Source organism: Telluria sp. ZB4P37 (assembly GCF_059685855.1).
In genome coordinates, this window is sequence record NZ_JCASID010000009.1 from 1 (window position 1) to 115,343 (window position 115,343).

A 115,343-nucleotide genomic window follows, 5' to 3' on the forward strand; every position below is an offset into this window, starting at 1 on the left:
CTGCAGGCCGGCGGCGTCGTCCATTGCCGAGTTGATGCGGTAGCCGGTCGACAGCCGGGTCATCGAGGTCGACAGCGAGCTCTGGGTGCGGCTGATCGAGTTTTGTGCGGACAGTGCAGCGTTGTTGGTGTGAAGGCTCAGCATGGTTAGCTCCTGATTGGTGAATTCGGTTTCGAGTGCGTCACTCGCTCTCACAAGTACAAGGCGACAGGTTTCACTCCGGCATTAAGTTCCGTACGGAAATTTATTCAAATATTTTTCGTGACGCGCGAAACGATGTCGAACTGTCCATGCCGCGCTGGCAGGAACGACAACGCCGCCTTGCGGCGGCGTCGAAGCGACATCTATCTATTCAGAGAGTCGGAGTCAGGCCGGCGCCAGGTCCGACAGCCGTACCCGCAGCGAGGTCGGCGCCTCGCCGGCACACCAGCGCTGCCACATCAGGCGCAGGCCATGTTCCAGGCCCGCGGCGGTCACGCCCGGATAGCCCAGCACCGAATTGACGAAACGCTCGCGCATCCCGGCACGCATCGCGGCAAGGGCCGGGATGTTTTGCGACAGGAACACGCCGAGGCGCACATACGTGGCTTCGTCATCGGTCACGAAGTCGCGCAGGCCGACGTGGGAAATAAAGGACACCGCAGCATGGCTCGGGTTGGTCGCCCCGACCGTGGCCAGTGTCGGCACGCCCATCCACAATGCATGGCCGACCGTGGTCGAGCCGCTGTAGGGGAAGGGACTGAGGCAGACGTCGACGTCGTAATGCTGCATCAGGTAGCCATGCACGTGGGTGCGCTCGCGCAGCAGCAGGCGCTCGCGCGGGATGCCTTCGTGGGCGAACCAGTCGACCAGCACGTCGTCCACGCCGGACTGCAGGCCGCCCAGCAGCATCTTCGAATCGGGCACCGCATGCAGCAGCCTGGACCACTGGGCGATCACGTCGCGGCTGAGTTTGCTCGCGCGGTGGAAGCTGCCGAAGGTCAGGAAGCCGTTGCGCAGCGCCGGTAAATCGTTCACCGGCGGTGCGCCCGGATCCGGCAGGAAGGGCGCCAGCAGCGGCAGGCGCGCCAGCTGTTCGGAGAACTGGGTGTCGTAGCGGCCTTCCGGCAGCATGAATGGATCGCACACGTAGTAGTCCATCGATTCCATGCCGGTGGTGCCGGCATACCCGATCCAGCTGGCCTGCACCGGGGCGGGCTTGCGCATGAACAGCGGGAGGCGGTTCAGGGCCGAGTGGCCCGACAGGTCGATCAGGATGTCGATGCCGTCTGCGCGGACCAGCTCCTCGGCGGCGGCGTCATCCAGGTGCGCAATAATGTGCCAACCGGCGGTGCAGGCGCGCAGCTCCGCGGTCTTGCGGTCTTCAATCGTGTTGTTGTAATAGACGTGGAGCGCCACCTGCTCGCTATCCTTGAGCGCCTCGAACACCGGCGCCACGAAGGTGGCCACCGCGTGTTCGTACAGGTCGCCCGATACGAAGCCGATCCGCAGGCGGCGCCCGGGATCGCGCCCGTTGGCGTGCGGCCGGCGCAGTGCACGCAGTGCGGGCTCCCAGCGCTGGCCGAAAGCGAAGTGTTCGCGGGTGAGTTCGTCCGGATCGAAACAGCAGTGGCTCAGGATGAACAGCATCACGCTGTGCGCCCCTGGAGACGGCTCGAGCTCGAACGCGTGCCGCGCCAGGCGCAGCGCTTCCTGCCACTCGCCCAGGTTGAAGCACATCCCTACCCGGCCATGCAGCACCTGGACGTTCTCCGGCGCCAGTTCGAGGGCGCGGCGCAGGATTGCCGCCGCCTCGCCGAGCCTGCCCCGGGCGCGCAAGGCATTGCTCAGGTCGACCAGTACATCCGGCCTCCCCGGGGCCAGGGCGACGGCGCGTTCGAAGCCTTCGACGGCCGCGTCAAGGTGCTTCAGGACGCGGTCGCAATGGGCCAGGTGCAGGACCGCGGCCACGTGGCCGGGATGCTGCGCGAGGACTGCGCGGAAATGCCCGGCCGCTTCCACATGGCGCCCCTGGTGGAACAGGATGTTGCCCAGGTCGGTGCGCGCATCGATATGGTCCGGCTCGATCGCAAGCGCGCGCTCCAGGCAATCCACGGCTTCGTCGCTGTTCCCGAGCGCGTGCAGCACCCCGGCCAGCACCAGCAGTGGCGCGCTGTGCGCCGGCGCCAGTTCCACCGCGCGGCGCGCGGCGGCTTCGCCCTCGGCCGCGCGCTTGAGGCGCAGCAGCGCATTGGCCAGGCCCTGGTGCAGGTCGGCCTCGTCCTGGAAGCGCAGCGCGCTGCGGTAGGCCGCCACCGCTTCTTCATTGCGCCCGAGCTCGAACAGGGCCGCGGCCAGCACCGGCTGCAGGCCGCGCACCTTCGGGTTCAGTTCTAGCGCCCGGCGCAGGCTTGCCACGCCCTCGTCGAGCTGGCGCGCTTTCAGGAGGGCCAGGCCGAGCAGGGCATGGGCGTTGCCGTCGCGCGGGTTGCGGCGCACGGCAAGGCGGTGCCGGTCAAGCTGGTCGGGAGCGGGAGAGCTGGTCAGGGTCATCGTGAGCTAGGGTCAGTGTGGCCGGTTTCTGTGCGGCAATAGCCGCGATTGTAAAACGGGACCGCACTGTAGAGGATGGGAATGTTGCGAAGACCGCGAAAAAATTTGCCTTTGTTGGCAAAGCGGCTTTATTCCGGGCATTACAACCCGACCGGTCCTCAGCGCAGCGCGACTTCCCGCAGGCCGCAGGCTGCAACGCCTACCAGGGCTACCTGTGCGGGCGGCCATCGCCGCTGGACCAGTTCGAGGCGGCCCTTGCTCCTATGCCGCATCCCTGACTGCCCGTTTAGGCCCAAATCATGTTCCCCTGGCCAAGGCGAAAGATAGGACTATACTCATTTCGCCGGTTATGTCCGTTTGCATGCAGCGTCCATCCGGCCTCGATCCAGTGGGGTATGCATGCACAGGCGATTATTGTTCTGCATTACCATCCTGGCTGCGCTGGCAGCACTCGTGCTGCTGCCATGGCTGGCCTACCGCGAAGCGCAGCAGCAGGCCTACGACGCCACGGCCGAGCTGACGCTCCGCTATGCGCGGGATATCCTGCACCGCGCCGACGGGACCACCCGGCAGGCGCAGGATGCGATAGAGCAATTGGCGAAAGCCGGCCAGGCACCGTGTTCGCCCTCCGAGCTGTCCCTCATGCGCCAGCTGGACCTCACGTCGAGCTATATCCAGGCCGTCGGGCGGGTGCGCGACGGGACCATGATCTGCTCCTCCATGGGTGATATCGCTTTCGATCTGGGCGACAACAGTTTCATGACCCCGCGTGGCGCCACGATTTACCCGCATGTTCCGATCGGGGAACCGGGCAAGAGCCCGCTCATGGCCCTGGCGCGCGGCGACTTTGCCGCGCTGGTGCACCGCGATCTGCCGCTCGACACCTGGGCAGGCTTGTCTGAAATGTCCTTGGGCATATTTCAGCTGGACCGGCCGCTGAGCAGCAGGCCTGAGCTGGCGCAAGGCCACATCGACCGCGCCTGGCTGCGGCACCTGGGTGGCGCGCGCGAAATAGTGTTTTCAGATACGGCCCACCTGGTGGCCCTGGCGCGGTCGACCCAGTTCCGCCTGGCCGCCGTCGCAGCCGTCCCGACCGCGTATGTGAACGCGAAAACGAATGCCATCGCCGCGCGCCTCGTGCCGATCGGCGCCGTTGCCGGCCTGGCCCTCGCTGTCGCGATCCTGCTGGCGGCGCGGCGGCAGCGCTCAATGGGCGCAGCCTTGCGCTATGCCTTGAAGCATCGCGAATTCTTTCTCGACTACCAGCCGATTATCGAGCTGCGCACCGGCCAGTGCATCGGTGCCGAAGCCTTGCTGCGATGGCGCCGCTCCGGGGAACTGCTCGGCCCGGACCTGTTCATTCCTGTTGCCGAACAAACAGGGATCATCACCGAGCTGACCCGGCGCGTGCTGGAACTGGTGGAGGCAGATGCCGGCCGTTTTCTCGCGGCCCACCCGGACTTCCATGTCGCCCTGAACCTGTCTGCGGCCGACCTGAAATCGCGCGCCATCGTCACCTTGCTCGATCAATTCCTGGCCAACACCAACGCCATCCCGGCCAACCTCATCATCGAAATTACCGAGCGCAGCTTTATCGACCTCGAGTCTGCCTGCCGCGTGATTTCAGTGCTGCGCGCACGCGGCTTCGAGATCGCCATCGACGATTTCGGTACCGGCTATTCGAGCCTGTCCTCGCTCGAGTCGCTCGAACTCGATTTCCTGAAAATCGACCGATCCTTCGTCGAGGCCATCGCCACCAAGGCGCCGAAAGACCAGGTCGTCGGGCACATCATCGCCATGGCGCGCTCGCTGGGCCTGCGCATGATCGCGGAAGGCGTCGAACGCCAGGCACAGGCCGAATTCCTCGCGGCGGAAGGCGTGCAGTCGGTGCAGGGTTGGCTGTTCGGCAAGCCGGTCGGCTTCGAAGAAGTCGTTGCCCGCTATCACGGCACGCACCTGGCGCCGGCCTAGGCGCCGGCTATGCACGGCACGCCATTGTTTTTACCCCGCTCATGCGCGATAGGGAGTAAGGTACGACCTTCTGTAAGCAGCAACCTAGCTGGCGTACGTGTCGCACCCTGGAGGTGATGGCAGGGCGTAAAGTACTATTCATTGGACTTCGCCATGCCTCCTGATCTCGACCCCCTGTTTGAAGCTGCAGCGCCGCCGCCCTTGTCGGCGGACGAGCGCCATGCACGTGATGAAACCGAATTGATCGGCTTGCGCGCGACCGTGGCCAGCCTGCTCGAGGAAATCCGCCGCAACCCGCCCCAGGGCAGGCATGGCGATCTCCCCGCGACCGCCGCCGACCCTGCGCCCGGCCTTGCGCCAGCGGCCAACCGCAAGAACGACGCCTTGCCGCAGACGGAATTCGTCGCAATGCTGGCCCACGAGCTGCGCAATCCGCTCCAGTCGATGACAATGGCCAGCCAGTTGCTGGCCACGACCGCCCAGACCCACCTGACGGTGGCGCAGGCCCACGGTGTGCTGAACCGGCAGATCACGCATATGTCGCGCCTGCTGGACGATCTGCTCGATGCCTCGCGCGCGGTGAGCGGGAAAATCGTCCTGCAGATCGCCCCGGTGCCCTTGGGCGACATCATCCATGCGGCGGTCGAGGCCAGCCAACCTGGCATACAGCAGCGCCGGCAACAGCTGCAGGTGGACTTGCCTGACGGTGATATCGTCGTCGATGGCGACCTTGTCAGGCTGGTACAAGTGTTTACCAACCTGCTCAATAATGCCAGCCAGTTCACCGACATGCGGGGCGCCATCGGTATCACGGCAGTGCGTCGCGACGGCAGGGTCGATGTGACCGTCAGCGACAATGGCTCGGGCATTGCCGATGAGCTCCAGCCTTATGTATTCGATTTGTTCACGCAGGGCAATCGCACTCTCGAACGCTCGCCCGGCGGCCTGGGAGTCGGATTGTCGCTGGTGCGCACGATTGTCAGCATGCATGGGGGGACGGCAGCCCTGTTCAGTGCCGGCGCCGGCGCCGGCAGCAGTTTCACGATCAGCTTGCCACTGGGAAGCTCCTCGCCGCGGCCGTCGCCACTGCCGCCCGAGCGCCTGGCCGGGTCGTACAACATCCTCATCATTGAGGACAATGTCGATGCCAATGAACTCATGGGGATGCTTCTCGAAATCGAAGGCCACCGGGTCACCAACAGTTTCGACGGCATCGAGGGTTTGCGCCTGGCGCTGGAGCAGCGCTTCGATGTCGTCGTGTGCGACCTGGGCCTTCCCGGCCTGACCGGGCTCGAGGTGGTCGCCGCCATCAAGGCGCGCTACCAGAAAGATGCGCCCCTGATGATCGCCACCACAGGCTACAGCGAAGATGCCAAGCGCGACCTGGCACGCGCAGCCGGGTTCGATCATTACCTGATCAAGCCCTTGAACGTGTCCTCGGTGCTTGCCGCGATCGCCGAACAGCTCCAGTAACGCCGCTACCGGCTGGCCAGGGGGATCGAGACCGTAAACACGACCCTCCCGCCAACGTGCGCATAGCCGATGCTGCCGTTGTGTGCAGTCACGATGCGCTCGGCGATGTAGAGGCCCAAACCCATTCCACCGCGATTTTGCGTGTTGTGCAATGAAGCTGCCTTGAACGGGGTGAAGAGGGCGTGGACGGCGGAATCGGCAAGCGCATCGGCAACGTTGCTGACCGAAAAAGATGCATAGTCGGGCCCGCTGGAGAGCACGATGTCGATGGATTCCGCGCGGCGTCCGTGGCTGCGGGCATTGCTCAGCAAATTCGACGCCACCTGGGCAAGCCGGTCCGCATCGGCCTCGACAATGGCGCTGGCAATACCGCTCATGCGGTAGGTGACATCGGGATAGCCGACGCCCGCCTCGTCGACCAGGTCGCGCAGCACGGGGGCCAGGTCGACTGCCTGCATGCGCAATCCCAGGCCGATCCCGGTTTCGATCTTGCTCACGTCCAGTACCTGGCTGATCAGGCGGCTCATGCGGTTGCCGGACGCCTGGATGCGCACGCCCATAGGCGCGGCGGGACCACCCTTTTGCAGCAGCGTGGCCGCCATCTGGATCGCGTTCAGGGGTTCGCGCAGGTCATGGCCGAGCATGGCCATCAGCCGCGCGCGCGCCAGGTCGGTTTCGGCCTGGCGCGCAATGCTGGCCCGGTGCAGTTCTTCCTGCATGTCGCGCGCGATCAACACATGTGTCGGCGACCATGGCTCGGCCCTGCCACGCACGGTTTCCAGCCATTCGTCGAAGGAGCCGCGCGGTGTCAGCCGCGCACCCAGGGGGCCGACGTCGATGATTTTCTCCGGTTTTCCGGCCCAGCGAATCGACACCACCTGTTCCGGACGCATGGCGATCACCCAGCCATCGGTGGACGGATCGAAACACATGGCCAGCATGCCGGGCCATTGCCGGATATGCTCGCGCGCGTCCTCGGGCCAGTCGTCGATGCCCAGCCGCTCGATCAGGCCTTCGCCAGCCGCGGGATGCGCCCGGACGATCGCGGCCGCCGTGCGGGCATCGATGTCGCCATGCACCAGGTGGCGGCCCGACTGGGTCACGATCAGTGCCGGACAGTCGAGCGCCGCGCAGATGGCTTCAGCCTGCAGGCCGACTTCGCGCAAGGCGTCTTCGTCGCGCAGCAGGACCTGCATCAGGTTGGTGCGCACCCGCGCCGCCCGCTCGATCATGGCGGCGCGCTGCTGCGCTTCCAGCGTCTGGACGGTTGCCGCCAGCACCTGCGCAATCACGTCGGCAGTCATGCGGATCGCATACGGCACCCGGCGCGGCAGCAGGTGGTGGCAGGCGATCATGCCCCACAAACGGCCGTCGACGATGATCGAGACGCTCATCGACGCCCCGACGCCCATGTTGCGCAGGTATTCGATGTGGACCGGCGACACGCTGCGCAGTACGCAGTGGCTCATGTCGACCGTCGCCCCGGTGTGGTCTCCCAGCATCGGCACGGCCTTGCTTTCCAGGTCGGGAATCAGCCGCAAGGTGTTCATGACGTACAGGCGCCGCGCCTGGGCTGGAATGTCCGAGGCCGGGTAGCGCATGCCGAGCAGCGGGGCCAGCGCCGCGATGCGCGACTCCGCGATGACGTCGCCGCTGCCGTCCTGGCCAAAACGGTAGCCCATCACGCGGTCGAAGCCCGTGATGTCCCTGACCTGGTCGGTGGCCATCTGTAACAGCGATGGAAGACTGGTCTGGCGCTTCAAACGGTCCAGGGCGCCATGTGCCCGCAAGGCGAACATGCCGACCGTATGGAGCGAGACGTCACGCAGCTCGAACTCGACAATGATCCTGTCGAGGTAGGCATGCGTCACGCAATCGAAATCGTACTGGCCGATGTGCACCGGCAGCACCAGCGGAATGGTTTCCCCGGCCGGCAGCGACAGGCAGTCCGTGACCATCGTCGTAACGGGGGCGGGCAGTCCGAGCTGGCCAAGCTGCATGCCGGCCCGCACATCGATGCACAGCAGGACGGGCACGTTGGCGCTCCATGCTTCGAGCGCTCCCGCGCGGTCCAGCACCAGCATCGCGCCATGCGACTGTATGGTGCCAGGCAAGTGAATGGGCTCGTCCGCGCAGTTGGCCAGGTCGACGCGCGCCGCCTCCAGGGTGGGCTCGGCGCTCATGCGCTCCGCGAGCGTTCAGGCGAGGGGCGGAAGGTGTTCTCGGGGGAAGCGCAAGGGGTTCTCACTGTTACTTTCGTTCTTCGTAATTGGCTGAGGCAGGGCCGCGCCTGAACGCTCGCAAGACTAGATGTGCATTGCCTGGAGCGGCAACAGTGAGATGGCAGCTTGCGCAAGCAAGGGCGCGGCTGACCAGCAAGGTGGATTCATCTTAGCACTAGCCGGGGCAAAGAAAACGATTTGTTTTGATGCCCCGGCTGCCCGCTACAAGGCGGGCTCGAGGTCTTCGCCAAACCCATGTTCTTTGGCGACATGCAAGGCGACGTCGAGCGCATCCATGAATTCGACGATCTGGATTGGCTTGGTCAGGTAGCGCAGGAAGCCGGCGTCGATGCCGCGCGCGATGTCGCGCGGCACGGCGTTGGCGGACAAGGCAATGACCGGGATATGCGCGGTGGCGGGATCGTTCTGCAGGATCTTCAGTGCCCCGTATCCGCTCAATCCCGGCAGGTTGATGTCCATCAGGATGAGGTCGGGCTGGCAGGCGCGCGCCAGGTTGATGCCGAGGTGGGCGTCGACGGCGCTGAGCAGCTGCAGGTCGCCGCGGCGCGCGATCAACTCGTCGACCAGGGCGAGGTTGGCCGGATTGTCCTCGACATACAGGACAGTACGCAGTACTTGCTCGGACGCCTCGCGCATCTTCGTCCGGCCGGCGGCAGGCCGTTCACTGATGTCGGCCAGTTCCGGTCGTTGCGACGCAGGGAATTCCACCCAGAACTCGGTGCCGACGCCGAGCGTGCTCTCCACGCCGATCTGGCCATTCATCAGTTCGACCAGCTGCTTGGTGACGACCAGCCCGATACCGGTGCCTTCCTCGGCGCTTCGCTCCTGGCCGAGCCGGTTGAAGGGCTGGAAGAGCTGGGCGACCTGCTCGGTCGACAGGCCCATGCCCGTATCCTTGATGTACAGGCGCACGCGCTGCTCGCCGTGGCGCTCGCAGCGCGCCGTCACCGACCCACCGGGGCGGTTGTACTTGATCGCATTCGACAGCAGGTTGATGATGACCTGCTTGACCCGCGTGAGATCGGCGTGGATATAGCATGCCTGCTCGAAGTGGGGCAGGCGCAGTTCCACCGACCGGCGGATGGCTTGCGGGCCGACCAGCACGCCGCAGTCGAGCAACACCTCGGCCATGCACATCGGCTCGGCCGACACCGTGACCTTGCCCGACTCGATCATCGCCAGGTCGAGGATTTCGTTGATGAGCCGTAGCAGGTACCAGCCGCCCTTGAGGATATGCTGGATCGAACGTTGCTGCGAAGGCGAGGGCGGGGGGATGGCCGATTCCATCAGCTGGGCAAAGCCAAGCACGCCATTCAGCGGCGTGCGCAGTTCGTGGCTCATGCTCGACAAGAAATCGGACTTGGCCAGGTTGGCTTTTTCGGCTGCACCCTTGGCCAGTTCCAGCTCAATGTTATTTTCCTGAAGCTTGTGCTCGAACTGCTTGCGGTCCGTGACATCCCGCGCCGACGCGAACACGCCCTTCAGGTTGCGGGCGCGGTCATAGAAGGTCGTTGCGTTATACGACACGACGGTTTCCTTGCCGTCGCGCGCGAGCACGGTCAGTTCGTAGTTCGTGACCTTGCCTTCGCGCAGGACGCGTTTGATGCCTGCCTCGGCGCGCTTCGGGTCGGTGAAATAGTTCTTGAAGGGGGCGCCGATCAGTTCGTCGCGGGTGCAGCCGGTCAAGGACTCCATCTGGTGATTGACGTCGCTGATGATCCCGCGTGGATCCGTCGTCATCAGGGCGTCGATATTCGATTCGATCAGCGAGCGGGTATAGAACTGCTGGTCGCGCAGGCTTTGATCGAGCAGCTCCTGCTCTTCTTCCACCTGCTTGCGGGCAGTATTGTCGGTGCCGATCAGCAGGTAGCCAATGATGGCATCCTGTACGTCGCGCAGCGCGGTGACCGACACGATCGCGGGGAAGCGGCTGCCGTCCTGGCGGATATAAGTCAGTTCGTAGATATCCTCGATCTCGCGCGAGGCCTTGAACACCAGGGCCTCGAAACCCGGCGAAATGGGGGCGTCGAATTCCAGGCTCAGCAACCCGGCGCGTTCGATGACTTCACCGGGATCCGAGATATCGGCGGGCGTGATCTTGTTGACGACATCGGCCGCTGCGTAGCCGAGCATGCGCTCGGCGCCGACATTGAAAATCTGGATGACACCCTGGGCATCGGTCGCAATGCTGGAAAAATTGGCACTGTTGAAGATCGCCAGCTGAAGGGCGCCGGCCCGCGCCAGGGCGTCCTCGGCCTGCTTGCGCGCGGTGTTGTCGGTGCCGATCAGGAGGTAGCCGATGATGGCGCCTGCTGCATCGCGCAGCGCCGTGACCGATACCACCGCGGGGAAGCGGCTGCCATCCTTGCGGATATAGGTCAGTTCGTAGATATCCTCGATGCCGCGCGAGGCCTTGAAGACGAGCGCCTCGAATCCGGGCGAGATCGGCGTATCGAGTTCGGCCGTCAGCGTCCTGGCGCGCGCGATCACTTCCTGGGGATCCGAGATATCCGCCGGCGTGATGCGGTCGACCACATCCGCCGCCGCGTAGCCCAGCATGCGCTCGGCGCCCACATTGAAAATCTGGATGACACCCTGGGCGTCGGTGGCGATGCTGGAAAAATTGGCGCTGTTGAAGATCGCGTCCTGCAAAGCGCCCGCCTTCAGTAATGGCAAGGCGTGGTCAAGCGCGGCGGCGCTGCCGGCGTGCCGCCGCAAGCACAAGCCGAACAGGACTGCCATGACCGCGAACAGCATGGCGCCGCCCGGCAGCACCACGCCGGAAGACTCGCCCAGGAGAGCAATCAGGCTGAAAACAATCGAGCCGGAGGCCGATATCGTGAGGCCGGCCAGCGACAGCCGGTCGAGCGACCGGGTTTTACGTTTTTGCATGTGAGCGTTGAGGCAGATGAAACTGAGCGCCAGCCTCGGCTCATAGAAGGGACGGCGAAGCCGCGTAGAACAGGGGCAGGGCGACGTGCACATTCCCGGCAAGACACAGTAGCACATCCGTTGTTGCCCGCCGGCATACGACATGCAGAAAACCCGGAAACCGCGCATCTTGCGTTGAGCTTGCCAACATGGTGGAGGCTGCACATTCGATGTCCTGCCAGGCGATCCGGTCTTTTCAGGCAAGATTCGCCGGATCTTGAAAGATGCCGGGAGCGTTCACGCCCTCTCGCATCGGGAACTTCTGCTATCGGGTCCAAGAGCGGACCTTGTGTCTGGCTGTGCTTGCGCGCTAACCGTGCGAACGTGCCTCAGACGTAGAAGTTACAATCGTGCTAATTTCTTTTAGGAGTACGCTTTGTGCCTAGCAGATTTCATAATTTCCCAGATGGAACAAATTCTGCAAGAATGGGAGAGCTTTGCACGCACGCTGAAGCCTGCCGCACTCACGATGGACGACGTTGATTTACGCGACCATGCTGCATTGATGCTGAAGTTCATCGCGGAAGACCTCCGTATTTCACAGTCGGCTAAAAAGCAGCTTGAGAAGTCACACGGCTTGGCGCCTCGTAACGAACGCGATTCGGCGGATGAACATGGCGTCGGTCGTTTGGAGTCGAAATTTACAATAGAGCAACTTTTCTCCGAATATCGTGCTCTACGAGCCAGCGTGCTCCGGCTCTGGAGAAGAGCTCAGTTTTCTCCTAGTCCCACGGACATTGACGACATTATACGTTTTAATGAAGCAATTGATCAGCTTGTTGCCGGTTCAGTGTCCAGCTTTGCGGACGCCCAACGCAGGGCAGAAGTAACGGAGAGAGAACGCCGAAACCAGTTTCTGGCGATGCTGGGCCATGAGTTGCGCAATCCGCTGTCACCTATCAGCACAGCTTCTGCCATATTGAAAAAGGCTAAGGGCAACGAAACGATGATCGACCATGCCAGCAGTGTGATTGCCAGGCAGGTAGCGCACATGGCCAGTCTTGTTGATGACCTTTTGGACGTCTCAAGAGTGACGCGAGGCTTGATTGAGGTGAAGCTAAGTCCGGTTGACCTCAGTGAAGTAATCGACGACGCTGTAGAGCAAGCGATGCCCCAGGTTCAAGCACGAGGTCTTCAGCTAATGGTAAAAGGTCCGCCCCGTCCAACCGTTGTGATGGCTGACAAAAAGCGACTGGTTCAGGTTGTTACTAACCTCTTGACGAATGCCGCCAAATACACACCCGAAGGCGGTTACATTCTGCTTGAGATGCGTTTCGAAGAGGCTCAAGTCGTGATATCAGTTGAAGACAACGGTATCGGGATGGCACCTCAGTTCATTCCGCATGCGTTCGAGTTGTTTGCGCAGGTAGAACCAACATCTGACCGATCGACGGGCGGCTTGGGATTAGGATTGGCACTGGTAAAAAGCTTGATCGAGCTACATGGCGGGAAGGTCCGATGCTCAAGTGACGGCTTGGGTAAAGGGAGTCAATTCACGGTATGGTTACCTCGACAGCAGGAAGGTTGCGACGAGGTTGAACGCGCCGGAACGCTTTAACCCGACGTCGCCAGGCAAATTCTCTCCTGATAAAACAAAATTCTGCGCCACTCGAGCATGTCCCGCCGGCGGTTTGAGCTAAAACGGGTTCACGATCAACTTGAATCCGTTTCTATTATGGCCCTTCAACTTGACCTCGTTTCGCCAGCCTGATCGATCCTGAATGGATCGACGAAGCCTTGCGGCAGACTGGAACCGTGTCACTGCGTCGACGGCGCCTGTCGGCCGAGCGTATGGTGTGGCTGGTCATCGGCTTGGTCCTGTTTCGCAATGAACCGATCTGGCATATCGTCCAGCAGCTAGATCTCGCCGATGGGCCGACGCCAAGTGCGCCCGTCCCTAGTGCCGCAGTAGCAGGCCGCGAGCGCCTGGGTGAAGCGCCGATGGCATGGCTGTTTGATCGTGTGGCGAGCTGTTGGGCAAGTGCGACCATTCCTGAGCACGGACTTTTTCATGGGTTGCGGAGCTACGCCGTCGATGGCGTTGTTTGGTCACTGCCCGACACGCCAACCAATGGCGAAAAATTTTGGCGAGGCACAAACGCACATTGCAGCGGCGCTTGGCCGCAATTGCACGCGGTCTGCTTGATAGACACCTATACTCACCTGATCGGTGCCGCCGAGTTTGGTGACTACGGTACCGGGGAACTGAGCTTTGCCAAGCCACTCATGCACAAGGTTCCAGATCAGTCGTTAACGATCTTCGACCGTGCCTATCTCTCGGCGTCCTTCTTACTCGACTGGCAGCAGGCAGGACAGCAAAAGCACTGGCTCATGCGGGCCAGAGCGGGATTGGTCTATAAAGTGATATGCCAGTTTGCTCCTGACGACTGTCTGGTGAGTTTTGCGGTGTCGCCGCAGGCACGCAAGCAGCGACCGGATTTGCCATCCCATTGGCAAGCACGACTCATCAAGTCATGGTTGGTGGTGAGCCCCGACAGTACCTCACCTGACGAACTGCAGGTACCGCCACAGCGTTTGAGTTTTCAGTGGCTGGCCTTGGCCATTACCACGGCCCTGTACCACTGGCCTTTTCAGACACTCGGGACCTTCCCCAAGCGCTCGGCTCGGCTACGCGAGCAGGCGCGCGCCTATCTCTTGCCGGACGTCGAACGCGCACCTATCCAAGAGTCGTTAAACAGCCCAGATCTAAGTTTTCAATGAAAAATGCCATTTGGCTAGCTATCTAAGCTTGCTCTAGAGCTGGACGTTGGCTGAGCCGCAGCTTCGCCCCGGCTGACCGGCCGATCAAAGCCGGTGCCCACTTATTAATGGTGAAGTAAATTGGCAAGCACACCATTATTTCAATAATTGATACGATAACTGCAGCGACGAACTCGGAGTGGGTAGCTTTATAGCCGTACCATGTAACTATCGGAACTGTTCTATATGGTAAAAGCGCGAAAAGCAAATGAACTGGGAAGATAACAATGGAGGCGCGACCTAAAATTTTTAAGAAAGCGACGTGAGCGAAACGGTTGCTTATCTCAACGGTTAACGCTATCCCCGCGAAGGCGCCCAAGTAAAACCATAGCGCATCCCCGAATTGCCTCCCGTTCATATCGACGCGCCCGTTAGCAACTATCGATACTGCAAGCAGAGCGAGTGCAGTTAAACCCGTAGCCCATCTTGCTTTCATAGTTACCATAGATGGCGCAAGCTTTATTTGGGGTATGACCTGGCCAGCGGCGAAGAAGACAAGTGCGACCATCGCAACGTCGCTGTTCCAGATCAAGGAGTTAAAGTTAGGGAAAACGTAATTATGTGCAACTACTGCAAATAGCAATATGCAGGCTATTTGCAATAGCTTTGATGGCACTACTGATGTGAGTCCAGCAAAAATGAGACGCACTGAAAATAAGCACGTGAAAAACCACAATGGAGCGTCATAGCGCATCTGCCGCTCTATGCCGGCGACTCCGTACGCCATTTGCCGTAATTGATCACACCAGTATTCGCTTGACAACATTGAGCCTTTTGATATTGCCCAGCAGAAGATAGCCACTAAACTAAAGAATAGGTATGGAACCACAAGGCCTTTGATGCTTTGGATGAGTGTCGACGCGGAGGCAGGAGTCCACGCTTTAGCAGTGAGACCGGAAAGGAAAAAGAAGAGTGGCATGTGAAAGGCCCAGATGGCCATTGGAGCGGTACCGCCGAGAGGCAAAGCGTGTCCCAGTACAACAAGGAATATGCCTAAGCCTCTTGCGGTATCTATCCATTCGATTCGGGTTTTCACGTGGAGTCCCATCTACCGTAATGACAGAATCGTATCATAAAGGGATTTGAGGTAAAGAAAGTAGTTTTGTTCTGCAACACATATTACTCTCCGAGAACTTTGCGCATTAAGCATCCCTTTCTTGACTTTTTCGACTGCCAGGAATGCACATGGCAAATGGTCACCCTTGGGTAAAAGCCGGTCACATATGGAATCGTAGCGTGGGCGGGTCTCCCGCCCACGCGGTCGAACGGCAAATTTCTGGACGCGGCATTTCAATTACTAACTATCCCCGCGTTCACGCAGCTTGGCCTGGTAATGCGGCATCCGGTATCTCGGTGACGTCCGTGGCCCACTTCTGCTTGGGCGCATCGGCATCGAACTGGCGGTCAAGCTCATTGGGCGCAGCCAGGCCTACGTCACCCTTGAAGGACTGATACTTCTTCGGACGCACCTGCGATTTCAGGTTCAAGGGCCCCATCAGCCGCTGTACGGTCTTATGGTTGATCTTCTCGCCGAGTTGTTGAAGAGCCGAGGTGATGCGGCGATAGCCATAGCGGCCTTGATGCTCATCGAAGAGGGACCGGATGCGCTTTTTCACGTCGCCATACTTGTCTTCTGCCTGTCGGGCCTGCTGGTGATAGTAGAAGACGCTGCGCGGCAGCTCGGCCTTCTTGAGCAAGATGGACAGGCGATATTGCTGCCTTAGTTCGAGCACTATTTGCGTTTTTTGCGCAGCGCCGATTGTTTCTGCTGCTGAACTAAGGCTTCCAGCTTTTTTAGGTAAGCTACCTCCGTACACAATTCCTCGAGCTCAACCAACAGCTCTTTACGGCTACGATTGTCATCGGTAGCAGGGGTATCCGGCTTGTCTGGTAGTGGTTGCATTGATCCATGAAAACCCCAGAGAGTTGGTGTCCAACTTTCTGGGGTCAGTTCACTCCCCGCCCACCCTACGGTCATCAGTATGCGAACATGCTCTTAAGTGACTGGCATTAACCTGCGGGTGGCTTTTTATTTGTGCCTGAGCAGTCGACGATGGTCAGCGCGGGCGTAGTAGTCGGTCGCGGAGGATTCGATCTAAGGCATCCCCCAAGGTCATGTCCTTGAACTGGATGTACTTGCACAGAGCCTTCCATGCGTCTTTCGAGACCGCTATACGGGCAGCAGCGCTTTGCCCTTCCGCCTCGAGCCTGCTACACGGCGAGCCTGCCGTTGGGAAGCGCTCAAGGAACGGGGCCCAGATCTGTCCTTCCGACACGGCCTCAGCCATATGTGCCATGCCGGGACTGGCTCCGTCGTACTAAGCCTGACGCCGGCAACCTTTTGCTCTATCATGTCGGGCTTCGCCCGCACGGCGCGTTTTCCCAAGCACTCAATGACTTCTGTATCTGCCAAGCCAGCAGGCGGGCGCCGCCTGTCGGTCGCACCCATGATGGACTGGACCGACCGCCACTGCCGCGTCTTCCATCGCCAGATCACGCGCCACACCTGGCTGTACACCGAGATGGTTACCACCGGCGCGCTGGTCTATGGCGACGTCGAGCGCCACCTGCGCTATGACGGCGTCGAGCATCCGGTCGCCCTGCAGCTGGGCGGCAGCGACCCGGCCGACCTGGCGAAAAGCGCCAAGCTCGGCGAGCAGTGGGGCTACAAGGAAATCAACCTGAACTGCGGCTGCCCGTCCGAGCGCGTGCAGAAGGGTGCGTTCGGCGCCTGCCTGATGGGCGAGCCGCAGCTGGTGGCCGACTGCGTCAAGGCGATGCGCGATGCGGTGTCGATCGACGTCACCGTGAAGCACCGCATCGGCATCGACTACAACGAGGAATACGGCTTTGTGCGCGACTTCGTCGGCACTATCGCCGACGCCGGCTGCCAGACCTTTATCGTGCATGCCCGCAATGCCGTGCTCAAGGGATTGTCGCCGAAGGAAAACCGCGAGATCCCGCCGCTGCGCTACGAGGTGGCCTACCAGCTCAAGCGCGAATTCTCCGAGCTGGAAATCATCATCAACGGCGGCGTCAAGACCGATGCCGAGATCGCCCTGCACCTGAATCACGTGGACGGCGTCATGCTGGGCCGCGAGGCCTACCATAACCCCTGGGTAATGGCGACCTGGGACAGCCTGTTCTACGGCGACGACGAAGCCGGCCCGAAAACCCGGCAGCAGGTGCTGGAAGCGATGGTTCCCTATATTGCCGAGCAGCTGCGCTTGTATGGCGGCCACGGCCTCAAGCTCAACAGCATTACGCGGCACATGCTGGGCATCATGACCGGCCTGCCGGGCGCGCGGGCCTTCCGCCAGATGCTGTCCGATCCGAAAAAACTGGCCGGCGCCGACCCGGCCCTGCTGCTGGAAGCGGCCGCACGCATGCCTATCGGGGCTTGAAGCGGTTCATCTCTCTCTCCAAAAGGCGTACTTCGGTACGCCTTTTTTGTTTCCTGTCGGCAAATTGCGACAGAATCATGTGAGTTGTATAGTCAAGTTATGAAAAGCTTGCCGATCGGCAAGATTAATCGGATAATTTCTCTTGCTCCCATTGAACTGATCAATATCAGTTCTGTTGTTGAGCCGAAACAAACTAGCGGTAGCATTCGATTTCGAGTTGCCGGCCAGAATTTTTGATTTATCCTGTCGGAAACATGTGACGTCTTTTCAACGCACATGACGCGTCGCACGGCGCAGCGATCCGGGCGAATTCGATCATTAGATACAGGGAAGAACACGAATGGCTTTTTTGAATAACTTGAAGGTCGGTACCCGCCTCGCGCTCGGCTTTGCGCTGGTGCTGGTGTTGCTGATCGCCGTCACGGGTGTGGGCATTCTGCGCATGTCGCAGATCCAGGACCGCCTCGACCAGGTCGTGAGCGTCAACAACGTGTCGACCAGTCTCGTGACCCACATGCGCAACAACGTCGGCGAGCGCGTCGCTGCGCTGCGCGTCCTGACCCTGATGACCGACCCGGCCGACATGGAGCCGGAAATGGTCAAGTTCAAGGAACAGACCCGCAAGTACGACGAAGCCCAGAAGAAGCTGTCGGCGATTTTCGCGGCCCACGCCAGCGACAAGGAAAAGGCGCTGCTGGCCCAGGTCAAGGAATTCGAAGGCGCTGCCATGCCGGCCATTGCCAAGGCATCGGAACTGTACCTGGCCAATAACGCGATGGACGCCACCCGCGTCATGATCCGCGAAGTGCGTCCGGTGCAGAAGAAGTGGACCGAAGCGCTGGACCAGCTGGCCACCCTGGAAGAAAAGCAGAACGCGCAAGCCGCGGCCGATGCCCAGAGCGCCTTCGCCAATGCCCGTAACTTCATGATCGTCATGCTGCTGACCGCCGTTGCCATGGGCATCGCGGCAGCCTGGGTGATCAGCCGCAGCCTGCGCAAGCAGCTCGGCGGCGAGCCGGCCTACACCGCCAGCATTGCCAGCAGCATCGCCCATGGCGACCTGTCGATCGGTATCGAGACCGATGCATCCGACCGCAGCAGCCTGCTGGTGGAAATGAAGGAAATGCGCAACAGCCTGGTCGGTATCGTCGAGCAAGTGCGCCGCGGCACCGAGACCATCGGCACCGCCTCGCGTGAAATCGCTGCCGGCAACATCGACCTGTCCTCGCGTACCGAACTGCAGGCCAGCTCGCTGGAAAAGACCGCTTCGGCGATGGAAGAGCTGACCTCGACCGTCAAGCAGAACGCCGACAATGCCCGTGAAGCCAACGCCCTGGCGGCAACCGCCTCGAACGTGGCGCTCAAGGGTGGTGAAGTGGTGTCGCAAGTGGTAGGCACGATGGGCGAGATCAATACCTCGGCCAGCAAGATCGCCGACATCATCGGCGTGATCGACGGCATCGCCTTCCAGACCAACATCCTGGCGCTGAACGCCGCGGTAGAAGCAGCCCGTGCCGGTGAACAGGGCCGCGGCTTTGCGGTCGTGGCATCGGAAGTGCGCAACCTGGCCCAGCGTTCGGCTGCGGCAGCGAAAGAAATCAAGACCCTGATCGGCGATTCGGTTGAGAAGGTCGAGCGCGGCAGCAAGCTGGTTGGCCAGGCCGGCGTGACGATGGACGAAGTGGTGGCGAGCGTGAAACGCGTGACCGACATCATGAGCGAGATCGCCAACGCCAGCGCCGAGCAGAGCGCCGGTATCGAACAGGTGAACCTGTCGATCATCGAGATGGACAGCATGACCCAGCAGAATGCCGCCCTGGTCGAAGAAGCCGCTGCCGCCGCGCAGAGCATGCAAGACCAGGCAAGCGAACTGACCCGCGTCGTCAGCATCTTCAAGCTGACCGAAGGCGAGCAGCAGGCCGAAGCACCGGCGCCAGTCGTGACCAGCACCGCCGTCGTGGTGCGTCCGGCAGCAGCCAAGCGCCCGGCCCCGGCCCTGAAGAAACCGGCCGCGAAGAAACCCGTAGCAGCGCCGCAAGACGCCGCCGCACCGGCCGCCAGGCCGAAGAAAGCAGCAACCACCGCCGGCAATGACGAGTGGGAAGAATTCTAAGAGAGACGAAGCGCCGGCCCGGGCCGGCAAGCAGCTGAGACTGCCAACCTTAATCAAAACCTTATTGGAAAATTATATGAAAAACCCGACCATGAAGCTGATCGCAGCAATGACCCTCGCCACCGCAGCCGGCGCCACCTTCGCCGCTGAAGTGCCGGCCTCGTTCGACCCGAAGAAGTGCTCGGTCGAATACCCGAAAGCATCGCTGATGAACGAAGAGCAGGGCACCACCTCGGCATCCTTCCTGGTCGGCGCTGACGGCACCGTCAACGAATCGAAGCTGGAAAAGTCGAGCGGCTTCAAGAACCTGGACAAGGCAGCCCTCAAAGGCCTGTCGTCGTGCAAGTTCAAGCCGGGCACCAAGGACGGCGCACCAGCCGCGACCTGGACCAAGGTCGACTACGCATGGAAGCTGGACTAATCCGGTTTTTTGCCATTCGTAAAAAAATCAGCCGGCCATGCGCCGGCTGATTTTTTTTGGCCGTGTCCGTTAGGTATGTCACTTTCACCCTTACGAGTTGATAGCGACATGTATCGATTGTAAGAAGATCTATCATTTCTCCCGTGCTCGGTTGAGCTTGGCTATAGTAGTTCAACACAACCAAGAAGGAGAAGCACCATGAAGACGATTCTTGCCGCTACCGCAGCTGTCATCATCAGTACTGCCGCCTTCACCCCGGTCGAGGCAGTAGCCCAGGGTCGCACCGAAGTGATCGTGATCCAGAAAGCGCCCCCTGCGCTGCGCCGCGAAGCCATCCCGGCCGCACGCCGCGGCTACGAATGGATCCCTGGTTACTGGGCCTGGAACGGCCGCCGCCACGTCTGGGAACGTGGCCACTGGGAACGTACTCGCAGGGGTTATGTGTATGCCCAGCCCGAGTGGCGCCAGGACCGTAACGGCTGGTACTTCGAGCGCGGTGGCTGGCAGCGTGGCGACCGCGCCGATCGCATGGATCGCATGGATCGCCGCGACCGTGACGGCGATGGCATCCGCAATGTCAACGACCGCGACCGTGACGGCGACGGCATCCGCAACCGCGACGATGCCCGCCCGAACGACCCGCGCAATGTCAACGACCGCGACCGTGACGGCGACGGCATTCGCAACCGCGACGATGCCCGCCCGAATAACCCGAACCGTTATTAAGGGTTGAGAAGTAAATGAACCGCCTGCACCGCAGGCGGTTTTTTTATATGGAAAACGAGGGCGCGAACGAGGATTCGGCGTCGTCGAGGTCGCTGCAAACGCGGTTGCGCCCAGTTTCCTTGGCGTGGTAGAGCAGGGCGTCGGCCCGGTTGACGAATACGTCGGGTGCGATCGCTTCGCCGGGCGCCGCATGGAAGGTCGTGGCCCCCGCGCTGATGGTGGCGGTGCCGGCCGGATTATCCGGATGGACAATACCGAGCTCGAGCACGGCCAGCCGCAGGCGCTCGGCCACGTAGCGCGCACCGACCGCGCCCGTTCCCGGCAGCACCACGGCAAATTCCTCCCCACCATAGCGCGCCACCAGGTCGGTCGGCCGCGCCAGCCCCTCGCGCAAGGTCGCAGCCAGCTGGCGCAGGCAGGCGTCGCCGGCCACGTGGCCATAGCGGTCGTTATATCTCTTGAAGAAATCGACGTCGACCAGCACCAGCGACACGGCCGCTCCGGTGCGCGCTGCACGGGCAAGTTCGAGCAGCAGGACGTCTTCGAAATGCCGGCGGTTGGCAATGCCCGTCAGCGCATCCCTGGTCGCCAGCACGGTCAGTTCCTGGTTGCGCTCCTGCAGGTGCTCCTTGGCAATGACGAGTTCGCCTTCGAGCTGGTCGCGGATCATAATCTGGTGCACCAGCCGTGCACCGACGCCCACCAGCAGCAGCACGATCAGGATGGTACCGCCCGTCATGAAGAGGGTCGACTGCAGCCATTCTGCCAGGATCTCGTCCTTGGCCTGGGCTGTCGCGACCAGCAGCGGCAAGCTGCCGAGATGCCGGTAGCTGTACAGGCGCACCACGCCATCGACCCGCGAGCGCAGCATGGCGCTGCCGACCGGCCCTTGTTCGCGATAGGTCTGGAAGATCGGGCCGCCGGCGACGTTCTGGCCGATCAGTTTTTCGAGGAAGGGGCGGCGGTAGATGACCACGCCATTGTCTAGCGCCAGGAGGATCACGCCTTCCTTGCCCACGTGGAAACTGTCGTACAGGTCGGCAAAGAAGTCGAGCTGGATCGTTCCCAGCGCAACCCCGCCGAAACTGCCATCGGGCTGGTCGAGCCGGCGCGATATCGGCAGTACCCATTTCCCGGTCGAGCGGCTGCGGATCGGTGCGCCGATGTGCAGGCCGCGCTCTTTATGGTCGCGGTGGTACTGGAAATACTCCCGGTCGGCATTGTTGCCGGTCGTTAAGCGGTCGAGGGAGGTGACCAGCCAGCTTCCGTCGGGACCGTAGACGAACAGGCCGTGCAATTCCTTGGTGCTGGCCACCATGCTGCGCAGGTGGGTGCGCAGCCGCTCGGCCGAGGCCGGCGACAGGCCCTCGCGTTCCACCTGCTCGACCACACCCGACAGCACGGTGTCGACGATCCTGACCGTGCTTTCGGCCTGCGCCCCCAGTGCGCCCGCCATGTTCGAGGTCGCCGCCGCCGCCTCGGTCAGCCGGCTCTGGCGCGCGCTCCAGGCGCTCCAGGCCTGGGCGGCCACCAGCAAGGTACAGAACAGGGCCAGCACCAGAATGGCGTAGCGCACCGCCGGGCGCTTCTTCGCCCTCAGCTGGGTAATCGGGGTATGGACAAGCTCACTAAGGGTCATCAGGGTGGCCGCTGGCGGCGCCGGGTTGCAGGAAGCTTGGAGAATATCCATGACACCCGAAAAAGTCGAGCAGCGTACGCCGCCTCCTGGCGCGGGTATCCGGGACCGTGTGCAGGGAACGCGGGGTCATGGCTTCCCGTCGCCCGGATTGGCCTGGAATCCCTTCGGAAGGCGAGGCATCGTCACCGTGAAGGTGGTGCCCTTGCTTGCGTCCGAAGCGACGCTGAGCTTGCCGCCATGCGCTTGGATGATTTCGCGCGAGATGAAGAGGCCAATGCCCAGGCTGGTGCGTTCCATATAGTCGCCGTCGGCGTTGCCGGTGGTGGCCAGGCGCACCATGGGATCGAAGATACTGGACAGCTTGTCCGGCGCGATGGGTGCCCCGCGGTTGTTGACCGTGATGACGATATCGTCTTCAGCGCACGCCACCAGGATGCTGGCCGGGACGTCCGGATTGCCATACTGGATGGCATTGCCGACCAGGTTGGACAGCACCTGGGCGATGCGGCCCTCGTCGAAAATGGCGTCCAGGTGGAATGGCGCCTCGATGTCGATCTGCTTCTCCGGGTGGAAGGTACGCAGTTCGTTGACGACTTCCTCGCACACCGCCACCAGGCTGGCCTGCTTGACCCGGATCGGGATGCCCGATCCAAGGTGGGTGCGCGTAAAGTCGATCAGGTCATTGATCAGCTTGCTCATGCGCTTTGCGCTGTTGAACATGCGGGTAGCGACCAGCACATACTTCGGCGGAATGTCGGTGGCCTGCATGACGAAACTCGATCCGGTGACGACGGTACCGAGCGGGTTGCGCAGGTCATGCCCGAGGATCGCCAGGAACATGTTCTGCGATTGCTTGACCATGGATTCGTAGCGTGCCACCGACTCGGCCAGCGCCTGGTCCACCGCTTCGTTAAAGCGCGTGACATCCTTCATGTCGGTGGACTGGTCGGCCCGGATATCGGCCGCCCACAGCGTGAGCACGCTCGAGCGCAGGGCGCGGTATTCGGAGACCAGTTGCACGACCGTATAGCCGGACAGCAGGCGCGCCTCGGCATGGGTTTCGGCCGCCGTATCGGCATGCTTGCGCTTGCCCAGGCCTTTCGATTTCGCGATCTGTTCCTGGTCTGATTGCGGCGTGGCCAGGTCGGAGGAAAAGGCGAGCAGCATCTGGCGCGCATGGTCGCGCAGCTCGGTATCGTCCATGGTCAGTGCTGGCGGTTCGATCGTGCGGGCAAAATCTTCCCATGCCTGGAGTATCGATTCCATATTGTTGCGAATGAAATCACCCAGTCGGTGCTTTGTCATGTAAACCTTGTCTTGGCCGGTTCCGCGACAGTCGCATCGAACGGGTTTCGGCATAATAACAGTCGTTTCCTTCCATTGACCGGTATTTAAAAATGTGCAGACGCGCGAAATTAAATCCGAAATGATTAGGTGAATGAGGGGAATACCTGTATCTTCTGTCCTGCACTACATCAAGTCGTTGTTATTGTTGGTCTTTCTCTCCTGTTCGCCGTCCGGCGGTCCCGTTTGATTTCCTCCTGTTACCCTCTCTTGGTCGTCTGTGCGCCTCGGGCGTTTTTGCCCATGCAAACTAAAGGAAATGTAAAATGACTACTCAAACCGGCACCGTAAAATGGTTCAACGATTCCAAAGGCTTCGGCTTCATCACGCCTGACGCAGGCGGCGGCGATCTGTTCGCCCACTTCGGCGACATTCAGTCGGAAGGCTTCAAGAGCCTGGCCGAAAACCAGCGTGTTTCGTTCGAGCGTTCGACCGGACCTAAAGGCGAAAAAGCCGGCAATATCCGCGCAATTTAATCAGCCAGCCTGGTTATTCATTTCGCTCATCACGGCGCGCACTACGCAGATAGCGTAGGCGAGGCTGGAGCGAAATAAGCGGCGCGCACCACGCAGATAGCATGGGCGAGGCCGTAGCGATAAAAAACCCGCCAACTGGCGGGTTTTTGCATTGGCGGACGTTTTTTGGGTTACAGGACGAAGCGGTCCAGCCCGACAATGGCGGAGACCGCAAGCGACGCCACCGCGTAGCAGGCAAGCTGGTCCTTCCAGCCCAGGCCGAGACGCCGGCTGCCCTTGATCGCCAGCGTGATCAATCCCGCCGCCACCAACACCGGCAAGGTCCACTTGCCCCATCCCAGGAGCAGGCTGACGCGCGCTTCGTCATTCGGATGCATCACGCTGACCACGCCGGCAACGAGACGCATGAAGGCGGCTGCGTACAGGAAGGCGAAGGCACTCATGGATCCGGTGCGGGTGACGATCGCATAAGCGACCAGTCCCTGAACGATGGTCACGGCGGGGCCGGCAATGTCGGCCATCGCGCGCTGCCATGGCAGGGCAGGCGACAGGTAGCGCACCGTATTGAGCCCGAACTGCATGTCAAAGCCAAAGGCCGCACCCATCAGCCAGTGGGCCGATTCGTGGATGAGATTGGTGATCAGGAAAACGAGGACGAGCCGGGGGAAGAACCGGGCGTTGAGGTTCATGGGCGGGCGTGGAAAACGTGGACGGGAGCTGCCCGTTCGTTGCGAACACGACTGTACCGCATGTCTCGGAAGCTTTCCAGTTCGCAATTTGCATATCGGCTACGAAAACCGTTTGTGCAAAACAAAAGGCTTACTCGCATATCGCTGAGTAAGCCTTTGTTTTACTGCCGAATTCTTGGGGTGGCTGATGGGGCTCGAACCCACGACAACAGGAATCACAATCCTGATTAATTGCCGTTTTTTGACGTTGATTAAAATTTCATAGTCCGCACAATCTCTTAAAAAACAGTTGGTTACACCCTTTGCGTTGTGTTGTTGCGTTGACAAAAATTGATTGATATACTCGAAACCGGGTTACATGGCGGTTACATGGGTTTCTCGGGAGTCGTCAATGACAACGGCAAAAGTGAAGTTTACGGCGGGCCGGATTGAAAATTTTCAATGCGGTGCGGGCAAGAGCCAGTCTTTCCTTTGGGATACGGCTTCGCCGGGTTTGGGGCTGCGGGCGACCGCAAGTGGTGCCAAGGCATATATTTTCCAAGCTAAACTAAACGGCAAAGCGCTGAGGATGACCATCGGCGACCCGGCGACATGGCAGCTTGACCTTCCAAAAAATGCCCGCCTCGACCAAAAAAGCGCCCGCTCGGAAGCCCGCCGCCTCAAAACCATCGTGGATGAAGGCAAAGACCCGCGCAAGGTAAAAGCGGACACGCTGGCCGCCGAACAAGCGGTCCGCGATGGGAAAGCTGCCGTGGCTGCCGCCCGTGTAATCCAGTTGAAGCGAGAGACTGTAACGCTGGGCATGGCGTGGCCGGTCTATATCGAAGACCGTCGCAATGCTGGCCGTAAGAAGTGGGGCCAATGGCATCTACGGGACCATGAGAACGTGGTTCGCCGTGGCGGGGAGGCGAAGAAGCGCGGGAAGGGGACAACCCAGCCGGGGCCGCTTGCATCCCTGCTCGATGTGAAATTGTCCGACCTTACCGGCAAGCGCCTCGGTGAATGGCTTGCCACCGAAGCGGAAAAGCGACCGACGCAGGCCGCGCTTGCATTCCGTCTGCTCTCCGTGTTCGTCAACTGGTGCGAGTCCCATTCTGAATTTGCGGGCCTGGTGCCATCGGGAGCCTGTAAGGCGCAACAGGTACGCGATGAACTGCCGCGCAATAACGCGAAGCAGGAAGACAGCCTGCAACGCGAACAACTTCCGATGTGGTTTAAAGCCGTCCGCGAAATGGGCAATTCAGTGCAATCGGCCTACCTGCAAGCCTTACTATTGACCGGCGCACGTCGTCGCGAACTAGCCGCGTTGCAATGGAATGACGTTGATTTTCAGTGGTTGAAAATGACAATCCGTGACAAGATAGAAGGTGAACGAACCATACCGCTGACGCCTTATGTGGCCCAACTTCTGCGGGCACTGAAAGTGCAAAACGAAACGCCGCCGACTGTGCGAAGGCTTCGCAAATTGGCAGAGCGCGACGAGCAATGGAAGCCGCCCGTATGGGTGTTTTCGAGCGTTTCATCGGCGAATGGTCAGTTGGTGGACCCGACGCCGGGCCATAAGCGGGCGCTGAAAGCAGCCGTGCTGCCGGATATTTCGTTGCATGGCTTACGCCGGTCGTTTGGCACGCTCGCGGAATGGACGGAAACTCCCGCCGGTGTGGTTGCGCAGATTATGGGGCACAAACCGAGCGCCATCGCCGAAAAGCATTACCGGAACCGCCCGATTGACCTTCTGCGTATGTGGCACGCAAAGATTGAAGCGTGGATTCTTGAACAGGCAGGTATCGACTTTGTATCAATCGGACCGAGCTTGCAAGCCGTAATCGTCGTCTGACGACATCAGTCAAATTCAACGCATCGAGCGAGGCAGAAATGAATGATTTTATATCACTTTTAGCTGATACAGCCCGACTTGCAATTGCAATCGAATCATCGGAGCCGAATGCGAACCAGAAATCTGACTTAGGCAGTCTATATGCGAGCAAGAGCGGCATTGTCGTTTCGAGGGATGCAGGCGGGCGAGTTCGTGGCGAGACAATTTATTCTTGTAGCAGAATCGGCGCAAACCTCACTCGATATTTCGACGGGGAAGGCCCGAAAGATAAAATGATGTGGATTGGATTCATCGAACGGCATGGAAAAATTGAAAAATGGGTTATGAGGCCAGAAGTCAGGTTGGCGATTAAGTCACTTAACTGGTTTTGAGCGCCAGGCTATCCCGACGGGGAGAAAGGCGGGAAACCTTCGCCTGCCTGTCTGGTGCCCGAATTATTGAAGCCTGTACTTTGAAGGGGTACCATGGACTACTTGCCGAAATGCGCGACCATCGAACAAGCGTGCGATTGGCTTCAAGCCCGGACGGGGCAGAAATGGATTTTGGCTCGTTTGCTTGAATGTGGGTTGACGCCTTGGTTTTGGCTCGACTACAAACCCGGCTATCCGGCCATTTTTGGTAACAAAGTCGAGGGTTATTTGGCCCCGATGGTTTTTGCATCGGACACCCAGCGTTTAGAAGCCGACGGGACTGATGCACTTGTAAATATAACGAGGGCGCATGATGGCACCATTTTTAAAATTGAACCCGGCATGTGCGTCCCGTTGTCGGAATTGAGGTTTAAGCGGGAAGACATCGAGAGCGTGGCTACGGTTACTAACGGCGATAGCTTGCGTGCAACCGCCCCGATTAATTCAGGAATTGATATTCCGGGCAAGTTGCCGCGAATCGCGGTCGGTCAGCTTGCGGTGCAGGCCGCGTGGGAGATTGAGTGTCGGTCGAAGCGGGCGGCTAGTGACAGAGAAGTTATGGCCCATCTACAGCAGTGGGCTGACTCGGGTGCCAAGCCAGACGTGCTGAAAGAATCGAACAAGGAAAAACGCGGAGTGGTTTGGCTTACCGGGAGCTATGTAGACAAAGTTTACACTTTGGAAGCGTGCCAGAAGACGCTGCAGTCGTGGAACGAAAGCCGAAAATAGACCGAGAGTAGACCGACACTAGGCCTACTAGTCCGACACTAAACCCGCGAGATTTTGCGGGTTTTTTTATGCTTAATGATTCGTATCGTCATCAACCAACGAAAGGAAATGACGATGCAAATCATTCAACAGCTACCGGAAGTGCTTCCGACTAGTGAAGCCGCCGCGTCAATCAATCGCAAACCTCAAACCCTGCGCAAGTGGGCATGTTTGGAAAATGGCCCAATTCGCCCGGTGCGTATCAATGGGCGTTTGGCATGGCGCGTGTCGGACCTGCAAACCCTGCTGAACGGGGGGCAATAATGAAAAAGTCCGACCGCCTGCAAGCCAAGCCGGACCTTTTCGATACTGCCGAGGTTTCCCCTAATTTTACAGGCCGCATCAATTTTAGTGGGACTGAAAACCCGCGTTATCTTCGGGCCATTCGTGCCTTGCAGGTGCGTCCAATACCGCGTGAACAATTGGACCGCGTAGCAGGTTGCAGCAATGGCCCCGCACTGATTGCCGAACTGCGCCACATGGGACTCGGCAAGGAAGGATTGCCTTGCACGATGGTTCCCGACCGCGACCGCGACGGCACCGTAATCCGCCGTGGCGTGTACTCCCTTTCCGAAGCTGGGCGACGCGCCGTTAATGTGTGGCTGCGCAAGCGCGAAAGGGGGGCTAAATAATGTCGTTCTATACGTTCACGGAAATGGTGCCACTTAGGTTCGCACTGCTGGCCCGGGGGCGCGCATGATGACCGAACTGGACCGCGCAGCATCCGCCCTTATCCACCTTGATGCAGGTTGCCCACGTGACGAATGGGTTAAGGTTGGCATGGCCGCAAAAGCTGCCGGGCTGGAGTTTGAGGACTTCAATACTTGGAGCGCATCGGCTGGAAATTACGCCGGGGAAGGCGACTGCCGCACGGTCTGGAAGTCATTTGGCGAGACTGGCCGTATAACGTCTGCCTCTCTGTTCGGAATGGCCTTTGCGCAAGGCTGGCAAGACCCCGCCAAGCGCACGGGACGGGACGCAGGCCCGACTATCCCGAAGCCGAGCAAAGCAGCACCAGCACCCGCTATGCAAGCCGAGAGTGTGAAGGCTGCGAACGTCTGGCAACAGTGCGACCGTGCGCCGCTGGTGCATCCGTACCTTGCACGCAAAGGAGGTGTACCGGATGGCCTGCGCATCTATCCGCACGATGCGCCGCCGCTGGTAATTCAGGGCAAGAACGTCGCCGGTTATTTGGTGGTGCCGTGCTGGTCCGATGGCAAACTTCAAACGGTCCAGTTCGTGCCGGGCGAAGGGTCAAAGCTGAACATGCCGGGCGCATCGTTCCATGATGGCTATTTCACCGTGGGCGAGATTGTCGCCGGTGGCCGCGTGTTCATCGTGGAAGGTATCGGGCAAGCGTGGGCCTGCCACGCCGCTACCGGAGCCGCCGCCGTGGTGTGCTTCGGTGCTGGCCGCATGGCGACGGTGGCTGCCGCAATTCGCGCCAAGGATGCCGCCGCCCGGCTGGTGCTGGTACCCGACCGGGCCAAGGAACGTCAGGCCGAAGCAATCGCCGCAGCCGCGAATTGCGAGTGGTGCGAGCTGCCGACCGACAAGCCCGCCAACTACGACGCGAACGATTACGCGTTGGATTTCGGAGCCGATGCGCTGGGGGACCTGCTGAACCGCACTCAATCGCCGCCTATGCGCTTTAAATTGCTATCCGGTGCCGACCTATGCGCTGCGCCGCCGATGCGTTGGGTGGTGCGTGGTGTGCTGCCGCTTGATGGGCTAGCGGCGCTGTACGGGCCGAGTGGTTCCGGCAAATCGTTTTTGGTGCTGGACGTGGCCGCAGCCGTCGCCGGTGGCGCATATGATTGGTTTGGCCGCCGCGTGACGCAATGCCCGGTGACGTACTGCGCGCTTGAAGGCGAAGCAGGGATGGGCAAGCGGGTAAACGCCTGGAGCCTTCACAATAGAAAACCAGTGCCAGCCTGCCTGCGGTTCATTGCACAGCCGGTGGACTTGCTGAATGCTAGTGACGTGGCCGACCTTGCCAAAGCCGTGCAAGTGGCTGGCGGTGCCGGTGGCCTAGTCATTCTCGACACCTTGAATCGTGCCGCGCCTGGTGCCGATGAAAACTCATCTGTGGATATGGGCAACATCATTGCAGCCGCTAAGCGATTGCAGAACCTCACCGGCGGGCTGGTGCTGCTGGTCCACCATACGGGCAAGGATGCCACGAAGGGATTACGGGGGCATAGCAGCCTGTATGCCGCACTCGATGGCGCTATCGAAGTCAACAAGACTGACAGCCGCCGGGAATGGAGCGTGGCGAAGTCCAAGGACGACGAAACCGGAACCGTTCATGCGTTCAAGCTCGACGTGGTGACCGTGGGGCATGACGAGGAAGGCGAAGAAATCACTTCGTGCGTGGCCGTGCATGATGAATCGATTGACGCGGTGAAGCGGGCAAAGCTACCGAGCGGGGGCAATCAAAAAATTGCGCTCGATGTCCTGGGCGAACCGCTGCGCAAGTCTACCGACTTCAACAAGGACGGCGCACCAATGGGGCACCCCTGCATTCGACTGGATGAAGCTGTGGGCCTAGTTGCCGAGCGCCTGACGTGCGAGGCCAAGCGCCGCACCGAACGCGCCCAGCAAGCCTTAACCGCGCTGGTGGCAAAGCAGGTTTACGGGGTGAAAGGGGATTGGCTGTGGCGCATTTAATCAAGCCCTATCCCATGAAAAAGGCTTCAAGAACCAACGTCATAAATCTTCCCGTAATTTTCCCCCGCTGTTTTCCACCCCCTATAGGGTTGGTGGGAAAAAACGGGAAAGCGGCATTCCCCACTAAAACCCAAAACGGGAACAGGTGGGAAAAACCGGGAGAATTTTTTTCAACTGTGCCGTATTAGGGGGGAGGGCGGGTCAGAAGTCGGGCGATGCCATAAAGGGAAACCGCGCCTCCCCTATGCCTTTTCATAATCCTGTAGTTTTTAAGCATGAGGTAACAATGACCGGAGCAACCAAAGCCCGTAAATATTCCGCCCTGCATAGGGTAACACTCGCATCGACACGCAAGCCTCCGGTGCCGCCTGCGGGCATCAGTCAAGCCGCTGCTGACCTTTGGGACGATATTACACTCAGCATGCCCCCCGATTTTTTTCAGCCCGGCGACCTGCCGCTATTGCAAGCCTATTGCACCGCAAGCGACCGCAAGAATCAAATTGATGCCGCTATTTTGAAGGAAGGGATAATTCGAGACGGTCAAGCGAATCCGGGGCTGCGAATTAGCCGCGATGAAGCCGCGCTCATGGCAAGTCTGGCTGTGAAGCTGCGATTGTGCCAGTCGTCACGGACTAGGCCAGAAAGCGCCAGCCTGAAAGCTGCGCATACTGGCGCAAGGCCTTGGGACCCCATCGACCCTGCCGCCGAGTTTTTCACTTGACCTCAGCAACGCTGGCTTCGGTGTCGGAGTCAACCGCGCAAGCAAAGGTCTGGCCGCCCGTTAATATCCCCGATGGTTAAATGCAATACTGCATGCACCGGCTTACAACAAAGAACTATCCCGAAATGGAAAATAGATGGCTATAACTTCTGATGAAAAATATTAAGCCATTCCGTCAGTCGCAAACGCCGACGCGCCAGCCGCCGTAAACGTTCCTATCGGCTAAGCCACCCAGTCGGCTGCCACAGGTTTGGGCGACGTTAAATAACGTACGCCCGCGCGCCGGGATGTAACTACCTAAGCCATTTTAGTACTCTCATGGGCAAGGCAACTACCAACTTAACAGTGGTAATAACGGCTTGCAATTTCTCGGATTTCTGATTCCGTAATAGCTCAGCCACGCTAAGTTCGATTTTCGCCCCATATGTATCGAGGAGTGGTTGCAGGTCAACAGAAACGTAGTAGCGGCCGCAGTTTTCCCGCGATGCTTCATCAATGTCGCCGTGAAATAGCGAAAATGCGGACCCAAAAGCGTCCTTTGCTTTTCCGACCACTGACTCATCAAGTCTTCCGCGCTCCCCCTGTAAAATCTGCGTCATTGATTGCAGTACAGCTTCGGCCGCCTCATCAAGAGTGGCGGAACAAATCCTTCGCACTTCCTTGGCCTGTTGACTTCCACCATACACGTTGTACTGAACAGCAGTTGTTCGTATTTCCCTTAGCTTGATGTGCATTCCTTCAAGCACACACTTGCGCTGATGAGCCACAAGTGCGCATAACTTATTCGTAAGGTTCATTTTGGAAGCGGAAGTGACAAAATTTTCAGTTCAAAAATTTTAGACGCACTTAAATTGAACTTCTGCCTTCGGATAATTGCCGAGGATGAATGGGGGTTTTGCTTCCTCAGTACTGACTACTTCCATTGTCTTCTTCTGTGCGCCACAGAACTGGTTAGCCTCGCCTATTGCTTCGGCTTTCAGTGTTCCAGAGCCCGAAAAGCCGGTTGCGGCTTGACGAGATACCGTAAACGTATCTTTCCCAATAGGAATGACACCTGAGTTTGCTGCGCACCCGGTGAGTGCCGCCAGCGTCAATAACAATCCTATTTTCATTTTTTCTCCAACCGGCATCGTGGCGTGCCGTTGCGCCCAATAGAGCGCCAACTATACATGAGAAAGTTGTTAAAAATAAACCTATTGTCAACTCAGCCATGTGACTTAATCATGCTCATCATTGCTAATTGAGCCATAACATGTGACGACGCGTGAAGAAACGCGCATGTATTCCGCAAGTCGGGTTACACAGCGGTTACATGGACAGATGGGCAAAGCCGAAAAAACAAAAAGGCTACAAGCCGAAGCGTGTAACCTTTTGATTTTCCTACGAATTCTTGGGGTGGCTGATGGGGCTCGAACCCACGACAACAGGAATCACAATCCTGGACTCTACCAACTGAGCTACAGCCACCACTGACTTGCATCCATCGCGCTGTTTCCGCGACAGAACAAGATTATACAAACAACTTCGCGAACTGGCAAATCTAAATGTGCGGTGCGCCTGAGCCGGGGCACAAAACGCCGCCCTCGACCTCGTGCACCGGCGGATCCTGCCCGAGCAAGGTGGTGAAGGCTGCAGTGAGCGCCGCGGCGCTGGCACTGGTAAAGCCATCCAGGCGCGCGCTCTGGCCGCCGGCCGCGCGCAGCAGCCCGGCCGTGGCCAGCAGGCGCGCGAGCTGGCGCGCCACAGCGTCGCCGGTGTCGATCAGCGCCACCTCGGCGTCGGTATGCCGGCGGATCACGGCCTCGATCGAAGCCTGCACCAGCGGGTAGTGCGTGCAGCCGAGCACCAGGGTGTCGGCGCCTTCGAGCAGCAGCGGGGCAATGAAGCGCTCCAGCATGGCCTCGAGCGCCGTCGAGTCGCGCTCGCCGAATTCGATCTGGTCGGCAAGGCCGACGCAGGCCTGCAAGAGGAAGCGCGCGCTAGTCGCTTCATGGATCTGATCACGCAGCAGCAGGAATTTTTCGCCGGTCAGGGTCCGTTCGGTGGCGAGCACGCCCACCGTGCCGTTGCGGGTGGCCGCCGCGCCAGGCTTCAGTCCCGGCTCGACGCCGACGATCGGCATGTCCGGATATTGCCCGCGCAAGACCCGCACCGCGGCGACGGTGGCGGTGTTGCAGGCCACGACCAGCGCCTTGACGCCGTGCGCCACCAGGTAGCCGGCGACACCCAGCACGCGCTCGATGACGACCTGCTCGGGCTTGTCGCCATAGGGCGCAAAGGAAGTGTCTGCAAAATACAGGAGATGTTCGTGCGGCAACTGCGCCTGGATATGGCGCAGCACCGAGAGGCCGCCGACGCCCGAGTCGAAAATGCCGACCGGGGCGTCAAGGGAAAGGGAAGGGATGGTCATGGCCAGGACGCGGGCAGGACGGATCGAACCCGCGGGTCCATCACACCGCGTTGACCGGAATGCCCTTGAGCGATTCGATCTTGGCCGACCATTCCTTCGGGCCGGTGTCGTGCACCGACGTACCGGTCGAATCCACCGCGACCGTGACCGGCATGTCGGTCACGTCGAACTCGTAGATCGCTTCCATGCCCAGGTCTTCGAAGCCCACCACCCTGGCCGACTTGATCGCTTTCGACACCAGGTAGGCCGAGCCGCCGACCGCCATCAGGTAGGCCGACTTGTGACGCTGGATCGACTCGATCGCCATCGGGCCGCGCTCGGCCTTGCCGATCATCGAGATCAGACCGGTCTTTTCCAGCATCATGTCGGTGAACTTGTCCATGCGGGTCGCGGTGGTCGGGCCAGCCGGACCGACGACTTCGCTGCCCACCGGGTCGACCGGGCCGACGTAATAAATCACGCGGTTGGTGAAGTCCACCGGCAGCGGCTCGCCCTTGGCCAGCATGTCCTGGATGCGCTTGTGCGCGGCATCGCGGCCGGTCAGCATTTTGCCGTTCAGGAGCAGGGTCTGGCCCGGCGTCCACGAAGCGACTTCGTCTTTCGTCAGCGTGTTCAGGTCGACGCGCCTGGACTTCTGCGTGTCCGGGGTCCACTGCACGTCAGGCCAGGTCGACAGCGCCGGCGGTTCGATGTACGACGGACCGGAGCCATCCAGCACGAAGTGGGCGTGGCGGGTCGCCGCGCAATTCGGGATCATCGCCACCGGCTTGGAAGCCGCGTGGGTCGGATACATGTTGATCTTCACGTCGAGCACGGTGGTCAGGCCGCCCAGGCCCTGCGCGCCGATGCCCAGCGCATTGATCTTGTCGCACAGCTCGATACGCAGTTCCTCAAGCTTGTTCTGCGGGCCGCGCAACTTGAGCTCGTACATGTCGATATCTTCCATCAGCGACTCTTTCGCCATCAGCATCGCCTTTTCGGCGGTGCCGCCGATGCCGATGCCCAGCATGCCCGGCGGGCACCAGCCGGCGCCCATCAGCGGGACGGTCTTCATGACCCAGTCCACCAGCGAGTCGGACGGGTTGAGCATCACGAACTTGGTCTTGTTCTCCGAGCCGCCGCCCTTGGCCGCGACTTTCACGTCGACGGTCTCGCCTTCGACCAGTTCCATATGGACCACGGCCGGCGTGTTGTCCTTGGTGTTCTTGCGCTCGAAGTGCGGGTCGGCCACGATCGAGGCGCGCAGCTTGTTGTCCTCGAAGGCATAGGCACGGCGCACGCCTTCGTTGACGGCGTCGGTGACGGTGCCGGTGAAGCCTTCGAAGCGCACGCCCATGCCGATCTTCAGGAACACGTTGACGATGCCGGTGTCCTGGCAGATCGGGCGCTTGCCTTCCGCGCACATGCGCGAGTTCGTCAGGATCTGGGCAATGGCATCCTTCGCCGCCGGACTTTGCTCCGTCTCATACGCGCGCGCCAGATGCTGGATATAGTCGGCCGGATGGTAGTAGCTGATGTACTGGAGGGCTGCCGCGACCGATTCGATGAGGTCGCTTTGGGTGATTACGGTTGCCATGGAAGTTCTCGTAAATAGAAATTAATGTTGCTTCGACTGGTGCGTGGTCATGACGATGCGGTCGGTATAGGCAATCGCCAGGGCCGACAGCAGGAAGGCGCAATGAATCACGGTCTGGAACAGCAAGGTTTCAACCTCGTAGTTTGCCGCATTGATAAAGGTCTTGAGCAAGTGGATCGACGAAATGCCGATGATCGCCATCGCCAGCTTGGTCTTGAGCACGGAAGCGTTCACGTGCGACAACCATTCCGGCTGGTCCGGATGACCTTCGAGGTGCATGCGCGAGACAAAGGTTTCATAGCCGCCGACAATCACCATGATCAAGAGGTTCGAGATCATGACCACGTCGATCAGGCCGAGCACGACCAGCATGATGGTGGTTTCGGTCAGCTTGGTCGGGCGCACGGCGCCGGGGACGGTGACGGCGTCCAGGATGTGGGCCAGCGAGGCGGTGTTGCCCATCGCGGCGCCGATCAGGTCTTTCAGCTCGACCCAGAAGTGGAAGACGTAAACGCACTGCGCCAGGATCAGGCCAAGGTAGAGCGGCAGCTGCAGCCAGCGGCTTGCAAAAATCAGTCCCGGCAGCGGGGCGAGTTTTTTCGGTGGGGTATCGGGAAATTGCTGGACCATCGGGGTATCGACTCCTGGAATGCGGACAAATACAGCCGAGCATTTTACACCCGCCGGCGCGCGCCTGCCGGTTCCATGGCCCGCTTTCCCGCGGCATTGGTAGAATGGCATTCCGGAAGAAGGCGCCACTGCTGCCTATGTAAGGGCACAGTAAGCGAGCCCACCTAAGGTGTCCTGTAAAACCAACTACTACGGAGACTAGAATGGCCGAGAACGAGACCACTCACGAAGAATTCACCCTGCAGGAGAACCGGGTATTCCAGCCCCCTGGCGAGTTCGCTGCCAAGGCCGCGATCTCCGGCATGCAAGCCTACGAAAAGCTCTGCCTTGAAGCCGCCAGCGACTACGAAGGCTTCTGGGCGCGCCTGGCGCGCGAGAACATCGACTGGCAGAAACCGTTTACCAAGACGCTCGACGAATCGAAGGCCCCGTTCTATGAATGGTTCGGCGACGGCCAGCTCAATGCCTCGTACAACTGCCTCGACCGCAACCTTACCAACGGCAACGCCGACAAGACCGCCATCATCTTCGAGGCGGACGACGGCACCGTCACCCGCGCCAGCTACCGCGGGCTGCACGAGCGCGTCTGCAAATTCGCCAACGGCCTGAAGAGCCGCGGTATCAAGAAGGGCGACCGCGTCATCATCTACATGTCGATGTCGCTCGAAGGCGTGGCCGCCATGCAGGCCTGCGCCCGCATCGGCGCCACCCACTCGGTCGTGTTCGGCGGCTTCTCGGCCAAGTCGCTGCAGGAACGCATCATCGACGCCGGCGCCGTGGCTGTCATCACGGCCGACGAGCAAATGCGCGGCGGTAAGTCGCTGCCACTGAAAGCCATCGTCGACGAGGCGCTGGCGCTGGGCGGCATCACCACCATCCGCGACGTCATCGTCTACAAGCGCACCGGCGGCAACATCGCCTTCCAGGAAGGCCGCGATATCTGGCTGCACGAGCTGGTCGACAACCAGAGCGCGCAATCCGAGCCGGAATGGGTCGATGCCGAGCACCCGCTGTTCATCCTCTACACGTCTGGCTCCACCGGCACGCCGAAGGGCGTCCAGCACGCCACCGGCGGCTTCCTGCTGTGGGCCGCCCTCACCATGAAGTGGACCTTCGACATCAAGCCCGACGACGTGTTCTGGTGCACGGCCGACATCGGCTGGGTCACCGGCCATACCTATATCGCCTACGGCCCGTTGGCGGTCGGCGCCACGCAAATCGTGTTCGAAGGCGTGCCGACCTATCCCCACGCCGGCCGCTTCTGGGAAACCATCGCCAAGCACAAGGTCTCGATCTTCTACACGGCGCCCACCGCGATCCGTTCGCTGATCAAGGCCTCGGACCTGGACGAAAAAGTGCACCCGAAGAACTTCGACCGCTCGAGCCTGCGCCTGCTGGGTTCAGTAGGGGAGCCGATCAATCCGGAAGCCTGGATGTGGTACTACAAGAACGTCGGCGAAGAGCGCTGCCCGATCGTCGACACCTTCTGGCAGACCGAAACCGGCGGCCACATGATCACCCCGCTGCCGGGTGCGACCCCCCTGGTGCCGGGCTCGTGCACCCTGCCGCTGCCGGGCATCATGGCCGCAATCGTGGACGAATCCGGCGCCGACGTGCCGAACGGGCAGGGCGGCATCCTGGTGGTCAAGCGCCCGTGGCCCTCGATGATCCGCACCATCTGGAACAACCCGGAGCGCTTCCGCACCAGCTACTTCCCGGAAGAACTGGGCGGCAAATACTACCTGGCCGGCGACGGCGCCATCCGCAACAAGGACACGGGCTATTTCACCATCACGGGCCGCATCGACGACGTGCTGAACGTCTCGGGCCACCGCATGGGCACGATGGAAATAGAATCGGCCCTGGTGAGCCATCCGCTGGTCGCGGAAGCCGCGGTGGTGGGCAAGCCCGACGAAACCACGGGCGAATCGATCTGCGCCTTCGTCGTGCTGAAGCAGGCGCGCCCGAGCGGCGAGGATGCCAAGAAACTGGCCGCCGAACTGCGCGCCTGGGTCGCCAAGGAAATCGGCCCGATCGCCAAGCCGAAGGAAATCCGTTTCGGCGACAACCTGCCGAAAACCCGTTCCGGCAAGATCATGCGCCGCCTGCTGCGCGTGCTGGCCAAGGGCGAGGCGATTACGCAGGATGTGTCGACGCTGGAGAATCCGGCGATTCTGGATCAGCTGAAAGAGTCAGCGTAAAGCAGTTCAGGCCGTTCGAAAGAAGAGCCCGCTCACCTCGCAAGAGGGGGCGGGCTTAGTTTTCGTAGGGTAGGGTGGGCGGGTCTCCCGCCCGCGCGTTCAACTAAAGCAAGCACCGTGGCTGAGCAGGCACTGGCTGAACGCGCGGTCGGCATAGCCGACCACCCTACAACTTCTCCATCTGCTGCTTCGCATACTCCGCCCCCGCTCCCCCCGGCGCCAGCTCCACATAGGTCTTGTACGCCGCCTTCGCCCTGGTCTTGTCACCCGCGCGCGCATGCGCATCGCCCAGGTTCCGATACGCGATCGCCCGTGACGGATCCATCTTCACCGCATTCTCGAACCATCGCGCCGCCTCGGCATACTTATCCTGCTTGTAGAACACGAAGCCCAAATTATTCGCCGCCAGCGCGAAGTTCGGCCGCAGCTTGAGCGCCTCGGTGAACTGCGCCTCCGCCTGCGCATACTGCTTTTCCTTGTACAGCAGCAGCCCCTGGTCATTGGCGCGCTGCGCCTGCTGCCGGTTCGACACCGGCACCGCGGCCGGCGCCGTGATCCGCGTCTCGCCGCCCTGCAAATCCTTCACCACCACCGTGGCGGCCGGCGCCGACGCCTGCGCATCGAGCCTGGTGTTCAGCGCAATCGCGTCGTTCGACAGCTGCGCCGTGCCAGTATTGAGGAACTCGCTTTCTTCCGGCAGCTCGAACACGAATTCGCCGCCTTCCGAACCCGGCAGGCTGCCAAAAGCCGGCGTCTGCTGCGATACGCTCGACACCGCCGGCGCCACATAGGCCGCCAGTTCGGTGCCGGTGATCAGGCTGTCGCCGTTCAAATCCGCCTTGCCGCTCAGGCCTTGCAGCAGCGTCCAGGTAAAGACCGAATGCCCGTTCGGCCCGCCGTCCGACACCAGCTGGTCGCTGCCGCCGGCGGTGAGCATCTGGCGTCCCAGGCGCTTGGCGTTATCGCGCAGGAAGGAGGCATTCGCGGCGCCGCGCGTCAGGCCCAGGCCGCTGTAGCAGGCGTCCATCACGAACAGCGCGTGCTTGGCCGGCAAGCTTTCCGCGATGTTCTGGATTTCGGTCATCGGGATCGCGTCGGTCGCCAGGTTGTCCGGGTCGGCGTCGACCGGGACGATATAGCCCAGGTCGCGTCCCGAACTGAGCTTGCGCGTGGCGCCATGGCCGGCGAAGAAGACAAGAATGCGGTCGTTCGGCTGCAGGTTGCCGTGCGCGAGGCGGTCGTGGAAGGCGGCCAGGATGCCGCTGCGGGTCGCCGCTTCGTTCTTGAGCGTGATCACGCGTTCCGGCGCGAAGCCGAACTTCTGCACCAGCATCTGGCCCACGCCTTCGGCATCGCGCACCGCATACTGCAGTTGCGGCCATTTCTGGTACTTGTCGATCCCGACCACGATCGCCCACGAATTGGCATAGCCCGTCGCCGCCGAGCGCTGCACCGGCGCAGGAGCGATCGCGCCGGAGACCTTGAAGGTCTCGCCATCCCAGCCCGCGAATTGATAGCCCTCGGCCACCAGCCGGTCGAGGATGGCTGGCAAGGCCTTCACGGTGCGTTCGTGGATGTCATGGAACAGGATGATGCCGCGGCCTTCCTTGTCGACGGTGCGCAGCACGCGGTCGGCAATCGACGAGGGCACCGGGTCGGCCCAGTCGAGCGAATCGATATTCCACATTACCGATTTCAAATGCGCCGCTTCCAGCGCCTGCATGCCTTCGCGGTTGCGCGCGCCATAGGGGAAGCGGAACAGGCTCGATCGCTGCGGGTCGACGGCCCTGAGCAGGGTATCGGTACTCATGATTTCCGCCCGCAAGCCGTCGCCCGTTTGCTTGGACAACTGCGCATGCGAAAAGCTGTGATTGGCCAGCACATAGCCCGACTGCTTCAGCCGGCGCATCACGTCCGCGCCGCCATTCAATTTGGCCTTGCCCTGGGCGTCGAGCGCGCCGATATTGCGGCCCACGCTGAAGAAAATCGCCGGCGCGTTGTATTGCTTGAGGATGGCCGCGATTTCCTCACTGTAGCGGCGGTGCGGGCCATCATCGAAGGTCAGCACGACGGTCTTCTTCGGCAGCGTCCTGCCAAAGATTTCGCCTTCTTCCACGCCCGCCTGCGATGGGTTTGATGGCGCTTCGGGCTTGGCCGGGTAGGGCGCGACAAAGCCGTAATCCTTCAGGATGCGTTCGCGCTGGTAGAGGGTCTTCAGGTAGGCGACATAACTTTCCCATTTCTCGCGCTTGAGGATGATCGAGCGCGACTCGAAACGCCCGAACACCGCGCGGATCTCCTTCTCGTAATTACGCTCGATTTCCGCCAGCGCCTCCAGGTCTTCCGAAATGCGCTTGTGCAGCTTGATCGCCGGCAACGAAGAATCCCTGGCCACCTGCGCCAGCAGCGACTGCATCAGCTCGCGGAAAGCCAGGCGGTCAGCGTCATACAGGCCTTCGCCCGATTCGACGTAGTCGAGCAGGGAGCCGAGGGCGTCGAAGCGGGCGGGATTGGTTGACGCGACCAGCTGGGCCAGCGCAGCGTCGACCTTGCCGACGCGAATCTGGTTCTCATGGAACAGCTCCTGCCCGACCCGGTTGGCCTGCGCCCGCTGTTCTGGCGACACCCCGGCCTCGTCCTGGGTCAGCACGATGATCTTGCGATAGGAAGCCAGCATCGCCTGCATGTCGGCCGAGATGGCGCTGGTATCCAGGGCGGGCTTGCTCGCCGCGGCAGGCGTCGGCGAGGACGGGGACTGGAGACTGACGATCCAGCTGCCGGCGGCGGCGCCGGCTGCGGCAACGGTGAAGATGACGTAATACAGGGCTTTGCGTTTCACGGCGGCTCATGGCAAGGAGTGTAATCCGGGCAACGATACCATCCTGCCGCCGCTGCCGGCTGCGCCAGACCGCAAAATCCCTCGCCAGAAACGGCAATGCCGCCCGGGAGGCGGCATTTTATGCGCGGTGCTTAGGCTGGCGTATCAGGAAGACGACAGCACGAAGGTATTCCCATTCGGATCGCGGAATTTCGCATACGAGCCCCAGGGCTGCGTGGTCGGAGGATCGACGAACTCGACCCCGCGCCCGCTCAGCTGGCGGTAGGTCGCTTCGACGTTATCGCAGGCAAACGAGCCGTTGAAAAAGCTGCCGATGCGGTCTTCCTGGCCATCCGGTGTGAACAGTACCATGCGGGTGCCGGAGCTGCCGATGCGCAGCTCGATCCGGCGCTTGCCCGGCCCATCGGCTGGTCGGTCGCGATGTCGAAGCCGAGCTGTTCGGTGTAGAAGGCGAGGGCGCGGTTCTGGTCCGAGACCGGGAGGCTGACAAATTTCAGCTGGGTGATCATGGGTGGTCTGCCGTGGTTGTCATTGCATGCATTATCGTGGCAGATTCGCGTCTCCATGTATTCTTCATCACTATAGTATTCATGACTACCCGCCAGTCTTCGCTCGACGCCTACGTGTTCGAGGTCCTGATGCCAGACCTCGTCGGCCACGACCGCCGTCCCGCCGCCTTTGTCGTCTACCTGCATTTACTTTACAGCGCGCAATCCCTCGGCCGCGACCAGGTGCCGGCCAGCCTGCAGACGATCGCCGTGAAAACGGGGCTGTCGAAGTCGGCCTTACAGGCCGCACTGTGCCACCTGAAGCGGCGCGGCCTGGTCGGAGATAAGGAGGTCGGGACGCAGGTCAACCCGGTCCGCCACGTCCTCCGCCCCTGGCGCCGGCGCCGGCCGCTTGATGCCGCGCCGTGACGGCGTCGCCGGAACAGTCTTGTATAGAAGAGAATCCTTGATATAATAGGCGGCTTCGTGGAAACACGAGGACCATCAGGAGAGATGGATGAGTGGTTTAAGTCGCACGCCTGGAAAGCGTGTGTAGGTTCATAGCCTACCGGGGGTTCGAATCCCCCTCTCTCCGCCAGGACACAAAAGAATGGCCACCCTTGGGGTGGCCATTTTTTGTTTCCGGGCGGAGAGAAGGAGGGCGCCTGCGCGCCCTCCGCGGGGGATTCGAAGGCCTCGCGCGTACTCGCGCGTGCCGCTCCGAATCGCCACTTTGCTGTCGCCAACGGCGACAGCCCCGCGCGCCGAGGGCGCGCGATGCGTGGGCACCAGCTAGCGTAGCGAATGGCCACCCTCGGGTAACCCTCGGGTGGCCATTTTTTGTTTCCGGTACCGGCCTTTCCCGGCAGTCAGAAGCTTCCAATGGCGCAGCACGGTAAGCAGATCGTCTGACAAGGACCATGGAGCGGCGTAACATACAGTGACGCCAAACCGCTGCGCTTCAGGGCTCAAACTGGTCAAAGCGTCCGGCGTTAACATTGTGCTTCCGATAATTTCTTTCAGGAGGGATGGCGATGGACTACGCTAGATTGTTATTTGCAGCTGAAGTTCGCAAGCTTGCAAAGGAACGTGCTTCGATCGAAATCGGAAACATGTCTCCAGATGAGGTCAATGCCCATGCACAGGAACGTGCACTAGGGATCTTTCATGAGGTAATTGACGAACTGGAGAACTACGCTACAGCGATTGAGGAATACCGTTCGTCGAAGACAAAGTAAACTCAGGAAAGTGTAAAGCCTGCTACCTTTCGGTGCGGGCATTTCTCAGCGCAGCAGCAGCCGATCGCGGCGCGAAAGGTGGCACCTGGCCAGCTCAATGGGCCGGGCCGTCGGCCTCGTCCACCATGCAGCGCTCGCCGCCAGACTTTTCGCCATTGGCTTCGCGCTCGAGGCGGTTACAAAAGGCGCCGGTCGGACTGATGCCGAGAGAGGCCGGGGTCAGGTCTGACATCTCGACATGACCGCGACGATAGACGGGGAATGCCAGACAAGCTTGCTGGTGCGCACGATCCGTGCACACCAGCTAGTGTTCCTTTTCAAAGGGCCCCGCGTCAATTCCGATGCTATCCGCCACAGCGCATCAGTGACTTGAACGCGCGGCCGGCAAAGCCGGCCACCCTACGCTTATCTGAGCAACATCAGGCCTTGGCGGGCTGTTTTAGCAAGCTTCGGCGCACTCCGTCAACGCTTCTCCTTCTGCGCCGACACCTCCACCACCCCCGGCTGGCCCGCCACAGGCACATAGCTCATCAACATTTCTTCACGCAACCCACCCCGGTTGAATTCCATCGTCACGTTGCCGTCCCCGGAAACAAACTTGTCCGAAGAAACCGGGCGCAGCCGGATGGGATTCTGGCTGTCGATGGTCGCGTCAATGTAACGCGGCGTGCCGCGCACTCTCAGGTTCCAGCCATTGGACATGGCATAGGTACCGGCAATTTCCCGGACCTGTTCATCCCTCAACCGGACCGTCTTGGCCGGGGCCGTCACAGTCACGGTCGAGATCGGCGCAGTGTCGGGGCGTGGATAGGTCTGGGTCTGCGCGCCCGCGCTTGAAACCAGTGCAAAAAGGGCGGCAGGGAGGAGGTAGGATAGGGGACGCATGATCATTCCTTCACAAAGCAAACTCGTCTTTGGGACAGGCGTCGCGCCGAATCAGCGTAATGTCGTGCCGTCGGAGTGCCGCAACCGCTGACGCGGATCGCGCTTCTCCGATGATTCAGTCTAGGACAGCGCCAACGGAGAGCAAGCACTGCAGGCGAGTGCATCACGAAACAGTCTCGATTTGCAAAAAGTTATATCCGCGCGAAATGACGTCACGAGGCTTGCCTGCGGAAGGCGGGCAGCCCGAAGCGAAGAAACGCTGTGAAATTTCACGCACTTTGCCGCGCTGTCGTGATGTACCCTCAGAGGTGTTTCCATAACAACACTCGACGAACGCCATGACGACGACAAGAAGCCTGGTCCTCTCCGCCACCATCGTGCTCACCCTCTGCACCGGCACTGCCCAGGCCGCATCCCCGGCGGCCGACACCTTCGGCAAAACGGTCTGCACCAGCCCCGGCAAAGCCGTCGACGCCAAAGGCTTCATGCGCATCGGCGGCATCGACCAATGGGTGCGCATCAAAGGCCGCAACTGCGCCAACCCGCTGGTCCTGATCGTGCATGGCGGCCCGGGCAATCCGTCCACACCCTACGCCGACCGGGTCTACCAATCCTGGGAAAAGGATTTCACCCTGGTGCAATGGGACCAGCGCGGCTCCGGCATGACCTACGCCCACAATCGCCCGGCCGAGGACGAGCCGCTGGTGGTCGAGCGCCTGCGCGACGACGGCAACGAGCTGGCCCGTGAAGTCGCGAAGCTGTTCGGGAAGCGCAAGGTGATCCTGATGGGCGGCTCCTGGGGCTCGATGCTCGCCGTGCACATGGTGAAGTCGTGGCCGGAGGCATTCTGCGCCTACATCGGCACCGGCCAGCTGGTCGGCCGCTTCGGCGACCAGGACAGCTACCAGGCCACGCTGGCGCTCGCGCGCGCCGCCAACGACCAGGACTCGGTCGCGAAACTCGAAGCCCTCGGCCCGCCGCCCTGGACCAACCCGCGCAGCCCCGGCATCCTGCGCCGCGTGACGCGCAAGTATGAAGCCCTGGTCACGGAGCCGGCGCCGAAGTCCTGGTGGAATCCGTCACCTGAATATACGACTCCGCAATACCAGGCCGACTACACGGCCGGCGAGGACTACTCCTGGCTGCAATTCGTCGGCTACAAGGGCGACGGCATCGCGTCCAAAGTCGACCTGTACAAGCTGGGCACCGACTTCGCCGTCCCGGTCTTCCTGCTGCAGGGCGAGCACGACCTGGTGACGATGCCGGCCGCCGGCAAGCGCTACTTCGACAGCATCCGGGCCCCGCGCAAGCAATTCGTCATGCTGCCGCGCACCGGACACGATCCAAATCCCGTGATGATGGATGCCCAGTTCAGGATGCTGAAGGAAATCGGCAGCTGCCGTTGAAACGCAATAGTGATTGCCACAAAACGCCGCCCCGTGCGGCTTTTTGCATGCCTCGACCCCGTAATTTTCCTGAAACCAACCGAATGTCGGTTATTTTCGACTGTTTGTATGCTCGCTGCGTAAATACCCGGTGACTCAGCAGTAAGATAGTGCTAGATTGACATTTTCTTGACGTTACTTTCTAGGGGGAGAGCGACGATGGACGACATGACTTTCGAGCAGATGAAGCAGGCGAAGGAGTATTTTCACGCCGCCGCGATGATGATTCCGGGTGTACACGGAACGAGCATCGGCGTGAAGCGCGTGCAGGGCAAGCCGACCGGCGAGCTGGCGATCTGCGTACACCTGACCCGCAAGCGCAACCTGGCGTCCGTCCCGCAGGACGAGCAGATCCCGGTCGAGGTCGACGGTTTCCCCACCGACGTGATCGAACACGCGCCCATCATCCGCTGCGACGCCACCGCCGAGAAGCGCTCCATGTACGAGGACAACGGCAAATACCGGCCGCTGGTCGGCGGCACCAAGCTCAGCGTCGGCTATTTCTTCGGCACCCTGGGCTGCATGGTAAAAAAGCCAGACGGCAGCTGTTACGCGCTGTCGGCCGCCCACGTGCTGGGCAGCGTCGGCACCACCGTCTACCAGCCGGCCAAAGTCAAATGCGACGAGATCGGCACGACCGTCGACGTGCACGACAGCTCGGAAGTCGACGCCGCCATCGTCAGCCTGGATTACTACAACGATACCGGCCTGGCCTATATCCGCGAAATCGGCGCCGTCACCGGGACCCACGAACTGGCCAAGGACGACTTGCCGTTTGCCGTCGCCAAGCGCGGCGTGTCCACCGGCCTGACCTTCGGCAGCATCACCTCGGTACATTACAGCGGGCAGGCAGCCAATCTCGAGCACTTCCAGGACATGCTGTTCATCTGCGGCAGCAGCCACGAATTCGTCGACCATGGCGATTCCGGGTCGGCCATCGTGCACCGGATCGACGAGGACAACAACCTCGTGGTCGGCCTCTTGTGGGGCAAGTCGCCGGACACCAACCGCATCGCGATCGCAGCACCCATCGACCGCGTCACCAACAGCCTGGGCGTGTCGGTGCTGACGACGCAGGATGCGGTGCGCTCGCCCGGCGAGACCCTGCTGGGGCGCTTCGAGGCATTCCTGAGTGAGACCGAGCGCGGCAAGGCCTGGTGGAATGCCTATTCGACCAATCGCATCTACTTCCGCCACATCTTCCACAATGTCCCGCGCCTGGCGGCAATGTGGCGCCGGATGCCGGTGACCGAACTGCTGGCGGCCCTGCGCGAAGCGATGATCGACCCGGACACCATCATTCCCGCCAAACTCGGCTCGCACGATACCGAAGAGGTGATGTGGGACCTGTACGAAGCACTCGGCAAATTCCTGCAGGCGAACCACCAGCGCATGCTCCAGCAGCAGGCAGCCTCCATGTGCCGCTTCGTGTGCGCGAATATCGGCAATAGCTGGCGCGAGGCCCTGCATGGCAGGGTCAAGGAAACCGCCGGCGCCGAGCCTTCCTGACAACAGCTTGCCAGGCACGGGAAGGCTTGCGCTGCGGTTGCTATAATCCGGGATTACGAATGCAGGGACCTTGCCTACGCCCCGGGTCCCGCGGAATCCCGACGAAGGACCCATCTTGCGCACGCTTGTCATTTCCCCCAACTGGATCGGCGACGCCGTCATGGCGCAGCCGCTGCTGCTGCGCCTGCGGGAACGCCACCCCGACCGCCCGATCGACGTGCTGGCCCCGACCTGGGTCGCCCCGGTCTGGCGCGCCATGCGCGAAGTGGACACGGTGATCGAATCGCCCTTCAAGCATGGCTCGCTGCAATGGGCCGAGCGCCGCGCCTTCGCGAAGATACTGAAGGCGCGCGGCTATGCGGATTCCTATGTGCTGCCCAATACCCTCAAGTTCGCGCTGATCCCCTGGCTGGCCGGGATCAAACGGCGGGTCGGCTACAAGGGCGAAATGCGCTATGGCCTGGTCAACGTCATGCACCACGACGACAAGGCCGCGCCGCGCCCGATGGCGCAGTTCTATGCGGCGCTGGCCGACGCACCGGTGCGCCACCTGCCGCGTCCCGCCAAGCTGCCCGAGCCCGAGATGACTGTCGCACGAGAATTGGCCGATGCGGCCATTGCGCGCCTCGGCCTGCCCGCCGGGACCTACGTGGCCTTCGCGCCGGGCGCCGAATTCGGTCCGGCCAAGCGCTGGCCGGCCCCGTATTTCGCCGAGCTGGCACAAACGATTCTAGCCAACCGTCCGGATGCGCAGATCCTGCTGCTCGGCTCCCCGAAGGATCGCGCGGTCTGCGACGAGATCACCGCGCTCGTTCCAGGCACGCACAACCTGGCCGGCTCCACGAAGCTAGGCGAGGCGATCGCGCTGATCTCGCGCGCGGCCGTGGTGGTCACCAACGACTCGGGCCTGATGCACATCGGCGCCGCGCTGCGGCGCCCGGTGGTGGCGATCTACGGCCCGACCGACCCGCGCCACACGCCGCCGCATTCCGAATTGGCCAAGGTGCTGTGGCTGCACATCGAATGCTCGCCCTGCCAGCAGCGCGAATGCCCGCTGGGCCACCAGAACTGCATGAAACAACTCCTGCCAAACGACGTCTGGCAACCGCTGCAGCCGATGCTGGCCGCAGCCTGAAACGACAATGAAACGAGGTAGAAAATGATACTGGTCACAGGCGCAGCAGGCTTCATCGGAGCCAACCTGGTACACGCGCTGTCCAAGCGTAAGCCCTTCAGCGTGTTCGCGGTCGATAACATGTCGCGTCCCGACAAATTCCTGAACATCGTCGATGCCGAGGTGGCCGATTACGCCGACAAGCATGATTTCCTGGTGCGCCTGAAAGCCGGAGAGTTCCACGGCAAGTTCACGGCCGTGCTGCACCAGGGCGCCTGCTCCAACACCATGGAGACCGATGGCGTCTACATGATGAAGAATAACTACGACTACACCATCGCGCTGTTCGAGTTCTGCCAGCGCGAAGGCATTCCCTTCATCTATGCCTCGTCTGCCGCGGTGTATGGCGGCGGTACCGTGTTCAAGGAAGAGCGCGAGCACGAGCGCCCGCTGAACGTCTACGGCTATTCGAAATTCATGTTCGACCAGTACATGCGCCGCCACTGGCGGCATCACGGCATCCGGGAAGGCAGCCAGGTCGTCGGCCTGCGCTACTTCAACGTCTACGGCCCGCTCGAAGGCCACAAGGGCACGATGGCCTCGGTGCCTTTCCACCAGTACCACCAGTTCCAGAAAGAGGGCAAGGTCAAGCTGTTCGGCGCCAACGATGGCTACGAAGCGGGCACCCAGATGCGCGACTTCGTCTACATCGAGGACGTGGTCAAGGTGAACTTGTTCTTCCTCGATCACCCGGACAAGCGCGGCGTGTTCAACCTCGGCACCGGGCGCGCGCAGCCGTTCAATGACCTGGCGGTGGCCACCGTCAATGCGCTGGCCAATGAAGGTGGGGAGCCGTTGTCGCTTGAGCAGATCGTGGAGAGGGGCTTGCTGGAATACCTGCCGTTCCCGGACAAGCTCAAGGGGAAGTATCAGAGTTTTACGCAGGCGGATATCGGGGCCTTGCGGGCAGCTGGGTATGCCGCGCCGTTTACCGATGTGGCGAACGGCGTCGCGAAGTACATGCAGTACCTGAAGACGGGGCGATGAACGCGCCGATATACGGCGTTTATACCGTGCCTGCGGTTATTTAGGCCGTTTTTACACTGTAGTCCCTAAGCTTTCACCTGCATCACGCCAGCGGTAAATGTCCGGCAATGGTTGCCGCATTCCGTTGGCGTGGCTTCCAAGAAGACGCAGGACACCATGAAAGCACTGATCCAGGCCGCGGCGATCGCCAGCGCCATCCTCGCACCCGGCGCGCACGCGCAGTCCGTCGCGCCGGCGAGCACCACCACCTTCAACTCCGCCGTTACCAGCGACTACCGCTACCGCGGCATCTCGCAGACACGCCTGCAGCCGGCCGTGCAGGGCGGCGCCGACTACGTCGATGCATCCGGCTGGTATGCGGGCGCCTGGGGCTCGACCATCAAGTGGGTCGAGGACGCCGGCGGCGACAACAAGGCCGAGATCGACCTGTATGGCGGCAAGCGCGGCGAACTGAAGCCGGGTATCGCCTATGACCTCGGCATCCTGCGTTATTTTTATCCGGGCAACAACCTGGGCCGTGTGGCGGGCTTTGCCGACGCCAATACCACCGAAGTCTACGGCCAGCTCGGCTATGGCCCCGCTTACCTCAAATACTCGCATGCCACCACCAACCTGTTCGGCTTCGCCGGCAGCAAGGGGAGTGGCTATCTCGATATCGGCGCCAATGTCGATGCCGGCCATGGCGTGACCGTGCAGCTGCACGCCGGCCGTCAGCGCGTGAAGCACAACGGCGCCGCCAGCTACACCGACTGGAAGATTGGCGCCAGTCGCCCGTTCGGCCTTGCATCGGTGTCGCTTTCCGTGGTCGGCACCAAGGCCCGCAAGAGCGCCTATGCCTCGCCCGCCAACGGCAGGTTTCTGGGCAAAACGGCCCTGTTGCTGACCATCGGTGCGAGCTTCTGAGGCCAGTGCGCGAGGACCGCGTTTACACCGCGTTTATGCGGCCCCGCACCCTTTTTATCCCGTGTTTAGGGCGATTCCCCTACGCTTATCCACTATCGACAACGCTCAAAGCGAGACCTTATGGACATCATTTTCATCGGCGCCTTCCTGCTGTTTTTCGCGCTGACCTGGCTGCTGATCGATGGCTGCTCCCGCCTGGGAGGCAAGCCATGAATCCCTTTTACCTGGTCGGCGCGGCGGTAGCGGCCTGCCTGCTGGTCTACCTGCTGGTGGCCCTGTTCAAGGCGGAGGATCTCTAGATGATCACTGATTTCCTGCCGCTGCTGGCAGCCTTCCTGCTGGTATTGCTGCTGTTCGCCTATCCCCTTGGCCTCTACATGGCGCGCGTGGCCGGCGCGGCTGCCGTGCCCGGCCTGCGCTGGCTCGGCAAGTGCGAAGCGCTGCTGTACCTCGCGGCCGGCGCCGGTTCCACCGCAGCCCAGGGCTGGAAAGTCTATGCCCTGGCCCTGGTCGCCTTCAACGCCGTCGGCGCGCTCGCGCTTTACCTGCTGCAGCGGGCCCAGGGCCGGCTGCCGCTCAACCCGGAAGGCATGGCCAACGTGAGTGTCGACTCGTCCTTCAATACTGCCGTCAGCTTCGTGGCCAACACCAACTGGCAGGGCTACAGCGGCGAGCAGACCATGAGCATGCTCACCCAGATGCTGGGGCTGGCCGGCCAGAACTTCTTCTCGGCCGCCACCGGCATTGCAGTGGCCTTTGCCCTGATCCGCGGCTTCGCGGCGCGCTCGGCGAGCTCGATCGGCAACTTCTGGGTCGACCTGACCCGCGCCACGCTCTACGTGCTGCTGCCGCTGTCCATCGTGTTCGCGGTCTTCTTCGCCAGCCAGGGCGTGGTCCAGAATTTTTCGACGCACGTCGATGCCCAAGTGCTCGACCCGGCGACCTACGCGCTGCCAAGCGGCGAGACCGCGCGCGCCGCGCTCCAGTCGATCCCGATGGGACCGGTCGCCTCGCAGGAGGCCATCAAGCTGCTGGGCACCAATGGCGGCGGCTATTTCAACGCCAATTCGGCCCACCCGTTCGAAAACCCGAGCGTGCTGTCGAACTTCGTGCAAATGATCGCCATCTTCCTGATCCCTGCCGGGCTGTGCTTCACGTTCGGGCGCATGGTGGGCGACATGCGCCAGGGCTGGGCGGTACTGGCCGTGATGAGCCTCGTCTTCGTGGCCGCCGCTGTCCTGGCCTTCGCCGCCGAGCAGCAGGCCAATCCCGTATTGACCGCGCTCGGTGTCGACGCCGCAGCCGGCCCGCTGCAGGCCGGCGGCAACATGGAAGGCAAGGAAACCCGCTTCGGCATCGCCGCATCGAGCCTGTTCGCCGCGGTGACCACCGCCGCCTCGTGCGGCGCGGTCAATGCCATGCACGATTCCTTCATGCCCCTGGGCGGCATGGTGCCGCTGGTGCTGATGCAGTTCGGCGAGGTGATCTTCGGCGGCGTCGGCTCGGGCCTGTACGGCATGCTGGTATTCGCGATCCTGGCGGTGTTCATCGCCGGCCTGATGATCGGCCGCACGCCGGAATACCTCGGCAAGAAGATCGGCGCGTACGAGATGAAGATGGCCTCGCTGGTCATCCTGGTCACGCCTTGCCTGGTCCTGCTCGGCACCGCGGTCGCGGTGCTGGCCGAACCGGGCCGGGCGGGGGTGGCCAACCCGGGCGCGCACGGTTTCTCGGAAATCCTGTACGCGCTCAGCTCGGCCGCCAACAACAACGGCAGCGCCTTCGCCGGCCTGTCCGCCAATACGCCGTTCTATAACAGCCTGCTGGCGGTGGCGATGTGGTTTGGGCGCTTCGGCGTGATCATCCCGGTGCTGGCGATCGCCGGCTCGCTCGCCGCGCGCCAGCGCCTGGTCGCCAATGCCGGCACCTTGCCGACCCACGGTCCAATGTTTATTGGCCTGCTAGCCGGCGTCGTGATCCTGGTGGGCGTCCTCAATTATGTGCCGGCGCTGGCCCTGGGCCCGGTTGTCGAGCACCTTCAGCTGTCTGGAAAATAAACCGATCATGGAAACTACGATTGCCCATACCCCGCCGGCGCGCCGCGCGCTGGCCCTGTTCGATACGGCGCTGCTTGCCCCGGCCATCCTCGACGCCTTGCGCAAGCTCGATCCACGCACCCAGTTGCGCAGCCCGGTGATGTTCGTGGTGTATGCCGGCAGCATCCTGACCACGCTGCTGGCGCTCCAGGCGCTGGCCGGGCAGGGCGAAGCGCCAGCCGGTTTCATCGCGGCCATCGCCGCCTGGCTCTGGTTCACGGTGCTATTCGCGAACTTCGCCGAGGCCCTGGCGGAGGGCCGCAGCAAGGCCCAGGCAGCCTCGCTGCGCAGCCTGAAGCAAACCGTCATCGCCAAGAAGCTGGCCTCGCCCCGGCACGGCGCCGCCTGGGAGGCCAGCAAGTCCGAAGAGCTGCGTAGGGGCATGCACTTCCTGGCCGAAGCGGGCGACGTCATCGCGGTCGACGGCGAAGTGATCGAGGGCGTCGCCTCGGTCGACGAAAGCGCAATTACCGGAGAATCGGCGCCCGTCATCCGTGAATCGGGCGGCGACTTCTGCGCCGTCACCGGCGGCACCCGCGTCCTGTCGGACTGGCTGGTGGTACGCGTCACGGCCGATCCGGGCGAGACCTTCCTCGACCGCATGATCGGCATGGTCGAGGGCGCCTCGCGCAAGAAAACCCCGAATGAGGTCGCGCTGACCATCCTGCTGGTGGCCTTGACCATTGTGTTCCTGGTGGTGACCGCGACGCTGCTGCCATTCTCGCTGTTTTCGGTGCAGGCAGCCGGTGCCGGGCAACCGGTGAGCATCACGGTGCTGGTGGCGCTGCTGGTGTGCCTGATCCCGACCACCATCGGCGGCCTGCTCTCGGCCATCGGCGTGGCCGGCATGAGCCGCATGCTGGGCGCCAACGTCATCGCCACCTCCGGCCGCGCGGTCGAGGCGGCGGGCGACGTCGACGTGCTCCTGATGGACAAGACGGGCACCATCACCTTCGGCAACCGCCAGGCGGCCGCCTTCCTGCCGGCGCCCGGCATCACCGAGCAGGAGCTGGCCGACGTGGCGCAACTGGCGTCGCTGGCCGACGAAACCCCCGAAGGGCGCAGCATCGCGGTGCTCGCCAAGAGCCGCTTCAATATCCGTGAGCGCGAACTGGCGCGGCTCGAAGCGAGCTTCGTGCCGTTCAGCGCCCAGACCCGCATGAGCGGCGTCGATCTCGGCGCGCGCCGGCTGCGCAAAGGCGCCGCCACTGCCATCCGCGCCCACGTCGAAGCGCTCGGCCAGCCGTATCCGCCTGAAGTGCAGGCGATCGTCGAGGCGGCATCGCGGCGCGGCAGCACGCCGCTGGTGGTGGCCGACGGCGCCCGCGTGATGGGGGTGGTCGAACTCAAGGACGTGGTCAAGGGCGGGATCCGCGAGCGCTTCGCCGAGCTGCGCCGGATGGGTGTGAAGACCGTCATGATCACCGGAGACAACAAGCTTACTGCCGCCGCCATCGCGGCCGAGGCGGGCGTCGACGACTTCGTGGCCGAAGCCACCCCGGAGGACAAGCTGGCGCTGATCCGTAGCTATCAGGCAGACGGCAAGCTGGTGGCGATGACCGGCGACGGCACCAACGACGCGCCGGCGCTGGCCCAGGCCGACGTCGCCGTCGCCATGAATTCCGGCACCCAGGCCGCGAAGGAAGCAGGCAACATGGTCGATCTCGACTCCAATCCCACCAAGCTGCTCGAGATCGTCGAGATCGGCAAGCAGATGCTGATGACGCGCGGCGCCTTGACCACCTTCTCGATCGCGAACGATATCGCCAAGTATTTCGCGATCGTGCCGGCCGCCTTCGTGGGCACCTATCCCGCGCTGGAAGCCCTCGACGTCATGGAGCTGGCCAGCCCGGCCTCCGCCATCATGTCTGCAGTGATCTTTAACGCGCTGATCATCGTGTTCCTGATCCCGCTGGCCTTGAAGGGCGTGCGCTACCGCGCCATCGGGGCGGCCAGCCTGCTGCGCCGGAACATGCTGGTGTACGGCCTGGGCGGCATCCTGCTGCCTTTCGCCGCCATCAAGCTGATCGACATGGCGCTGTCCGCGCTGAACCTAGCCTGAGGAATCATCATGCAAACTGTTTTTCGTCCCGCCCTCGTCCTGTTCGCTGCATTTACCCTGGTGTGCGGCCTGGCCTACCCACTGGCGGTCACCGGCGTGGCCCAGGCCGCGTTCCCGGCCCAGGCCAACGGCAGCCTGGTTGAGCAAGACGGGCGCGTCATCGGCTCGCTCCTGATCGGCCAGTCCTTCAGCGCCCCGCATTATTTCTGGGGCCGGCCGTCGGCTACCGCCCCGATGCCCAACAATGGCGGCGGCTCGTCCGGATCGAACCTGGGGCCGCTCAACCCTGCGCAGGGCGAGGCGGTAAAGGCGCGCATCGCGGCGCTGCGCGCCGCCGACCCCGGCAACCCGGCGCCGGTGCCGGTCGACCTGGTCACGGCCTCAGGCAGCGGCCTGGATCCGGAGATCAGCCTGGCCGGCGCCCGCTGGCAGGCTGCGCGCGTGGCAAGGGCGCGGGCGCTGGCGCCGGCCCAGGTTGAAGCCCTGATCGAGGCGCATGCGCAAGGGCGGATCCTGGGGTTGCTGGGCGAGCCGCGCGTTAACGTGCTGGCGCTGAACCTGGCGCTGGACCGCCTGGCAAACCCGCCGCAAACCCTGCATACTCGCTGAACCATGCCATTCAACCCGTCCCAGCGTCCCGATCCCGATGCCTTGCTGGCGCAGATGCGCGAGCAGGAGCGCAGCGCAGCGCGCGGCCGGTTGCGTATCTATTTCGGCGCCTCGGCCGGCGCTGGCAAGACCTACGCCATGCTGCAGGAGGCGCGCCGCCTGCGGGAAGAAGGGCGCGTGCCACTGGTCGGCGTGGTCGAGACCCACGGGCGCCAGGAAACCGCGCGCCTGCTCGAGGGCCTTGAGGTTCTGCCGCGGCGCCAGGTCGGGCACCGCGGGGTGAGCATCGGGGAGTTCGACCTCGACGCCGCGCTGGCGCGCCGCCCGCAGCTGATCCTGGTCGATGAGCTGGCGCATTCGAACGCACCCGGCTCGCGCCATCCCAAGCGCTGGCAGGACGTCGAAGAACTGCTGGCGGCCGGCATCGACGTGCTTACCACGGTGAATGTGCAGCACCTGGAAAGCCTCAACGACGTCGTCGGCGGCATCGCCGGCGTGCGGGTTGCCGAGACCGTACCCGACAGCGTGTTCGACGAGGCGGCCGAAGTGGTCATGGTTGACTTGCCTGCAGACGCGCTGCTGGCGCGCCTGAAGCAGGGCAAGGTTTACCAGCCGGCCCAGGCGGAGCGGGCGGCCGGCAATTTCTTCAGGAAGGGCAACCTCATCGCACTGCGCGAGCTGGCGCTGCGGCGTACCGCCGACCGCATCGAAGACGACGTGCGCGCCTGGCGCGTCGAACAGTCCATCGACGCCGTCTGGAAGACCGGGGCCGGGCTGCTGGCTTGCGTCGGCCCGGATGGCGCCGCCGAGCACCTGGTGCGCAGCAGCGCACGCCTGGCGGGGCAACTGGGGAGCAGCTGGCATGCCATCTACGTCGAGACTCCGGCCCTGCAGCGCATGCCGGGGCCGGCGCGCGAGCGCGTGCTGGCGGCCCTGAAGCTGGCCCAGGATCTCGGCGCCGATACCGCCGTGGTGCCGGGCGACGACGTGGCCCGGGCCGCGATCGACTTCGCCGCCAGCCACAACCTGTCGAAGATCGTCCTGGGACGTTCACGCGCCCGCTGGCCCTGGCAGCGGCGAACGGCGCGCCGCCTGGCGCGCATTTCGCTAGGCACCGACCTGATCGAGATTGGCGCGCCGGCCATCGCGCCGCGGGCGCGCCTGCAGCCCGGCACGCAAAAGAAACCGGCGCCAGGGAAGCGCATCGTGCCGCACCTGGCGGCGGCCGGCGCCAGCCTGCTCACCGCCGCGCTGGCGACGCCGCTGCTGGCCTGGCTCGACCTTGCCAACATCGCGATGCTGTTCCTGCTGGTGGTCCTGCTGGTGGCGGTGCGCTTCGGCCGCGCGCCTTCGGTGACCGCGACCTGCGTCGGCATTGCCTGCTTCGATTTTTTCTTCGTGCCGCCGCGCTTCGATTTCGCGGTATCCGATTTACAATACCTGGTGACCTTCGCGGTGATGCTGGCAGTCGGGCTGATCACGGGACACCTCACTGCCGGGCTGCGCTTCCAGGCCAGGGTCGCAGCGCAGCGCGAACAACGCGTGCGTGCGCTCTACGAATTTGCCCGTGAGCTGTCCGGGGTGCTGGTTGCGGAGCAGGTGTTCGAGTCCACGCGCGCGGTGATCCAGAATGCCTTCGGCGCCCGAGCCGCCCTGCTGGCGCCGGATGCCGACGGCAGTCTCGGTCCGCCCGACGCCACGCTGCCCGGCTTCGACGCCGGCATCGCCCAATGGGCATTCGACCGTGCGCAGGGCGCCGGCCTGGGCACCGATACCCTTCCGGCCAGCCCGGTGTTCTACCTGCCGCTGGTGGCGCCGATGCGCACCCGCGGCGTCCTGGCCATCGAGCCCGACGCGGGGCGGTGGGTCCTGCTCCCCGAGCAGCGGCGCCAGCTCGACGCCCTGGCGGCGCTGGCCGCGATCGCGCTCGAGCGGGTGCACTACATCGAGGTGGCGCAGTCGGCACTGGTCAGCATGGAGTCCGAGCGGCTGCGCAATTCGCTGCTGGCCGCCTTGTCGCATGACCTGCGCACGCCGCTGACCTCGCTGGTAGGACTGTCCGAATCGCTGCTGCGGGGCGAGCCGTCATTGGCGCCCGGGCCGCGTGCGCTGGCTCAGGCGCTGCACGAAGAGTCCCTGCGCATGAGCACCCTGGTCGCGAACCTGCTCGACATGGCCCGCATCGAGAGCGGTCAGGTGCGTTTCAACCTCGAATGGCAGGCGCTGGAAGAGGTCGTCGGCGCAGCACTGCGTGCCAGCCGCGCCGCGCTGGAAGGCCATGCCGTCGCCGTGCGCCTGCCGCCCGGATTGCCGCTGCTGCGTTTCGACGCCGTCCTGATCGAGCGCGTGCTGTGCAACTTGCTCGAGAATGCCGCAAAATATACCCCGACGGGCGCGCGCATCGAAGTGGCCGCCGCCCTGCGCGGGGCCATGGCCGACGTCATGGTATTCGACAACGGCCCGGGATTGAAACCCGGCAGCGAGGAAACCATCTTCGAGAAATTCACGCGCGGCGAGCGCGAATCGGCCCTGCCTGGCGTGGGCCTGGGACTGGCGATCTGCCGCGCCATCGTCGAGGCGCACGGCGGAGTCATCCGCGCATGCGCCTCGCCGCTGGGCGGCGCCGGCTTCGTCTTCTCCTTGCCGGTAGGCGTGCAGCCCGATGTTCCCGAACCTGCGCTGCCTTCCATGGAAACACCGCATGACTGACAAACCGAGCGCCTTGCTGGTGGAGGACGAGCCGCAGATCAGGCGCTTCGTGCGCATGGCGCTGGAGCAGGAAGGCTGGCAGGTGCACGAATCGGCCAGCATGGCGCGCGGCCTGATCGATGCCGGCACCCGTCGTCCCGACCTGGTGGTGCTCGACCTGGGCCTGCCCGACGGCGACGGCGTCGACTTCATCCACGACGTGCGCAAGTGGTCGGCGGTGCCGATCATCGTGCTGTCGGCACGCACCATCGAAGGGGAGAAGATCCGCGCGCTCGATGCCGGCGCGGACGACTACCTCACCAAGCCATTCGGCACCGGCGAATTACTGGCGCGCGTGCGCGCGACCCTGCGGCGCCAACGCCAGCCGGCCGAAGGCGCCGACGGCAGCGTACGGTTCGGCAATGTCGCCGTTTGCCCCCACGAGCGCAGCGTTACCCGCAATGGCAACCATGTACACCTGACGCCGACCGAATACCGGCTGTTGTCGGTCCTGGTCGGCAATGCCGGCCGGGTGATGACCAACCCCCAGCTGTTGCGCGCGGTCTGGGGGCCGGGACATGCCGACAGCGGCCACTACCTGCGCATCTACATGGGCCACCTGCGCCATAAACTGGAAGACGATCCGGCCCAGCCACGCCACCTGCTGACCGAAACGGGCGTCGGCTACCGGCTGTGGCTCGGCTAGGAATGGGTAACCGGCCGGGCCATCGGCCCCCATTTACGCGCCACCCGTAAAGACTGTCGTGTAGACTTCAATTTCGTTCTTTTTTGTCAACGCGACCAGGGTCCCCACGGGTAATGAATGCAAACCTGACCGGGCACCTGTCCCCGGACGATCCCGCCCTGTCGCCCGTCACGCGCGCGATGGTGGCATTGCGGACGCCGCTCATCGACGCCTGGATGATCGAAGTGCGCGGCCGCGTCCCGCAGGCGAAGGACCTGGCGCTGCCCATCCTCGAGAACACGCTCCCTGCCTATTTCGACACCCTGGCGGCACTGCTCACGCCGGGCCACTCGGCGCGCGTGGTCACCGACCTGGGCGCGGTCGCCAGCGAGCATGGCGGCGAGCGTGCGCGCATGACGATGTACGACGCCACCGCCGTCATCCACGAGATGCAGATCTTCCGCGACGTCCTGTTCCGCGAACTTGAAAGCTACGGCGTCGCGCTCGACGAGGCGCAGCGCGCTATCTTGTCAGCCCACATTGACGCCACCATCCGCGAAAGCGCGAATGCCTTCATCGTGGTGCAGGCCGCGCTGCGCGAACAGTTCGTGGCCTCGATGGCACACGACCTGCGCACGCCGCTGTCCACCGCCCAGATGGCAGCCGAGATGATCAGCCATACCTCGGGCGACGCCAACGTGCGCCGCTATGCCGAGAAGATCGTCGCCAGCACCCAGCGCATGGACGGCATGACGCGTGAACTGCTCGACGGGATTGCCTTCTGCAAGACCGGGCCGGTGCGCCTGACGCTCGCGCAGATGGACATGGCGGCGCTGGTGCGCGAAGTGGCGCAGACGGCCGAGATCTTCCACCCGGTCGAGGTCACGACCGAAGTCGAACCGATCGAAGGCTGGTGGTGCCGCGAAGCGCTGCAGCGGACGATCGAAAACCTGGTCAACAATGCGATCAAGTACGGCGCGCGCGAAGCGGCTATCCGGCTGACGGTGTCCACCACGGTCGAACGGGTGCAGGTGATGGTGCATAACCAGGGCGCGCCGATCGCGCCCGAAGACAGCGAGAGCATCTTCCAGCTCTACCGGCGCGCCGGCAACCTGGGCGAGGGCTGGGGCATGGGCTTGCCTTACGTGCGCCGCGTGGCCGAGGCGCACGGCGGCAGCGTGCTGATGTCCAGTTCCGCCGAAGCGGGCACTGCCTTCGTGATCGATCTCCCGATCGATGCCCGGCCCTTCGCCGGCGCGCCCACCGCGGCTTGAATTCCTAGTGCGGCGCGGCCAGCCCGTGTCCGCCGACCGGCTCGGTCTCGAAACGCTCGCCGAAGCCCGCGATCAGCGGCCGTCCCTTGGCGATCGCAGCCTGGACCGAGGGCAGCGTCAGCGAGGCCTTGTGGCTGGCCTGGCTGTCCCAGGTTTCGGTGATCCAGAGCGCGTCCGCATCCGTTTTGTCTTTTGCGATCACATAGCCCAGGCAGCCCGGCATCGCCTTTGTTCCTTCGAGCAGGATGGTGATCAGGGCATCGCGCTGTCCCGGCTGGGCGCGCATTTTTCCGATCAAACCGTACATGGTGGACTCCTTCGTGGCTGGTGCGGCGTGGATAGTGAGGGGCAGGGCGGCGAGCAGGGCGACCGCGGTGCGGCGGGTGATGGTCATAGGCGCTTCCTGTTGAGTGAACGTCAAGTATAGGCTTGCCTTCCAGGCTGCTGCAATGGAGATGGCCCCCTCTATGACGGCTGGGTTAAGATGGCAGCCTGCCAAGCCGGCCCACCTTGATACGGATTCTTCGATGCGACTTTCCCCTCTCGCCCTTGCTGCGGCATTGACCCTGTCCGGCACCGCCTTCGCCCAGGCGCCCGCCGTTTCCGAGCCGGTGCTGCGCGGCCACCTCGCCTTCCTGGCCGACGATTTCTTCGAAGGGCGCGGCACCGGCCAGCGCGGCGGCGACCTGGCGGTGCGCTATCTCGAAACCCAGGCCGCGATCATCGGCTTGAAAGAGATTTCCGGCGGCGGCTACCGCCAGAAGGTCGACATCCGCGGCACCAGGCTGCTGCCCGGCAGTAGCGTGAGCTTCCAGGCCGGTGGCAAGCGCTTCAGCCCCGAGGTCGGCAAGGGCATCGTGTTCGGCACCGGCAGCGGACGCGCCAGCGTGGCCTTCGATGCGCCGCTGCTCTTCGTCGGTTATGGCGTATCGGCGCCCGACGAAAAATGGGACGACTACAAGGACGTGGACGTCAAGGGCAAGATCCTCGTCATGATGGTCAACGACCCCCAGCCTACCGCGCAGGAGCCGAACCGTTTTGCGGGCAAGGCCTATACCTGGTATGGCCGCTGGTTGTACAAGTTCGAGGAAGCGGTGCGCAAGGGCGCCGCTGGCGCGCTGCTGATTCACACGCTGCCATCCTCGTCCTATCCGTGGAGCGTGCCGGCCAACGGCTTCTCGCACGAGCGCTTCCATCTGGCCGGCGCCGGCAACCCGGTCGAAGGCTGGCTGCACGAAGATACCGCGCGCGAGCTGTTCGCGGCTGCCGGCTTCAATCTTGACACCTTGCGCGCGCAGGCCGAAAGCCGCGACTTCCGTCCCGTGGACCTGAAGATCGCCACCCATGTCGAGCTCAAATCCGGCATTCGCCAGGTCGAGCAGTTCAATGTCGTCGGGCTGGTGCCGGGGACCGACCCCAAGCTGAAAGAGCAAGCGGTGGTGTATTCCTCGCACTGGGACCACATGGGCATGGACGAAGAGGCAGCTGCAGGAAAAAAGGATCGCATCTACAACGGCGCCATCGACAACGCCTCCGGCACCGCCGCGCTGCTGGCGATGGCGGCCGAGGCGGTGAAAAAGCCCGCGCGCCGGACCCAGGTCTTCCTGTGGCCGGCCGCGGAAGAGCAGGGCCTGCTGGGCAGCGCCGCCTATGTGAAGAACCCGGTGGTCCCGCTGGCGAAGACCGCGGCCGACCTGAACCTCGACAGCCTGAATTTCGTCGGCCGTACGCGCGACATCGGCGTGGCGGGCGCCGAGCGCAGCACCTTATATGAAACCGCGGCTACCGTGGCCAAGGGGATGGGCCTGAAGCTCGCCCCGACGATTCCCGACCTGTCGGGCGCCTACTTCCGCGCCGACCACTTCAACTTCGCCAAGGCGGGTGTCCCGGCCTTCAATGTCGGCTCGGCGGTGTTCTCGGGCGACGGCCATTTCGAGTTCGCGCACCAGCATGGCGCCTCGAGCGAGAAGATGGTGGGCTTCAAGAAGGACTACCACCAGGTGACCGACGAGTACCGCGCCGACTGGGACCTGTCGGGCATGGTGCAGCAGGCGCAGTTCACGCTGAATCTGGGCTATGCGGTGGCGAATGCGCCGGGCATGCCGGCCTGGCGCAAGGGCGACAGCTTCGGCAGCATCAAACGCTGAAAGGTAATCAGGCGCTGGCCACGCCTGCGAGGATCTTCTCCAGGCTGGCCATGTCCACAGGCTTGACCAGGTGATGGTCGAAGCCGGCCGCCGCGCTGTTGCGGCGGTCCTGTTCCTGGCCGTAGCCGGTCACCGCGACCAGCACCGCCTGGGCGGTTGCCGGGTCGCGGCGCAGGCGGCGCGCCAGTTCGTAGCCATCCATGTCGGGCAGCCCGATGTCGAGCAGGCAGACGTTCGGCGCGAAGCCCGGCGCCAGCGCCAGCGCCGCCTGCGAGTCATGCTCGACCTGCACCTCGTGCCCCTGGGCGCCGACATACATCGCCAGAACCTGGGCCGCATCGACGTTGTCGTCCACCACCAGCACTTTCAGGTTGGCGTCGTGCGCCGGAGCCGCGGCTGCGACGTCCAGGCCCGCCGGGGCGCGCTCGGTGCAGCGCGGCAGGCGCACCGTGAAGACCGTGCCCAGTCCCTGGCCGCTGCTGGCCACGCCCACGCTGCCGCCATGCAGCTCGACCAGGCTGCGCACCAGCGCCAGGCCGATGCCCAGGCCGCCGAGCGAGCGGTCGGACGTGCGTTCGCCCTGCACGAACATGTCGAAGGCACGTTCCAGTTCGGTCGGCAGCATGCCGATGCCGTTGTCGCGCACTTCCAGCACCACCAGTTTGCTGCCGGCGGCCAGGGTGACGACGATCTCGCCGCCACGGTCGGTGAACTTGGCCGCGTTGTGCAGCAGGTTGCCCACCACCTGCACCAGCCGCTTGCGGTCGCCGAAGACGTGGCAGGGCTGGGGCAGGGTGCGGACCTCGAGACGGTGGCCCTTGTCGCGCACCAGCGCCTGCACCTGTTCGGCCGCGTCCAGCACCACCGCATTGATGTCGATGCGTTCCTTGGTGAGTTCCACCAGCCCGCGGGTGACGCGCGAGACGTCCAGCAGGTCGTCTACCAGCCCGGCCATGTGGCGCGCCTGGCGCGCGATGATGGCGCTGATCTGCCTGGTGCGCGCCGGGTCGAGCGCGTCCTGGCCGAGCAGCTGCGCACCGGAAGTGATCGGGGCCAGCGGGTTGCGCAGCTCGTGCGCGAGCATGGCGAGGAATTCGTTCTTGCGCTGGTCGGCGTGGCGCAGCGCTTCTTCGGCACGGACGCGCTCGGTCACGTCCTGCATCGAGCCGCGCAGCGCCACCACGCGCCCATCCGGGCCGTGCACGCTCTCGCAGCGGTAGTCGAGCCAGATGCGGTGGCCGTCGGCGTGGGTGGCGTGCAGCTGGAGCTTGCCGTTGCCGCCGATGCGCGCCAGTTCGCTGGTCAGGCGCAGGACCTGCTGCCACGACTCCTCGCCCAGCACCGACCCGCGCTGCTGCGCGAATGGCGGCAGCTGGCGGCCGAAGATGTGGGATACCGAATCGGATACCTCAATGGCCTCGCTGCCGATGGTCCAGTGCCAGGTGCCGAAGCGCGCCTGCATGTGGGTGTCGCGCAGCGCCGCTTCCTTGGCTGCCAGCTCGCGCGAGCGTTCCTCGAGCAGGGCGGCGGCGTCGCCGATGGCGGCCGCCACCTCGGCCGCTTCGCGCACGTACACCTCGTCCAGCGGCACGCCCTTGAACGGCTGCGCGTCGTCGCCCTTGCTTTTTCCCAGCGCCAGGGCGGGGCCGGTCAGCGCCTGCAGCGAGCGCGCCATGCGCCCGCCGATCAGCCAGGCCAGGCACAGCCCGATCGCGAACAGCACCATCGTGCCGCCCACCATCAGGGCCAGTTGTCCCAGCAGTTCCGCGCGCAGGACGGCGCGCGGGATCCCGATCGCGATGCCCCAGCCAGTGGCGGCGGAGCGCGAGAACGAGGTCACCAGGGGCAGGCCTTCGCGCGAACGCGAATCGATGGTGCCTTCGCTGGCGCGCGCGGCCGCGTTGCGCAGCAGCGGATTGACCGGTTGGCCGATCGACTGGGCGGGATTGATGTTGCGAGCGAAAATGATGCCCTGGCGGTCGAACAGGGAGGCCACCGCGCCTTCGGGGATGGACTTCGGCGTCAGGATGTCCTGGAAGTAGTCGGGTCGCATGCCGATGCTCAGCACATAGCGTACTTCGCCGCCCACCTGCACCGGGACGTCGACCCTGACGGTCGGCAGCTTGCGCAGCGGGCCGATGAACACATCCGACACCGCGGCTTTGCCGGTGGCAAATACCCGCTCGAGCTGGGGCGAACGGTCGAGCGCCAGGGGCGTGCCGTAGTCGGCCGCGGTGTTGACGAGCTGCTGGCCGCTGCGGTCGCGCAGCACCATGTTCATGCCGCCGCCGGCCAGCACCAGCGCCTGGCGCGCCTGGCGGTGCACGCGTGCGAAGTCGCCGGTTTCCAGCGCATCGAGCGTCGACAGGGTTTGAGCGATCGATTCGCCCTGCAGCAGCTTGTTCTCGACGGTGTGCACCAGCGCGCGCACTGTCTGCATGGTGTTCTTCTCGAACTGGGCCCGGGCTTTCTGGTACTGGTGGACGAACAGCAGGGACGCGCCGACGACGCCGGGCAGCAGGGTTGCCAGGACCAGCCATAACAGGTAGGCCCGCAGTGGCCTGCGTGCCGGGGAAGAAGAGGGGGTGGTGCCGGTCACACGGTCGTCCGGAATACAGGGGAATTGACGGATTCTACGTGATATTGCCCCTGTGCACCGGCCGCGACCGAACTGCCGTTGTTTTAGGCGCGCCCTTCGCTGGATGTTGAAACTGAATTGCCGAGCCGCCCGACGGTTCAGGGATGATGGTTGATCAGAAAAAGCATGCCGCATCGGACAAATCCGTTGTAGGCACGCCATACAGCGCACAGAAAACGGGAAAATTTGCCTGCTCTTGCCACTTCACCATCGAATCCGCACCGGATTGGACGTAAGGTATCTTGCATTAGGGCAATTACGCTTTAGCCCGGGATCTCAACACCCAACATGAATAACAGGAACCAGCCATGGACGCAGTAACCCTAGACAACGAAGTACTGTCCTTCCGCCTCGCGAGGGAAGAGTACGCCATCAGCATCCTCAAGGTGCAGGAAATCCGCGGCTACGAAGAGCCGACCCTGCTGCCGAACGCCCCCGCCTGCATCAAGGGCATCCAGAACCTGCGCGGCTCGATCGTGCCGATCGTGGACATGCGCATCCTGTTCAACCTGGGCGAGCCGACCTATGACCAGTTCACCGTCGTGATCGTCCTGAACATCAAGAACCACGTGATCGGCATGGTGGTGGACAGCGTCTCCGACGTCGTCACCCTGCTCGACGAGCAGATCCGCCCGGCGCCCGAAATGGGTTCGGCCGCGGAAGGCGACTACATCACCGGCCTGGGCACGGTCGGCGAGCGCATGCTGATCATGCTCGATATCGACCAGCTGATGAGCTCGGAGAAGCTGGGTCTGATCGGCGGCGGCAAGCCGGCGGCGTAATCGTCATCGGGGCAAGCTTCGGCCCCCCGTAACTGGGAGACAAAACACATGAATTTCGCTAACCTCAATATCGGCAAGCGTCTTGGCTTCGGTTTCGGCTTGGTCTGCGCCATGCTCGTCTGTATGCTCGTATCGAGCACCATCATGCTCGGCCGTGTCAAGGAAGGTACCGACGAGATCGTCAATAACCGCATGCCGCGGATCGAAGCGACGACCCTGCTGCTCAACGAGATCAACGACATCGCCATCGCGTTGCGTAACATGTTGCTCAATGAAGAACGGTCCGACCGCAGCCGCCAGGCCGAGGAAATCCTCAGCTCGCGCCAGACAATCGACCGCCTGCTCGGCGAGCTGGACAAGACCCTGCACCACCCGACCGCGCGCCAGCTGCTGGCGGCCAAGAAAAAGCACATCAGCAGCTATATCGCAGGCCAGGACAAGATCATCAAGCTGATCAACGAGGGCTTGGTCGAAGAAGCGAACCAGTACCTGGTCGAGGAATTGCGTCCTTTGCTGGTGGACCTCAAGAAAGCCGTGCACGAACAGACCGAGCTGCAGAAGTCGATCGCCATGCAAAAGGCCGAAGAGGCAGAGCGCACGTATGAAAACACCACCCGCCTGATGTGGATCGTGGGCGCCGCCGTGGTGGCGCTGGCAGGCGCGGTCGCATGGTGGATCACGCGCTCGATCACGCGTCCGGTGCAGCGTGCGCTGGAGGTGGCCAATACGGTCGCCGCTGGCGACCTGACCAGCCGCATCGAGGTCTCTACCCGCGACGAAATGGGCCAGCTGCTGCAGGCGCTCAAGACCATGAACGAGAGCCTGGCGCGCACCGTTGGCACGGTGCGCAGCAGCACCGACACCATCACGGTGGCCGCCGACGAAGTCGCGGCCGGCAACCAGGACCTTTCCAGCCGCACCGAGCAGCAGGCAAGCTCGCTCGAAGAAACCGCATCGTCGATGGAAGAGCTGACCTCCACCGTCAAGCAAAATGCCGACAATGCACGCCAGGCCAACGTACTGGCCGATGCGGCTTCGCAGGTTGCCCAGCGCGGCGGCGCCGTCATCAGCCAGGTGGTCGGCACGATGGGCGAGATCGATGCCTCGGCGGGCAAGATCAGTGACATCATCGGCGTGATCGACAGCATCGCCTTCCAGACCAATATCCTGGCGCTCAATGCCGCCGTCGAAGCGGCGCGTGCGGGCGAGCAGGGCCGCGGATTCGCGGTCGTGGCTTCCGAAGTGCGCAACCTGGCGCAGCGTTCGGCAGCGGCGGCCAAGGAAATCAAGGGCCTGATCAACGACTCGACCGGCAAGGTCGCCAGCGGCAGCAAGCTGGTCGCGGAAGCCGGCTCCACGATGCAGGAAATCGTCGACAGCGTGCGCCGCGTGACCGACATCATGGGGGAGATCACCTCGGCCAGTCAGGAACAGACCGCCGGCATCGAACAGATCAACCAGGCCGTGGCCGAGATGGACAACGTGACCCAGCAGAATGCGGCGCTGGTGGAGCAAGCCGCGGCAGCCGCGGAAGCCATGAAGGACCAGGCGGCGATGCTGACGAGCGCCATGGCGGTGTTCAAGGTCGAAGCAGCAGAAGGCGCGCAGGCAGCGGCGCGGGTCCCCAAAGCTCGCTTCAAGGCGCTGCCGGCATAAAAGCGACTCGTAGAGTGGGCAGGTCCTCCTGCCCACGCGTTCAACCAGTGCATGAACGAACCTGACCACCCAAAAAAAACGGCAAGCCAACAGGCTTGCCGTTTTGTCTTACGCCGGAGCGCTTAGAACGAGTGGCGCACACCCACGTTGAACACCGACGGATCGGCGCCGAACGCGGTTGGCGGCGGGGCGAAGGTGCCGCCTGCCGAAGTCAGGCCGAAGTTGCCACCGGCGTTGTTGCGTACGCGCCCGTAGCTGCTGTACACGTTGGTGCGCTTGGACAGGGTGTACTGGTAGGCCAGCGAGAAGCCGTTGCCGCGCCCGCCGGTGTCGACACGCTGCTGGTGCACCGAAGCGAAGAACTTGCTGGCGCCGCTGGTGAACGAACCGCCCACGGTAGTGAACTTGAACTCGGGGAGCGGACCCTCCGGATCGGCCACCGCGTAGGAACCGCGCAGGTCGAAGGCGCCGAAGTTGTAGCCGGCGCCGAAAGCGTATTCCTTGTCGTCGCCGGCGGCCAGGTTCTCGACCTGGTGGTAGCCCGCGCCCAGATTCAGTTTGCCCTGCTTGTATTCGACCGACACGCCAACCAGGCTGCCCGATGGGTTGTCATTCTGGCGCTCGCCCGCGCTGTACGCGGCCTGCACCGTGAAGCCGCTCAGCGCTTCGCTCTTGTAGTTGACCGAATTCGACAGGCGGCGCGTCGCGCGGCCGGTGCCGAAACTGCCCAGGCTGGAGCCGTAGAAGCCGTGGCCCAGCGGGTCGCTGGACTGGATCAACGCGGCGATCGGGCTGTACTCGCGGCCGACGGTGATGGTGCCGAAGGACCCTTGCAGGCCAACCACGGCGCGACGCTGGAACAGGCCGGCGGCATCGGCGGCGCCGCTGTCGAGGGCGATGCCGGCTTCAATGTTGAACAGCGCCTTCAGGCCGTTACCGAGGTCTTCAGTGCCGCGGAAGCCGATACGGCTGGTCGACTGGGTGCCCGAGCTGATCACGGTGCGGCTGTCCGAGCCCGGTGCATCCGTATCTTCAATACCCACCGATGCATCGGCGATGCCGTAGATCGTGACGCTGGTCTGCGCTTGGGCGGCCAGCGGCAGGATGGATAACAGGGCGAGGGCCAGGCAAGTCTTCTTCATTTCGTGTCTCCAGTGGTTGAGTGGCGTTCTTGCAAATACGAACGGTGCCGGTCTGTCTATTAGTGAAAAGTCAGCTTTATTAGACAGTTACGTTACCAGCACCGTCACGATGATGCCAATAAACATTTGCACTATCCTTACATGATTTCTGATTGGCATGTTTGTGTGGCCAAAAAACAGCATGATCCAGCGCAAATCTTGCTGCGGAAACACTTTACATGTTGCGTCTATCACACGCTATCGGTGGTTTCCACAATATTTCTAATCTCAAACAGTACAATCGCTGATACTAAAATTGATATCAGAAGGACGGAAAAATTGATTGGAACGATCTCGCTTCAGCGCCTACCATCAATGTCGAGCATGTAAGAACAGCAAAGCCGCGACACAGCGGCCACGAGAAAAACGACATAGGAGACGTATGAAACGCACTTCCTCCGGCCGTGCCATGGCCAGTTCCTGTCACATCTTCGCCCTGCGCGCTAGCGTCGCAGCCCTTGCCGGCGCCGGCCTGATCAGCAGCGCCACCGTCGGCGCCCAGGAGCTGGCGGCTGTCGAGTCGCCGGCTGCCGCGGCGCCCGCCGCGGAAACGGGCGAGAAGGGCAATGGCAAGGAAGCCGTCGTCCTCGTCACCGGCACCCGCCAGGCCGCCCAGACCGCGCAAACCATCAAGCGCAATGCCGAACAGGTCGTCGACTCGATCGTCGCCGACGACATCGGCAAGTTCCCCGACAAGAACGTCGCCGAGATCCTGGGCCGGGTGCCCGGCGTGCAGGTGATCCGCCAGAACGGCGAAGCCGGCAACGTCGTCATCCGCGGCCTGGGCGGCATCACCACCCTGTACAACGGCCGCGAGATGTTCACCGCAGCCGGCCGCAGCCTGTTCCTGGCCGACGTGCCGGTGGCCATGCTGCAGCGCGTGGACGTGTATAAATCGCAGGGCGCCGACATGGTCGAAGGCGGCACCTCGGGCGTGATCGACGTGCGCACCAACCGTCCGTTCGACTTCAAGGGCGCGCAGGCGGCTTTCAATGCGCGCGCCGAGCACCGTGACAAGGCCGACAAGATCGATCCGAACGTGTCGGGCATGCTGTCGAACCGCTGGAACACCGGCATCGGCGAAATCGGCGTGCTGGGCGGGCTGTCCTACCAGCGCGGCCGCTACCACGACGAGACGGCCTTCGTCGGAGCGCCGATGACGATCGACCGCGGCATCATCGGCGCCGACGCCATGGGCCGGGTGATGGGCAGCGGCGACCGCAAGCGCCTGGCTGGAAACCTGTCGGCCCAGTGGCGCCCGAGCAAGGAGCTCGAAGTCTATGCCGAAGGCTTCTCGACCAAGATCGACCACGATTCGCAGAGCATCTTCTTCGTGGGCGGCCTGCCGATCAACAATCCGGCGTCGACCGTGACCCCGCGCGCGGGCACCAACTACCTCGAATCGATCAGCAACCCGAACGTCAACACCTTCACCCTGAGCTCGACCCAGGCGCGGCGCGACGATTCCGAGACCCACCAGGGCGCCGTCGGCGCCATCTGGAAGGTGATGCCCGGCGTGCGCGCCAGCACCGAACTGGTGCGCACCGTCTCGAAATACAGCCAGCTCAACCCGATCCTGGATACCGTGCGCGACGTCGCCAAGCCGATCTCCGCCAGCGTGCGCGACGGCGGCGGTTTCCTGACCTATCCGGGCGTGGACATGACTGACCCGGCGCCGTGGACCCTGTTCGCGCTGTTCGACAACCACAATCGCTCGCGCGGCGCCGCCACCGACTGGCGCGGCGACGTGAGCTGGATGCCGGAAGCGGATGGCTTCATCAAGGAAGTCAGCGCCGGCGCCCGTGTCGCCGAGCGTTTCGCCTCCTATGTGCATGAACTGAACGGCTACTCGGACGCGCCGAACCGGTTCACGCCGAACGCCATCAAGGTCACCAGCATCCCGGGCCTGAACTGCACCAGCCCCGGGACCGGCGGCAACTACGGGATGAACCAGTTCTACGCGCCGTGCAGCGACTTCCTGCTGGATCACACCGGCGCCGTGCGCCAGGCCATACGTGGCGAGACGAACGCGCGTCCGGACGATCCGCTGTCCTACTACGCCGACCGCGAGAAGACCCACGCCATCTACGCCAAGCTGAACTTCGGCTTCGACGCCGGCCCCATCCCGGTCGACGGCACCGCGGGCCTGCGCTACGTGAAGACGAAGCAGAACATCAGCGGCTACTCGTCGACCAACGGCGTGGTGTCGCCGACCACCGTGTCGTCCTCGACCAGCGACGTGCTGCCAAGCCTGTCGATGCGCGCCCACTTCCGCCAGGACCTGATCGGCCGCCTGTCCGCCAGCAAGGCGATCGAGCGCGCCCCGTTCGGTGACTTCAACCCGGGCCTGGTGCTGTTCCCGTCGACCACCACGACGCTGGCCACCGGCACCGCCGGCAACCCGAATCTCAAGCCCCAGGAAGCGCGCAACGTCGACGTGGCTTTGGAGTGGTATTTCGCGCCGGCCGGCTCGGTCACCGGTACGCTGTTCCACCACAAGTACGAGAACTACCTGCGCCGCACCTCGCGTCCGGAGACTGTCGATGGCGTGACCTACAACGTCAGCCGCCCGTACAACGCGGTGTCGGGCAACCTGAAGGGCGCCGAATTCGCCTACCAGCAGTTCTTCACCTTCCTGCCGGGCTGGATGAGCGGCCTGGGGATGCAGACCAACGTCACCTTCATGGATGGCGGCCTGGCCGCCGCGGATGGCACGGTCAACACCTTCGCCGGCATGTCGCGCCGCTCCGCCAACCTGGTGGGCCTGTACGAGTACGGCAAGTGGTCGGGCCGCCTGGCCTACAGCTGGCGCGACAAGTTCACCGCCGAGTATGCTTACCGCGGCACGCCGTACAACATCGTTGTCGATCCGCTCAAGACCCTGGATGCCTCGATCTCGTACAAGCTGACCGACAACGTCAGCATCACGCTCGACGGCAGCAACCTGCTGGACCAGGCCTACCACGACTACCACAGCGTGCCGCAACTGCCGCGCGACGTGCGCCGGTATGATCGCGTGGTCGGGGTGTCTCTTCGGTGGCGCAATTAAGCCTGTCCGCAGGCAGGTGGTGAAGCAAAGCGGGGCGCTGCAGGGTGATTCTTCCGGCAGTGCCCCCGGTTCGTTCAAGGGAAGGCGCAGCATGCACACTCAAAAACTCTCGACCCTCGAAAAAGCGGGTTTCGGCGCCGGCGACATGGCGCTCAACGTGGTGATCTCCTCGATGATGTTGATCATCACCTTCTTCTATACCGATATCTACGGCCTGAAAACCAGCGACCTGGCCATGCTGTTCGTGATCGTCAAGATCGTCGGCGCCATCGCCGACCTGGCGATGGGGCAGATGACCGACGCGTATCTGAGTCGCTGGGGGCGCTACCGTCCGTATTTGCTGTTCCTGGCGGTGCCCTACGGCCTGAGCGTCTTCCTGGTGTTTACGACGCCCGACTGGAACTACGACGCAAAACTGCTCTGGGCCTATTCGACCTATATCCTCATGACCGTCATGACGGCCGGCGTGGGCATTCCCTATATCTCCCTGATCAGCGGCCTGACCTCGGACCCGCAGGAGCGCCTGTCAGCCAACGGCTACCGCCTGTTCTTCGCCAAGATCGGCGCCTTCATGGTGACCATCATCGTGCCGGTACTGGCCAGCTGGTGGGACGCCGACAATCCCGCAACCGGCTACCAGGCTGCAATGGCGGTGATGGCGGCGATGGGCGTGCTGCTGTTCCTGCTGTGCTTTTTCACCACCACCGAACGCGTGATCCACAAGGTGGAAAAGCAGCCGCTGATGGACCAGGTGCGTGTGCTGCTCAAGAACGACCAATGGCTGATCTTGTGCGGCGTGTGCGTCACCGGCACGGTCGGCTACGTGATCCGCGGCTCGGTGGCGATCTATTACGCCAAGTACTACCTGGGCGGCGACACCGCCATGGTCTCGGCCTTCCTCTCCACCGGCGTGGCCGCGGCCATCATCGCCATGGTGGTGTCCACCTGGACCACCAAGTTCTATTGCAAGCTCAAGCTGTTCCGCAACAGCCAGATCGCGGTGGCGGTGATCAGCCTGCTGATCTACGTGCTGGTGACGCCGGGCGACATCGTGCTGGCCTTCGTCCTGTACTTCATCCTGTCGCTTGTGGTCGATCTGCATGCCCCGGTGTTCTGGTCGGCGATCGCCGAGACCATCGACTACGGCCAGGTCAAGACCGGCAAGCGCGTCTCGGGCTTCGCTTTCGGCGGCATCTCGGTCTGCCAGAAGGCCGGCATGGCCATCGCGGGCGGCATGGTGGGCATCTTGCTGGACCACTTCCAGTATCAGCCCAACCAGGCCCAGTCCGAGCTGGCGCTGCACGGCATCGCGCTGATGCTGTCGGTGATCCCGGGCTTCTTCCATCTGCTGATGGGGATGCTGATGTTCAAATACCGGATCAGCGACCAGTACTACGACACGGTCAAGGCCGACATGCGCACGCATGGGTACGTGGCCAGTTAGAGCCGGTTGACCGCGTGGGCAGGAAGACCTGCCCACGCTATGGGTATCGTTACCCTTTGATCCGTCGTTCCCGCGAAGGCGGGAACCCAATTCCGCACGCACACCGACAGCTCCACACAACATCATGGAACAACCCGCCCTGAAACCCCTGATCGAGCAACGCGCCGACCCCTACATCTACAAGCACACCGACGGCTACTACTACTTCACCGCCTCGGTCCCCCAATACGACCGCATCGAGCTGCGCCGCGCCCCCACCATCGCGGCCCTGGCCAGCGCCGACAGCGTCACCGCCTGGACCAAACCCGACACCGGCCCGTACTCCGAACTGGTCTGGGCCCCCGAGCTCCACTTCAACCAGGGCGCCTGGTACGTCTATTTCGCCGCCGCCCCGAGCCGCGAGATCAAACACAAGCTCTTCCAGCACCGCATGTACGCGATCCGCAACCAGAACGCCAACCCGCTCGAGGGCGAGTGGGAGTTCATGGGCCAGGTCGACACCGGCATCGACAGCTTCTGCCTCGATGCCACCACCTTCACCCACAAGGGCCGGCTCTACTACCTGTGGGCGCAGAAGGACCATGAGATCGAGGGTAACTCGAACCTGTATATCGCCCCGATGAAGACCCCCTGGCAGATCGAGGGCGAGCCGGTCATGCTGAGCAAACCGGAACACGACTGGGAGACGCGCGGCTTCTGGGTCAATGAAGGCCCCTCCGTGGTCCGCCGCAATGGCAGGATTTTCATCAGCTACTCGGCCAGCGCCACCGACGAGAACTACGCGATGGGTCTGCTCTGGGCCGACGAGGACGCCGATTTGCTTGATCCGAAGGCATGGACCAAATCGAGCGAGCCTGTTTTCTCAACCTGCTACGATCATGGCATCTACGGCCCCGGGCACAACAGCTTCACCTATGCCGAAGACAGCGACACCGTCATGCTGGTCTACCACGCGCGCACCTACACCGAAATCGTCGGCGATCCGCTCTGGAATCCGGACCGCCACACCTTCGTGAAACCGCTGCGCTGGGACGAAGCAGGCATGCCCGTATTCGGCAGGCCGTCCACCAACTAGGACTCACCAAGGACGAACTCAACGTGCAAACACGGATCACGCAAGCGCCGTTCGGCCAACTGCCGGATGGCGAAACCATCATCCAGTTCACGCTCACCAATGCGAACGGCCTCGTGGCGAAGATCATCGACTTCGGCGGCATCATCACCGAGCTGCATGCTCCCGACCGCAACGGCAAATTGGCCGACGTGGTGCTGGGCTTCGACCAGCTCGCGCCTTACCAGGCCGACAGCCCGTATTTCGGCGCCCTGATCGGCCGCTACGGCAACCGCATCGCCAAAGGCAGGTTCACGCTCGACGGCCAGGAATTCACGCTGCCGGCGAACAACGGCAACAACCACCTGCACGGCGGCGCTCCCGGCTTCGACAAGGTCAAGTGGAGTGCCATCGTCGATGGCGACAGCCTGCAACTGACCTACCGCAGCGTAGAGGGCGAGCAGGGCTATCCGGGCAACCTGAATGCCACCGTGGCCTATACGCTCCTTGATACCAACGAGCTGGTAGTGCGCTTCCACGCCGTCACCGACAAGGCCACGCCGGTCAACCTGACCCAGCACAGCTACTTCAACCTGGCAGGCCAGGGCGACATCCTCGGCCACGTCCTGAGCATCGACGCCGACAGCTTTGTCGCCATCGACGCCGAATCGATCCCGCTCGGGGCGCTGGCGCCGGTCACCGGCACGCCCTTCGACTTCCGCACCCCGCGCCCCATCGGCGAGCGCATCGAGCAGCCGGACAAGCAGTTGCGCCACGGCCTGGGCTACGACCACTGCTTTGCGCTGAACAAGCCGGACGGCAAAGCCATGACCCGCGCCGCCCACGTCTGCGAGCCGGAATCGGGCAGGGTGCTGGAACTGTTCACCGAAGAACCCGGCGTGCAGTTCTACAGCGGGAACTTCCTTGACGGTATGCTCCAGGGCAAGGGCCGCAGCTACCCGCACCGCAGCGGCTTCTGCCTGGAGCCGCAGCACTACCCGGATTCGCCGAACCAGCCGCAGTTCCCGAACACCATCCTGCGCCCGGGCGAGGTGTACCAGACCGAGTCGCGCTTCCGCTTTTCCGTGGTGAAGTAAGCGCATGATGGATCTTTTCATCGACGGCAGGCACGAGCTGGGCGAATGCGTGCTGTGGTGCGAGCGCTCTGGACGCCTGCTCTGGACCGACATTCCGGCATCCACCCTGTGGGCACACTCGCCCTCCACTGGCGAAACCAGGAGCTGGCCGATGCCCGAGCGGCTGTGCTGCTTCGCCCTGACCGGCAGCGACGACCGCCTGCTGCTGGGACTCGCCTCCGGTTTGGCCTTCTTCACCTTCTCCACTGGGGCGGTGAAGCGCATCGTGGACGTGGAAGCGGACATTCCCAGCACGCGCCTGAACGATGGACGCTGCGACCGCCAGGGGCGCTTCGTGTTCGGCATGTTCAACCAGGCCGAAAACCCGAAGTCGGCGGTGGGGAGCTTTTATCGCCTGAACCTCGACCTGACGCTCGAGCGCCTGCCGCTCGGGAACGTGGCCATTGCGAACAGCATCTGCTTCAGTCCCGACGGGCGCAGCATGTATTTTGCCGATTCGATGGCGAAGGAGATCCGCGTCTGCGACTACAACCCCTGCAGCGGGGAGATCGGCGCATCGCGCGTGTTCATCGCCGCCGATGCCGCGCCGGGGGAGCCGGATGGGTCGTGCATCGATGCGGAGGGATTTTTGTGGACGACGCGCTGGGGGGCAGGGCAGGTGATGCGGTTTGCGCCGGACGGGCAGCTCGATCGCGTGCTGGAGGTGGATGCGCCGCAGCCGAGTTGTCCGGCGTTCGGCGGGGCGGGGCTGTCGACGCTCTACGTCACGTCTGCGCACCTCGGGATGACGGAGAAAGATCGCGCAGCGGCGCCCTTGTCGGGCGCCTTGTTCAGCCAGGTGCTCGATGTACCCGGTCTACCGGAGTCGCGCTTTTTGCACTCGTAGGTGGGCGGCTTGTGATCTGGTCCACTGGACCAGATCACCCCGCGCGTTCAAATTGCACATGAATTGACGAGCGGGCATTCGAACGTGGATTGAACGCGCGGGCGGGGGACCCGCCCACCCTACGATACGAAAAACGATATCACTATCGCGAAATAATTGATTGGAAAGTTATCTGACAGCATTCTAGACTTCCTCATCGCTGAACAACACGACATGAGAGGGGGCACACAGCCTCCCGTGGCGGAGATAACGAGGAGGTGTTTGATGTCCGAGACGAAGAAGAAAACCGAGCTGCGCTCGGCCGCGTGGTTCGGGACCCAGGACAAGAACGGCTTCATGTACCGGAGCTGGATGAAGAACCAGGGCATTCCCGACCATGAATTCCAGGGCAAGCCGATCATCGGCATCTGCAACACCTGGTCCGAACTGACCCCCTGCAACGCCCACTTCCGCAAGATCGCCGAACACGTCAAGCGCGGCATTTTCGAGGCCGGCGGCTTTCCGGTCGAATTCCCGGTGTTCTCGAGCGGCGAATCGAACCTGCGTCCGACCGCCATGCTGACCCGGAACCTGGCCAGCATGGACGTCGAAGAATCCATCCGCGGCAACCCGATGGACGCCGTCGTGCTGCTGGTCGGCTGCGACAAGACCACCCCGGCACTGTTGATGGGAGCGGCCAGCGTCGACCTGCCGACCATCGTCGTCACCGGCGGCCCGATGCTCAACGGTAAACTGAACGGCAAGGACATCGGCTCCGGCACCGCCGTCTGGCAGCTGCACGAGCAGGCCAAGGCCGGCCAGATCTCGATGCACGATTTCCTCTCCGCCGAAGCGGGCCACTCACGCTCGGCCGGCACCTGCAACACGATGGGCACCGCCTCGACCATGGCCTGCATGGCGGAGTCGCTGGGCACCTCGCTGCCGCACAATGCCGCGATTCCCGCAGTGGACGCGCGCCGCTACGTGCTGGCCCACATGTCGGGCATCCGCATCGTCGAGATGGTGCACGAAGACCTGAAGCTGTCGAAGATCCTCAAGCGCGAGAACTTCGAGAACGCGATCCGCGTGAACGCCGCCATCGGTGGTTCGACCAATGCCGTGATCCACCTGAAGGCGATCGCCGGCCGCATGGGCGTGCCGCTCGAACTCGAAGACTGGACAACCATCGGCAAGGGCACCCCGACCATCGTCGACCTGCTCCCGTCGGGTAAATACCTGATGGAGGAGTTCTATTATGCCGGCGGCCTGCCGGGCGTGATCCGCCGCATGGGCGAGGGCGGCCTGCTGGCGCATAAAGACGCGCTCACCGTCAACGGCAACACGCTCTGGGACAACTGCAAGGATGCGCCGATCTATAACGACGAAGTGATCCGCCAGCTCGACACCCCGCTGATCGAAGACGGCGGCATCCGCATCCTGCGCGGCAACCTGGCGCCGCGCGGCGCCGTGCTGAAACCTTCGGCGGCCTCGCCGCACCTGATGCAGCACCGCGGCCGGGCCGTCGTGTTCGAAGACTTCGACCACTACAAGCAGCGCATTGTCGACCCGGACCTGGACGTGGATGCGAACTCGATCCTGGTGATGAAGAACTGCGGCCCGAAGGGTTATCCGGGCATGGCCGAAGTCGGGAACATGGGCCTGCCGCCGAAGCTGCTGGCGCAGGGCATTACCGACATGGTCCGCATCTCGGACGCACGCATGAGCGGCACCGCCTACGGCACCGTCGTGCTGCACGTGGCGCCTGAAGCCATGGCCGGCGGCCCGCTGGGGATCGTCAAGGATGGCGACTGGATCGTGCTCGATTGCGCCGGCGGTGGCTTGAACCTGGAGCTGTCGGATGAGGAGATCCAGGCGCGCCTGGCGGATCGGGCGGAGGACAACAAGCCGGTGCAGCACAGCGGTTATCAGCGGCTGTATCTCGATCACGTGCTGCAGGCAGATGAGGGGTGTGACTTTGACTTCCTCGTCGGATGCCGTGGGTCGGCAGTGCCAAAACATTCGCATTGATTCACGCGTTCACATCACGCATCCCGACCTGCGCCGCTCTCGACTAACAAAACATTTGGAGACCCGGGCCATGCTGCTCGTACAATTCACCACCGAATCGCAGGAACGCCGCATCGGCATCCTGCACGACAACACCATCCGCGTCATCGACGGCTACGCCACGACGCTGGATCTGGCCCGCGCCGCCATCGCCGCCGGAACTAGCCTGGCCCAGCTGGCTGACAGCGCCGCAGGCCTTGAGCATTACAAATACGACGCCCTGCTGGACGCCGGCCACATCCTGCCGCCGCTCGACCACCCGGACGCCGCCCACTGCTACGTCACCGGCACCGGCCTGACCCACCTGGGCAGCGCGGACACGCGCGACGCCATGCACAAGAAAATCGACGGCGACGTCGGCACGCTGAGCGACTCGATGAAAATGTTCCGCATGGGCGTTGAAGGCGGCAAGCCGGAATCTGGCAGCGCGGGCGTGCAGCCCGAATGGTTCTACAAGGGCGACGGCTCGATCGTGCGCGCCACCGGCCAGGAGCTCGGGATGCCCGACTTCTCGCTCGACGGTGGCGAAGAACCGGAAATCGCCGGCCTGTACCTGATCGGGGACGATGGCCAGCCCTACCGCCTCGGTTACGCCATCGGCAACGAGTTCTCCGACCACGTCACCGAACGCCAGAATTACCTGTTCCTGGCCCACTCCAAGCTGCGCAACTGCGGCCTCGGCCCGGCGCTGCTGGTGGGCGAGCTCCCGAGCCACGTGTCGGGCACCTCGCGCATTCTCAAGAAGGATGGCCAGGTGCGCTGGGAAAAGGCTTTTGTCAGCGGTGAGCAGAACATGTCGCACACCATCGAGAACCTCGAACACCACCATTTCAAGTACGGCCTGTTCAAGCGCCCCGGCGATGTGCACATCCACTTCTTCGGCACCGCCACGCTGAGCTTCTCGGACAGCATCACCGTGGAAGCGGGCGAGTCTTTCGAGGTCGAGTCGCCGCAATTCGGCCCGGCCCTGCGCAACCGCCTTGCGGTCCATGCCACCCAATTTGCGAAAGTGAAAACCTTATGACCATTACCGGTGAAGCCATCATTGGCGGCGTGCAGGAACGCGGCGCCGCAGGTTCGTTCAAGGCCTGGGACCCGACCAAGCGGGACTACCTCGAGCCATCCTTCCACATGGTCGATGCAGGCCAGATCGACCGCGCCTGCATGCTTGCCGGCGAAGCCTTCGACATCTTCCGCGCTACGACCGACCGGCAGCGCGCTACTTTTCTGGACACCGTGGCCGAGCAGATCCTGGCCATTGGCGACGAGTTGATCGAACGCGCCATGATGGAGTCGGGCCTGCCGCGCATGCGCCTGGAGGGTGAACGTGGCCGCACCGTCGGCCAGCTGCGCATGTTCGCCGAGCTGCTGCGCGAAGGCTCGTGGCTTGATGCCCGCATGGACACCGCACTGCCGGAACGCACCCCGCCGCGGCCAAGCCTGCGCTATCGCCTGATCGGCGTCGGCCCGGTCGCGGTGTTCGCCGCATCGAACTTCCCGTTGGCCTTCTCGGTGGCCGGCGGCGATACGGCCTCCGCCTTCGCAGCCGGCTGCCCGGTAGTGCTGAAAGCGCACTCGGCCCATCCGGGCACCTCGGAACTGGTGGCGCGCGCCGTGACCCGCGCCGTGCAGCTGTGCGAGCTGCCCGCCGGCGTGTTTGCGCTGCTGACCGGCACCGGCAACGGCATCGGCCAGGCGCTGGTCGGCCACCCGGCCATCAAGGCGGTCGGCTTTACCGGCTCGCGTTCGGGCGGCACCGCCTTGATGGCCGTCGCCGCCGCACGCAAGCAGCCGATTCCGGTCTACGCCGAGATGAGCAGCATTAACCCGCTGTTCATCATGCCGCATGCACTCGCCAGCCGCGCCACCGAAATCGGCAAGGGGTTTGCCGCCTCGCTGACCATGGGCGTGGGCCAGTTCTGCACCAACCCGGGCCTCGTGCTCGTGGTCGACGGCCCCGGCCTGGGTGAGTTCTGCGCCGGCGCCACTGAAGCACTATCTGGCACGCAGGCTGCCGTCATGCTCAACCAGGGCATCGCCGACAGCTATCGCAAGAGCGTGCACGCGCTGCACACGCACGAAGCGATCACCACCCTGGCGCGCGTCGACCATGACGAAGGCAAGGGCGGCGCCGCGCTGTTCCGCACCAGCGCCGAGCATTTCCTGTCGCGCCACGAGTTGCACGCCGAAGTCTTCGGCCCGGCCTCGGTGCTGGTCGTTTGCAAGAACGTCGACCAGCTGCGCGAGGTAACGGAACTGCTGGAAGGCCAGCTCACCGCTACGCTGCAGATCGACGAAGGCGACTACGCTGCCGCGAAAGCGCTGCTGCCGGTGCTGGAGCGCAAGGTCGGCCGCATCCTGGCCAACGGTTTTCCGACCGGCGTCGAGGTCTCGACGGCGATGGTCCACGGCGGCCCGTTCCCGGCCACGGCCGACGGGCGCAGCACCTCGGTGGGCACCGGCGCCATCCAGCGCTTTCTGCGTCCGGTGTGCTACCAGAACCTGCCAGACGCGCTGCTGCCCGAGCCGCTGCGCAACGGGAATCCTCTTGGCATCTGGCGCCGCAAAGACGGTGCATTGACCAAAGAGTAAGCCGGTATCACAATAAGAACAGATGGAGACGGTATGACACAGTTGGCAAACTACCCCAGCCTGCAGGGCAAGCGGATATTCGTGACGGGCGGCGGCACCGGTATCGGCGAAGCGATCGTGCAAGCGTTCGTGGAGCAGGGCGCGGTCGTGGCCTTCGTCGATATCGCAAAGGAAGCCAGCGAAACGCTGTGCGCACGGCTGGGCAATTCCGGCCACAATGCGCCGGTGTTCCGCTATTGCGACATTACCGACATTCCTGCGCTACAGCGCACGATGGCCGAGCTGGCGCAGCAGCTGGGCGACTTCGATGTGCTGGTCAATAACGCGGCCAACGACCAGCGCCACGACATCGAAAAAGTCTCGCTCGACTACTGGAACGAGCGCATCGCCATCAACCAGCGCCCGATGTTCTTCACCGCGCAGGCAGTCCTGCCGGGCATGAAGAAAAAGGGCGGCGGCTCCATCATCAACTTCTCTTCCATGTCCTGGCATGCCAAGGGCGCGGGCTATCCCGTCTACGCCACCACCAAGGCGGCCGTGATCGGCCTGACGCGCAGCCTGGCGCGTGACCTCGGACCGTTTGGGGTGCGCGTGAATACCGTCACCCCGGGCTGGGTCATGACCCAGCGCCAGATCGACTTGTGGGTGGACGCAGACGCCGAGCTCGAAATCAAGAAGGCCCAGTGCCTGCCGGGCAAGCTCATGCCGGACGATATCGCCGCCATGGTGCTGTTCCTCGGTGCCGACGACAGCAAGATGTGCACCGCGCAGGATTTCGTCGTCGACGCAGGCTGGACCTGATGTGTAGCGGCGGAGTGCCGCTACCGTCTTTTCTCCCACCACCTCTAGAACCGTGATCCCGGCGCAGGCCGGGATCGAATTTCGCCGCTACGCCAGGAACTTGGGTTCCGGCCTGCGCCGGAACGACGCGCTAACGGGATTTGCCATGACCGCTGTGAATCGCACCTTGCTGGCGCTTGTCGCCTTGTTGACCGCCCAGGCGCACGCCGCCGCCCTGACCAGCCCCGACGGCCAGATCTCCGTATCCGTCGTTGCCGCCCCCTCCGGCACGCTCACCTACGCCATCGCACGCGACCGCAAACCCGTCATCCTCCCGTCCCCTCTCGGCCTCACGCTGCAAGGCGCGGACCTGACGACCAATCTGTCCATCGCCAAGATCTCGGCTATCAAGCCTGTGCGCGACAGCTACGAACTCGCCACCGGCAAGAAGCGCAAAATCACTTACCGCGCCAACGAGCAGATCTATACCGTCCGCAACGCGCAGGGACAAACGATGGACCTGGCCTTCCGCGCGTCCAACGACGGTGTGGCATTCCGCTACCTGGTACGCGACGCTTCGCTGCCCCACAAGAAGTTCGTCCTTGAGGCGACAAGCTTCAGCTTCGACCAATCCGCCAAAGCCTGGCTGCAGCCGATGTCGGTCGCCCAGACCGGCTGGATGAACACCAACCCCGCTTACGAAGAGCACTACCAGCGCGAAATCGCCGTCGGCAGCAAGTCGCCGACCTCCGCCGGCTGGGTCTTCCCCGCACTGTTCCGCACGGGCGACACCTGGGTTGCGCTCACCGAAGCCAACATGGACGGCAGCTTCCACGCTTCCCGGTTAGAAGCCGAATCCCCGAATGGCCGCTACAAGCTCGGCACCCCCACCGCACCGGAAGTGTTCACCGGCGGCGCGCTGCTGGCCGAAACCCGCGGCGACCTGGTCACGCCATGGCGCGTGATCGCCCTGGGTTCGCTGCGCACCATCGTCGAATCGACCCTCGGCACCGACCTGGCGGCACCCGCCATCACCTTCGACAAAACCAGGATCCAGCCCGGCCACGCCTCGTGGAGCTGGGCACTGCTCAAGGACGACGGCACCGTCTTCGACGTCCAGAAGAAATTCGTCGACCACGCCGCCGACATGGTCTGGGATTACACGCTGGTGGACGCCGACTGGGACCGCAAGATCGGCGACGCCAAAATGCGCGAGCTGGTGGCGTATGGCGCGAAGAAGAACATCGGCATCCTGGTCTGGTACAACTCGTCCGGCGCCTGGAACAAGACCGAGTACAGCCCGAAGGGTGCGCTCTTGAGCCGCGAACAGCGCGTCAAGGAGTTTGCGAAACTGCGCGAGATGGGTATCAAGGGCGTCAAGATCGACTTCTTCGCCGGCGACGGCCAGTCGATGATCGCCTATTACATCGACATCCTGGTTGACGCGGCAAAGGCCGGCCTGCTGGTGAACTTCCACGGCGCCACGCTGCCGCGCGGCTGGTCGCGCACCTACCCGAACCTGATGACCGCCGAAGCGGTGCGCGGCTTCGAGTTCACCACCTTCTTCCAGCTTGATCAGGACGCCGTGGCACGCCACGCCGCCATGCTGCCGTTCGCACGCAACCTGTTCGACCCGATGGATTTCACGCCGGTGGCCTTCCACGACATCCCGACCATCCAACGCAAGACCAGAAACGGTTTCGAGCTGGCCGAGTCGGTGCTGTTCCTGTCGGGGATCCAGCATTTTGCCGAAACGCCGGAAGGCATGGCCACCGTGCCGGCTTATGTGAAGGGCTTCCTGCGGGAGCTGCCGCGCAGCTGGGACCAGACGCGATTCATCGACGGCTACCCGGGCCGCCATGTGGTGATCGCGCGCAGGTCAGGGCAGGCGTGGTATGTCGCCGGCATCAACGCCGACGATACCGATAAGCCGCTCGAACTGGACCTGTCCTTCATCGGACACCGCAGCGGCGCCTTCATTACCGACGGTACGGGCGAACGCGAATTCAGCCAGTCCGCGCTCAAGGCCGGCAAGCACAAGATCAGCATCAAGGCGCACGGCGGCTTCGTCGCCGTTTTCAAATAATTTCTAATAGAACCAGGAGACAGCAGTGAAAGCTTTCAAGCCCACCATCCTTGCGCTCGGCATGCTCGCCGCATCGGCGCCCGGCTTTGCGCAGGTGAGCGTCACGATCGACGCAACCCGCCCCGGCCCGGTCATCAACAAGAACGTCTACGGCCAATTCGCCGAGCACCTCGGCACCGGCATCTATGAAGGCCTGTGGGTCGGCCAGGATTCGAAGATCCCGAACACCCGCGGCTGGCGCAAGGACGTGGTCGGCGCGCTGAAGGAACTGAAGGTACCGCTGGTGCGCTGGCCGGGCGGCTGCTTCGCCGACGAATACCACTGGCGCGACGGCATCGGCGCGCGCAACAAGCGCCCGGTGAAGGTCAACACCCACTGGGGCGGCGTGGCCGAAGACAATGCCGTCGGCACCCACGAGTTCTTCGACCTGGTCGACATTCTGGGCACCGAAGCCTACATCAACGGCAACCTCGGCTCCGGCACCCCGCAGGAGATGGCCGAGTGGCTCGAGTACATGACCTCGAACACCAAGAGCACGCTGGCCGAGCAGCGCCGCAAGAACGGCCGCAAGGAGCCGTACAAGGTCGCGTACTTCGGTATCGGCAACGAAGCCTGGGGCTGCGGCGGCAACATGAAGCCGGAATACTACGCCCACCTGTACAACCACTACGCCACCTTCCTCAAAACCCCGCCGAATGCGCGCCCGAAGATGGTCGCCAGCGGCGGCAATGACGCCGACACCAAGTGGACCGAGGTGCTGAGCAAGGAAGCCGCACGCGGCACCGACGGCATCAGCTTCCACTACTACACGCTGCCGACCGGCGTGTGGGAGAAGAAGGGCGCCGCCACCGGCTTCGAGGAAAACGAATGGTTCTCGACGCTGCACCAGACCCTGCGCATGGACGGCTTCATCAAGAACAACGTCGCCATCCTCGACAAGAACGATCCCGAGAAGAAGATCGGCTTCTATGTCGACGAATGGGGCACCTGGTACGACGTGGAGCCAGGCACCAACCCGGGCTTCCTGTTCCAGCGTAACACCCTGCGCGACGCGGTCGTGGCGGCCCTGAACTTCAACATCTTCCATGCGCACGCGGAGCGGGTGCGGATGACGAACATCGCGCAGATGGTCAACGTGCTTCAGGCGATGATCATCACCGACAAGGACAGGATGCTGCTCACGCCGACCTACCACGCGTACAAGATGTATGTGCCCTTCCAGGACGCGACTTCGCTGCCGACCGCGGTCAATAACGACGTGTCTTACTCAAGCAACAACAAGAGCATCCCGGGCATCAGCGCATCGAGTGCTAGAGGCAAGGACGGCAAGGTCTACGTGGCGCTGGTGAACACCAATCCGCGCCAGGCCAGCGACGTGGTCGTGGACCTGAAGGGCCAGTCGGCGTCCGGCGCGACGGGGCAGGTGCTGACTTCCGACACCATGGACGCGCATAACACCTTCGACCAGCCGCATGCGATCAAGCCGGTGTCGTACAGCGCCAAGGCTGCAAACGGCAAGCTGACCTTGACGGTGCCGGCGAAGTCGGTCGTCGTCGTCGCCGTCGAGGCGTAAGGTTTGGCAGGGTGGGCGGCTTGTGATCTGGTCCACTGGACCAGACCGCCCCGCGCGTTCAAATCACGGTCGCGTACGATGCTCACGTATCGGTACGCATACTATGGCTGAACGCGTGGGCAAGGGACTTGCCCACCCTACGTATCGCGAAAAATCAACTCATTCTGGATGCTGCGATGTCTTTTCTCTCCCGTTTATCTGCCGGTGCGCTCGCGCTGGCCGTTGCGCTACCAGCCTTCGCCGCCCAGGTTGGCGTCCACGACCCCGTCATGGCCAAAGAAGGCAGCAAGTACTACCTCTTCAGCACCGGCCCCGGCATCACCTTTTATAGCTCCACCGACATGAAGTCGTGGAAACCGGAAGGCCGTGTCTTTGCAGGCGAGCCGTCGTGGGCAAAAGAGGCCGCACCAAGCTTCAACGACCACATCTGGGCGCCAGACATCTACCACCACGCCGGCAAGTACTACCTGTACTACTCGGTCTCGGGCTTCGGCAAGAACACCTCGGGCATCGGCGTGACCACCAACGCCACCCTCGACCCGCGCTCGCCCAACTACAAATGGGAAGACCAGGGCATGGTGCTGCAGTCAAGGCCGGGCCGCGACCTGTGGAATGCCATCGACTCGCACGTCATCGACGACGAGAAGGGCACGCCGTGGATGTCCTTCGGTTCGTTCTGGACAGGCCTGAAGCTGGTGAAGCTGGACGCCAGCCGCACCAGACTGGCGGAGCCGCAGGAATGGCATACGATCGCCCGCCGCGACCGTCCGGCTTACACGCCGGATGAAGAAGCCGGCCCGGCACAGATCGAAGCGCCCTTCATCATGAAGAAGGACGACTGGTACTACCTGTTCGCGTCCTGGGACCTGTGCTGCAAGGCCAAGGACAGCACCTACAAGGTGGTCGTCGGCCGCGCCAGATCCGTCACCGGGCCTTACCTCGACCGCAACGGCGTGGACATGGCCAAGGGTGGCGGCTCGCTCGTCATACGGGGCACCGGCGAGTGGAAAGCCCTCGGCCACAACAGCGCCTATACCTTTGACGGCAAGGACTACATGGTGCTGCACGCCTACGAGACCGCCGACAAGTACAAGCAGAAGCTGAAAGTGCTGGGCATGAAGTGGGACAAGGGCGGCTGGCCGGTCGTGGATGCCGCGGACCTGAACCGCTACACGAGCGCTCAACTTCCATGACAATCCGACTCGCTGCGCTGACGCTGCTGCTGGCCGGCGCGTGCGCGCAGGGGGCCGAACTCTTCCCCCCGGCCGACGTCCGCCTCAAGCCGGGCCCCTTCCTGGACGCCCAGACCACCGACCTGCATTACATGATGGCGATGGAGCCGGACCGGCTGCTCGCGCCCTTCCTGCGCGAGGCGGGGCTGGAGCCACGCAAGCCAGGCTACGGCAACTGGGAGTCGACGGGACTGGACGGCCATATGGGCGGCCACTACCTCTCGGCGCTGGCGTTGATGTACGCCTCGACCGGCGATGCAGAGACTCTACGCCGCCTGAACTACTTCGTGGCTGAACTCAAGCGCGCGCAGGCAGCGAATGGCGACGGCTACCTGGGCGGCATTCCCGGCGGACGCCAGGCCTGGCGCGAGGTCGCGGCCGGCAAGCTGGAAGCGGACAATTTCTCGGTCAACGGCAAGTGGGTCCCCTGGTACAACCTGCACAAGGTCTACGCCGGCCTGCGCGACGCGTACAAGTACGCCGGTAACAAGGATGCGCGCGCGATGCTCATCGTCTTGAGTGACTGGGCTCTGCGCTTGAGCGCGCGCCTGAGCCCCAAGCAGATGGAACAGATGCTGCGCAGCGAGCATGGCGGCATGAACGAGATCTTTGCCGACGTGGCGCAGATGACGGGCGAGCGAAAATACCTCGACCTGGCGCTGCGCTTCTCGCACCAGGCGGTCTTGCTGCCGCTGGTGAAAGGGCAGGACAAGCTCACCGGCCTGCACGCCAACACCCAGATCCCGAAAGTGATCGGCTTCCTGCGCATCGCCGGCATGACGGGGCGGCAGGACATGAAGGATGCCGCGCAATTCTTCTGGCAGACGGTGGTCGACCGCCGCACGGTGGCCATCGGCGGCAACAGCGTCAAGGAGCACTTCCACGACGAGAAGGACTTCGGCCCGATGATCAACGAGGTCGAGGGGCCGGAGACATGCAACACCTACAACATGATCAAGCTGACCCAGATGCTGTTCGAGTCTGAGCAAAAGGGCAGCTACGGCGACTACGTCGAACGCGCGCTGTACAACCACATCCTGTCCTCGCAACGGCCGGGCGGTGGTTTTGTGTATTTCACCCCGATGCGGCCGAACCACTACCGCGTGTACTCGCAGGTGGACAAGGGCATGTGGTGCTGCGTCGGCTCGGGGATCGAGAGCCATGCAAAATACGGTGAATTCATCTATGCGCAGGAGGGCGATGCGCTGTTCGTCAACCTGTTCATTCCGTCGACACTGAATTGGCGCGAGAAGGGCGTGCGCATTACGCAGGCGACGCGCTTCCCGGACCAGGGCAGTACGCGCTTGAGCGTCGATGCACCGGCCAGGTTCACGATGAAGATCCGCTACCCGGCCTGGGTGGCGGCCGGGAAGCTGGTGGTGAAGGTCAATGGCAAGGTGGTGATGGTCGATGCGCAGCCTGGCGGCTACGTCACTATCGGGCGCGAATGGCGCAAGGGCGATGCCGTCGACGTGCAGCTGCCGATGACGACGCGACTGGAGCAGATGCCGGACAAATCGAACTACTACGCCGTCCTGCATGGCCCGATCGTGCTGGCCGCGAAGACGCGCATGTTCGGGGACGAGAAGCTGAACTTCCTCGCGGACGAGTCGCGCATGGGGCATATCGCGCAGGGGCAGGTGTGCCCGCTCGAGGCTGCGCCGATGCTGGTCAGCGATTCGACGGACTTCCTGCGGCGCTTCAAGCCGGTGAAGGGCAAGCCGCTGACCTTTGCAGCGCCCGGACTGGTACGTGGTGCGGCTGGATCAGCGACAGAGTTTGTCCCGTTTTTCCGCCTGCACGATTCGCGCTACACGATGTACTGGCAGCATTCGACACCTAGTAACTTCGAGCGCATGAGGGCGGAGAATGCGGCGCGCGAAGCCGAACGACTGGCGCTCGACGCCCGCACCATCGACCAGGTCGCGCCGGGTGAACAGCAGCCGGAGTCGGATCACTTTTTCAAGGGTGAGGGCAGTGAGGCGGGTGTGAACGGCGGCCGCCACTGGCGACATGCGAGCAAGTGGTTCAGCTATGAGCTGAATGATCCAAAGGGTGAGGCGAAGCTGCTGCGGCTGACGTTTGCCAAGGCCGATGCAGGAAGGCGCTTCGATGTGGAAGTGAGCGGGGTACTGGTTGCCAAAGTTGCCTTGCCTGGCGATGTAGCACCTGATTTCTACCATATCGACTATCCGCTGCCGGTATTCGGCACCCAAGCAACACCGCGTAAATTGACCGTCAAGTTCGTTGCCAAGCCAGGGTCTGTGGCCGGGGGGCTGTATGGGCTGCGCCTGCTGAGATAGCGCTTCGTTTACTAATCGGCTACAGTTTCTCGATCTCATCAATTCCGCGCGAATAGAACATGGCCTACGCTTCAATCCGCACTTGTCGCCGCCTGATGGTGGCAGTCCTGATGCTGTGCGCGCACGCGGCGGTTCACGCCGATGTTGTGAAGAATGCCGCTTGGGTCGAGTGCGATCCCGGACAGGACCGGCTGACAGTCCGCTACGGTGCGGTTTCCGCAAGCGATCCCAAAGCGATCGTGTTCTGGTCCCTGGTCCGGTTCAGCAGACGTCCCGATGGGGACGCGGACCGTGTGACGCAATTGGTCGATGCCCAGCGCAGCTGCCGGCTGAGCGGCGGCAATGTCATCGTCAGCCTTCGGCCTGTACCAATGAACTGGAACCTGAATGGACTGTGCGGAGGCATCGTTCGAGGCGAGGTCGCTATCGCGTTCGATCGACGTAAGCTGCTCGCACCGACAGCGTTGGAAACGGGTGACTGTTCCGGTCCTTCAGAATCCATCAATGAGATCACTGTGTCGGGAAAAGACGGCGCGCTCACCACCCGGCGCACGATCGAATGATGACTGTCGTCTGTCGATATCGATTTCGATATCGATAAGATCAGAAAATTGATTGGATCAGCATCACACTTTGTCCTAGGATTGTGAAACAACAAGACCGGAGACAAGGTAATGACCATCACCCGCAGAACCCTCCTGGGCGCGGCAGCAAGCTTGCTGCTCGCCGCCGCCATCCCCGCCCACGCCCAAAAACCGCTCACCATCGGCTTCTCCCAGGTCGGCGCCGAAAGCGAATGGCGCACCGCGAACACCGCCTCGATCAAGGACGCCGCCAGGAAAGCCGGCGTCACCCTGAAATTCGCCGACGCGCAGCAGCGCCAGGAGAACCAGGTCAAGGCGATCCGCTCCTTCATCGCCCAGCGCGTCGACGTGATCGCGTTTTCGCCGGTCGTCGAATCGGGCTGGGACACGGTGCTGCGCGAAGCGAAGGCTGCCAAGATCCCGGTGATCCTGACCGACCGCGCGGTGAAGGTCAGCGACCCGTCGCTGTATGTGAGCTTTATCGGGTCCGATTTCGTGGAAGAGGGCCGCCGCGCGGCGCGCTGGCTTAGCGAGCACCAGAAGAAGAACCCGACCCGCAGCTACAACATCGTCGAGCTGCAGGGCACCGTCGGTTCGGCGCCGGCGCTGGATCGCAAGGCGGGCTTCGCGGAAGTCATCAACGGCAATCCGAAGTTGAAGATCCTGCGCTCGCAGACCGGCGACTTCACCCGTGCCAAGGGCAAGGAAGTGATGGAGGCTTTCCTGAAATCCGAGGGCAGGAACATCAACGTACTGTACGCGCACAACGACGACATGGCCATCGGCGCGATCCAGGCTATCGAGGAAGCGGGCCTCAAACCGGGCAAGGACATCCTGGTGGTGTCGATCGATGGCGTGAAGGGTGCGTTCGAGGCCATGTTGCAGGGTAAGCTCAACGTTACCGTCGAGTGCAACCCGCTGCTCGGGCCGCAGCTGATCCAGACGGCGCAGCTGGTCAAGGCGGGCAAGCCTGTCTTGAGGCGCATTACCGTGAACGAGGGGGTGTTCCCAGCTGAAGTCGCGGCCAGGGAATTCCCGAATCGTAAGTACTGAGGCGGCCATGCTCGCCTCGACGACCAGGCTGCCGGTACTGGAAGTGACCGGCATCCACAAGCAATTCCCGGGCGTGAAGGCGCTGTCGGACGCGGGCTTGCGCCTGTATCCCGGCGAAGTCCACACGCTGATGGGCCAGAACGGCGCCGGCAAGTCGACCCTGATCAAGGTCCTCACCGGCGTCTACCATCCGGAGCGGGGCAGCATTGTGCTGGACGGGAAAACCATCGCGCCGGCCTCCACCCAGGATGCGCAGGCGCTCGGCATCAGCACGGTCTACCAGGAAGTGAACCTGTGCCCGAACCTGTCGGTCGCGGAGAACATCTTCATCGGACGCTATCCGCGCCGCCTTGGCATGATCGACTGGCGGGGCATGCGCAGGCAGGCGACCGCGCTGTTGGCGCGCCTGAAGATCGATATCGACGTCGGCAAACCGCTGTCGACCTATCCGCTCGCCATTCAGCAGATGGTGGCAATCGCCCGTGCGCTGAATATTTCGGCGAAGGTCCTCATCCTCGACGAGCCGACTTCCAGCCTGGACGAAACCGAAGTCCAGCTGCTGTTCTCGGTGCTGCGCTGCCTGCGCGAGCAGGGCATGGCGATCCTGTTCGTCACCCACTTTTTAGAGCAGACCTACGCGATCTCGGACCGCATCACGGTGATGCGCAACGGCGAGCGCGAAGGCGAGTACGTGTGCAGTGAGTTGTCGCGCCTTGCCCTGGTCAACAAGATGGTCGGTGCGCCAAGCGAAGCTGCCGAACAGGCGGCCAGCCACTGCGCTGCGAACGACGCCAACGGCGAGACCTTCCTGCGTACCAAAGCCCTGGCGCGCAAGGGTGTCCTCCAACCGGTCGACTTTACCATCCGCAAGGGCGAGCTGCTCGGACTGGCCGGCCTGCTCGGCTCCGGCCGTACCGAAACCGCGCGCCTGCTGTTCGGCGCCGATAAGGCCGACAGCGGCGTCATCGAGATTGACGGGAAACACCGCAGCTTCGCCACGCCGCGCGACGCTATCGCGGAAGGCATCGGCTTCTGCTCCGAAGACCGCAAGATTGAAGGCGCGATCCTGTCGCTGTCCGTGCGCGAGAACCTGATCCTGGCGCTGCAGGCGCGCCAGGGGCTGCTGCGCGCGATCCCGATGCGCCGCCAGCAGGAACTCGCCACCTGGTACGTGAAACAGTTGGGGATCAAGACGGCGAGCATCGAGACGCCGATAGGCGCGCTCTCAGGTGGCAACCAGCAGAAGGTCCTCCTTGCTCGCTGGCTTGTGACCGAGCCGAAGCTGATGATTCTGGATGAACCGACGCGCGGCATCGACGTGCGCGCCAAGCAGGAAATCATGGATTACGTTACCACCCTGTGCCGCAAGGGCATGTCGATATTATTCATCTCGTCCGAGCTGCCCGAGGTACTGCGTGTGAGCGACCGTATCGTTGTCATGCGCGACCGCAAGGCCTGCGGCGAGCACCAACGCGGTGAGCTCGACGACAGCTCGGTGCTGCACGTGATCGCCGGGGAGCATTGCGCATGAACGTCTCGGTGAAACCATCCGTGCTCACACCCGCCAAGCCGGCGATGCCCTCGGTCTTCCAGCACCCGCTGTTCCGGCCCCTGGCCGCGCTCATGGTCCTGCTGCTGATCGACTTCGCGCTCATCCCGGGATTTTTCAACCTGGAGATCCGCGACGGCCATCTCTACGGCGGCCTGGTCGACATCGTCAATCGCGCCGCGCCCCTGATGCTGGCGGCGATCGGCATGACCCTGGTCATCGCCACGCGCGGCATCGACATCTCGGTCGGCGCCGTGGTGGCGCTGTCCGGCACGGTGGCATCGATGCTGGTCGGCGGGACCATGGTGATCAATAACGGCGTGCCCGAGTATGTGGCGCAGACGCCGATGCCGCTCGCGATGCTGGCCGCGCTTGGCGCGGCGCTGCTGTGCGGGTTGTGGAACGGCGCACTGGTCGCCGGACTTGGCCTGCAGCCGATCGTGGCGACGCTGATCCTGATGGTGGCCGGCCGTGGCCTGGCCCAGCTGCTGACCGACGGCCAGATCGTCACGGTTTATTACCAGCCCTACTTCTTCCTCGGCAGCGGCTATCTGTTCGGCTTGCCGTTCGCGCTGTTCGTCGTGGTGGCGGTGTTGGCCGTCACCGCCTTCCTGATGCGGCACACCGCCTTGGGCCTGTTCATCCAGGCGGTTGGCATCAACCCGGTGGCGGCGCGGCTGGCGGGCATCCGCACCGCGGCGCTGGTGGTCTTCGTCTACGTGTTCTCGAGCGCCTGCGCCGGCATGGCCGGCTTGATGATCAGCTCCAACGTGAAGAGCGCGGACGCCAACAACGCCGGCCTGCTGCTGGAGCTGGACGCCATCCTGGCCGTTACCCTGGGCGGCACCTCGCTCGTGGGCGGCAGGTTCAGCCTGGTCGGCAGCATCATCGGTGCGCTCATCATCCAGACGCTCACCACCACCATCTATTCGCTGGGCGTCCCGCCCGAGGTCAACATGGTCGTCAAGTCGGTCGTGGTTTTCCTGGTCTGCATTTCGCAATCAAGCCAGTTCAAGGACCTGTGGAAGAGGAGGGCGGCATGAAGAACCTGACCACGGCGCCCTGGTTCACCTCGATGGCGACGGTCATCCTGCTGCTGGCGATGCTGGTCATCGGCGGCCAGGCCTATGACGGCTTCCTGTCGCTGCAGGTGATGCTCAACCTCCTGATCGATAACGCTTTCCTGCTGGTGATCGCGATCGGCATGGGCTTCGTGATTCTTTCGGGCGGCATCGACCTGTCGGTGGGCGCGGTGCTGGCACTGAGCACCATGATCGCGGCCTGGCTGCTGCAGGTAGCGCACTGGCCGCCGGTGGCGGTGATCGCCACCGTGCTGCTGGGAGGCAGCGCCTTCGGTGGCGCCATGGGCGCGATCATCCACTTCTTCCGGCTGCAGCCCTTCATCGTGACGCTGGCCGGCATGTTCCTGGCGCGCGGCCTCTGCTATCTCATCAGCATCGAGTCGATCACCATCGAGGATCCGCTGTTCGTGACGATGTCGCAGAGCCAGCTGCCCTTCCTGGGCGGTTTCCTGTCGCCCGGCGCATTGATTGCGCTGATGATGCTGGCGCTGGCCGTGTGGATGGCGCATTGCTCCGCGTTCGGGCGCGCGGTGTATGCCCTGGGCGGGAACGAGCAGTCGGCGGCGATGATGGGGCTGGCCGTGGGCCGCACCAAGATCTTCGTGTATGCCTTCAGTGGTTTTTGCGCGGCGCTGGCCGGCGTGCTGTTCTCGTTCTATATGCTGTCGGGCTACGGACTGCATGCGCAAGGCACCGAGCTCGATGCGATTGCCGCGGTGGTCATCGGCGGCACGCTGCTCACCGGCGGCTACGGTTATGTGCTGGGCGCGCTGTCGGGGGTGCTGGTGCTGGGGACGATCCAGACGCTGATCGCTTTCGATGGGACGCTCAGTTCGTGGTGGACCAAGATCGTGATTGGGGGGCTGCTGTTTGTGTTTTGCGTGGTGCAGCGGGTGATGGGGGCAAAAAATACGTAGGTGGTGTGATCGCACACCACCTACGTATTAGCCAAATAAATCAAAGAAAACGAATAGGAGACCAAATGTTCAAACGCACCATCCTCGCCGCCGCCCTGTGCGCCGCCTCGCTCGCCCAGGCCGCCAACCCGATTGTCACCAACATCTTCACCGCCGACCCGGCTGCGCTGGTGGACAAGGGCCGCGTCTACCTTTACGTCGGCAAGGACGAAGCGCCGGAGGGCGGCAAGGACTACGTCATGAACGAGTGGCGCGTCTACTCCAGCTGCGACATGAAGCAGTGGACGGACCACGGCTCGCCGCTGCGCTACAGCACCTTCAAGTGGGCCGGGCGCGACGCCTGGGCCTCGGACATCGTCAAGCGCAACGGCAAGTACTACTTCTATTCGACGGTGGACCACAAGACCATCCCGGGCAAGGCGATCGGCGTAGCCGTCTCCGATAGCCCGACCGGCCCCTTCGTCGATGCGCGCGGCACGGCGCTGGTCACCAACGACATGACGAAGGAGACCAGCATCTTCTGGGACGACATCGACCCGGCGGTCTTCGTCGACGACGATGGCCAGGCCTACCTCTACTGGGGTAACACGGTGATGAAGTACGCAAAGCTCAAGCCGAACATGACGGAATTCGATGGCCCGATCCACACCGTCGGCCTGGAAGCCTTTACCGAGGCGGCCTACCTGCACAAGCACAAGGGCACCTACTACCTCTCGTACTCACGCCACTTCCCGGAAGAGACGGTATACATGACCGGCCCGACAGCTACGGGTCCGTGGTCGTTTGGCGGCGTGATCATGGAGAAGAACACCAACGTCAAGACCATTCACCAGGCGATCGTGGACTTCAACGGCAAGTCCTACATCTTCTACCATAACGGCAAGCTGCCGACCGGCGGCGAGTTCCGGCGTTCGGCCGCGGTGGAAGAGCTGCGCTACGGCGCGGACGGGAAGATCCTCCTGGCGCCGCAGACCGCGGAAGGACCAGCCGCGAATCCTTCGCCAGGCTGCAAGTGAAAACAACTCAGCGGTATTCCTGTCCGGATGATATCACCAATGATATTATTTTCTGATGGATACATCGAACCCGAACTGGTTTTTGAAGGCGCGCCTCAAGACGCGCCAGCTCCTGCTGCTCATCGCGCTGGACGACTACCGCAACATCCACCGTGCTGCCGACGAGCTGCACATGACCCAGCCGGCAGCGTCCAAGCAGATCAAGGACCTCGAAGAGATGCTGGACGTGCGCCTGTTCGACCGCCTGCCGCGCGGGATGGAGCCGACCATCTACGGCGAGACGATGATCCGCCACGCGCGCATGGCGCTCACGAGCCTGGCGCTGGCCCACGACGACATCCTGGCGCTGCGGGCCGGCCTGTCGGGGCAGGTGGAGGTGGGCGTCATCATGTCGCCGGCGATGGCGCTGCTGCCGCGGGCGATCGCGCGCATCAAGGAGCAGGCCCCGCTGCTGCGCATCGGCGTGCACCTCGAGCCCAGCAACGTCCTGCTCGACAAGCTCCAGCATGGCACGCTCGACTTCATGATCGGCCGCATCCTGGAGAAGGAAGATTCGACGGGGCTCGTGTACGAGGAACTGACCGAGGAGCCGGCATGCGCCGTGGTGCGCCCCGGCCATCCGCTGCTGGACATGAAATCGCTGGCGCTGGAAGACATCGCCGACCGCCCCTGGATCCTGCCGCCGCCGGGCAGCATCCTGCGCCACCGCTTCGACATGATGTTCCGCCGCGCCGGCCTGCAGCCCCCAAGGAACGTGGTCGACACCACCGCGCTCTTGTTCATCACCGCGCTCCTGCAGCAGACCGATTCGCTGCACGTGATGCCGCAGGAAGTGGCGCAGTACTACGCCTCGCTCAACGTGATGCGCATCCTGCCGATCGAGCTGCCGTGCAAGATGGACGCCTTCGGGATCATCCGCCAGCAAGACCATCTGCTGGCGCCGGGCGCGGACCTGCTGCTCAAGCAGGTGCGCCTGGCGGCGGCCGAGATCTACTGACACCGCGGGCTTCGCAACGGAGGCCCGCATGAAGCGCGACCTGGCCGCGCTGAGTCATCCGCTGCGGGTGCCACTCGCGTCGGAACTGCATTCGCGCCCCTTCCTGCGCCTTGACGGCCCGGAAGCGATCACCCATCTCGCCGTCTGGCGCGGCGACCAGCATCCGCTCCTGGCGAGCCTGTGCGCCCACTTCGGCGTGCCGGCGCCGGTTCCTGGTGCCAGCCACTTCTTCCATGACTTCGGCCCCCTGCGCCTGAAGTGGGAATGCCATACCGAATTCGCCTCCTACACTTTCACTGCACGCCTTTCAAAAGACACCGCGCTTGCCGGCGCCTTCGGCCACGTCCCGCTCGCCCACATTCCCGTCGGCTGGCTGCATGGCCTGGCCGGCCGGCTGATGGCGGCGGCGCACGTGGTGCTGGTCGACGGCGCACTCGATGCAGGCGGCCTTCCGGCCGTGTTCGAGCGCAGCCTGCTGGCCGGCTCGCAGGTGATGCAGGGCGCCGAACTATGGACCGACTTCGCCATCCAGGCCGATGGCTTCAGCCGCTTCGTCATCCGCGACACCGGCATGCGCCACCTGCAGGCGGGGCGGCTGGTGCAGCGCGTGCTGGAGATCGAGACCTACCGCATGATGGCGCTGCTCGGCCTTCCCGCCGCGCGCTCGGTCGGCGCGGAACTGGACGGCATCGAGGCCGAACTGGCCGAGGTGGCGGGCGCCATGGTGGCGCTGGATGCCTCGGGCGGGGAGGAGGGCGGCGAGCAGCGCCTGCTCGAACGGATCACGCGCCTGGCCGCGCGCATGGACAAGCTGGCCCTCGACAATGGCTACCGCTTCACCGCCTCGCGTGCCTACTTTCGCCTTGTGCGCGCCCGCATCGAGGAGCTGCGCGAGCAGCGCATCGAAGGCACGCCCACCGTCGAGGAATTCATGGACCGCCGCCTGGCGCCGGCCATGAACACTTGCGAGTCCACCGCCGCGCGCCAGGAAGCGCTGGGGCGCCGCATCGCCGCCACCAACGACTTGCTGCGCACACGGGTGGGCATCGTGCAGGAACGGCAGAACCGCCAGATCCTGCAATCGATGAACGCGCGCGCCGCGCAGCAGTTGCGCCTGCAGATGGCGGTGGAAGGCCTGTCGGTGGCCGCGATTTCCTACTATCTGGTGGGCCTGCTCGGCTATGCCGGCAAGGGCGCGAAGGCGCTTGGCCTCCCGCTCAATCCGGACCTGGCGCTGGGCGCGCTGGTGCCGCTGGTGGCCGGCGCCGTCTGGCTCGCCCAGCGCCGCATGCATCGCAAGCTGGCACATCCCCTCTGATTCGGCACGTCAGCCGCGCCGAAGTGTAACGGGCGCGGTGCTTGAAGATTGCTCGTTATAATCGGCCCGTTATAAAAGTTTGCGGCAAGACAACAAAATGAAGGCGACGGGTTTCCCCTGCCCGCGACCGGTAGCCGTACGCACAGCGAACTGGGAATCCTGATGAGTATCCAAAGCAGTTTCTCTTCCTTGCCGGAAGCTGGCATGGCCTTGCCGGTCCCGGGCGCCGCGCGCCCCTGGCCGGTATTTCCGTCCGTGAAACCGGACAGCTGGCCCAAAGGCTTGCAGGCCAGTGCCGACCTGATCGTCGCCTCTCACTTCCCGATGTTTATTGCCTGGGGACCTGAACTGCGCCTGTTCTACAACGACGCTTATGCGGAGTTGCTGGGCGACAAGCATCCGGAAGCCATGGGCCAGCCCTTCCCGCTGGTGCGGCCCGAGCTGTGGCCACAGGTCCAGCCCTATGTGATGGCCGCATTGGGCGGCCAGCCGGTCCATGTCGACAACGCGCTGATGTACCCGGTCCGCAATGGCCAGATCGAGCGGCGCTATGTATCGGCCTCGGTCACCCCCGTGCGCCACGACGGTAATGTAATCGGCGTGTATTTCGTCCTGTCCGATAACACCTCGCGCGTGCTGGCAGAGCAGCGCCACGCCTTCCACCTGAAACTGAGCGAGGCCCTGCGGCCCCTGGTGGACACCGCGCTCATCATGGAAGCGGCGAGCAGCCTGGCCGGCGACTACCTGGGCGTGGCCCGGGTCGGCTATGGCGAGATCGACGTCCTTGCGGGCAACATCAGCGTGGACTGCGACTGGACCGACGGCAGCATCGCCAGCCTGGCCGGCCAATCGCGCCCGCTGGAGAGCTTCGGCCCGGCGATCGTCTCGCAGCTGCGCAAGGGCCGCACCCTGCGGCTGGACGACATCGCGCTCGACGAGCGCGCCGCGCCTTATGCGCAAGGCTATGCGAGCATCGGCGCGCGCGCGATGGTGATCGTGCCGCTGATCGAGGAAGGACACCTGGCCGCGGTCTTCTTCCTGCACGAGCAGTGCCCGCGCCGCTGGACCGACCAGGAGATCGCGCTGGCAGAGGACGTGGCGCGCCACACCCGCGAAGTCGTGCGCCGGGCGCGCGTGGAAGAATCGCTGCGCGACGAAAAGCGCGTGCTCGAGATGCTCAACCGCACCGGCCAGGCGCTGGTGTCGACGCTCGACCTCGAAACCCTGCTGCAGGCGATCACCGATGCCGGCACCGAGCTGGCCGGGGCGCGCTTCGGCGGCTTTTTCTACAACGCGCACGACGACCAGGGCGAGCGCCTGCACCTGTACACGCTGTCGGGCGCCTCGCGCGAAGAATTCGAGCAGCTCGGCCGGCTGCGCTCGACCGCCATCTTCCGCCCCACCTTCGATGGCGAAGGACCGGTGCGCAGCAGCGACATCACGCGCGACCCGCGCTATGTGGCGCAAGGGGCTGTGAGCGGCATCGCGCAAGGGCAGCCTCAGTCCTGCCTGAATGTGCGCAGCTACCTGGCGGTGCCGGTGGTGTCACGTTCCGGCATGGTGCTCGGCGGCCTGCTGTTCGGCCATCCGGAACCCGGTGTCTTCACCGAGCGCACCGAGCGCATCATCGCGGGCGTTGCGGCGCAGGCGGCGATCGCGATGGATAATGCGCGCCTGTACGAGGTGGCGCAGAAGTCCGCGCTCGAGCGCGACGCGCTGCTGCAAAGCGAACGCGCCGCGCGCGTCCAGGCCGAGCGCCTGAGTCGCACCAAGGACGAATTCCTGGCGATGCTGGCGCACGAGTTGCGCAACCCGCTGGCGCCGATCAGCAGCTCGGCCAGCCTGCTGTCGATGCAGTTCCAGGACGAGCCGCGCATCCGGCAGACCACCACCATCATCAGCCGCCAGGTGCGCCACATGAGTCGCCTGATCGACGACCTGCTGGACGTCTCGCGCGTCACGCGCGGGCTTGTCAAGCTCAAGCTGGGCGTGGTGGACTTCCGCGACATCGTCTCCGGCGCGCTCGACCAGGCCCGTCCCCTCATCACGGAAAAAGGCCACCAGGTCGAGGTGGCGCTGCCGTCCAGGCCGGTGCACGTGCGCGGCGACCAGACCCGCCTGGTGCAGAGCGTCGCGAACATCCTGAACAACGCCGCCAAGTACACACAGAAGGACGGGCGTATCGCGCTCAGGCTCGAAGCGATGGACGCACGCATGCTGCTCACCGTCAGCGACAACGGTTCCGGCATGCCGGCCGAGCTGGTGCCGAACGTGTTCGACCTGTTCACGCAAGGCGCACGCACGCTGGCGCGCTCGCAGGGCGGGCTGGGGCTGGGCCTGACGCTGGTCAAGCGCCTGGTGGAGCTGCACGAAGGCGAAGTCGGGGCGCATAGCGAGGGCGTGGGGCACGGCAGTCGCTTCACGCTGGCGCTGCCCTGCGTGGACGCGGCGCTGGACGTCCCGGGCGACAGCCCTGGGCCGCGGGAAAGCGTAGAGGGCATGCCCCTGGCGCGGCCGCTGCGCCTGGTGCTGGTGGACGACAATGCCGACGCTGCCGACAGCCTGTCCACGCTCTTGAACGTGCAGGGCTATCACACTGCGGTCGAGTACGACGCGCGCTCCGGGCTGCGCCGGGCCCGGGCCGAGCGCCCGGACGCCATGCTGGTCGATATCGGCTTGCCCGACGTCGACGGCTACCAGCTCGCCCAGCAACTGCGCGCGATGCCGGAAACCAGCGGCACCGTGCTGGTCGCGATCACCGGCTATGGCCAGGCCAAGGACCGCGAGCGCGCCATCGCCGCCGGCTTCGCCCACCACCTGGTCAAGCCGGTCGACATGACGGCGCTGGTGCGGGTACTGGAATCGGTCAGCGCCGCCGCGGCGCGTTCCGAAGCGCCTGCCGGCACTGCCTGACAGCGGCCGCGCTGCGCGGTTATCATGGGCGACTCCCGTCCATGAAAGGATCAGCATGTCGATCTACGTCATCCCCGCACCCGCCGTGCCTTCGCTGGCCGTGGCGGGTTCCCACACCCGTTTCCCTATCCGCCGCGTGTTCTGTGTCGGCCGTAATTACGGCGCCCACGCGCGCGAGATGGGCAGCGACCCAAGCCGAGAACCGCCGTTCTTCTTCACCAAGCCTGCCGATGCGGTGGTCCCGGCCAGCGGCGCGGTGCCGTATCCGCCCGCGACACAGGACCTGCACCATGAAATCGAGCTGGTGGTGGCGCTGGGCGCGGGCGGTGTCGACATCGCGCCTGAAAATGCGATGGCGCTGGTGTGGGGGTATGGGGTGGGGCTGGACCTGACCCGGCGCGACTTGCAGGCGGTCGCCAAGGATGCAGGGCGGCCGTGGGACATGGCCAAGGGCTTCGATGCGTCGGCGCCGTGCAGTCCCTTGATTCCGGCGGCGACGCTGGGTCATCCGCAGGATGCGCGCATCTGGCTGGAGGTGAATGGGGCGCTGCGGCAGGAGGGGAATCTCAATGAGATGATCTGGCCGATTGCGGATGTGATCAGCCATTTGTCGCGGCTGGTGAAGCTCGAGGCGGGGGATGTGATTTATACGGGGACGCCGGCGGGTGTGGCGGCCTTGAAGCCGGGTGACCAGGTGCGCGGTGGCGTGGAGGGGGTCACGGAGTTCGCGTTGACTATCTCGTAGCGTGGGCAGGTTTTCCTGTCCACGCTACGGGCTGATGGTGAGCGAACAGTGCGTCCATCTGACCCGCCTGCACAGCCCGGAAAACTGATAGGCTATCGATATCAAAAAAGGGCCGCAAGCAGATCAAGATGCGGCCATTCGGGGGAGGCTGCCATGGCCGGAGTGGCGTTGATCACGGTGCACGGGATGGGGGAAACCCCGCCGACGTATGCGGACGCTCTGATGGAGCGCGTGCGCGGGCAGCTGGGCGCCGTCGCGGGCAAGGTGGTGATGCGCTCCGTGTATTACCAGAAGATCCTGCAGGACAACCAGCTCATCGTCTGGGACCGCACCCAGAAGGGAAGCGCGGTGCGCTATGGCGACCTGCGCAAGTTCGTGCTGTTCGGCTTTGGCGATGCGGCCGGGCTGGAGAACCGCAAGGAGATCCCGGGCTCGGTCTACGAGCTGGCGCAGGGCGAGATCGCCAAGACCCTGCTGTCGGCCCACGCGATCCGTCCCTCCATGCCGGTGGTGTTCGTGGCGCAGTCGCTTGGCGGCCAGGTGCTGTCGAGTTACATCTACGATGCGCAGAAGGCGAAAGCGGGCAGGCCGGTGGCGGCGGGCATCTGGCGCAACATCGATGCCTGGGCCACGACCGCACTTGGGCGCACCCTGACCGCCAGCGAAAAAACCTTCCTCGCTGCCGGCGCCTGCGCGGGACTGGTCACGACCGGCTGCAACATTCCCATTTTCGTGGCCGCGCACAAGGAGATGCACATCATCCCGATCGCGCCCCCGACTTCGCTGTTCAAATGGATCAACTTCTATGACCCGGACGACATCCTGGGCTGGCCGCTGCAGCCCTTGTCCGCCGGCTACCGCGCCCTGGTGGAAGACCGCGCCATCAATGCCGGCGGCGGCGTTGCCGGGGTGCTGCTGCGCAGCTGGAACCCGCTGGCCCACAACAACTACTGGTCCGACGACACCGTGATCGCGGCCATTGCAGCAATGCTGCGCCGCTTGGCCGCCTGACTGGCGTCGCCTAGCCTTCGCGCGTGAGCGTGAACAGCGTCCGGATATCGCCCGCCACCGCGCCGCGCGCGTTGCGGATGAGCGGCTGGCGGTACTGCTCCAACTCTGCGCGACGGGCATCAATCAGCAAGCCGAGTTGTTCCAGCACGCTGTAGACGGCCGGGTGCAAGGCCCGGCTGTTGCCGTCGGCGATCTTGATCGCAATGCCCAGGCCCGCCGAACGGATGCCGATGGTCTGCACCGCGTCGGCGCCGACCTTCGCCACCCAGTCGCCGCCGCCGGCCGTCATCCAGGACAAATCGGTGCGCGCGGTGCCCGAGACCAGGTCCGGGCGCGCCGTCATGGCCTCATACAAGTCGCCCATGGCGCCGCCCAGTTGCGGATCGGCACTGCCTTGCCCGAGGCGTGCATACAGATGGGCCAACCGTGACAGGGGCATTGCGTAATTCGGCGCCGAGCAGCCATCGATTCCGGTCGGCATGGCCTCCGCCGGCATGCCCACGGCATCGGCCAGCGTGCTGCGGATCGCCTGCTGCAGCGGATGCGCACGATCGACGTAGTTCGCGGTGGGCGCGCCGTGCAGGCGGCACCAGGCCAGGAAGCCGCTGTGCTTGCCCGAACAGTTGTGGTGCAGCGGCGTCCATTCCTGCTCCGGCGCGCGCTGGCCCGTGAACTCGTAGAACAGCGGGGTCGCGCAGCCGCATTCGAGGTGGCCGGGATCGAGCCCGATCTTGTCGAGGATGGACTGTACGCCTTGCAGGTGCATGTCTTCGCCCGAGTGGCTGGCGCACAGCAGCGCCAGTTCGTCGCGCGTCAATCCGAAACGCGCGGGACCGTCCGACAGCATGAAGGGCAGGGCCTGGAAGGGTTTGAGGGCCGAGCGCGTGAAGGTGGGGTAGTGCGGATCGCCGGCGGAAAACAGGAGGCGACCCTGGACGTCGACGACCGCCACCGAACCGAGGTGGACATTTTCGACGACGTTCTCAAGGTCGGGGTAGCCGCGCGTGGTGGCGGCGAGGGGAGTCGGTTGCATGGGCTGGTTTGGTTGGAATAAAGTCCTAATGTAAGGCATATGCACCTTGGCCCGCCGCACGTTCCGCACCCGCACGGTCACGTATGCAGACACCGTTTTCGGGACATCTGCACTGCGTGCAGACGTCTGGCGGCCGCACGTATATGCACCTCCCGGCTATCCCCGGATTTACGCAGTTCGTCCCGTCTTTCCGGCCTTTCGGCACATGTCGCTTGAACGCGCCCGGCGTCTCGCTACACTTCTCCCATCGCCAGACAAACATAGATAGATGCTGGTGATACTGAATATCGTGGACCGCGCGCACAGCAGTATCCAGCCGCACCGGTCCGACCTCAATCGCCCTCGAAAGGAAGACCGATCATGCGTACCAAACTGCTGCTGGCTGCCGCCGCCACCTTCATGACCCTTACTGCAAGCGCCGCGCCGCAAGGCGCTGGCACCGAACGCGTCACCGTGGTCGGTGCGCAGGCCGCGCGCACCCAGATGGCGCCCTTCCTGTTCGACCGCATGATGGGCCACTACGAGCTCGATGACGGCCGCATGCTGGAAATCACCGGCAAGATCACCGGCAGGCAAAAGACGGTGTATGCCGACCTGGGCGACGGTCCGGTCGAGATCGTCCACATCGGGGCGGGCCGCTTCGTGGCGATGAACAAGGACGTGCGATTCGCCTTCGAAGAACGCCGCCGCGTGGTGGAAACCGTGCGCATCAGCACGGCCGACGGCCGCCGCCAGCTCGCCCTAGCTCAACGCTGATCCGAAGCGCCCGGCCTGGTAGTCGCTGATGGCCTGCGAGATTTCCTCGCGGGTCGTCATGACGAAGGGGCCGTGCGCCACCACCGGTTCGCGGATCGGGTCCGCATGGCCGAACACCAGCAGCGCATCGCGTTCGGCCCGGATCTCCAGGTTGTCGCCCGATTCGTCCAGTTCCACCAGGTGCATCGGGCTGACCATGTCGGCATGGTTGCCCACCTGGACCACCCCGCGCGCCACATACAGGAACACGCTGCGGCCTTCCAGGCCGGTGACGCGGATGCTGCCCCCCGTACGCATCTGCAGCGTCGTCATGAAGACATTGGTGAGCGACTGCACCGGCCCCTTGGCGCCTTCCCATTCCCCCCGCAATCAAATTCATCGTCACCTTGCCGCCGTCGAGCTGCAAGGCGGGGATGTCCGCGTGCTGCAGGCCCGTATAGGCCGGCTCGCTCATCTTCAGCCGTGACGGCAGGTTGACCCACAGCTGCAGGATCTCGATCGGGCCGCCGGTTTCCAGGAATTCGCGCGGCGACACTTCCGCATGCACGATGCCGCGCCCCGCCGTCATCCACTGCACGCCGCCGGCGTGGATGATGCTCTCAAAGCCGGCATTGTCGCGGTGGGCCAGCGTGCCCTCCAAAATGAAGGTGACGGTCTCGAAGCCGCGGTGCGGGTGCGGCCCGAAGGGCAGGCCGCGGTTGTGCGGCGGGTAGGTCTGCGGGCCGTGGTGGTTCAGGAACAGGAAGGGATCGATCTGCTCGAGATGGCGCGCGGGCAGGGGACGCTGGGTAATGAGGTCGCCGATGTCGTCGCGCATTGCCGGGTGCAGCCGGTGAACGGTTCTATTGGTCATGGAGGAGCGCTGGTGGTGTGTCGGATGGCCCTCACGATACCCGATCGCCGCCGTGCGCGCGTACAGGCCTGTGCTAGACTTCTTGCGCCTTTGCAACCAGCGCTTTTGCAACCGCGCTTTTACAACCGGAGACGGCGCCCATGATCAAGAAGACCCTGCTTGCCAGCCTGCTGCTGGCGTCCTTTGCTACTGCAGGCGCGACGCCCGCGAACGCCGCGACCAGGCCGCCGAGCGAGGCCGCCGTCAAGACCGCGAAGTATGCGGTGACCACCTACCGCAAGGACCTGGTCGACACGCTGGCCAAACTGGTGAGCTACAACACGGTGGCCGACAAGGCCGTCCCGTCCGACAAGAACCCGGTCCACATCGCCTTCAAGGAAGCCTTGAAGCTTGAAGCGACGCGCCTGGGCCTGGATTACACCGACCATGGCTGGACCGTGGTCATCGGGCTGGGCAAGGGCGAGGAGCGCGTCGGCGTCATCACCCACGGCGACGTGCAGCCGGTGGACGCCAGCAAGTGGAAGAAGTCGCCCTTCGTGCTCGACCGCACCAGCGAGCCGGGCAAGCTGCTGGCCCGCGGCGCCGAAGACGACAAGGGCCCGATCGCCACCGCGCTGTACGCGATGAGGTCGATCCGCGATCGCGCCGTGCCGCTCTCGAAGCGCATCGAGCTGTATGTGTACATGGGCGAGGAATCCGACTGGGCCCCGCTGACTGAATTCCTCAAGACCCACCAGCCGCCGCAGGTCAACATCACCCTGGACGCCGAATACCCGGCGGTGATCGCCGAAAAGGGTTCGGGCACGGTGGCGGTGACGGTGCCCAGGCAGGGCGCGGCGACGCCGCCGGAAGGCGAGCCGTATGTGGCGCAATTCGCCGGCGGCTTCTTCGGCAGCCAGATTCCGGAAGACGCGAACGCGGTGATCGCCAACGCGACGCCGGAGATCGAAAAGCAGGTGCGCGCCCGCGGCGCGAAACAGGAAGGCATGCAGTACAGCTTCGCCTGGGAAGGCAGCAACCTGGCGCGCAGTTTGAAAATCACGGCGAAGGGCGTCTCGGCCCATTCATCCAAGCCGGAAGACGGCATCAACGCGGTGAGCATGCTGGCCGATGCGCTGGCGGTGCGCCCCTGGGTCAACACGACCGCGGGCGGAGTGGTGAACTATCTGAACGAGATGGTCGGCACCGGCATCCATGGTGAAAAGTTCGGCAATGTCGCCTACCGTGATGGCTTCATGGGGCCGATGACCTTCTCGCCGACCGTGCTGCGGCAGCGCGAGGACGGCATCGAGGTGTCGATCAACCTGCGCCGCCCGCAGGGCAAGAGCACCGAGCAGCTCACGGCCGAAGTCAATGCCGCGCTGGCCCAGTGGCAGAGCCGCCAGCTGCCGCTGGCGAACGTCACCGTGCGCATCAACGAGCCCTGGGTGCAAAAAGGCGCACCGCATCTGCCGACCCTGATGGGGGTGTTCTCTTACTTCACCGGCATGAAAGACCCGAAACCGGTGGCGATCGGCGGCGGCACCAATTCGCGCCTGTTCCCGGGAGCGGTGAGTTTTGGTCCGGGCATGCCGGGCAAGGTATATACCGGCCACTCGGAGCATGAGTTCATCACCGAGAAGCAGCTGCTGCTGAATTTGCAGATGTACACGGCGGTGCTGGTGGAGCTGGCCAAGTAAGGCAGCTGCACGGCCCGTCAATGCCGTCCCGGGCCTGGGCTTCGGCCGCCGCCGCAAGGCCGCCTGAATTGCGGCGACACCAGAAACGCCGCGCTTGCGGTGCAGCCGCTCAGTGAAAGCCGAGCGGTTTTTTTTCCTCCGCGATCCGGCATGGCGGCTCGTTCAGCGCGCACGGCGACAGCGCGGGATACCCGGCGTGGATGTTTTTACTCTGCCATTTTCACTCCCGGCTCGTAGGCGAATTGCTCGCCAAAACCTGGCAAAAAATCTGGTCCTGCTGTAGGACTGGGATTACATGAGGGCTGGATTCGGCGGGCCGAATATGGCCTTTCCCTAGGCGGGAAAGGGCGGCTTGCCTATGGCGGTGTGGGGCTGCGGCATGGTGTCGTTGACGCCCGGAAAATGCATCAATACCCGCAGGAAAATGTGGCGAAATCACCATGTTAGGATCGGTCCTGGAACGTGGGCACACCGGCTGTGGCTGGTGCTTGTTCGCGCCGATTGCCGACATTTTTGGATGCCATGCACAGCCAAGATCTCAAGAAGCCGGACGGACGCAATATTACGCTCTACAGCAACCAGCCGATTCCGGACGGTATTACCGCACCCAGCCCGTTCGCCGAACCCCAGCATGCCAACCCGCACCTGCGCTGGCATCCGCTGCGCGGCGAGTGGGTGACTTACGCCGCCTTCCGCCAGAACCGCACCTATCAGCCGCCGCCGCAGTACAACCCGCTGGCGCCCATGAGCGACCCCGAACACCCGACCGAAATGCCGGCCGGCGACTACGAGATCGCCGTGTTCGACAACCGTTTTCCTTCGCTGGCGCTGGAGTCGCATGACCCGCCCAGCGTGACGGTGCCGGCCGCACCCGCCAACGGCCACTGCGAAGTGGTGGTGTTTACCCAGAAGGCCGATGCGGCGCTGGCTTCGCTGCCGCTGTCGCGCATCGAGCTGCTGCTGGCCGTCTGGGGCGACCGCACCCGGCGCATTGGCGCCCACCCGCACATCCATTACGTGCTGCCCTTCGAGAACCGCGGCGCCGAGGTCGGCGTGACCCTGCACCATCCGCACGGCCAGATCTATTCCTACCCGTTCGTGCCGGCGGTGCCGGCGCGGATGCTGGCGCAGGAGCGCGAATACTTCCTGCAGCACGGCAGCAGCCTGCTGTGCAACATGGCGCGCGACGAAGCGGCCGACGGCAAGCGCGTGCTCTACCAGGACGAGCATGCGATCGCCATCGTGCCGGCCTGCGCGCGCTATCCCTACGAGGTGTGGGTGATGCCGACCGCCCCGTGCAAGGACTTCGCCGCGCTCACGCCGGCGCAGCGCTCCGGGCTGGCGCGTGCGCTCAAGACCGTGCTGCTCAAGTTCGAGACACTGTGGAACCGGCCTTTCCCCTACCTGATGGCCTGGTACCAGGCGCCCACCGACGGCGCCGAGCATCCCGAGACCCAGCTGCATGCCCAGTTCTATCCGCCCTACCGCACCAAAGACCGCCTGAAATACCTGGCCGGCACCGAGCTGGCGGCGGGCATGTTCGCGATGGACGTGCTGCCCGAAACCACCGCCTACGAACTGCAGCAGGTGGAAGTGAGCCTGGACGAACACCTGGAGGCGCGCGGATGACGGCAAGCCAATCACGCGCGGCCGAGGTCGCGGACAAGCTGGCGCTGCTGCGTTCGCACCTGGCGGCGGCCGATGCCGGCGCGCTGCGCCTGCGCGGCGTCGACTGGTTCGCCTGGATCACCGCGGGCGGCTCCAGCGCCGTGCTGCACACGACCGACCATGGCGTGGCCGAAGTACTGGTCACGCCAGACGAGGCCTGCATCCTGACCGATGCCATCGAAGCCGAGCGCCTGCGCGCCGAAGAAGTCCCCGATGGCTTCACCTTCCATGCCGAGCCCTGGGCCGAGCCCGACCTGCGCGAACGCTACGTGCAGAACGCGGCGGCGGGGCGCGCCATCCTGTCGGACCGTCCCGAGGCCGGAGCGAAATCCAGCGAACAGCCGCTGCCGAACGCGCTGCGCCAGCGCCGCCTGGTGCTGGGCGCGGGCGAGCGCGAACGCTATCGCATGCTGGGACGGGAAGCGGCCGAAGCGATGAGCGAAACCCTGCGCCAGGCGCGCCCCGACTGGACCGAATTCCAGCTGGCCGGCGCCGGCGCGCATGCGCTCTGGCGGCGCGGCATCCATCCGGCGCTGGTGCTGGTGGCCGGCGAACGGCGCCTGCCGGCCTGGCGCCATCCGGTGCCCTCGCACGATCCGATCGGCCAGCACGCGATGCTGGTGTTCTGCGCGCGCCGCCACGGCCTGTATGCCAACCTGACGCGCTTCGTGAGCTTCGGGCCGGCGCCGCTCGACGAGCAGCGCGCGCTGATGGAAGTCGAGGCCACCGGCCTGGCGGCCGCGCGGCCGGGGATGTCGCTGTCGGCCGTGTATCACGCGCTGGACGCCGCGTACAAGCACGCCGACCGCGAGGCGGCGATCCGCGAGCACCACCAGGGCGGCATCACCGGCTACCGGGCGCGCGAGATCGTGGCCAGCCCGAGCACCGCAACCTTGCTCGAAGAAGGCATGGCCTTTGCATTCAACCCGAGCTTCACGGGCGTCAAGATCGAAGACACTTTCCTGCTCGGCCCGGAAGGGCTCGAGAATCTCACGTTCGACCCCGGCTGGCCGGCGGCGGACGTACATGGCCGCATGCGGCCCCTTTGGCTGGAGGCATAAACATGCTCAATACCGACACCTTCTTTGGCGGCGCGCCGGAAGTGAACGCGTCGGCCCCCGGGCGCGTCAACCTGCTGGGCGAACATACCGACTACAACGATGGCTTCATGCTGCCGGTCGCGACCCCGCAGCGCACGCTGGTGGCGATGAGCCGCAGCGGCGACGACCATTTCCATTTCTATTCGCCGACTTTCGACCATACCGTCACCTTCGCCTACGAAGGCAATGCGCCGCAGGGCTTCGGCAGCTATATCGAGGGCTGCATCCGGCTGGTGCAGCTTGAAGGCATCAAGGTGCCGCCGCTGCGCATCTATGTCGATACCAATTTGCCGGTGGGCTCGGGGCTGTCGTCCTCGGCCGCGCTCGAGGTGGCGACGCTGCGCGCCATGCGGGCGTTGCTCGGCTTCGAACTCGACGACGTCAGGCTGGCGCAGATCGCCCAGCGCGCCGAGATCGAGTATGCGCACGTGAACTGCGGGATCATGGACCAGATGGCATCGAGCCTGGCCGACGAGACCAGCATGCTGTTCATCGACGCGCGCACGCTCGAGCACCGGCTGGTGAAAATGCCGCCCGGGACCGAATTGATCGTGGTCGATTCGGGCATCGCGCGCAAGCTCGCCGCCAGCAAGTACAACGAACGGCGCGCCGAGTGCGAGGAAGCCTCGCGTACGCTCGGCGTGCATGCGCTGCGCGACGTGACCGACCCAGCCAGCGTGGAGAGCCTGCCGTCGCCGATGCGCGAGCGTGCCCGCCATGTGGTGCAGGAAAATTTACGTGTGCTCGAAGCGGCCGATGGCGTCAGCGCCGAGCGCTTCGGCGAACTGATGAACGCCTCGCATTTCAGCCTGCGCGACGATTACGAAGTATCGATCCCCGAGCTGGACGACCTGTGCGAGCAGTTGCGCGCCCAGCCCGGCGTGTTCGGAGCGCGCCTGACCGGCGCCGGATTCGGCGGCGCCTGCGTGGCATTGTGCCGGGCAGGGCAGGCGCAACAAGCGGCCGCCGCCACGCTGGTGGCCTACAACAAACATGGACGAGAGGGCCGGATCCTGGTTCCGGTCCCGACTGAACAGAAAGGACAACAATGAGTCAGTTTGAATACCCCCGTCCCCAGCTGGTGCGCGACAACTGGATCAATTTGAACGGACAATGGCGCTTCTGCTTCGACGACGAGCTGGTCTACCGGCTGCCGGACAACGCACCCGAGTGGACCCACGACATCAACGTGCCCTTCGCGGTGGAAACAAAACTGAGCGGCATCCAGGACACGGGCTTCCACCGCGCGGTCTGGTACGAGCGCGAGTTCGAGCTCGTACCCAACGGCAAGCGCACCATTCTGCATTTCGGCGCGGTCGACTATAGCGCACGCGTCTGGGTCAATGGCCGCCTGGTGGTGGAGCACGAAGGTGGCCACACTCCCTTCCAGGCCGACATCACCGGCGCCATGAGCGAGAGCGGCAGGCAGGTGGTGACCGTATTCGTCGAAGACGACCCGGCCGACCTGGCCAAGCCGCGCGGCAAGCAGGACTGGCTGCTCGAGCCGCACTCGATCTGGTATCCGCGCACCACCGGCATCTGGCAGACCGTCTGGGTGGAGCAGGTGGAAGACACCTATATCGCCTCGCTGCGCTGGACCCCGATTTTCGAAACCTATGAAATCGGCTGCGAGGTGTTTGCCGCCGGCCATACCCATCAAGAGCTGTTCGTCGAAGTCAAGATCTGGCACGGCGAGCAATTGCTGGCAGACGATTACTACAAGCTGCTGGGAGGCGAAGCCAACCGCAAGATCGCCTTGTCAGACCCGGGCATCGACGACTCGCGCAACGAGATCCTGTGGAGCCCGGAACGCCCGACCTTGCTGGACGCCGAGGTGACGCTGCGCTGCGGTGACCAGATCCTGGACCGCATCCGTTCATATACGGCGCTGCGCTCGGTCTCGATCAACCGCGACCGCTTCATGCTCAACGGCCGTCCTTACCAGCTGCGCCTGGTGCTCGACCAGGGCTACTGGCCGGAATCCTTCATGACGGCGCCCTCGGACGCGCACCTCAAGCGCGACGTGGAACTGGTCAAGCTGATGGGCTTCAACGGCGTGCGCAAGCACCAGAAGATCGAGGACCCGCGCTTCCTGTACTGGGCCGACAGGCTCGGCCTGCTGGTGTGGGAAGAGATGCCGTCTGCCTACCGGTTCAGCTCGCGGGCCATCACGCGCATGGTGCGCGAATGGACCGAGGCGATCCAGCGCGACTACAGCCACCCCTGCATCATCGTCTGGGTGGCCTTCAACGAGTCCTGGGGCGTGCCGAACCTGACGCTGACCCAGGCGCACCGCAATGCGGTCGAGGCGCTGTATCACCTGACGCGCACGCTCGATTCGACGCGGCCGGTGATCGGCAACGACGGCTGGGAAGCGTCGGCCACCGACATCCTCGGCATCCACGACTACGACTGCGACCCGGAAAAGGTGCAGGCGCGGTATGCGGTCACCGACCCGGTGCGGACCCTGTTCGATCAACGGCGTCCGGGCGGGCGCATCCTGACGCTGGATGGTTTCCCACACCGCGGGCAGCCGATCGTGTTGACTGAGTTCGGCGGCATCGCCTACGATCCGAAGCAGAATCCGGATGCCGACAAGACGACCTGGGGCTATTCGCGCGCGCATACCGCCGAGAGCTACTCGTCGCTCTACCGCAGGCTGCTGCAGGTGGTGAACGAAACCTTCATGTTCAGCGGCTTCTGCTACACCCAGTTCACCGATACCTTCCAGGAAGCGAACGGCCTGCTCAATGCCGACCGCACGCCGAAGCTGCCGTTGGAGGTGATCAGCGCCGCCACGCGCAACGTGCCGCTGCAGAAGAAGGATATCGAGACGGAAGGAGATGGCTTGCCGGGTGGGACGGGCATGCCGTAAGCAGGTACCGTCGCGAAGGCGCATCCCGCTCGGGTGCGCCTGGCTGCTTTGCACGAACGCGCATCCGATGGTGCGCGTTTTTTTATGCGGGTAGCAACGGATACGGGCGCCCGGCAGGCAGCCGGCGTGAGCCGGCCACTGCCAAGCCCCGCATGCTGCATGCCCGGCCGCCGGGGCTAGTGCTGGATGACGCCGCTGGTCACGTTTACCCGGTCGCCGCTGCGGAAGTCGGGCGTGGGGTTTTGCGTGACGACCTGGATGCTGCCGTCGTCCATGCGCACGGTGACGCGGTAGGAGTTGGCGCTGCCGGTGGCGCCGGCTGTTCCGCTCGCGCCCGTGCTGCCGGCGCTGCCCGAGCTGCCGGCACTGCCGCTTGCGCGCGGGATGACCTCGATTGCCAGCACGGTGCTGTTCGGGCTCGCGCTGGCGCTGGTTGCGGCGCCCGCCTGCGCGCCGGTGGCGCCCATGCTGCCGGAGGTGCCCGTGCTGCCGCTGGTGCCGGAGGTGCCCGACTGATCCCAGCCGGTCGAGCCGGTGCCGCTGCTGCCGGACGTGCCGGAACTGCCGGAGGTGCCGCTGCTGGAACCGGTAGTGCCGGTTGCACCGCTCGAGCTGCCGGACATGCCGCTGCTGGTGGATGACTCGCCGCCCTTGTCGCCCTGCGTGCCGGCGCACCCGGACAGGCCCAGCGCCACAGCCAGCAAGCCCGCCAGGATCACGCTCTGGTGTTTTTGCTTCATGATTAACTCCTTGTAATGGATGTTCAGTGGGATGCGTGACGATGCAGCGTGCCACCTCTGGTAAGAGGCGGGAAGCGCGTCAGCGTTCCAGCTGAACCGGGTTAAACCTGAGCTGTATCAAAGAAGCCATGAGGCCGGCGGATTTCTGGGGAAACCGCTTGTCAGTGCGGGCGCACCGGGTCGCGTTGCGGCAAGAACACGGCCAGCAGGGTGCTGGTCAGCAGTGCGGCGGTGACGTCGACCATCCAGTCGCGCATGTCGCCCGAGCGGTAGGGCAGGAAGCTTTGCACCAGCTCGTCGCCGGCGCCCATCAGGGCGATCGCCAGCACCGCCTTGACGGCGCGCACCGGCCCGCTTCCGGTGCTGCCGAGGAACCACAGCAGGGTCAGGAAGGCATAGGTGAGGCCGTGCAGCACGACGCCCGGCGCGTACTCGCCGATTTCGGCGCGCGCTCCGGGGATCGATCCGGCGACGATCACGCCCGCATAGACCACCAGGGCCAGGCCGAGGCGGGCGCTGCGCAGGCGGGGGTCGAGCAGCAGGTAGGACAGGATAGCGGGCATGACGTCGGTGCGTTGGCAAACGCCAACGATACCATGCCTGCCGGCCATCCGGCCACACCCGTCCGGCTGATTAAATCGTCAGCGCCGGGGCGCCGTTGGTGTATTGCGCGTCGAAGCAGCTTTCGCAATCGGCGCAGAAGAGGTGTGCCATGCGCACGCTGGTCTGGCGCAGCACGAGCTTGAGATGGGTGTGCTGGCATTTGGGGCAGATTTCGCGCACGCTGCCAAAGCTCAGCAAATCCAGCGGCATGCTCGCGTCATCGGGCTGATCGATGACGGCCAGGGGATTGAGTTCGACGAGGACCAGGTTGCCGTCGGCATCGTGACGGCGGCACATGACTGGCTCGGGCGGATGCGAATATGACTCGGATGCACGTAAACTCATAGGACAGGCTCCCTGTTATCGTGTTGTCCGGCACCCTACGGATGAGAAAAAGCAGGGCGGGAGCTTCATCATAGCTAAATCTCGCGCAGCTTCAAGCCCTGTGGGAGGATTTATATTGGCATGTTGTGCATTTGAAAAAAATGCCCGCCAGGAGCTGACGGGCACAACCCAAGATCGGGCCAAGAGACACGTGTTCGGTGGGTGTGCTGCACGTCGGTGCAACACACCTGCTGGGATCACGCATATCGGTTGCGTGTATCGCAGTAGATTCAAAGTATATGGGCTTATTGTGACCACGCCGTGACCTGGATCAAAGGTGAACGGGGCCTGGCGAACCCTTCCTGTATAGCGTGATCTCAACTAAGTCGCGCAGGACGCGCGCTCGTTGTCGTTTCAACCGTGCTTATTTCCGGGCAAAAAAAAGCCCGCTCGAGGCGGGCTTAAAACTATTTTCTTGGAGGAGAATAGTGGAGACAGGTGCGATTATGTTGCGTTGCCAAATATATGTCCAATTGCGAGTTTTGATACCAGACATTGACATTTCGCATATCTCCAGCTGATTCCCCGCTGGCGGCGCTTAGTCGCGTACGGGCACCGTGTAGTTCAGCGCCATGCGTCCACCGTCGGCATACAGCGTCTGGCCGGTCATGTACGAGGCATCGCTGCTCGCCAGGAAGGCGGCGATCGAGGCGATTTCTTCCGGTTCGCCGCAGCGGCCGAGCGGGGTGCGCGACAGGATGGTGTGGCGCGCCTCCGGGCTGCCGAGCACGGCTTTCTTGGCCAGCTCGGTCAGGATCGTGCCCGGCCCGATCGCGTTCACGCGGATGCCGTGCTGGGCCAGGCTGATGGCGGTCACGCGCGTGAGCTGGTTCACGCCGCCCTTGGACACCACATACGGCACCTGGTTCGGGATGGTCAGCTCTGCATTGACGCTCGACATATTGATGATGCAGCCGCTCTGGCGTTTCACCATCTCGCGGGCAGCAGCCTGACTGCACAGGAACATCGACTTCAGGTTAATCCGCAGCACGCGGTCGAAATCGTCTTCTTCCAGGTCGAGGAAATCGGCCGCATGGGTCACGCCGGCATTGTTGATGAGGATATCGACCTGGCCGAAGGCCGCCAGCGTGGCCGCCATCATGGCGTCGACCTCGGCCTTGATGCCCACGTCGGCCTGGTAAAAGCGCGCTGCCTCGCCCAAGGTCGCAGCGGCAGCGGCGCCTTCGGGACGGATATCGACGAGCATCACGCGCGCGCCTTCCTGCACCAGGCGCTGGGCGCAGGCCAGGCCGATCCCCTGGCTGGCGCCGGTGATGATCGCGGTTTTGTCGGCTAGTCTCATGGCGGGCTTTCGTAATAGGCAAACGGCAATTGTAGCGAATCGGCGCTTCAAAGCGGAAGGAGTAGGCTTGCTGCATCAATCAGGAAGCGAGTTCGCGCAGCACATCCTCCGTGCTGCGCACCTCGGCATACTCGCCATGCAGATTCGCCAGCGCCATCAGGTGTACTTCCTCGGCACTGCGCCAGGTCCCGCCGAAATCCTGCTTTTCGAACGCAAACGTCGCATCCGACACCACGGTGGTGGCAAAACCCAGGTTGCCGGCCGTGCGCGCGCTTGCTTCAACCGAATTGTTCGTGCTCACGCCAACGATCACGAGCTGCCGGATGCCGCGCGCATGCAGCCACCGTTCCAGCCCGGACTGCACAAAGGCATCCGGGACATTTTTCTCGATCACATGCTCATGCGCCAAAGGCAGGAACCGCTCCTGGAATTCGACACCGGCTTGTCCGGGCGCGAACACGGACGACGGTGACCGGCTGATGTGGCGCACGCTCACCACCGGCAACCCGGCACGGCGCCATGCGGCATGGAGGCGGGCGATATTGTCTTCCGCGTCAAGGTTGTTGCGGGCCGGCAGGCTGTCGAAGCGCATGCCCTTTTGCATATCGATGACGATCAATGCGCCTGGCTTGTCCACGGTGTTCCTTTCAGGTAGCTGCATGCCTCACACATGCTTGTAGAAGAAGGTGGTTGCGCACGACTGGCCGTTCGGCATCAGCGCGTAGTCCGGCACCACGCCGACCCGCTGCCAGCCCAGGCGCTCGTACAGGCGCGCCGCGCCCGCATCCGCGGTGTCGAGCACCAGTACGTTTCTGCCCTGCGCGCGGGCGGCCTCTTCCACTGCCTGCATCAGGCGCTGGCCGATACCGGACTGGCGCGCGCGGCGGTGCACCAGCAGCTTGGCGACGTCGGCGCGATGCGGCTGGTTCTCGGGCATCCCGGTGACCAGCTGGACGGTGCCGGCAATGCCGTGATCGTCCTCGGCCACCAGCAGCGTGCGCTCACCGTGGGCCACGCCATCGGCCACATCCTGCCAGAAGCGCAGCGCCGTCTCGCGCTTCATGGGCAGCATGAAGCTCACCGAGGCGCCGCCCTCGACGCAGTCGAGGAGCACGTCGGCCAGTTGCCCGGTGCAGGCTGCCGCCTCGCTCGCATCGAGCCGGCGTACGCAACAAGGGTTCGTCATTCTTCTTTCCTGGAAGGTTTGTGCGCCTGCGAGACGAGGGCGACGAGGTAGCGCGCCGGAACATCGGTCGGGTTGTGGAAGACGATTGGCTGGTCGAGCCGCATGCCGATGCAGTCGCCCGTGGCGAGGCGCCAGGGGGTGTCGCCCACGGTCAATTCCATCGTGCCTTCGATGATCCAGACCTGCTGGTAGACGTCGACGTTGCGCGCCGCCGTTTCGTAGGCCACGCGCTGCCGCGCAGGAAAATCGACTTCCACCAGCTGGATCGGCGAATACGCGGCCGGCGAAAGCTGATGGCGCACATAGCCGGAACCCGGGTCGGTCCACACCGGCTGGTCCTGGCGGCGCGATACGGGGGAGGGCGCAGCACGGGGCTGTTCGAAGAGCGAGGCCAGGGTGACGCCCAGCGCGGCGCTCAGCTTGTCGAGCACGGTTGCGGTCGCGCTGCTTTCGCCGCGCTCGATGAGCGAGATGGTCGAACGGCTGACACCGCTCCGGTCGGCCAGGGCCGCCAGCGTTAGGCCCTGCGCATCGCGCAGTTCACGCAAGCGGGAAGCGATGAGTTGATTGATATCCACGACATCCAGTATATAGGAATAATAATTCCT

At 63.6% G+C, this 115,343-nt stretch carries 94 protein-coding genes, 2 tRNA genes and 2 pseudogenes; 65 read left to right on the forward strand and 33 right to left on the reverse strand.

What is annotated here, in order from left to right; genetic code table 11:
• Together AC56K1_RS14865 and AC56K1_RS14870 are read right to left on the reverse strand one after the other, a co-directional pair.
• Window positions 1-144 (reverse strand): flagellin N-terminal helical domain-containing protein (locus tag AC56K1_RS14865; protein ID WP_497156641.1); only part of this gene is annotated, 144 nt, incomplete at its 3' end.
• A gap of 222 nt (window positions 145-366) precedes the next feature.
• Window positions 367-2,532 (reverse strand): O-linked N-acetylglucosamine transferase, SPINDLY family protein, encoded by a 2,166-nt coding sequence (locus tag AC56K1_RS14870; RefSeq protein ID WP_497158577.1) that lies wholly within the window; start codon window positions 2,530-2,532, stop codon window positions 367-369.
• Between the two features lie 399 nt (window positions 2,533-2,931).
• On the opposite strand from AC56K1_RS14870, the gene AC56K1_RS14875 reads away from it, so the two are divergent.
• Both AC56K1_RS14875 and AC56K1_RS14880 read left to right on the forward strand, forming a co-directional pair.
• A complete protein-coding gene (locus AC56K1_RS14875) occupies window positions 2,932-4,503 on the forward strand; it encodes an EAL domain-containing protein (RefSeq protein ID WP_497158578.1) in 1,572 nt (523 codons plus the stop codon).
• 153 nt (window positions 4,504-4,656) lie between these two features.
• A complete protein-coding gene (locus AC56K1_RS14880) occupies window positions 4,657-5,976 on the forward strand; it encodes a hybrid sensor histidine kinase/response regulator (RefSeq protein ID WP_497158579.1) in 1,320 nt (439 codons plus the stop codon).
• A gap of 5 nt (window positions 5,977-5,981) precedes the next feature.
• Here AC56K1_RS14880 and AC56K1_RS14885 read toward each other — a convergent pair whose 3' ends face one another.
• Both AC56K1_RS14885 and AC56K1_RS14890 read right to left on the reverse strand, forming a co-directional pair.
• Window positions 5,982-8,159, reverse strand: a complete 2,178-nt coding sequence (locus tag AC56K1_RS14885) for an ATP-binding protein (protein ID WP_497158580.1) — start codon at window positions 8,157-8,159, stop codon at window positions 5,982-5,984.
• A gap of 261 nt (window positions 8,160-8,420) precedes the next feature.
• Window positions 8,421-11,111, reverse strand: a complete 2,691-nt coding sequence (locus AC56K1_RS14890) for a hybrid sensor histidine kinase/response regulator (RefSeq protein WP_497158581.1) — start codon at window positions 11,109-11,111, stop codon at window positions 8,421-8,423.
• A gap of 445 nt (window positions 11,112-11,556) precedes the next feature.
• Here AC56K1_RS14890 and AC56K1_RS14895 point away from each other — a divergent pair, with 445 nt between their 5' ends.
• Window positions 11,557-12,708 (forward strand): sensor histidine kinase, encoded by a 1,152-nt coding sequence (locus AC56K1_RS14895; RefSeq protein ID WP_497158582.1) that lies wholly within the window; start codon window positions 11,557-11,559, stop codon window positions 12,706-12,708.
• 152 nt (window positions 12,709-12,860) lie between these two features.
• Window positions 12,861-13,871 (forward strand): IS4 family transposase, encoded by a 1,011-nt coding sequence (locus tag AC56K1_RS14900; protein ID WP_497158730.1) that lies wholly within the window; start codon window positions 12,861-12,863, stop codon window positions 13,869-13,871.
• Window positions 13,872-13,893: 22 nt separating this feature from the next.
• Here AC56K1_RS14900 and AC56K1_RS14905 read toward each other — a convergent pair whose 3' ends face one another.
• Together AC56K1_RS14905 and AC56K1_RS14910 are read right to left on the reverse strand one after the other, a co-directional pair.
• Window positions 13,894-14,958 carry an acyltransferase family protein gene (locus AC56K1_RS14905; protein ID WP_497158583.1) on the reverse strand — a complete coding sequence of 355 codons (1,065 nt, stop codon included), beginning with the start codon at window positions 14,956-14,958 and terminating at the stop codon, window positions 13,894-13,896.
• 301 nt (window positions 14,959-15,259) lie between these two features.
• A pseudogene (locus AC56K1_RS14910) lies at window positions 15,260-15,819 on the reverse strand (IS3 family transposase); the annotation flags it as partial.
• A gap of 484 nt (window positions 15,820-16,303) precedes the next feature.
• On the opposite strand from AC56K1_RS14910, the gene dusA reads away from it, so the two are divergent.
• The 4 genes from dusA to AC56K1_RS14930 all read left to right on the forward strand — a co-directional run bounded on the left by dusA (window position 16,304) and on the right by AC56K1_RS14930 (window position 20,574).
• Window positions 16,304-17,314, forward strand: a complete 1,011-nt coding sequence (gene dusA, locus AC56K1_RS14915) for a tRNA dihydrouridine(20/20a) synthase DusA (protein WP_497158584.1) — start codon at window positions 16,304-16,306, stop codon at window positions 17,312-17,314.
• Between the two features lie 340 nt (window positions 17,315-17,654).
• Entirely contained in the window at window positions 17,655-19,427 is a 1,773-nt protein-coding gene (locus AC56K1_RS14920; protein WP_497158585.1) for a methyl-accepting chemotaxis protein, read from the forward strand.
• Between the two features lie 76 nt (window positions 19,428-19,503).
• Window positions 19,504-19,848, forward strand: coding sequence for an energy transducer TonB (locus AC56K1_RS14925; protein WP_497158586.1), 345 nt, complete (start codon window positions 19,504-19,506; stop codon window positions 19,846-19,848).
• 198 nt (window positions 19,849-20,046) lie between these two features.
• Complete coding sequence (locus tag AC56K1_RS14930; RefSeq protein WP_497158587.1) at window positions 20,047-20,574, forward strand: YXWGXW repeat-containing protein; 528 nt, start codon at window positions 20,047-20,049, stop codon at window positions 20,572-20,574.
• A 43-nt stretch (window positions 20,575-20,617) separates the two neighbouring features.
• On the opposite strand, the gene AC56K1_RS14935 is transcribed toward AC56K1_RS14930, so the two are convergent.
• Together AC56K1_RS14935 and AC56K1_RS14940 are read right to left on the reverse strand one after the other, a co-directional pair.
• Window positions 20,618-22,264, reverse strand: coding sequence for a sensor domain-containing diguanylate cyclase (locus AC56K1_RS14935; RefSeq protein ID WP_497158588.1), 1,647 nt, complete (start codon window positions 22,262-22,264; stop codon window positions 20,618-20,620).
• Window positions 22,265-22,339: 75 nt separating this feature from the next.
• Window positions 22,340-23,518: an ATP-binding protein gene (locus AC56K1_RS14940; RefSeq protein WP_497158589.1), complete on the reverse strand. Its 1,179-nt coding sequence runs from the start codon at window positions 23,516-23,518 to the stop codon at window positions 22,340-22,342.
• Between the two features lie 305 nt (window positions 23,519-23,823).
• Between AC56K1_RS14940 and AC56K1_RS14945 the strand changes: the two genes are divergently transcribed.
• The gene (locus AC56K1_RS14945; protein WP_171085897.1) at window positions 23,824-24,033 is read left to right on the forward strand and encodes a cold-shock protein; all 210 of its coding nucleotides are present in this window, start codon (window positions 23,824-23,826) and stop codon (window positions 24,031-24,033) included.
• Between the two features lie 170 nt (window positions 24,034-24,203).
• On the opposite strand, the gene AC56K1_RS14950 is transcribed toward AC56K1_RS14945, so the two are convergent.
• On the reverse strand, window positions 24,204-24,722 hold the full coding sequence (locus tag AC56K1_RS14950; protein WP_497158590.1) for a hypothetical protein: 519 nt from the start codon (window positions 24,720-24,722) through the stop codon (window positions 24,204-24,206).
• Window positions 24,723-25,113: 391 nt separating this feature from the next.
• Here AC56K1_RS14950 and AC56K1_RS14955 point away from each other — a divergent pair, with 391 nt between their 5' ends.
• The 7 genes from AC56K1_RS14955 to AC56K1_RS14985 all read left to right on the forward strand — a co-directional run bounded on the left by AC56K1_RS14955 (window position 25,114) and on the right by AC56K1_RS14985 (window position 31,128).
• A complete protein-coding gene (locus AC56K1_RS14955; RefSeq protein ID WP_497158591.1) occupies window positions 25,114-26,559 on the forward strand; it encodes a tyrosine-type recombinase/integrase in 1,446 nt (481 codons plus the stop codon).
• A gap of 38 nt (window positions 26,560-26,597) precedes the next feature.
• Window positions 26,598-26,930 carry a hypothetical protein gene (locus tag AC56K1_RS14960; protein WP_497158592.1) on the forward strand — a complete coding sequence of 111 codons (333 nt, stop codon included), beginning with the start codon at window positions 26,598-26,600 and terminating at the stop codon, window positions 26,928-26,930.
• Window positions 26,931-27,023: 93 nt separating this feature from the next.
• The gene (locus AC56K1_RS14965) at window positions 27,024-27,698 is read left to right on the forward strand and encodes a hypothetical protein (RefSeq protein WP_497158593.1); all 675 of its coding nucleotides are present in this window, start codon (window positions 27,024-27,026) and stop codon (window positions 27,696-27,698) included.
• A 114-nt stretch (window positions 27,699-27,812) separates the two neighbouring features.
• Window positions 27,813-28,001, forward strand: a complete 189-nt coding sequence (locus AC56K1_RS14970; protein WP_497158594.1) for a helix-turn-helix domain-containing protein — start codon at window positions 27,813-27,815, stop codon at window positions 27,999-28,001.
• A complete protein-coding gene (locus AC56K1_RS14975; protein ID WP_497158595.1) occupies window positions 28,001-28,369 on the forward strand; it encodes a hypothetical protein in 369 nt (122 codons plus the stop codon). The genes AC56K1_RS14970 and AC56K1_RS14975 overlap by 1 nt, the downstream gene beginning before the upstream one ends.
• Before the next feature lie 64 nt (window positions 28,370-28,433).
• Window positions 28,434-30,407, forward strand: a complete 1,974-nt coding sequence (locus AC56K1_RS14980; RefSeq protein ID WP_497158596.1) for an AAA family ATPase — start codon at window positions 28,434-28,436, stop codon at window positions 30,405-30,407.
• Window positions 30,408-30,693: 286 nt separating this feature from the next.
• Window positions 30,694-31,128: a hypothetical protein gene (locus tag AC56K1_RS14985; protein WP_497158597.1), complete on the forward strand. Its 435-nt coding sequence runs from the start codon at window positions 30,694-30,696 to the stop codon at window positions 31,126-31,128.
• A 293-nt stretch (window positions 31,129-31,421) separates the two neighbouring features.
• Here AC56K1_RS14985 and AC56K1_RS14990 read toward each other — a convergent pair whose 3' ends face one another.
• The 6 genes from AC56K1_RS14990 to AC56K1_RS15015 form a co-directional block, all read right to left on the reverse strand.
• Window positions 31,422-31,862, reverse strand: a complete 441-nt coding sequence (locus AC56K1_RS14990) for a hypothetical protein (RefSeq protein ID WP_497158598.1) — start codon at window positions 31,860-31,862, stop codon at window positions 31,422-31,424.
• Between the two features lie 102 nt (window positions 31,863-31,964).
• Entirely contained in the window at window positions 31,965-32,240 is a 276-nt protein-coding gene (locus AC56K1_RS14995) for a hypothetical protein (protein ID WP_497158599.1), read from the reverse strand.
• A 279-nt stretch (window positions 32,241-32,519) separates the two neighbouring features.
• Window positions 32,520-32,595: transfer RNA gene (locus tag AC56K1_RS15000), tRNA-His, on the reverse strand.
• A 73-nt stretch (window positions 32,596-32,668) separates the two neighbouring features.
• Window positions 32,669-33,538 (reverse strand): glutamate racemase, encoded by an 870-nt coding sequence (murI, locus tag AC56K1_RS15005; protein ID WP_497158600.1) that lies wholly within the window; start codon window positions 33,536-33,538, stop codon window positions 32,669-32,671.
• 40 nt (window positions 33,539-33,578) lie between these two features.
• Window positions 33,579-35,114 carry a fumarate hydratase gene (locus tag AC56K1_RS15010; RefSeq protein WP_497158601.1) on the reverse strand — a complete coding sequence of 512 codons (1,536 nt, stop codon included), beginning with the start codon at window positions 35,112-35,114 and terminating at the stop codon, window positions 33,579-33,581.
• Window positions 35,115-35,135: 21 nt separating this feature from the next.
• Window positions 35,136-35,744: a TIGR00645 family protein gene (locus AC56K1_RS15015; protein WP_497158602.1), complete on the reverse strand. Its 609-nt coding sequence runs from the start codon at window positions 35,742-35,744 to the stop codon at window positions 35,136-35,138.
• A gap of 203 nt (window positions 35,745-35,947) precedes the next feature.
• On the opposite strand from AC56K1_RS15015, the gene acs reads away from it, so the two are divergent.
• On the forward strand, window positions 35,948-37,945 hold the full coding sequence (acs, locus tag AC56K1_RS15020; RefSeq protein WP_497158603.1) for an acetate--CoA ligase: 1,998 nt from the start codon (window positions 35,948-35,950) through the stop codon (window positions 37,943-37,945).
• Window positions 37,946-38,111: 166 nt separating this feature from the next.
• On the opposite strand, the gene AC56K1_RS15025 is transcribed toward acs, so the two are convergent.
• The 3 genes from AC56K1_RS15025 to AC56K1_RS15035 all read right to left on the reverse strand — a co-directional run bounded on the left by AC56K1_RS15025 (window position 38,112) and on the right by AC56K1_RS15035 (window position 41,479).
• Window positions 38,112-40,784 carry a polysaccharide deacetylase family protein gene (locus tag AC56K1_RS15025; RefSeq protein ID WP_497158604.1) on the reverse strand — a complete coding sequence of 891 codons (2,673 nt, stop codon included), beginning with the start codon at window positions 40,782-40,784 and terminating at the stop codon, window positions 38,112-38,114.
• A gap of 144 nt (window positions 40,785-40,928) precedes the next feature.
• Entirely contained in the window at window positions 40,929-41,135 is a 207-nt protein-coding gene (locus AC56K1_RS15030; protein WP_497158605.1) for a VOC family protein, read from the reverse strand.
• Window positions 41,036-41,479 (reverse strand): VOC family protein, encoded by a 444-nt coding sequence (locus AC56K1_RS15035; protein ID WP_497158606.1) that lies wholly within the window; start codon window positions 41,477-41,479, stop codon window positions 41,036-41,038. The genes AC56K1_RS15030 and AC56K1_RS15035 overlap by 100 nt, the downstream gene beginning before the upstream one ends.
• Here AC56K1_RS15035 and AC56K1_RS15040 point away from each other — a divergent pair.
• From AC56K1_RS15040 to AC56K1_RS15050, 3 genes are all read left to right on the forward strand, one after another.
• Window positions 41,375-41,701: a hypothetical protein gene (locus AC56K1_RS15040; RefSeq protein WP_497158735.1), complete on the forward strand. Its 327-nt coding sequence runs from the start codon at window positions 41,375-41,377 to the stop codon at window positions 41,699-41,701. The genes AC56K1_RS15035 and AC56K1_RS15040 overlap by 105 nt on opposite strands.
• Window positions 41,702-41,779: 78 nt before the next feature.
• Window positions 41,780-41,870 (forward strand) — tRNA-Ser (locus AC56K1_RS15045).
• A 436-nt stretch (window positions 41,871-42,306) separates the two neighbouring features.
• Window positions 42,307-42,510: a hypothetical protein gene (locus AC56K1_RS15050; protein ID WP_497158607.1), complete on the forward strand. Its 204-nt coding sequence runs from the start codon at window positions 42,307-42,309 to the stop codon at window positions 42,508-42,510.
• Window positions 42,511-42,604: 94 nt separating this feature from the next.
• On the opposite strand, the gene AC56K1_RS15055 is transcribed toward AC56K1_RS15050, so the two are convergent.
• Entirely contained in the window at window positions 42,605-42,742 is a 138-nt protein-coding gene (locus AC56K1_RS15055) for a hypothetical protein (RefSeq protein WP_497158608.1), read from the reverse strand.
• A 230-nt stretch (window positions 42,743-42,972) separates the two neighbouring features.
• Window positions 42,973-43,395 carry a hypothetical protein gene (locus tag AC56K1_RS15060; protein WP_497158609.1) on the reverse strand — a complete coding sequence of 141 codons (423 nt, stop codon included), beginning with the start codon at window positions 43,393-43,395 and terminating at the stop codon, window positions 42,973-42,975.
• Between the two features lie 338 nt (window positions 43,396-43,733).
• Between AC56K1_RS15060 and AC56K1_RS15065 the strand changes: the two genes are divergently transcribed.
• The 12 genes from AC56K1_RS15065 to AC56K1_RS15120 all read left to right on the forward strand — a co-directional run bounded on the left by AC56K1_RS15065 (window position 43,734) and on the right by AC56K1_RS15120 (window position 58,827).
• Window positions 43,734-44,801, forward strand: coding sequence for an alpha/beta fold hydrolase (locus tag AC56K1_RS15065; RefSeq protein WP_497158610.1), 1,068 nt, complete (start codon window positions 43,734-43,736; stop codon window positions 44,799-44,801).
• 198 nt (window positions 44,802-44,999) lie between these two features.
• A complete protein-coding gene (locus tag AC56K1_RS15070; RefSeq protein ID WP_497158611.1) occupies window positions 45,000-46,349 on the forward strand; it encodes a Nal1-like putative serine protease in 1,350 nt (449 codons plus the stop codon).
• Window positions 46,350-46,461: 112 nt separating this feature from the next.
• A complete protein-coding gene (gene waaF, locus AC56K1_RS15075) occupies window positions 46,462-47,484 on the forward strand; it encodes a lipopolysaccharide heptosyltransferase II (RefSeq protein ID WP_497158731.1) in 1,023 nt (340 codons plus the stop codon).
• A 24-nt stretch (window positions 47,485-47,508) separates the two neighbouring features.
• Complete coding sequence (rfaD, locus tag AC56K1_RS15080) at window positions 47,509-48,510, forward strand: ADP-glyceromanno-heptose 6-epimerase (RefSeq protein WP_497158612.1); 1,002 nt, start codon at window positions 47,509-47,511, stop codon at window positions 48,508-48,510.
• Window positions 48,511-48,666: 156 nt separating this feature from the next.
• Window positions 48,667-49,413 carry a TorF family putative porin gene (locus AC56K1_RS15085; protein WP_497158613.1) on the forward strand — a complete coding sequence of 249 codons (747 nt, stop codon included), beginning with the start codon at window positions 48,667-48,669 and terminating at the stop codon, window positions 49,411-49,413.
• 209 nt (window positions 49,414-49,622) lie between these two features.
• Window positions 49,623-49,712 carry a K(+)-transporting ATPase subunit F gene (gene kdpF / locus AC56K1_RS15090; protein ID WP_497158614.1) on the forward strand — a complete coding sequence of 30 codons (90 nt, stop codon included), beginning with the start codon at window positions 49,623-49,625 and terminating at the stop codon, window positions 49,710-49,712.
• Entirely contained in the window at window positions 49,713-51,470 is a 1,758-nt protein-coding gene (gene kdpA / locus AC56K1_RS15095; protein ID WP_497158615.1) for a potassium-transporting ATPase subunit KdpA, read from the forward strand.
• Between the two features lie 7 nt (window positions 51,471-51,477).
• Window positions 51,478-53,571: a potassium-transporting ATPase subunit KdpB gene (kdpB, locus tag AC56K1_RS15100; RefSeq protein WP_497158616.1), complete on the forward strand. Its 2,094-nt coding sequence runs from the start codon at window positions 51,478-51,480 to the stop codon at window positions 53,569-53,571.
• Window positions 53,572-53,580: 9 nt separating this feature from the next.
• Window positions 53,581-54,180, forward strand: a complete 600-nt coding sequence (gene kdpC / locus AC56K1_RS15105; protein WP_497158617.1) for a potassium-transporting ATPase subunit KdpC — start codon at window positions 53,581-53,583, stop codon at window positions 54,178-54,180.
• A 3-nt stretch (window positions 54,181-54,183) separates the two neighbouring features.
• Window positions 54,184-56,889, forward strand: a complete 2,706-nt coding sequence (locus AC56K1_RS15110; protein WP_497158618.1) for a DUF4118 domain-containing protein — start codon at window positions 54,184-54,186, stop codon at window positions 56,887-56,889.
• Window positions 56,882-57,574 (forward strand): two-component system response regulator KdpE, encoded by a 693-nt coding sequence (gene kdpE / locus AC56K1_RS15115; protein ID WP_497158619.1) that lies wholly within the window; start codon window positions 56,882-56,884, stop codon window positions 57,572-57,574. The genes AC56K1_RS15110 and kdpE overlap by 8 nt, the downstream gene beginning before the upstream one ends.
• A gap of 113 nt (window positions 57,575-57,687) precedes the next feature.
• Window positions 57,688-58,827 (forward strand): sensor histidine kinase, encoded by a 1,140-nt coding sequence (locus AC56K1_RS15120; protein WP_497158620.1) that lies wholly within the window; start codon window positions 57,688-57,690, stop codon window positions 58,825-58,827.
• Between the two features lie 4 nt (window positions 58,828-58,831).
• Here the strand turns inward: AC56K1_RS15120 and AC56K1_RS15125 are convergent, their stop codons facing one another.
• A complete protein-coding gene (locus tag AC56K1_RS15125; protein ID WP_497158621.1) occupies window positions 58,832-59,221 on the reverse strand; it encodes a putative quinol monooxygenase in 390 nt (129 codons plus the stop codon).
• A 133-nt stretch (window positions 59,222-59,354) separates the two neighbouring features.
• Here AC56K1_RS15125 and AC56K1_RS15130 point away from each other — a divergent pair, with 133 nt between their 5' ends.
• On the forward strand, window positions 59,355-60,974 hold the full coding sequence (locus tag AC56K1_RS15130) for a M28 family peptidase (protein ID WP_497158622.1): 1,620 nt from the start codon (window positions 59,355-59,357) through the stop codon (window positions 60,972-60,974).
• Between the two features lie 7 nt (window positions 60,975-60,981).
• On the opposite strand, the gene AC56K1_RS15135 is transcribed toward AC56K1_RS15130, so the two are convergent.
• Window positions 60,982-63,573 (reverse strand): hybrid sensor histidine kinase/response regulator, encoded by a 2,592-nt coding sequence (locus AC56K1_RS15135; RefSeq protein WP_497158623.1) that lies wholly within the window; start codon window positions 63,571-63,573, stop codon window positions 60,982-60,984.
• A 347-nt stretch (window positions 63,574-63,920) separates the two neighbouring features.
• Here AC56K1_RS15135 and AC56K1_RS15140 point away from each other — a divergent pair, with 347 nt between their 5' ends.
• Both AC56K1_RS15140 and AC56K1_RS15145 read left to right on the forward strand, forming a co-directional pair.
• A complete protein-coding gene (locus AC56K1_RS15140) occupies window positions 63,921-64,394 on the forward strand; it encodes a chemotaxis protein CheW (protein ID WP_497158624.1) in 474 nt (157 codons plus the stop codon).
• Between the two features lie 48 nt (window positions 64,395-64,442).
• On the forward strand, window positions 64,443-66,050 hold the full coding sequence (locus tag AC56K1_RS15145; protein WP_497158625.1) for a methyl-accepting chemotaxis protein: 1,608 nt from the start codon (window positions 64,443-64,445) through the stop codon (window positions 66,048-66,050).
• Window positions 66,051-66,172: 122 nt separating this feature from the next.
• Here AC56K1_RS15145 and AC56K1_RS15150 read toward each other — a convergent pair whose 3' ends face one another.
• On the reverse strand, window positions 66,173-67,192 hold the full coding sequence (locus AC56K1_RS15150; protein WP_497158626.1) for a porin: 1,020 nt from the start codon (window positions 67,190-67,192) through the stop codon (window positions 66,173-66,175).
• Between the two features lie 421 nt (window positions 67,193-67,613).
• Here AC56K1_RS15150 and AC56K1_RS15155 point away from each other — a divergent pair, with 421 nt between their 5' ends.
• The 24 genes from AC56K1_RS15155 (at window position 67,614) to AC56K1_RS15270 (ending at window position 100,555) form a co-directional block, all read left to right on the forward strand.
• Entirely contained in the window at window positions 67,614-70,280 is a 2,667-nt protein-coding gene (locus AC56K1_RS15155) for a TonB-dependent receptor (protein WP_497158627.1), read from the forward strand.
• 91 nt (window positions 70,281-70,371) lie between these two features.
• Window positions 70,372-71,724 carry an MFS transporter gene (locus AC56K1_RS15160; RefSeq protein WP_497158628.1) on the forward strand — a complete coding sequence of 451 codons (1,353 nt, stop codon included), beginning with the start codon at window positions 70,372-70,374 and terminating at the stop codon, window positions 71,722-71,724.
• Window positions 71,725-71,848: 124 nt separating this feature from the next.
• A complete protein-coding gene (locus AC56K1_RS15165) occupies window positions 71,849-72,799 on the forward strand; it encodes a glycoside hydrolase family 43 protein (RefSeq protein ID WP_497158629.1) in 951 nt (316 codons plus the stop codon).
• 23 nt (window positions 72,800-72,822) lie between these two features.
• Window positions 72,823-73,872 (forward strand): aldose epimerase family protein, encoded by a 1,050-nt coding sequence (locus AC56K1_RS15170; protein ID WP_497158630.1) that lies wholly within the window; start codon window positions 72,823-72,825, stop codon window positions 73,870-73,872.
• Window positions 73,873-73,876: 4 nt separating this feature from the next.
• Window positions 73,877-74,758 carry an SMP-30/gluconolactonase/LRE family protein gene (locus AC56K1_RS15175; protein ID WP_497158631.1) on the forward strand — a complete coding sequence of 294 codons (882 nt, stop codon included), beginning with the start codon at window positions 73,877-73,879 and terminating at the stop codon, window positions 74,756-74,758.
• A gap of 264 nt (window positions 74,759-75,022) precedes the next feature.
• Entirely contained in the window at window positions 75,023-76,765 is a 1,743-nt protein-coding gene (locus AC56K1_RS15180; RefSeq protein ID WP_497158632.1) for an IlvD/Edd family dehydratase, read from the forward strand.
• 70 nt (window positions 76,766-76,835) lie between these two features.
• Window positions 76,836-77,828, forward strand: coding sequence for an AraD1 family protein (araD1, locus tag AC56K1_RS15185; protein WP_497158633.1), 993 nt, complete (start codon window positions 76,836-76,838; stop codon window positions 77,826-77,828).
• The gene (locus AC56K1_RS15190) at window positions 77,825-79,396 is read left to right on the forward strand and encodes an aldehyde dehydrogenase (NADP(+)) (RefSeq protein ID WP_497158634.1); all 1,572 of its coding nucleotides are present in this window, start codon (window positions 77,825-77,827) and stop codon (window positions 79,394-79,396) included. The genes araD1 and AC56K1_RS15190 overlap by 4 nt, the downstream gene beginning before the upstream one ends.
• A 33-nt stretch (window positions 79,397-79,429) precedes the next feature.
• Complete coding sequence (locus tag AC56K1_RS15195) at window positions 79,430-80,197, forward strand: SDR family NAD(P)-dependent oxidoreductase (protein ID WP_497158635.1); 768 nt, start codon at window positions 79,430-79,432, stop codon at window positions 80,195-80,197.
• A 145-nt stretch (window positions 80,198-80,342) separates the two neighbouring features.
• Window positions 80,343-82,262 (forward strand): glycoside hydrolase family 97 protein, encoded by a 1,920-nt coding sequence (locus AC56K1_RS15200; protein WP_497158636.1) that lies wholly within the window; start codon window positions 80,343-80,345, stop codon window positions 82,260-82,262.
• Window positions 82,263-82,287: 25 nt separating this feature from the next.
• Window positions 82,288-83,835, forward strand: coding sequence for an alpha-N-arabinofuranosidase (locus AC56K1_RS15205; RefSeq protein WP_497158637.1), 1,548 nt, complete (start codon window positions 82,288-82,290; stop codon window positions 83,833-83,835).
• Between the two features lie 176 nt (window positions 83,836-84,011).
• On the forward strand, window positions 84,012-85,028 hold the full coding sequence (locus tag AC56K1_RS15210) for an arabinan endo-1,5-alpha-L-arabinosidase (RefSeq protein WP_497158638.1): 1,017 nt from the start codon (window positions 84,012-84,014) through the stop codon (window positions 85,026-85,028).
• On the forward strand, window positions 85,025-87,370 hold the full coding sequence (locus AC56K1_RS15215; RefSeq protein ID WP_497158639.1) for a beta-L-arabinofuranosidase domain-containing protein: 2,346 nt from the start codon (window positions 85,025-85,027) through the stop codon (window positions 87,368-87,370). The genes AC56K1_RS15210 and AC56K1_RS15215 overlap by 4 nt, the downstream gene beginning before the upstream one ends.
• A gap of 59 nt (window positions 87,371-87,429) precedes the next feature.
• Window positions 87,430-87,933: a hypothetical protein gene (locus AC56K1_RS15220; RefSeq protein ID WP_497158640.1), complete on the forward strand. Its 504-nt coding sequence runs from the start codon at window positions 87,430-87,432 to the stop codon at window positions 87,931-87,933.
• Window positions 87,934-88,044: 111 nt separating this feature from the next.
• Window positions 88,045-89,007, forward strand: a complete 963-nt coding sequence (locus AC56K1_RS15225; RefSeq protein WP_497158641.1) for an ABC transporter substrate-binding protein — start codon at window positions 88,045-88,047, stop codon at window positions 89,005-89,007.
• 7 nt (window positions 89,008-89,014) lie between these two features.
• Window positions 89,015-90,538, forward strand: coding sequence for a sugar ABC transporter ATP-binding protein (locus AC56K1_RS15230; protein WP_497158642.1), 1,524 nt, complete (start codon window positions 89,015-89,017; stop codon window positions 90,536-90,538).
• A 44-nt stretch (window positions 90,539-90,582) separates the two neighbouring features.
• Window positions 90,583-91,599, forward strand: a complete 1,017-nt coding sequence (locus AC56K1_RS15235; protein ID WP_497158732.1) for an ABC transporter permease — start codon at window positions 90,583-90,585, stop codon at window positions 91,597-91,599.
• Window positions 91,596-92,555: a galactofuranose ABC transporter, permease protein YjfF gene (gene yjfF, locus AC56K1_RS15240; protein ID WP_497158643.1), complete on the forward strand. Its 960-nt coding sequence runs from the start codon at window positions 91,596-91,598 to the stop codon at window positions 92,553-92,555. The genes AC56K1_RS15235 and yjfF overlap by 4 nt, the downstream gene beginning before the upstream one ends.
• Window positions 92,556-92,620: 65 nt before the next feature.
• The gene (locus AC56K1_RS15245) at window positions 92,621-93,571 is read left to right on the forward strand and encodes a glycoside hydrolase family 43 protein (protein WP_497158644.1); all 951 of its coding nucleotides are present in this window, start codon (window positions 92,621-92,623) and stop codon (window positions 93,569-93,571) included.
• A gap of 55 nt (window positions 93,572-93,626) precedes the next feature.
• The gene (locus AC56K1_RS15250; protein ID WP_497158645.1) at window positions 93,627-94,568 is read left to right on the forward strand and encodes a LysR family transcriptional regulator; all 942 of its coding nucleotides are present in this window, start codon (window positions 93,627-93,629) and stop codon (window positions 94,566-94,568) included.
• Window positions 94,569-94,596: 28 nt separating this feature from the next.
• Window positions 94,597-95,886 (forward strand): DUF3422 family protein, encoded by a 1,290-nt coding sequence (locus AC56K1_RS15255; protein WP_497158646.1) that lies wholly within the window; start codon window positions 94,597-94,599, stop codon window positions 95,884-95,886.
• A gap of 162 nt (window positions 95,887-96,048) precedes the next feature.
• Complete coding sequence (locus AC56K1_RS15260; RefSeq protein ID WP_497158647.1) at window positions 96,049-98,799, forward strand: GAF domain-containing protein; 2,751 nt, start codon at window positions 96,049-96,051, stop codon at window positions 98,797-98,799.
• 55 nt (window positions 98,800-98,854) lie between these two features.
• Entirely contained in the window at window positions 98,855-99,544 is a 690-nt protein-coding gene (locus AC56K1_RS15265) for a fumarylacetoacetate hydrolase family protein (RefSeq protein ID WP_497158648.1), read from the forward strand.
• A 153-nt stretch (window positions 99,545-99,697) separates the two neighbouring features.
• A complete protein-coding gene (locus tag AC56K1_RS15270) occupies window positions 99,698-100,555 on the forward strand; it encodes a hypothetical protein (protein ID WP_497158649.1) in 858 nt (285 codons plus the stop codon).
• Window positions 100,556-100,565: 10 nt separating this feature from the next.
• Here AC56K1_RS15270 and AC56K1_RS15275 read toward each other — a convergent pair whose 3' ends face one another.
• Window positions 100,566-101,588, reverse strand: a complete 1,023-nt coding sequence (locus AC56K1_RS15275; protein ID WP_497158650.1) for an asparaginase — start codon at window positions 101,586-101,588, stop codon at window positions 100,566-100,568.
• A 360-nt stretch (window positions 101,589-101,948) separates the two neighbouring features.
• On the opposite strand from AC56K1_RS15275, the gene AC56K1_RS15280 reads away from it, so the two are divergent.
• On the forward strand, window positions 101,949-102,344 hold the full coding sequence (locus tag AC56K1_RS15280) for a hypothetical protein (protein ID WP_497158651.1): 396 nt from the start codon (window positions 101,949-101,951) through the stop codon (window positions 102,342-102,344).
• Here the strand turns inward: AC56K1_RS15280 and AC56K1_RS15285 are convergent.
• The gene (locus tag AC56K1_RS15285) at window positions 102,330-102,713 is read right to left on the reverse strand and encodes a pirin-like C-terminal cupin domain-containing protein (protein WP_497158652.1); all 384 of its coding nucleotides are present in this window, start codon (window positions 102,711-102,713) and stop codon (window positions 102,330-102,332) included. The genes AC56K1_RS15280 and AC56K1_RS15285 overlap by 15 nt on opposite strands.
• A gap of 166 nt (window positions 102,714-102,879) precedes the next feature.
• A pseudogene (locus tag AC56K1_RS15290) lies at window positions 102,880-103,197 on the reverse strand (pirin family protein); the annotation flags it as partial.
• Window positions 103,198-103,337: 140 nt separating this feature from the next.
• Here AC56K1_RS15290 and AC56K1_RS15295 point away from each other — a divergent pair.
• The 5 genes from AC56K1_RS15295 to AC56K1_RS15315 all read left to right on the forward strand — a co-directional run bounded on the left by AC56K1_RS15295 (window position 103,338) and on the right by AC56K1_RS15315 (window position 110,519).
• A complete protein-coding gene (locus AC56K1_RS15295; RefSeq protein ID WP_497158653.1) occupies window positions 103,338-104,876 on the forward strand; it encodes a dipeptidase in 1,539 nt (512 codons plus the stop codon).
• Between the two features lie 522 nt (window positions 104,877-105,398).
• Complete coding sequence (gene galT, locus AC56K1_RS15300) at window positions 105,399-106,505, forward strand: galactose-1-phosphate uridylyltransferase (RefSeq protein WP_497158654.1); 1,107 nt, start codon at window positions 105,399-105,401, stop codon at window positions 106,503-106,505.
• Window positions 106,502-107,605: a M24 family metallopeptidase gene (locus tag AC56K1_RS15305; RefSeq protein ID WP_497158655.1), complete on the forward strand. Its 1,104-nt coding sequence runs from the start codon at window positions 106,502-106,504 to the stop codon at window positions 107,603-107,605. Before galT ends, AC56K1_RS15305 begins: the two co-directional genes overlap by 4 nt.
• A gap of 2 nt (window positions 107,606-107,607) precedes the next feature.
• On the forward strand, window positions 107,608-108,696 hold the full coding sequence (galK, locus tag AC56K1_RS15310; protein WP_497158656.1) for a galactokinase: 1,089 nt from the start codon (window positions 107,608-107,610) through the stop codon (window positions 108,694-108,696).
• The gene (locus tag AC56K1_RS15315) at window positions 108,693-110,519 is read left to right on the forward strand and encodes a glycoside hydrolase family 2 protein (RefSeq protein ID WP_497158657.1); all 1,827 of its coding nucleotides are present in this window, start codon (window positions 108,693-108,695) and stop codon (window positions 110,517-110,519) included. Before galK ends, AC56K1_RS15315 begins: the two co-directional genes overlap by 4 nt.
• A gap of 176 nt (window positions 110,520-110,695) precedes the next feature.
• On the opposite strand, the gene AC56K1_RS15320 is transcribed toward AC56K1_RS15315, so the two are convergent.
• The 7 genes from AC56K1_RS15320 to AC56K1_RS15350 form a co-directional block, all read right to left on the reverse strand.
• On the reverse strand, window positions 110,696-111,259 hold the full coding sequence (locus tag AC56K1_RS15320; protein WP_497158658.1) for a hypothetical protein: 564 nt from the start codon (window positions 111,257-111,259) through the stop codon (window positions 110,696-110,698).
• A 161-nt stretch (window positions 111,260-111,420) separates the two neighbouring features.
• The gene (locus tag AC56K1_RS15325; protein WP_497158659.1) at window positions 111,421-111,822 is read right to left on the reverse strand and encodes a VanZ family protein; all 402 of its coding nucleotides are present in this window, start codon (window positions 111,820-111,822) and stop codon (window positions 111,421-111,423) included.
• Between the two features lie 70 nt (window positions 111,823-111,892).
• Window positions 111,893-112,159, reverse strand: a complete 267-nt coding sequence (locus AC56K1_RS15330; RefSeq protein WP_497158660.1) for a hypothetical protein — start codon at window positions 112,157-112,159, stop codon at window positions 111,893-111,895.
• A 625-nt stretch (window positions 112,160-112,784) separates the two neighbouring features.
• Complete coding sequence (locus AC56K1_RS15335; RefSeq protein WP_497158661.1) at window positions 112,785-113,549, reverse strand: SDR family NAD(P)-dependent oxidoreductase; 765 nt, start codon at window positions 113,547-113,549, stop codon at window positions 112,785-112,787.
• Window positions 113,550-113,628: 79 nt separating this feature from the next.
• Window positions 113,629-114,210 (reverse strand): cysteine hydrolase family protein, encoded by a 582-nt coding sequence (locus AC56K1_RS15340; protein ID WP_497158662.1) that lies wholly within the window; start codon window positions 114,208-114,210, stop codon window positions 113,629-113,631.
• A gap of 3 nt (window positions 114,211-114,213) precedes the next feature.
• The gene (locus tag AC56K1_RS15345; RefSeq protein WP_497158663.1) at window positions 114,214-114,735 is read right to left on the reverse strand and encodes a GNAT family N-acetyltransferase; all 522 of its coding nucleotides are present in this window, start codon (window positions 114,733-114,735) and stop codon (window positions 114,214-114,216) included.
• Window positions 114,732-115,313, reverse strand: a complete 582-nt coding sequence (locus AC56K1_RS15350) for a helix-turn-helix domain-containing protein (protein ID WP_497158664.1) — start codon at window positions 115,311-115,313, stop codon at window positions 114,732-114,734. The genes AC56K1_RS15345 and AC56K1_RS15350 overlap by 4 nt, the downstream gene beginning before the upstream one ends.
• Between the last annotated feature and the right edge of the window lie 30 nt (window positions 115,314-115,343).

Coding starts and splice junctions, on each gene's coding strand:
- AC56K1_RS14975 (WP_497158595.1), top strand. CDS start 28,001: ATGAAAAAGTCCGACCGCCTGCAAGCCAAGCCGGACCTTTTCGATACT.
- AC56K1_RS15060 (WP_497158609.1), bottom strand. CDS start 43,395: ATGCGTCCCCTATCCTACCTCCTCCCTGCCGCCCTTTTTGCACTGGTT.
- AC56K1_RS15265 (WP_497158648.1), top strand. CDS start 98,855: ATGTCGATCTACGTCATCCCCGCACCCGCCGTGCCTTCGCTGGCCGTG.
- AC56K1_RS14955 (WP_497158591.1), top strand. CDS start 25,114: ATGACAACGGCAAAAGTGAAGTTTACGGCGGGCCGGATTGAAAATTTT.
- AC56K1_RS15210 (WP_497158638.1), top strand. CDS start 84,012: ATGTCTTTTCTCTCCCGTTTATCTGCCGGTGCGCTCGCGCTGGCCGTT.
- AC56K1_RS15145 (WP_497158625.1), top strand. CDS start 64,443: ATGAATTTCGCTAACCTCAATATCGGCAAGCGTCTTGGCTTCGGTTTC.
- kdpF (WP_497158614.1), top strand. CDS start 49,623: ATGAATCCCTTTTACCTGGTCGGCGCGGCGGTAGCGGCCTGCCTGCTG.
- galK (WP_497158656.1), top strand. CDS start 107,608: ATGCTCAATACCGACACCTTCTTTGGCGGCGCGCCGGAAGTGAACGCG.
- rfaD (WP_497158612.1), top strand. CDS start 47,509: ATGATACTGGTCACAGGCGCAGCAGGCTTCATCGGAGCCAACCTGGTA.
- AC56K1_RS15010 (WP_497158601.1), bottom strand. CDS start 35,114: ATGGCAACCGTAATCACCCAAAGCGACCTCATCGAATCGGTCGCGGCA.
- AC56K1_RS15065 (WP_497158610.1), top strand. CDS start 43,734: ATGACGACGACAAGAAGCCTGGTCCTCTCCGCCACCATCGTGCTCACC.
- AC56K1_RS15230 (WP_497158642.1), top strand. CDS start 89,015: ATGCTCGCCTCGACGACCAGGCTGCCGGTACTGGAAGTGACCGGCATC.
- AC56K1_RS15255 (WP_497158646.1), top strand. CDS start 94,597: ATGAAGCGCGACCTGGCCGCGCTGAGTCATCCGCTGCGGGTGCCACTC.
- AC56K1_RS15050 (WP_497158607.1), top strand. CDS start 42,307: ATGGACTACGCTAGATTGTTATTTGCAGCTGAAGTTCGCAAGCTTGCA.
- AC56K1_RS15040 (WP_497158735.1), top strand. CDS start 41,375: ATGACTACCCGCCAGTCTTCGCTCGACGCCTACGTGTTCGAGGTCCTG.
- AC56K1_RS15190 (WP_497158634.1), top strand. CDS start 77,825: ATGACCATTACCGGTGAAGCCATCATTGGCGGCGTGCAGGAACGCGGC.
- AC56K1_RS15120 (WP_497158620.1), top strand. CDS start 57,688: ATGAATGCAAACCTGACCGGGCACCTGTCCCCGGACGATCCCGCCCTG.
- AC56K1_RS15195 (WP_497158635.1), top strand. CDS start 79,430: ATGACACAGTTGGCAAACTACCCCAGCCTGCAGGGCAAGCGGATATTC.
- AC56K1_RS14950 (WP_497158590.1), bottom strand. CDS start 24,722: ATGAACCTCAACGCCCGGTTCTTCCCCCGGCTCGTCCTCGTTTTCCTG.
- AC56K1_RS15130 (WP_497158622.1), top strand. CDS start 59,355: ATGCGACTTTCCCCTCTCGCCCTTGCTGCGGCATTGACCCTGTCCGGC.
- kdpA (WP_497158615.1), top strand. CDS start 49,713: ATGATCACTGATTTCCTGCCGCTGCTGGCAGCCTTCCTGCTGGTATTG.
- AC56K1_RS15280 (WP_497158651.1), top strand. CDS start 101,949: ATGCGTACCAAACTGCTGCTGGCTGCCGCCGCCACCTTCATGACCCTT.
- AC56K1_RS15165 (WP_497158629.1), top strand. CDS start 71,849: ATGGAACAACCCGCCCTGAAACCCCTGATCGAGCAACGCGCCGACCCC.
- AC56K1_RS15315 (WP_497158657.1), top strand. CDS start 108,693: ATGAGTCAGTTTGAATACCCCCGTCCCCAGCTGGTGCGCGACAACTGG.
- AC56K1_RS15215 (WP_497158639.1), top strand. CDS start 85,025: ATGACAATCCGACTCGCTGCGCTGACGCTGCTGCTGGCCGGCGCGTGC.
- AC56K1_RS15085 (WP_497158613.1), top strand. CDS start 48,667: ATGAAAGCACTGATCCAGGCCGCGGCGATCGCCAGCGCCATCCTCGCA.
- AC56K1_RS15340 (WP_497158662.1), bottom strand. CDS start 114,210: ATGCAGCTACCTGAAAGGAACACCGTGGACAAGCCAGGCGCATTGATC.
- AC56K1_RS15245 (WP_497158644.1), top strand. CDS start 92,621: ATGTTCAAACGCACCATCCTCGCCGCCGCCCTGTGCGCCGCCTCGCTC.
- AC56K1_RS14885 (WP_497158580.1), bottom strand. CDS start 8,159: ATGAGCGCCGAGCCCACCCTGGAGGCGGCGCGCGTCGACCTGGCCAAC.
- AC56K1_RS15335 (WP_497158661.1), bottom strand. CDS start 113,549: ATGAGACTAGCCGACAAAACCGCGATCATCACCGGCGCCAGCCAGGGG.
- AC56K1_RS14930 (WP_497158587.1), top strand. CDS start 20,047: ATGAAGACGATTCTTGCCGCTACCGCAGCTGTCATCATCAGTACTGCC.
- AC56K1_RS15260 (WP_497158647.1), top strand. CDS start 96,049: ATGAGTATCCAAAGCAGTTTCTCTTCCTTGCCGGAAGCTGGCATGGCC.
- AC56K1_RS14965 (WP_497158593.1), top strand. CDS start 27,024: ATGGACTACTTGCCGAAATGCGCGACCATCGAACAAGCGTGCGATTGG.
- AC56K1_RS15345 (WP_497158663.1), bottom strand. CDS start 114,735: ATGACGAACCCTTGTTGCGTACGCCGGCTCGATGCGAGCGAGGCGGCA.
- AC56K1_RS14995 (WP_497158599.1), bottom strand. CDS start 32,240: ATGAAAATAGGATTGTTATTGACGCTGGCGGCACTCACCGGGTGCGCA.
- AC56K1_RS14925 (WP_497158586.1), top strand. CDS start 19,504: ATGAAAAACCCGACCATGAAGCTGATCGCAGCAATGACCCTCGCCACC.
- AC56K1_RS15200 (WP_497158636.1), top strand. CDS start 80,343: ATGACCGCTGTGAATCGCACCTTGCTGGCGCTTGTCGCCTTGTTGACC.
- AC56K1_RS14905 (WP_497158583.1), bottom strand. CDS start 14,958: ATGGGACTCCACGTGAAAACCCGAATCGAATGGATAGATACCGCAAGA.
- kdpE (WP_497158619.1), top strand. CDS start 56,882: ATGACTGACAAACCGAGCGCCTTGCTGGTGGAGGACGAGCCGCAGATC.
- AC56K1_RS15325 (WP_497158659.1), bottom strand. CDS start 111,822: ATGCCCGCTATCCTGTCCTACCTGCTGCTCGACCCCCGCCTGCGCAGC.
- AC56K1_RS15110 (WP_497158618.1), top strand. CDS start 54,184: ATGCCATTCAACCCGTCCCAGCGTCCCGATCCCGATGCCTTGCTGGCG.
- kdpC (WP_497158617.1), top strand. CDS start 53,581: ATGCAAACTGTTTTTCGTCCCGCCCTCGTCCTGTTCGCTGCATTTACC.
- AC56K1_RS14895 (WP_497158582.1), top strand. CDS start 11,557: ATGGAACAAATTCTGCAAGAATGGGAGAGCTTTGCACGCACGCTGAAG.
- AC56K1_RS14945 (WP_171085897.1), top strand. CDS start 23,824: ATGACTACTCAAACCGGCACCGTAAAATGGTTCAACGATTCCAAAGGC.
- AC56K1_RS14870 (WP_497158577.1), bottom strand. CDS start 2,532: ATGACCCTGACCAGCTCTCCCGCTCCCGACCAGCTTGACCGGCACCGC.
- AC56K1_RS14880 (WP_497158579.1), top strand. CDS start 4,657: ATGCCTCCTGATCTCGACCCCCTGTTTGAAGCTGCAGCGCCGCCGCCC.
- AC56K1_RS15330 (WP_497158660.1), bottom strand. CDS start 112,159: ATGTGCCGCCGTCACGATGCCGACGGCAACCTGGTCCTCGTCGAACTC.
- AC56K1_RS15220 (WP_497158640.1), top strand. CDS start 87,430: ATGGCCTACGCTTCAATCCGCACTTGTCGCCGCCTGATGGTGGCAGTC.
- AC56K1_RS15155 (WP_497158627.1), top strand. CDS start 67,614: ATGAAACGCACTTCCTCCGGCCGTGCCATGGCCAGTTCCTGTCACATC.
- AC56K1_RS15070 (WP_497158611.1), top strand. CDS start 45,000: ATGGACGACATGACTTTCGAGCAGATGAAGCAGGCGAAGGAGTATTTT.
- AC56K1_RS14890 (WP_497158581.1), bottom strand. CDS start 11,111: ATGCAAAAACGTAAAACCCGGTCGCTCGACCGGCTGTCGCTGGCCGGC.
- AC56K1_RS15235 (WP_497158732.1), top strand. CDS start 90,583: ATGCCCTCGGTCTTCCAGCACCCGCTGTTCCGGCCCCTGGCCGCGCTC.
- AC56K1_RS14935 (WP_497158588.1), bottom strand. CDS start 22,264: ATGGATATTCTCCAAGCTTCCTGCAACCCGGCGCCGCCAGCGGCCACC.
- AC56K1_RS15030 (WP_497158605.1), bottom strand. CDS start 41,135: ATGGTACTGTTCACACCGGATGGCCAGGAAGACCGCATCGGCAGCTTT.
- AC56K1_RS15320 (WP_497158658.1), bottom strand. CDS start 111,259: ATGAAGCAAAAACACCAGAGCGTGATCCTGGCGGGCTTGCTGGCTGTG.
- AC56K1_RS14920 (WP_497158585.1), top strand. CDS start 17,655: ATGGCTTTTTTGAATAACTTGAAGGTCGGTACCCGCCTCGCGCTCGGC.
- AC56K1_RS14940 (WP_497158589.1), bottom strand. CDS start 23,518: ATGACAAAGCACCGACTGGGTGATTTCATTCGCAACAATATGGAATCG.
- AC56K1_RS15175 (WP_497158631.1), top strand. CDS start 73,877: ATGATGGATCTTTTCATCGACGGCAGGCACGAGCTGGGCGAATGCGTG.
- yjfF (WP_497158643.1), top strand. CDS start 91,596: ATGAAGAACCTGACCACGGCGCCCTGGTTCACCTCGATGGCGACGGTC.
- AC56K1_RS14980 (WP_497158596.1), top strand. CDS start 28,434: ATGATGACCGAACTGGACCGCGCAGCATCCGCCCTTATCCACCTTGAT.
- AC56K1_RS15250 (WP_497158645.1), top strand. CDS start 93,627: ATGGATACATCGAACCCGAACTGGTTTTTGAAGGCGCGCCTCAAGACG.
- AC56K1_RS15015 (WP_497158602.1), bottom strand. CDS start 35,744: ATGGTCCAGCAATTTCCCGATACCCCACCGAAAAAACTCGCCCCGCTG.
- AC56K1_RS15150 (WP_497158626.1), bottom strand. CDS start 67,192: ATGAAGAAGACTTGCCTGGCCCTCGCCCTGTTATCCATCCTGCCGCTG.
- AC56K1_RS15055 (WP_497158608.1), bottom strand. CDS start 42,742: ATGTCAGACCTGACCCCGGCCTCTCTCGGCATCAGTCCGACCGGCGCC.
- AC56K1_RS15275 (WP_497158650.1), bottom strand. CDS start 101,588: ATGCAACCGACTCCCCTCGCCGCCACCACGCGCGGCTACCCCGACCTT.
- AC56K1_RS14970 (WP_497158594.1), top strand. CDS start 27,813: ATGCAAATCATTCAACAGCTACCGGAAGTGCTTCCGACTAGTGAAGCC.
- galT (WP_497158654.1), top strand. CDS start 105,399: ATGCACAGCCAAGATCTCAAGAAGCCGGACGGACGCAATATTACGCTC.
- dusA (WP_497158584.1), top strand. CDS start 16,304: ATGACTTCTGTATCTGCCAAGCCAGCAGGCGGGCGCCGCCTGTCGGTC.
- AC56K1_RS14985 (WP_497158597.1), top strand. CDS start 30,694: ATGACCGGAGCAACCAAAGCCCGTAAATATTCCGCCCTGCATAGGGTA.
- araD1 (WP_497158633.1), top strand. CDS start 76,836: ATGCTGCTCGTACAATTCACCACCGAATCGCAGGAACGCCGCATCGGC.
- acs (WP_497158603.1), top strand. CDS start 35,948: ATGGCCGAGAACGAGACCACTCACGAAGAATTCACCCTGCAGGAGAAC.
- kdpB (WP_497158616.1), top strand. CDS start 51,478: ATGGAAACTACGATTGCCCATACCCCGCCGGCGCGCCGCGCGCTGGCC.
- AC56K1_RS15270 (WP_497158649.1), top strand. CDS start 99,698: ATGGCCGGAGTGGCGTTGATCACGGTGCACGGGATGGGGGAAACCCCG.
- AC56K1_RS15140 (WP_497158624.1), top strand. CDS start 63,921: ATGGACGCAGTAACCCTAGACAACGAAGTACTGTCCTTCCGCCTCGCG.
- AC56K1_RS15305 (WP_497158655.1), top strand. CDS start 106,502: ATGACGGCAAGCCAATCACGCGCGGCCGAGGTCGCGGACAAGCTGGCG.
- AC56K1_RS15180 (WP_497158632.1), top strand. CDS start 75,023: ATGTCCGAGACGAAGAAGAAAACCGAGCTGCGCTCGGCCGCGTGGTTC.
- AC56K1_RS15225 (WP_497158641.1), top strand. CDS start 88,045: ATGACCATCACCCGCAGAACCCTCCTGGGCGCGGCAGCAAGCTTGCTG.
- AC56K1_RS14990 (WP_497158598.1), bottom strand. CDS start 31,862: ATGCACATCAAGCTAAGGGAAATACGAACAACTGCTGTTCAGTACAAC.
- AC56K1_RS14960 (WP_497158592.1), top strand. CDS start 26,598: ATGAATGATTTTATATCACTTTTAGCTGATACAGCCCGACTTGCAATT.
- AC56K1_RS14875 (WP_497158578.1), top strand. CDS start 2,932: ATGCACAGGCGATTATTGTTCTGCATTACCATCCTGGCTGCGCTGGCA.
- AC56K1_RS15160 (WP_497158628.1), top strand. CDS start 70,372: ATGCACACTCAAAAACTCTCGACCCTCGAAAAAGCGGGTTTCGGCGCC.
- AC56K1_RS15035 (WP_497158606.1), bottom strand. CDS start 41,479: ATGCAGGTAGACGACAAAGGCGGCGGGACGGCGGTCGTGGCCGACGAG.
- murI (WP_497158600.1), bottom strand. CDS start 33,538: ATGACCATCCCTTCCCTTTCCCTTGACGCCCCGGTCGGCATTTTCGAC.
- AC56K1_RS15295 (WP_497158653.1), top strand. CDS start 103,338: ATGATCAAGAAGACCCTGCTTGCCAGCCTGCTGCTGGCGTCCTTTGCT.
- AC56K1_RS15125 (WP_497158621.1), bottom strand. CDS start 59,221: ATGACCATCACCCGCCGCACCGCGGTCGCCCTGCTCGCCGCCCTGCCC.